Here is a 111,500-nt window from a genome sequence, read left to right on the forward strand (position 1 = left end):
CCATCGCCGACCGTCATCGGTTCCGCGTGCGGCGTGTATCCGTGTGCAGACACCGTGAGCGTGTACGCGCCCGGTTCGATTCCCGTGAAGCGGTACGCGCCGTCGCCGCCCGCGATGTGCGTCGCGGTGACAATGCCCAGGCGGTCGGTGAGGGTCAGCACCGCGCCTGCGACGGCGGCGTGCCGACCAGCCACGCGTACACGGCCCGAGATGGCGCCCTGGCTGTCCAACAGCAAGTCGTGCCAACGCGCGTTGCCGTTAAGCCGCACGGTCGATACCGCGGGCCGCGTTGAGCCTGCCGTCGCGAGAAGGACGTGCTCGCCCACAGTGTTCGCCGACAGCTCGTACGCGCCAGTACGTCCCGTACGCCCAACGTCGACCTGACGCCCCGCCATGTCGGTGAGCGTAAGCACGACACCGGACACCGGACGACCACCCGCGTCGAGAACCCGGCCACGCAACACGGAGGTCATCTCGACCGGAGCTTCGACCACAGAGACCGCCTCGACCGACACAGCAGCCGCAGTCGGCGCAGGCGCGTCCGCGTCGAGCGTCCGGCGCAGCGGCACCTCCTTGATGAACAGCACGGCGAGGAAGGTGACTACCGCGATGCAGCCCGCGACGAAGAACACCGTGCCGGTCGCGTCGCCGAAGGCCCCGCGCACCACCGGCTGCAACGCCGGCGGGAGCGACGAGATGGCGAACGTACCGCCACCGCCGGAAACCGCGCCGCCAGTGTGGATACCCATCTGAGACAGGGAGTTCGCGATGTTCGTGGCCACCCGGGCGGCCAGCACCGCGCCGAGCGCGGACACGCCCGCCGCGCCGCCGAGCGACCGGAAGAACGTGACGACCGAGGACGACGACCCGATGTCCTTCATCGCCACCGTGTTTTGGACTACCAAAACCAGGTTCTGCATCAGGAAGCCCAGCCCGAGGCCGATCAGCGCGAGGTAGACGCCCATCAGCGTCAGGTTCGTCGCGTGGTCCACCGTCGAGAGCAGGAACAGCCCGGCCAGCAGCAAAACCCCGCCGGCGACCATGAACGGCTTGGTGCGCCCGGTGCGGGAGATGATCTGGCCGGCTCCGGTCGAAGCGACCGCGAGACCGAGCACCATCGGCAGCGTCATCAGACCGGCGTGCGTCGGCGAGAATCCGCGCGCGATTTGGTAGTACTGCCCGAGGAACACCGAACCGCCGAACATCGCGGTGCCGACCGCCAGCGAGGCGAGCACGGACAGCGTGAAGGTGCGGTTGCGGAAGAGCCGCAGCGGAACCACCGGCTCCGCGACCCGGGATTCGACGAGAACCGCCAGCGCCAGCGCGACAATCGCACCGCCGACGTACGCGGCGCTCGACCACGAAACCCATCCGAAGCTGCCGCCCGCCAGCGAAACCCAGATCAGCAGCAGCGCGACGCCGCCGACCAGCAGGGTCGCGCCCAGCCAGTCGATCCGCACCTTGCGCTTGAGCACCGGGAGCTTCAGCGTCCGGCCGAGCACGATGAACGCGAGGACGGCCAGCGGCACGCACACCCAGAAACACCAGCGCCAGCCGAGCGGCGAGTCCACGATCAGCCCGCCGATCAACGGGCCGGAAACGGTCGCGACGGCGAACACCGCGCCGGTGTAACCGGTGTAGCGGCCCCGGTCGCGCGGCGCGATCATCGCCGCGATGACGACCTGGATCAGCGCCTGCAGCCCGCCGAGCCCGATGCCCTGCAGCGCGCGGTAGGCGATCAGTTCGGGCATCGACTGCGCGATCCCGCCCAGCGCCGAACCGACGGTGAAGACGACGATCGCGATTTGGTACAGCAGTTTCTTGCTGAACAGGTCGGAGAGCTTGCCCCAGATCGGGGTGGTCGCCGTCGACGTCAGCAGCGTCGCGGTGACGACCCAGGTGTACTCGCTCTGCGAACCGTGCAGGTCGGCGAGGATCGTCGGCAGGGCGTTGGACACGATGGTCGACGACAGCAACGCCACCAGCAGGGCCAGCAGCAGGCCGGTGAAGGCCTTGAGGATTTCCCGGTGCGTCATCGGCTGCCCGGATGCGGTGTTTTCCACTGTTCGCTACTTCACTTTCCCGCGTGGGGTGCGCCGGCGCAGTACCCGGACGGGCCGAGCGTCGCGCGCAGACCTTCGTTCAATTCGGCGAGCTGGGAGGTGAGACCGGAGATCCGGTCCTCGTCCCAGCCGCCAAGAGCTGTCTCGAAGAACTCGAGGTACTTCCCGCGCCACAGTTCGAGCTGGGCGAGACCCGCTTCGGTCACGCTGATCAGCGAGGCGCGCCCGTCTTCGGGGGCGGGGCGGCGCTGGATCAGCCCGGCGGTCTGCAACTGGGCGATCTGCCTGCTGATCACCGACAGGTCGACGAGCCTGCGCTTGGCGACCTCGGACGGACGGGCCTCGCCGTGTTTGGCGAGGTCGGACAGCAGCATCGCCGAGGCCGGGTGCAGCCCGGGCTCGCTCTGCCACGCCTGCATGATCCACAGGTGCTGGAGCTGGGCGGACGCCTTCAGCTCCCGCAGCAGTTCGAGCCGCACATCATCAGCTGGGCTCATCGTTCCTCCCGGGCCGGTGCCCACTTGCTTGTATTCTACAAGTTTAGCTGCCGAAGGTTGCGTAGGACAACTATCTAATCGGTGAGCTGCCCCACGTCCCGACCGGCCGGTAACCCGACCGGAGCAACGATGCGGGCAATCCGCCTCAGTGCGGCTACTCTGCGGACCAGACGCCCCGCGATGCCGACGCGGCGAGCACGTCGTGGACAACGAGGAGCAGGAGTGGCGAATTCCCCCGCGCGGCGGCGCGAGCCGAATCCGACAACCTCGGCCGCCCCGCTCTCGTGACCGTTCCCTCCCAACCCCCTGGTCTCCGGTTCCGATCCATGAACGACGACAGCCCGATGACAGCCGATTCGATCAGCCCGCTCCCGCGGACCTCGGCCGCGCCCCGGCAGGCGCCCGCGGCCGTCGTCGCGATGGTGCAGCTCATCCGCGACACCTGGGCCAAATCGGAGCCGTACGCCCCGGAGATCTCCCAGTTCTTCTACGGGATGCTGTTCACCCTCGCGCCCGCCACGCGCGATTTCTTCCCGATCAACATGGAAGTGCAGGGCGGGCGGATCATCCGCGCGCTGGCCCGCGTCGTGCAGATGGTGGACCGACCGGACGACCTGCTCCCGTTCCTGCGCCAGCTCGGCCGCGACCACCGCAAGTTCGGCGTCGCCCCGAAGCATTACGAGGCCGTCGGCACCGCGCTGCTGGCCGCGTTGAAAAACCACCTCGGCCCGGAGTGGACGCCGGAGGTCGAGCGCGCGTGGGCGGAGGCGTTCACCATCGTCGCGCGCGCGATGCAGGAGGCCGCGGCGGCGGACGAGAACCCGGCGTCGTGGTCGGCCACCGTGGTCGAGCACCGGCGGCTCACCTGGGATCTCGCGCTGGTGCGGGTGATCCCGGACCAGCCGGTGCCGTATTCGCCGGGCCAGTACATGAGCGTCGAGGTGCCGCAGCGGCCGCGGTTGTGGCGGTATCTGTCGCCGGCGAACGCGCCGCGCGAGGACGGCGGCATCGAGTTCCACGTGCGCGCGGTCGACGGCGGCTGGGTGTCCCGGGCGATCGTGAGCCACACGCAGGCGGGCGACGTCTGGCGGCTCGGTCCGCCGCTGGGCCGGATGACCGTCAACCGCGAACAGTCGCGCGGCGTGCTCATGGTCGCGGGCGGCACCGGAGTCGCGCCGCTGCGGGCGATCCTCGACCACCTCGCGCTGTGGGGCGAGAACCCGAAGACCCGGCTGTTCTACGGCGGACCGACCCGCGAAGACCTCTACGACCTCGAAGAACTGCGCGCGCTCGCCGCGACCAACCCGTGGCTCACCATCACCCCGGTCGTCGAACGAGGCGACCACCTGCCCGGTTGCGAGCACGGCACCCTCGCCGAGGCGGTCACGCGGTACGGCGCGTGGCCGGACCACGACATCCTGGTGTCCGGTTCGCCGGAGATGATCCGCGCGACGGTGTCCCGGATGCTGGTCGCGGGCAGTGCGCTGGACCAGATCCAGTACGACCCGTTCACCGCGGACTGAGGCGACTCTCAGCTCGCGTGGCTATCGTCGGGGCCATGGACATCCGGATTCCGGTGGCAGACGGGGAAATCGACGGCTATCTCGCAGTGCCCGCCGGGGACGGGCCGTTCCCGGCGGTGGTGCTGATCCACGACGTGTTCGGGCTGAACCAGGACGCGCGCGAGATCACCGACCGGTACGCGGCGGCGGGTTATCTCGCGCTGAGCCCTGATCTGTACTCGCGCGGCGGCATGATCCGGTGCGTGAAGCGGACTTTCCAGGAAATGCTCGCCCGCGAGGGCCGGGCGTTCGCCGACATCGAGGCCGCGCGGGTGCTCGTCGCCGGACGGGACGACGCGACCGGCAAGGTCGGTGTCGTCGGTTTCTGCATGGGCGGCGGGTTCGCCTTGGTAGCCGCCTCGCGGGACTTCGACGCTTCCGCGCCGTACTACGGCGCGCTGCCGAAGGATCTGTCCGTTTTGGACGGTGCTTGCCCGATCGTCGGCAGCTTCGGCCGCAAGGACATCTCCCTGCGCGGTGCCGCGGCCAAGCTCGAAGCCGCGCTCACCGAACGAGGAATTCCGCATGACGTCAAGGAATACCCGGACGCCGGGCACGGCTTCGCGAACCACTACCGGCCCGCGCCGTTGACCGCGCTCGCGAAGGTCACGGGCATGGGTTATCACGAACCGTCGGATTCGGATGCCTGGCGGCGAGTCATGGCGTTCTTCGAGGAGCACCTGAAGTAGTCAGCCCAGCGTGCTCAAGTAGCCGAGCGCCCCGACTGCGATCGCACCGAGGCAGGCGAGGCCAACGGTGCGTCGATCCGTGCGCTGGGCTTGTGCCAGCAACCGGATGCCGGACGATATGAGCGCCACGCACAGCCCGGCGGCAGCGGCGATCGACCACATCGTCGTTCCTTTGAGGACACCGAGCGGCATGACGGTCGCGGCGGCGAGAGCTACTGCGCGTACCGGGCCGAGCACTCCGGCGCGATAAGCCGCGAAGCCGAGCAGCGGCCAGCCGAACATGATCGTGAACGACAAGAAGCTGAACAGGTGCAGGTCGCCGTAGGCCTCCGCGACGAACGCGGTCGCGTAGTCGGCTCCGCGGTGCCGGGCGAGATCCGTTGCGGCCTGGTCGAATCCGGCATGGAAGACCCGCTCGACCAGACCGATCAGCACCAGTGCGCCAGACCACGCCGCCCAGCGCGGCTTCGCCACCGCGATCTGGCTGACCACTGTGGACACTGCGAAGAGAAGAACCACCTGACCGGCGAGGAAACAGGTGGCGGCAGCGGTCATTTGTGCCGGATGCTGCGCGCTCGCGGCGAGCTGGTGCGGAAAGAAGAACGAGTACGGCAGGCGCAGCAGCACGCCGGCGAGCACGAGCACCGGACCGAGGACGAGCGCCGCTCCGCCGAGGCGAGGGCCGGGAAAGGTCGACATGCCGCTCACCGTGCCCGGCCGGACACCCTGCGCACATCGGTCCGGGGCGGACAGTTCCGCGCCCCGGAACTAAACCAGGGGATGACCCACCACAGCACGATGTGCGCGCTCCCCGCACTGGCTAACGTGGGGTTATGTCCCCTCTGCGAGTGAGCGATGTCGCGCTGGCGGCAGGTCTCCTCGTCACGGACGTCGGGCTTGCCGGGAATCTGCTGATCGACGAAGAGTCGTGGCGGCTGCCCGTGTCCGCGGCGATCGCGACGCTGATCGCCGCCGCGGTGCTGCTGCGTCGGCGGGCTCCGGTACCGGTGTTGATCGGAATTGTGGTCGTCTCCGCTTCCGCGGCGGCTTTCGGGCTGCTGTGGGATCCGTTCGTCGGCGCGGCCGCGGTGCTGTATCTCGTGCGGCCGCCTCGTGCGTTGCCTGCTGCGGCTGGGGTCGCGGCGATGTCGGCGGCAACCGCGGTGGTTGGGCAGTGGTGGTACGCGTTCGGCGTCCCGCTGGCGTTGCTCACCTGGGGGCTTGCCGAAGCGGTGCGGTCGCGTCGCGAGCAAACAGCGCGGCAGGAACGGCAGCGCGAACATCGGATCCTGGTCGACGAACGCGTCCGGATCGCGCGCGAACTGCACGACGTCGTCACGCACGGGATGGGCTTGATCGCGGTGAAAGCGGGCGTCGCCAACCATGTCGCGGACAGCCGCCCGGAGGAAGCGCGCGACGCGTTGCGGGTGATCGAAGCGACCAGCCGCGCGGCGCTCGGCGAGATGCGGCGGTTGCTGCACGTGCTGCGCGACGACGGCGACGAAACCCCGGCCGACCCGCTTGCGGCGTTGCCACAGCTCGCCGAACGCGCGCGACAGACCGGGGTCGACGTCGAGCTGTCCGTCCTGGGCACCGCGCAGGTTCCCGAACCGGTCGCGCTGGCTGCGTACCGAATCGTGCAGGAAGCGGTGACGAACGTGGTGAAACACGCCGCACCAGCCCGCTGCCGGGTGGTGGTCGCGGTCGCCGTTGAAGAGATCCGGATCCAGGTCACCGACGACGGCGCGGCGCCGATCGGCGAGCTGCGACTCGGCCACGGGCTGACCGGAATGCGCGAACGCGTCGCCCTCTACGGCGGCGAACTGGTCGCCGGGCCCGGTCCGGACGGCGGGTTCCGCGTCGCCGCCACTCTCCGGTGCGCCGATGCCTGACCAGATCCGCGTCGTCGTCGCGGACGATCAAGCCTTGCTGCGCGGGAGTTTCCGGCTGCTGCTCGACAGCGAACCGGACTTCACCGTGCTCGGCGAAGCCGCGACCGGGGCCGAGGCGGTCGAGCTGGCCGTGGCCGAGAAGCCGGACGTGGTGTTGATGGACGTGCGGATGCCGGTGATGGACGGGATCGAGGCGACCCGGCTGATCGGCGAGCGCGCCCCGGACGTGCGGGTGCTGGTGCTGACCATGTTCGACCTCGACGAGCACGTGTTCGCCGCACTGCGCGCCGGAGCGACCGGGTTCCTGCTCAAGGACACCCGCCCGGCCGACCTGTGCGCTGCGGTGCGCGTGGTGGCTTCCGGAGACGCGCTACTCGGCCCGTCCATCACCCGACGCCTGGTCGCGCAGTTCGCGCGGATCCCGGACACCCCGCCGCGTGCGGACGTCGCTGCCTTGGCCCCGCGAGAGCGCGAGGTGCTTACGCTCGTCGCGAGTGGACTGTCCAATGTGGAAATTACTGAACGGATGCAGCTGTCGATGGCGACAGTGAAGACCTACGTCGGGCGGCTGCTGGCGAAACTCGACGCTCGGGATCGCGCGCAGCTGGTGATCGTCGCGTACGAATCCGGTTTGGTGCGTCCGCGGAACTAGCGCCACACCGCCTCGGCGCGGTCGCTGGCCTCCGGGGTGAAGTAGTCGCCGGTCTCCAGGTCTTCCAACAACGTCGCGTGGTGCGGCGTCCAGCCCAGCAGGTCCTGCGTGTGCGCGCTGGAGGCGGGCACGTCGAGGGAGAAGAACCTTGCCAGGAAAGGGTTCCCGAGGTGCTCGGCGGCTTCTTCCAGGGTCAGCGACGCGATGGGAAGGTCCAGCAGTTGCGCGATTTTCTCCGCGACGCTCTTGATCGCGACCGTTTCTCCGACCCCGTGAAACACGCTTCCGGCAGGCGCTTTCTCCAGTGCCAGCCGGAAAAGCACCGCCGCGTCCTCGCGATGGACCGCGGGCCAGCGGTTCGTGCCGTCGCCGATGAACGCCGAAACCCCTGCCCGGCGCGCGCCCGCGATGAGCGCTGGGATGAAGCCGTGGTCGCGCGGTCCGTGCACGGTCGGCGCGAGCCGTACGACGCTGGCGCGGACGCCCTGGTCGGCAAATCCGAGGCAGGTCTGCTCGCCGGGGATGCGGAAGTAAGCGACGGAGCCAGGGTCGGCCGGGTCGAGTTCCGTGCTGACCTGGTCGGCCTTCAGCACCAGCGTGCCGGACGTGCTGACGAACGGTTTGCCGGTGCCGACCAGTGCCTGGCCCAGCGCGTCGATCGCCTCGCAGTCGCGGCGGATGAGGCCGTCCGGATCGGCGTAACCGCCGCCTTGGGCCATGTGCAGCACGCCGTCGGCGGCTTCGGCACCTCGGCGCAGGCTGTCGAGATCGTCGAGCGAACCGCGATGCGGCGTCGCGCCGAGCGACTCCAGCCGCGCGGCCGCGGTGTCCGAACGAGCCAACCCGGTGACCGTGTGCCCGGCCCTGACCAGCTCGGCGACGACGGCGGGGCCGGTCTGTCCGGATCCGCCGGTGACGAAGAAGTGCATGAAAGGCTCCTTAGTGTCAGTCACTGACTCTACGCGTAGCGCCAGTGACTGACGAAATGTGGTGTCAGTCACTGGCGCAAACTCCGGGTAGGCTCAGGACGTGCCACGGAGCGGAGCAGAAGCGCGCAGCCGCCTCAAGCAGGCGGCGCTGGAGCTGTACCGGGAAAACGGGTTCGACAAGACGACCACGGCGGAGATCGCCGCCCGGGCAGGCGTCACCGAGCGCACCTTCTTCCGGCACTTCCCGGACAAGCGCGAGGTGCTCTTCGACGGCGAAGCCGACCTGCGCGAGGATCTCACCCGGTCGGTCGCCGAAGCCCCGGAAGGCCTTGCGCCGCTGGAGATCCTGCTGCGCGCCTTCAAGAACACCGGGCGGATCATGGAGCGCAATCTGCCGTTCGCCGAACCCCGGCGCGACCTGATCGCGGCGACTCCGACGCTGCGCGAACGCAACCTGGCCAAGGCCGCGACACTCGCCGAAGCGCTCGCGGAAGCGTTGCGGCAGCGGGGTGTCGAGGACAGGCTGGCGCGGTTGGCCGCCCATGCCGGGTGGGCGACGTTCCAGCACGCCACGCAAACCTGGATCAGCGATCCGTCGCGGAGCCTGGACGACTATCTGGACGAGGCGTTCGCCGATCTGCGGACCCTCAGCACGGAAGTCCGCACCGGACAGTAAAAAGCCCTCCCGCGTCGTAACACGGGAGGGCTGCTGGCGAAGAGCTCAGCGGCGCTTGGGTTTCCAGACCACCAGCGCGGTGTTCTGCCGCAGCGGCACCAGATCCTTGCGGTAGGAAGCGTGCACCGCCGCGGCGGCCTGTTCGGCGGCCGCGTAGGCGACGGCGAGTTCTTCGGTCAGCTCGTGCACCCGGGACTGCAGCGCGTCGACCTGGTTCTCCAGCTCGATGATGCGCTTGATGCCGGACAGGTTGACCCCGTCCTCCTGCGAGAGGCGCTGAACCTCGCGCAGCAGGGCGATGTCGCGCATCGAGTAGCGCCGTCCGCCGCCGGCGGTGCGGCCTGGCGAGACCAGGCCGTGCCGGTCGTAGGAGCGCAGCGTCTGCGCGTGCAGCCCGGAAAGCTGGGCCGCCACCGAAATCACGAACACCGGGGTGTCCTCGTCCGCGCCGTGCGGGAGTCCCGGATTGCCGCCGAACATCGACCTCACCTGCCTTCGAGCAACTCGGTGATCTCGGGCCGCGGATCGTGGCCCTTCATCGCCTCGGCGTAGGTCTCGAGTGCGGACCGCGCCTTGTCGTCGAGTTTCTCCGGAACCGCAACCTCCAGGGTGACCAGCAGATCGCCCTGCGCGCCGTCCCGCTTCTGAATGCCCTTTCCGCGCACTCGCAACACCCGGCCGCTCGCGGTGCCCGCGGGCACCTTCAGCGACACCTTGCCTTCGAGCGTCGGCACCGTGACGGTGGTGCCCAGCGCGAGTTCGGTGAAGTCCACCGGCACGGTGAGCGTGAGGTTGAGGTCCTTGCGCCCGAACAGTTTGTGCGGGGCCACGTGCACGCGCACGTACAGATCGCCCGCCTGCGCGCCGCCCCGACCGGGTTCGCCCTGGCCGGCCAGCCGGATCCGCTGGTCGTCCTTCACCCCCGGCGGGATGCGCACGGTGAGCGTGCGGGTGCGGGTGCTGATGCCCTCGCCGGCGCACTCGGGGCACGGCTCGTCGATGATCTTGCCGCGACCGCGGCAATCCTGGCACGGCTCGGAGAACGCGAACGCGCCCTGGCTCCGACTGACCAGCCCGGATCCGCTGCAGGTCGGGCAGACCCGCGGCGAGGTGCCCGGCTTAGCGCCGTTGCCACCGCAGGTGCTGCAGGTGGCCGGGCTCGACAGCCGCAACGGCAGCGTCGCGCCCTTGACCGACTCGAGGAAGTCAATCCGCACATCGGTTTCGACGTCCGCGCCGCGCTGCGGCCGGTTCGCCGTCGCTCCGGCGGCCCCGCCGCGACCTCGGCCGAAAATGCCGCCGAGGATGTCGCCGAGCCCGCCGAACCCACCCTGCTGGCTCTGCGCTCCGGCCTGGTTGAACAGGTCGCTCATGTCGAAGCCGCCCGCGCCGCCACCGCCGGGGAAGCCGCCGAACCCGCCCGCGCCACCGGAGCCGAAGAGCGTGCGCGCCTCGTCATACTCCTTGCGCTTGGCCGGATCGGACAGCACGCCGTACGCCTCGGACACGGCCTTGAACTTGTTCTCGGCCGCGGTGTTGCCCGCGTTGGCGTCCGGGTGGTTTTCCTTGGCCAGCTTGCGGTAGGCCTTCTTGATCTCGTCCGCGGTCGCGTCGGAGGAGACACCCAGCTCTTTGTAGAAGTCCTTGCCGATCCACTCCCGAGCACTCATCGGGTGTCTCCTCCTTTCGCTGCAAACCGATTGTTACTGCTGGCCGGACTCATCGACCGAACCGTCGAGCGGCAGTTCGCCGCCGACCGGAGGGTCCACCGGCTGCTGCGCCGGGGCCTCGCCGGGCTCGTGGTCGGTCACGCCGACCAGCGCCGCCCGCAGCACCCGGTCGCCGAAGCGGAAACCGCGGCGCATGACCAGGGTGACGGTCGGGCCCTTCACGTCCGGGGACGTGTTGTGCTGCACGGCCTCGTGGACGCTCGGGTCGAATTCCTCGCCCTCGGCTCCGAACGATTCCAGACCGGCCCGCTCCAGGCTGCTGACCAGCTTGTCGGCCACCGCCTTGAACGCGCCGGTGAGGTCGCCGTGCTGCTCCGCGCGCTGAAGATCGTCCAGCAGCGGCAGCAGATCGCCGACCACGGACGCCTTCGCGCCCTGCACCACGGCTTCGCGGTCGCGGTCGACTCGCTTGCGGTAGTTCGCGTACTCCGCCTGCAGACGCTGCAGGTCGGCAGTGCGCTCGGACAGTTGCTTTTCGACATCCGAGGCAGCCGAAACCGCTTCGTCCACGGAATCGCCCAGCGAGGGGCCCGCGTGCTGCGCGGGCTCCTCACCGGCCGGAGTCTCCTCCGCGGCGGGCGGGCGGACCTCGCCGGTCTGCGGGTCCACCCGTCGCCGATCCCGCACGACTACCGGTTCCTCGGGGCCAGGACCCTCGGTCTCGGAGTGGCGGGGGGTCACTTCTTCTCGTCCTCTTCCACGATCTCGGCGTCGACCACGTCGTCCGCCTTCGACTTCGGAGCGGCACCCGCGGCACCCGCGGCACCGGCCGCGCCCTCAGCGCCCGGGGCGCCTTCGGCGCCGGCGTTCGCGTACAGCGCGCTGCCCAGCTCCTGCGAAGCGGTGTTCAGCTTCTCGATGGACTCGCGGATCTTGGCCGAGTCGGTGCCTTTGAGCGCCTCGTTCGCCTCGTCGATCGCGGACTTCACCTTGCCCTTGAGTTCCTCGGGCAGCTTGTCCTCGTTGTCCTTGACGAACTTCTCGGTCTGGTAGACCAGCGTCTCGGCCTGGTTGCGGGTCTCGGCCTCGTCGCGGCGCTTCTTGTCCTCTTCGGCGTGCGCCTCGGCGTCCTTGACCATGCGCTCGATGTCGTCCTTCGGCAGCGCGGAGCCACCGGTGATCGTCATCGACTGTTCCTTGTTCGTGCCGAGGTCCTTCGCGGTCACGTGCACGATGCCGTTGGCGTCGATGTCGAAGGTGACCTCGATCTGCGGCACGCCGCGCGGGGCGGGCGGAAGACCGGTCAGCTCGAACATGCCGAGCTTCTTGTTCGCCGCGGCGATTTCACGCTCGCCCTGGAACACCTGGATCTGCACCGACGGCTGGTTGTCGTCCGCCGTCGAGAAGATCTCGGACCGCTTGGTCGGGATCGTGGTGTTGCGCTCGATCAGCTTGGTGAAGACGCCGCCCTTGGTCTCGATGCCCAGCGACAGCGGGGTCACGTCGAGCAGCAGGACGTCCTTGACCTCGCCCTTGAGCACACCGGCCTGCAGCGCCGCACCAACCGCGACGACCTCGTCCGGGTTCACGCCCTTGTTCGGCTCGCGGCCGCCGGTCAGCTCCTTGACCAGCTCGGACACGGCCGGCATGCGGGTGGAACCGCCGACGAGGACCACGTGGTCGATGTCGCCGACCGCGATGCCCGCGTCCCGGATCACGTTGTTGAACGGCTGGCGGGTGCGCTCGAGCAGGTCCGAGGTGATCTTCTGGAACTCGGCGCGCGACAGCGTCTCGTCGAGGAACAGCGGGTTCTTGTCGCCGTCCACCGTGATGTAGGGCAGGTTGATGCTGGCGGAGTTGGAGCTGGACAGCTCGATCTTCGCCTTCTCGGCCGCCTCGCGGATGCGCTGCAGCGCCATCTTGTCCTTGGTCAGGTCAATGCCGTTGGTGGCCTTGAACTTGTCGACCAGCCAGGTGACGATGCGCTCGTCCCAGTCGTCACCGCCGAGGTGGTTGTCACCGGAGGTCGCGCGGACCTCGACCACGCCTTCGCCGATCTCCAGCAGCGAGACGTCGAACGTGCCGCCGCCGAGGTCGAAGACCAGGATGGTCTGTTCCTTCTCGCCCTTGTCCAGGCCGTAGGCCAGCGCGGCCGCGGTCGGCTCGTTCACGATCCGGAGCACGTTCAGGCCGGCGATCTGACCGGCCTCCTTGGTGGCCTGGCGCTGCGCGTCCTCGAAGTACGCCGGGACGGTGATCACCGCGTCGGTGATCTCCTCGCCCAGGTACGCCTCCGCGTCGCGCTTGAGCTTCATCAGCACGCGGGCGCTGATCTCCTGCGGCGTGTAGCCCTTGCCGTCGATCTCGGTCTTCCAGTCGGTGCCGATGTGCCGCTTCACGGACCGGATCGTGCGGTCGACGTTCGTGACGGCCTGGTTCTTCGCCGGCTGGCCCGTCAGCACTTCGCCGTTCTTGGCGAAGGCGACGATGGACGGGGTGGTACGGGAGCCTTCCGAGTTGGCGATGACCGTCGGCTCGCCGCCCTCAAGGACGGCGACGACCGAGTTGGTCGTGCCGAGGTCGATGCCGACCGCTCGCGCCATGGTGCTTCCTCTCGTGTTCAGTCCAGTACTGCTGCTATGTTCGTGACCTGCGGTTTCGAGGCACTCTTGAGTACCTTCCTAGCAGGTTATCCCGGTCTCGCGCTCGGCCTGGTCCACCAGACTTGAGCCGACTGCGCTCAACCTTGATATCAGGATAACGGGGAACCGGCCGAACTTGTTCCCGGGTTCACCCGCAGAATTCGCCCCGCGGTGGTGTGACGCCACTCACCAGATACCTGGCCTCGGCGCGCTGCACGCACTGCGAGTTGAGCAGCCCGGTGTGGCCGTCGCCGAGATACGTGAGCAGCACCGACCCGTCGATGCTCGCGGCGAGCCCGTGCGCCCACGGCAACGGCGTCGCCGGGTCGTGCGCACCGCCCACGACGAGGATCGGCGGGGCACCGCGCACCGGATGCGGCTGCGGCGGGTTCAGCGCGGGAAGCGGCCATCCGGTGCAGCCCGCGGAGATGTCCCAGAACTCGCTGTAGCGCCAGCTGTGCGGGGCGACCGCGCGGATCGTCCTGGCCGCCGCGCGCAGGTCCGCCGGGCCGGTGAACGGCGACGGGAAGTCCTGGCAGCCGATCGAGCGGTACGCGCCGTAGGTGTCGCTCGCGAACGACGAGTTAGTCGCGAGCGCGCTCGCGTCCGGGTCCGCCAGCGCGCGGCTCAGGACCGGCCACTCGACCGGAAGATAGAGGTGGCCGTACGCGCCGGAGGCCAGTTCCTCGCCGGTTGCCTTGCGGCCCAACGCTTTCGCGTACGCGCCATGGGTGACGAGGTCGTCGTAGCGGGCGAGCGCGTTCTTGCCGTGGAGCGCGCAGTCGGTCGAGCGGTCGCACCACGAGGCGAACCTCAGCAAGGCGTCCTCGGTCGCGGCGGCTTCCTCGATCATCGCCTGCCATATCGGCCGGGCGTGGTCGACCGCGCCGTCGAGCACCATGGTCCGCACGCGGTCCGGATGCTTCGACGCGTACACCGCGCCCAGTTCGGTGCCGTACGAGACGCCGAGCCAGGAGATCTTCTGCTCGCCGAGCGCACCGCGGATCCCGTCGATGTCCTCGGCGGCGCTTTGGGTGTCGACGTGCCCGAGCATCGGGCCGGTCTTGGCGAGACAGTCCTCGCCCGCCGCGCGGTTGTGCGCGACGAAGGCGGCGTACTGCTGGTTCGTGCTCGGGAAGAGGCCGATCTTCGGGTCGTACAGCTTCGATTGGGCACAGCTGATCTTCGGATCGCTGAACCACACGCCGCGCGGGTCGAAGCCGATGATGTCGAAGCGGTCCCGCAACGGTTTGCGCGCCGAGCCGATGATCTTGGTGTCGAGTCCGCCGAAGCGCACGAAGCCGACCCCGGATCCGCCCGGCCCGCCCGGATTGACCAGCAGCGAACCGATCCGGTGCCGCTGGTCGGCCGCGGGCAGCCGGGTCAGCGCGATGTGCGCCGTTCCCGTCCCCGGGTGGGCGCGATCGATCGGCACCTCGATCTGGCTGCACTGCGCGGTCGGTTCCTGCTCGGTCCCGCACGGCGTCCAGGTCAACGCCGGAGTCGGTGCGCTGACCAGCGGAAGCAAGGTCAGCACGGCAGCGGCCAGGTTCATGCCCGGCGCACCTGCGCGGCCCGGTCCTCGGCGGCCGTACGAAGCACGACGGTCTCCGCGTTCCGGACCACCCCCTGCTGCACCGGAACTTCCACCACCGCGACCGGAGTCGTGGCCTGCGGCTCAGGCGAGTGGCCGATCGCCGCGGTGATCGCGAACGCCCCCACCGCGCCCGCCAGCACCGCGGCCAGCAGCCGCGTTTCGAGTTTGCGCATGATGTGTCTGTTCTCCACTTCAGACGGCCTTGACGGTGACGCTGCCGCTGTCCGTGTTCAGCTCGAGCGTCTTCGCGTCCGGGCCCGAGTTCTGCGGAATGTCGATGCTGCGGTGACCGCTCTCGCTGTTGCCGGTGACCTGGTAGGACCCGTTACGCGGCACGGTCAGCGCGATCCGGCCGGAGTCGGCCCGCGCCTTGACGGCGTTGGGCTGGGTGAGCGCGAGTTCGATCCGCCCGCTGCCCGCCGAGACGTCGACCGGCCCGCGCACCCCGTCGCCCTCGATCCGGCCGGACTGGCTGTGCACCCGCACCTCGCCGACGTTGTGCAGTTCGGCGGCGCCGCTGTCCAGCTGGAGCTTGACCAGCCCCGGGATGTCCTGCATCTGCGCCCGCCCGGAATCGGCGACGACGTCGACGCTGCCGACGCCCGCGAAGTCCAGCGTGCCGGAGTCGGAGTTGCCCGTGACCGGAATGCCTGCCGGGACGATCAGCTCCAGGTCGGCGGTGCAGTTGCGGCCGCAGTCGACGATGACCAGCTGGTCCCCCTCGACGCGGTAGGCGTCGCCGGGCTGGCCGCTGAAGTGGTAGCGCAGCGTCTGATGCACCCGAGCCGCGCCGGACGCGGTGCGGATGCGCACGTCTCCGGAGCCGTTCTCCAGCTTCACCCCGCGGATCTCGTGCGTCAGCGTCGCGTCCCGCGAGACCGTGGACCCGAACCCCCACCCGCCGAATCCGATCGCCACCCCAACGCCGATCACCGCGATGCCGGCCAGTGCCAGAAGCGGGCGTGCCATGTCTGTTCCCCTCAGTACCACTCTCGGCTGTCCCGAGAGACGTTAGAAGGTGCGGACCCCCGGGGACATCCGGTAAACCCCCCGAAACATCCCTGAGGCGGCGACGGGAGGGCCGGGGTCCTAACCTGGCGGCCGGAGAGCCCCGTGGATCAGGAGGAACCCATGCCCCAGCCGCCCAATCCGTACGACTACCTGCCGTCGGTTCCCTCGTTCACCCTGCGCAGCACGGACATCGCCGACGGAGAGACCCTGGCCCAGCCCCACCTGTCGGGCATCTTCGGCGCGGGCGGCGAGGACCGGTCGCCGCAGCTGGCGTGGGAAGGCTTCCCGGAAGGCACCCGCAGCTTCGCGGTGACGGTGTACGACCCGGACGCCCCGACCGCCAGCGGTTTCTGGCACTGGGCGGTGTTCAACATCCCGGCTTCGGTGACGTCGCTGGCGGCCGGAGCGGGAGATGCCGCGGGGTCGGGGCTGCCTTCGGGGGCGGTCACGCTTAAGGGTGATGGCGGGGTGAAGCAGTTCCTGGGAGCCGCGCCGCCTCCTGGGCACGGGCCGCACCGGTATTTCTTCGTGGTGCACGCGCTGGATGTGGAGACGCTGGAGGTTCCGGAGGACGCTACGCCGGCGTTCTTGGGGTTCAACCTGTTCGGGCACACGTTGGGCCGGGCCACGTTGGTGCCGGTTTACGAGAACAAGGGCTGAGGTTTTCGGTGGGGGAGCCGGGGGTCGCGGTTGCACCTGAGCAACCGCGGCCCGACGTGGTGGGCGCGGTCGTGCTGAACGCCGAGGGACGCGCGTTCGTCCAGTTCCGCGGCCCGGACCGGCGCCTCTACCCGAACACGTGGGACGTCGTGGGCGGACACATCGAGGACGGCGAGACGCCGGTCGAGGCACTGGCGCGCGAGGTCGCCGAGGAAACCGGATGGCGGCTGCGCCGGATTGTCCGCGACCTCGGCAGCTTCCACTGGCCGGACAACGACGGCGTCGAACGGACCGGCGTCTACTTCGTGATCGAAGTAGACGGTGATCTGTCCCGGCCAGTTCTGGAATGGGGACAAGCACCCGCGGTATGCCTGGGCCGGTCCCGAGGATCTGGACCTGCTGGTGGAGAACTGCGCACCGGACGACACCTTGATCCGCGACGTCGTCGCCCGCGCATTGTCCTCAGTGGACTGACGAGCGAACCCCCTCGCGTTCCAGGAACCGGCCGTCCGTGTGCTCCGCGAACCCGAACCTCCGGTACAGCTCGTGCGCGTCCGACGTGTGCAGCATCCAGCGAAAATCCGCCCCCGGCCCGTTCTCGATCATCTCTCGCACGAGCTCCTTGCCCAGCCCGGTGCCGCGCGCGGACGCCACGACGAACACGTCGGACAGGTACGCCGAGGCGACCCCGTCCGAGAACGCCCGGGCGAACCCGACCATGCGGCCGGTCTCGGTTTCGTACGCCCCGACTGCCCGCCAAGCGGTCCGGACCTGCTGCTCGACCTGTTCCCGGGTCCGCCAGCGGGACCAGTACGCCTCGGTGGACAGGAACTCCCACACGACCTCGAGATCGACCCGCGCGACGTCGTCGTCCAGTTCGTAGGCACCCACAACCCTCATGGCGGCAAGGTAATCAGCAAGGTCAAGCGGGTTTGAGCAGGTAGTCCACCACCGGTCGCAGCTCCTCCGCGGACGGTGGTTCGTCGTCGATCAGGCCCTGGATCAGCAGGCCGTCGATGCCCGCGAGGAACACCCGGAACGCGACCTCGTCGTCGTGCCGGACCATCGACGTCAGGACGTCCAGCCAGCGTCGCGCGGCCGGGCGCAGTTCGGGTTTGCGCGCGGCCAGCAGATACAGCTCGTACTCCGCCATTGTGCGGCCTCGGCGAGGACCCAGCGCCTCGGCGAGCAGGCCGGCCACCTCTTCGGCACCGCGGCTGCCCCGGGACCGGGCGCGGTCGATCATCCAGTACACCTCGGTCGCCATGTCGCGCGCGCACGAAATAAGCGTCGCCACGAGCAGGTCGTCCAGCGAGGAGAAGTGATAGGTCGTGGACGTCGTCGGCACGCCCGCCTCGGCCGCGACCGTGCGGTGCGTGACCCCGGCGACGCCATCGCGTTCGATCACTCGCAGGGCCGCTTCGATGATCTCCGTCCGCCGCTTCTCGCCGCGGACCTTGCGGCCGTCGGTCTGGATTTTCACGACTGGCTCCCGACCTCGATGAGCACCACCCCGCCGACCACCAGCACCAGCCCGGAGATCACCGCGAGGTTGATCGGTTCCTTCAGGAACAGCACGCCGACCAGCGCGACCAGCGCCACGCCCGCCGCGGCCCAGATCGCGTAGGCCACCCCGATCGGCAGCCCCAGCTTGAGCACCCGCGACAGCGCGAAGAACGCCAGCCCGTACCCGACGACCACCAGGATCGACGGCGTCACCTTGGAAAAGCCCTCGGACAGCTTGAGCGAAACAGTGGCGGTCACTTCTGCGGCGATGGCCAAAGCGAGGTACAAGTAAGCACCCATAGCTAACTAAATTACCTGAACGATCGTCCCACTTGCCAGCGAGGCGTGCACCACATCGGTGGGACTTGGGGCCGCCACACCGGTTACCCATCAGTAAGAAGCGTTACCCTGCTCGGCACCGCCGCGCTCGCGCGGCGGCACCACCACACCGGACGAAAGGCACCCGACGATGGGCGCTGTACAGCTGACGCTCGGGGGGATCTCCGTCCTCCTCGGCATCGTCGCCTGGGGAATGTTCATCGCGACCATTGCCCGCTTCGTGCGGGTGATCAAGCTCGGCCAGCCGGACGCGACGCGCAACGGCCCGTTCGTGCCCCGCATGATCACCCTGGTCAAGGAGTTCGCGGCGCACACCCGCATGGCGAAGTTCCGCCAGGTAGCCCCGTGGCACTGGCTGGTCATGTGGGGCTTCCTGATCGGGTCGCTCGCGCTGTTCGAGGCCTACGGCGAGGTGTTCGTCCCGACCTGGGGCTGGCCGATCCTCGAGGACTGGTCGCTGTGGAGCCTCCTGATGGAGCTGCTCGGCGTCGGCACGGTCGTCGGCGGCGTCGCGCTCGCGATCATCCGGCAGCTGAACCACCCGCGCCGGGCCGACCGGCTGTCGCGCTTCGCGGGCTCGAACTTCAAGTGGGCCTACTTCGTCGAGGCCGTGGTGATCGTCGAGGGCATCGGCATCATCGGCGTGCGCGCCGCGAAGGCCGCGATGGGCGTGCACGAGACGCCGACCTGGGCCGCGTTCGTGTCGAACCCGCTCAGCGAGCTGCTGCCCTCCAGCGCGGCGCTGGTGTCGGTGTTCGCCTTCATCAAGCTGATGAGCGCCACGGTCTGGCTGATCGTCGTGGCCCGCACGATGACGATGGGCATCGCCTGGCACCGGTTCAGCGCGTTCTTCAACATCTACTTCAAGCGCGAGGCCGACGGCGACGTCGCGCTCGGCGCGGTCGTGCCGATGATGAGCAAGGGCAAGGTGCTCGACCTCGAAGAGGCCGACCCGGACGAGGACACCTTCGGTGTCGGCGCCATCGAGGACTTCAGCTGGAAGGGCTGGCTGGACTTCTCCACCTGCACCGAATGCGGCCGTTGCCAGTCGCAGTGCCCGGCGTGGAACACCGGCAAGCCGCTGTCGCCGAAGCTGCTCATCACGCAGCTTCGCGACCACGCCTACGCGAAGGCCCCGTACCTGCTCGCGGGCGGCAAGCGCGACATGGCGGGCGACGAAATCGGGTTGTCCGGCGACAACATGTACGCGGGCATCGACGTCCTCGCGATCGCTGAGTCGCAGAAGGCGCTCGTCGGCGACGACGGCGGCGTGATCGACCCCGACGTGCTGTGGTCCTGCACCTCCTGCGGTGCCTGCGTCGAGCAGTGCCCGGTCGACATCGAGCACGTCGACCACATCGTCAACATGCGCCGCTACCAGGTGATGATCGAGTCGTCGTTCCCCACGGAGCTGAACGGCATGTTCAAGAACCTGGAGAACAAGGGCAACCCGTGGGGCCAGAACGCCAAGGACCGTCTGCAGTGGACGGAGGACCTCGACTTCGAGGTTCCGGTCTTCGACGGCGACCTGGGCGACGCGGAGTACCTGTTCTGGGTCGGCTGCGCCGGTGCGTTCGAGGACCGCGCGAAGAAGACCACTCGCGCGGTGGCCGAACTGCTGCACATCGCGGGCGTCAAGTACACCGTGCTCGGCTCGGAGGAGTCCTGCACCGGTGACCCGGCTCGCCGCGCGGGCAACGAGTTCCTGTTCCAGATGCTGGCGCAGCAGAACGTCGAGGTGCTGAACTCGGTGTTCGAGGGCCGGGAACGCAAGGCGCGCAAGGTCGTAGTCACCTGTGCGCACTGCTTCAACACCCTCGCCAACGAGTACCCAGAGCTGGGCGGCCAGTTCGACGTCGTGCACCACACGCAGCTGCTGAACCGCCTGGTGCGGGAGAAGCACCTGACGCCGGTCGCGCCGGTCGCCGAGGACGTCACCTACCACGACCCCTGCTACCTGGGCCGGCACAACAAGGTCTACGACGCTCCGCGCGAGCTCGTCGGCGCGTCCGGTGCGCAGCTGCGCGAAATGCCGCGCCACGGCGACCGGTCGATGTGCTGTGGCGCGGGCGGCGCGCGGATGTGGATGGAGGAGAAGATCGGCAAGCGGATCAACGTCGAGCGCGTGGACGAGGCGCTCGGCACCGCTCCGTCGAAGATCGCCACCGGCTGCCCGTTCTGCCGCGTGATGCTCACCGACGGCGTCACCTCGCGCCAGAGCGACGGTCTGGCGAGCGAGAAGGTCGAGGTCGTGGACGTCGCGCAGCTGCTGCTCACCGCGGTGAAGCGCAAGCCGGAACCGGCGCTGGTCGCCTCGGGCGCGCCGTCGCTCGACGAATCGGACGCGGAGCTGTCGGCCAAGCCGGACGTCCCGACCGACGAGAAGCCGACCGGAACGCCGTTGCCCGAGGGCGACGACTGAGGTTCTCTCCGAAGACGGCCCCTGGCATCCTCGGATGCCAGGGGCCGTTCTGTTACCGGGACATTTGTCAGGGTCGGATCATGATGTTCGGCCCGGGTCCGAAGACGCGCGCGCTGCGAGTCTCCCGGCATGACATTCCGGAAGACCGCGGTTGCCGTCCTGGCAGGGCTTTCTCCGCTCTTCGCCGAGTTCCTGCTCGGCGACCAATATTTGTCGGGCCCGCCGGAAGCCGGTCGGCAGCTGGCCATGTTCGCGATGTTCGTGACGCTGTACGGAGCCGGTGCGGTTTTGATTCGCGAGGTGGCGCGACGGATGAATCGCGGCTGGCCGACCATTATCGCGCTGGCGGTCGCGTACGGCGTCGCAGAAGAAGGCCTGCTGACCCAGACCCTCTTCAACCCGCACTATCTCGGCCTCGATCTGCTTAAGCCCGCGTACGTTCCATGGCTGGGCATCGGCGGGCAGTGGACGGTGTACGTGGTGACGCTGCACGTGGTGTGGAGCATCGCAGCGCCCATCGCGATCGCGGAAGCCTTCTTCGGCCGTACGCCGTGGTTGCGCCGACCTGGGCTATGGGCATGGAGCGGCGTATTAGCCATCGGCTGCGCGGCAACGTTCTTCGTGAGCTACCAAATGGGGCACTTCCTCGCAGCTCCGGCACAGCTGATCGGCGCGTTCCTCGTAGCAGCGGGACTCGCGTTCGCCGCTCTTCGGCTGACGGCCACGCCGAAGCCGGTGCGTGGCAACGGGTGGATCGGCTTCACGGTCGGACTCATCGCAAGCACCGTGTTCCAGCTCGTCATGAAGGCGGACCTGTCTCCGTGGCCGACTGTTGCCGTCATGCTGGCGTTGGAAGCGGCAGTGCTCGCGTACGCGATCCGCGTGCGCCCTCCGGCCATCTCGCTGGCCGCGGGCGCCACCGTCACGTACGGCTGGGTCGGGCTGCTGACAGCCGTGGACGCAGGCTTCGCCGCGACGGTCGAACAATCGGTACTGGTCGCGGGCGCACTCGTACTCGTGGCGGCCGCTTGCAACAGGCGGCGAACCCCGCAGTGCAGTTAGTCTTTCCGGCGTGAGCGACGAATCCGAGGGCGGCGGCGAAAGCACCCTCACCGTGGTGCTGGCCGGCGGGGTGAACCTGGCCATCGCGGTGCTGAAACTCGTCGCGGGCATCATCACCGGGTCGGGCGCGATGTTGTCGGAGGCCGCGCATTCGGTCGCCGACACCATCACCGAGGTGCTGCTGCTCACCGCGTTGAAACGGTCGGAGCGACCGGCGGATCGCCGCCATCCGTTCGGGTACGGCAAGGAGCGCTACTTCTGGTCGCTGCTCGCCGCGGTGTCGATCTTCGCTTCCGGTGCGGTTTTCGCGCTGTACGAAGGATTTAGCACCGTTTTCGGGGAAGGCGCGGAGCAGACGAAACCGATCGTCGGCTATATCGTGCTGGCGATTGCGTTCGCGCTCGAATCGGTGTCGTGGGCACAGGCGGTCCGTCAGGTCCGTCGCGACGCGAAGGCCGAGCAGCGGTCGTTCTTCGCCTACCTGCGGATGATCGACGACCCGGCCCCGAAGACGGTGCTGTTCGAGGATTCGGCGGCGCTGGTCGGGCTGCTGCTCGCGTTCGCCGGGATCGGGCTGCACCAGCTGACCGGCTCGGACGTCTGGGACGGCATCGCGTCGATCCTGATCGGCGTGCTGCTGGCGTGCGTCGCGTACCTGCTCGGCAGCACGAACCGCGGTCTGCTGGTCGGCCGTCAGGCGGATCCGCGCCTGGTCCGCGGCATCCGCGACCATCTCGGGGCCGCGCCGGAGATCGACGCGCTGGTGGATTTGCAGACCATGCTGATGGGCACCGACCACGTCCTGGTCTGCGCCCGCGTGGACTTCGACGACGCACTCGGGGCGGCCGACCTGGAACACGCGTGCGTGCGGCTGGCCGACGAGCTGAGCGACCGGTTCCCGGACGTCGCCGAGGTGTTCATCGAACCGGTGCCGCGGACGGATCCGAAGCTGCGCGCGACGGTGCTGGCCCGGTACGGCCTTCCGCCGCGGCCGACTCAGTAGCCGAAGTCCTGCGTCCAGTACCAGCCGTCGGTCGCGACGCCGACGCCCAGTTTCGTCAGCGAGCAGTTGAGGATGTTCTTGCGGTGCCCGCTGGAGTTCATCCACATCTGCATCACCTGGTCCGCGCTGGTCGCGCCCTTCGCGATGTTCTCCGCGCCCGGCTTGGAGTATCCGGCGGCGGTGATGCGGTCGGCGAAGCTCTCGCCTTCCGGGGTGTCGTGGGAAAAGTAGTCGCGGTGGGACATGTCGTCGCTGTGGCCCTGCGCCGCTTTGTCGAGATGCGGTTCCTCGGTCACCGGGTCGCAGCCCGCCTTGTCCCGCTCGTCGTTGACCAGCGCGAGGACCTGTCCCGTCAGCGTCGGCGCGCTGCGCGGCTTGGGCGACGGCTTCGCACTGCTGCTCGTCGGAGTGTCCTCTTTGGACTCTTCGGTGGGCGGCGGCGCGGGCTTGGCTGACGTGGACGGTGTCGTCGTGGTCGCGGGCGCGCTGGAGCTCGGGGTCGCCGACGTGGAGGACGCCGGCGCTACCGCGAACGGTCGCAACGCACCCGCGGACAGCCCGTCGTTCCGCGTTTCCGGGACCGCGACGCTCAGTGTGTCGAGGTGCCCGGAGCGCAGCGCGAAGGTTCCGCCCGCTGCTCCGAGCCCCCCGAAGAGAACACTGAGAGTCACACTCACGACCCGGACGCGCACACTAATGGAGGACACAGCCGCGGAAACTATCACGAACTGATTACGATGGTTACCTCCAAATGGCGCAGCGGCCGGAGACCCACTACCCAGCGTCGAGAACCTCGATATACCCGTCTGTCCCGTTGACCCGGATCCGCTGCCCGTCCTTGAGCAGCCGCGTAGCGCCTTGGACCCCGACGACCGCGGGCAGGCCGTACTCCCGCGCGATCACCGCGCCGTGCGTCATCAGGCCGCCGACCTCGGTCACCAGGCCGGTGATCGCGACGAACAGCGGCGACCAGCTCGGGTCCGTGTACGCCGTGACGAGGATGTCTCCCGGTTCGAGGTCCGCGTCGGCCAGATCCAGGATGACGCGGGCGCGTCCCTCGATGGTCCCGGCGGACACCGGCAGCCCGACCAGCGCGCCTTCGGGCAGGTCGTCGCGGCGGTAGCTGCCGGAAACCGCGTCGCCGTCCGACGTCAGCACGCGGGGCGGCGTCAGCGATTCGTAGGACCGGAACGCTTCCTTGCGCTGCTGGATCAGCTCGCGGTCGACCTCGTTCGTCCGCACGACCTCCTGGAATTCCTGCAGCCGCAAGAAAAAGAGGTCCTCCGGCGCGTCGAGCACCCCGGCCCGCACGAGTCGCTGCGCCTCGCCGAGCAGAGCTTGCTTGTACACGAAATAGCGGCTGACCATGCCGTACTTCGGGTACTCGCGGTATCCGGTGAACGTCCGGACGCGCTCGATCATCCGCTCGGTTTCTTCGGCCTTCGCCTCGCCGTCCGGCAAGGCGCGCAAGCGTTCCAGGACTTCCTGCGCCTTGTCCAACGCTTCCCGCCGCCCTTGTTCGAAGCGGCGCTTCCCGGCTCCGGGCTCGAAGTTTTTGATGTTGGACAACAACATCGGCACCAACGCGACCGGCTGCTCGCTCCACCGCGGCCGGGTAATGTCGATCTCGCCGACGCAGCGCATGCCGTACTTGTCGAGGTACCCCTGGATGGCGGCGCGCGATTCCTCCCCGCCGGCCAGCTTGGGCAGCTCGTCAAGGAAACCGTTGTCCTCGACGTCCTGCAGGAACGCGACGACCTCGGGGTGGGTCCGGAGCACATCCGCCACGTCGAGGAGCGCCAGGCCCATCTCCGCGGTGATGTTGTGCGGAACGGACTGCGTGAGCGTGTCGGCGACGTTCTTCTCGCCGAGCCACTCCTGCAGATGGTCGTTCAGCCACCAGGACGCCTGCATCGCCGCCGTGAACACCTGGTGGCTGCGCGGATCGAAGAGGATCCGGCGCAGTTCCTCGAGGTCCTCGAAAAGGAAGTCGAGCAGCTCGCTGCCGGACTTCGCGGCGATTTCACGCTGCAGCGTGGCGATGGAAGCCTCGCTGTGCTGGATCAGTTCGGTGACGACGGCCGGATCGGTCTCGATGGTGGCCGGTGCGGCGCCGGGGACCTGCTGACCGAGGCCGTCGTCCTCGGCCAGCGGGAGGAAGCCGTCGCGGGAAAGAACGGTCTCCAGCGCGTCCCCCATCAGCGGGTCGGATTTCCCCGCCATCTCAAGGAAACTGGTGCGGCTCCTGGACCCCGACAGCAGCGCGGTGGCGTCCGCGAACAGCCGCCCGCCTGCCTCGGCCATCGGCCGCGGGGTCGTCAGCTGCCAGACCGACAGGCCGAGCGGCTTCATCGCGTCGGTCATCATCTGCTGGTGGCCGACGGAGACGTAGACGTGGTTTTTCTCGTCGGCGGCCTCCGGGATCGGGAACAGCGTCGTGACGGGGCGGCTTTGGACGATCTGGAACTCGTCGCCGGCGAGGCACCATTCGATGTCCTGCGGACGGCCGAAATGCGCTTCGATCGTGCGGCCGAGTGCCACGAGCCGCAGCACCTGTTCGTCGGTCAGCGCGGCCTGTTCCTGCTGGTCCGCGGCGATCTGGTGCTCTTCGGTGCCGCCGCCCGGCACGGCCAGGATGGCGCGCTGCTTGGCGGCGATCGCCTTCTCGATGATCGCGCCGTCGCGCACCTGGTAACTGTCGGCGTTGACCAGACCGGAAACCAGCGCCTCGCCGAGGCCGAAGCTGGCCTCCACGGTCGCGATCTTCCGGTTGGACGTCACCGGGTCGGCGGTGAAGGCGACCCCGGCCACCTCCGGGAAAACCATCTGCTGCACGACCACGGCCATGTGGACTTTCCGGTGGTCAAAGCCGTTGCGCAGCCGGTAGGTCACCGCGCGTTCGGTGAACAGCGACGCCCAGCACCGGCTGATGTGCCGCAGAACCGCCTCCGCGCCGATGACGTTCAGGTAAGTGTCTTGCTGACCAGCGAAGGAAGCCCCCGGAAGGTCCTCAGCGGTCGCACTCGACCGGACCGCGTAGGCGCGTCCGTCCACCAGCGCGCCGGTGATCTCCGCCGCCAGATCGTCGGGAATGGCGATCGCTTCCAGCGCCTGCCGGACCTCCGCGCTGCCTTCGCTGATCGCGTCCCGGTCGTCCGGGTTCAGCTTCGACAACCGCTCCAGAGGCTTCGCCAGTTCCGGCGCGTCCTCCATGATCCGCTCGAACGCGTCCGTCGTCACGCAAAAGCCGGGCGGCACGCGGACCCCGCCGATCCGCGCGAGTTCTCCCAGATGCGCGCCCTTGCCTCCGACGATCGCGACCTGCTCCTGGTCGATCTCCTGGAGACCGAGCACGTAGCTGCGCATTCGTTCGTTTCCCCCGTCTGTGGTCGTTCTCGGCTTTCTCTCGCCCGCGAGCGGCAGCCTGGTCGGCTGGAGATTCTGCGGCACCACCCGGGTCTTGCGGCAAGCCCCCCAGTGCGTTATAAGTTAAATACGGCAGGGAGAGGTGTTCTCCGCTGCCTTTCTTTTTGCCCTCCTCAAGGCCCGACCTTCGTCGTCGTGGTGGCCTCCTTCGTGACCGGACGACCGGTCTGGTCAGTCGCCGTCGCGGTGGTCGTCGTGGTCACGTCCGCGCGAGCCGAGAGCGTGCAGGCGCGGGTGGCCTGTTCGCCAGGGGCCAGCTGGGTGATGGTGAACGAGCAGGCCTGGTCCGCGTCGCGAACGGTCACCTCGTGCAAGGGCGCGTCGCCGGTGTTGCGGAGGGTGCTCACGTACGTCACCGGGTCGCCCGGCCGGATCGGCTGCCGCAGGTAATCGCGGCGCAGGGCCAACGCCGGGTGGAGCACCGCGAAGTCCGCCTTCCCGGTCGCGGTGACCGGCGGGCCCCACGGAGCGGCCGCGGTCGCGGTCACTGGTGCGGAGCTGGCTGGAGCCACGCACTGATAGCGCTGGGTCCCGCCGACCGGCAGCTCAGCGAAGGTGCGCCCGCAGGCGGGGTCGGCCACCCGGACGTCGTGCAGCGGCTGGTCGCCGGTGTTGGTCAGCACGACCTCGACCGGCACCGAGTCGTCCGCTCGATACGCGCTGCTGGCGGCGTGCTTGGCGACGGTCAGCGCGGGCTTCTTCACCTTGAACGACGCCTGGGCGGAGGCGCTCACCATTCGCTGGGTCGGGTCGGTGCCGGTCACCTTCGCGGTGTTCGTGAACCCGGCCGCGCCCGCGGTGATCGTGCACTGGTACTCGATTTGGGTGTCCGGGGCCAGGCTCGGGATCTGGTGCGCGCAGGCCGGGGTTCGATCGTCCACAACGGACACCGCGGTCAGCGGGACGTCGCCGACGTTGCGGACCAGCAGCGAGAAGGTGACCTTGTCGCCTTGGCGCACCTCGTAGGGCTGGGCGTCCTTGATGATCGCGATTTCCGGGTGGATGACGTCGATCTTCGCCGAGCCGGACGCGGTGACCGGGCGGTTCGTCGGGTCGGTGCCGGTCAGGGCGGCGACGATGGTGAAGTCGTCCGGTTTGGCCTTCACCGTGCACTGGTAGCTCTGCGCGGCACCCGGTTCGAGGCGGTCGAACTTCTTCGGGCAAGCGGGGTCGTTGCTGGTCACCGCGGTGAGCGGGACGTCGCCGGTGTTGGTGACGGCGACCGTCACGGCGAGGGTGTCGCCGGCCCGCGCGACGGTCGGGTTCGCGGAGGTCATCACGGTGAGCGCGGGGTGGATGACGTCGACGTGCGCGTCGGCGGACGCGGTGAGCGGCGGGCCTACTGGCGGGGTTCCGGTCACGTGCGCGGCACTGACGGCGTCGTCGGCTGGGGCGGGGATAGTGCAGTCGTAGGTTTTGTTCGCTTTCGGGGCGAGGGTGTCGAGGGTTTTCGCACACGGGCCCTGGTCGGCGACCTTGACGGCGGTCAGCGGGGCGTCGCCGGTGTTGGTGACCGTGATGGTGAAGGTGACCGGGTCTCCGGCGCGGAAGGGGCCGCCGTGGACGGTCTTCGTCACTGCCAACCCTGGGTGCACCACGGTGAACGCCGCGTCCGCGCTCGCGGTTACCGTGCCGCCGATCGGGTCTGCGGCGGTCACCTTGGTGGTGTTCGAGTAACCGTCATGTCCGGCCTTAGTGGTGCAGGTGTAGTGCTGTTCTTCTGCTGCCGCCAGGGCAGGGAAGTCGCGGACGCAGTCAGGCGTGTTTTGGTCCACAATGGACACCTTGGTCAGCGGGACGTCTCCGCTGTTGCGCACGGCCACGGTGAAGGTGACTTGGTCCCCCTCGCGCACCTGCGTCGGCGCGACGGTCTGGGTGATCTGGACGGCGGGGTGGATGACGTCGACGTGCGCGCTCGCGTTCGCGGTCACCGGGCGGCCGGACGGATCGGTGCCGGTCACCGTCGCGTCGCTGGTGAGGTCGTCGGTCGCGGGATGGGTGCAGGTGTAGCTCTGCTTTGCTTGCGGGGCAAGGGTTCCCAGCCGCTTCGCGCACTCCGGGACGGCCGGGTCGGAGACCTGGGTGTCGTGGAGTGCGGTGTCGCCGGCGTTGGTCACAGTCAGGGTGAACGTCGCGGGCTCGCCCGGGTGCGCAACGGGCGGTGCCACGCTCTGCGCGAGCGTGACGAGCGGGTGGATCACGTCGATCGCCGCCTCGGCCGCCGCCGTGACCGGTGCCCCGACCGGCGGTTTCGCGGTCACCTGCAGTGCCTCGGTCACGTCGGTGCTCGGCGCAGTCGTGCTGCAGTCGAACGTCCAGTTGGCTCCGGGGGCGAGTGCATCGTGTTGCTGCGTACAGCCTTCGGCGCGGGCCATCGACGTGACAGCCAGGCCGGTGAGCGGCACGTCGCCGGTGTTCGCGACGATCACGTGCACTGCGACGGCGTCGTTTTCGCGGAACGGTCCACCTTGGGCAGCCGCGGTCAGGGTCACCGTTGGGTGCTGCACGGTGAACGTTGCGCTCGCCTTTGCGGTGACTGGGCGGCCGGTCGGGTCGGTACCGGTCACGGTCAGGTCGTTCGAGAAGCCCTGCGTTCCGGCCACCGTGGTGCAGGTGAAGGTCTGTTTGCCTTGCGCGGCAACGGTTCCGAGAGTTCGCGCGCATTCCGCGACACGATCGTCTGCCACTGCGACATCATGGAGCTCGGCGTCTCCAGCGTTGCTGACCGTGACCGTGAACGTGACACGGTCCCCCTCGCGCACCTGCGAAGGCGCGGCGGCGACGGTGGCCTCCAGCCCAGGGTGAACCACGTCGACTCGCGCGTCTGCAGTTACGCGTTGTGTCGTGCTGAGCTGATCTTTGCCAGTCGCGACAACGGTATTGGTCACGTCGTCCGCCGGCGCTAACTGTTCGCACTTATAGGTCTCGACCGCGTTGGGTGCCATGGTGCCGAAGTTGCGGACACAACCCGGCACGCTGTCGTCCGCCACCGCGACGTCATCGAGCGGTACGTCGCCAGGGTTGCGCACCGTGACGGTGAAGGTGACACGGTCCCCTTCGCGCACCTGCGCAGGGGAGGCCGCCGCGGTGACCGCCAAGGCTGGGTGGATCACCGTGACGGTCGCCGAGGATTTGGCCGTGACCGGTCGGCCAGTGCCGTCAGTACCCGTGGCGGTGACGGTGTTTGTGGTGGTCTGCGCGGGTTTCGCGGTGCAGGAGTAGGTCTGTTGCGTCCCGGGCGTGAGTACCCCGAAGGACCGCGAGCACGCCGGATTCGCGTCGTCAGTGACGTCGACCGGATTGAGCGGACTGTCGCCGGTGTTGCGCACGGTGACATTCCAGGTGACCTGGTCCCCGCCGTGCACCACCGGCGGGACGGCCGCCTTCGAGACGGACAGCGCGGGCGTGATGAGGGGGACTTTCGCGGCCGCGGTCGCGGTGACGACCTTGCCGAGCGGGTCGATCCCCTTCACCGTCGCGCTGGCTCCGTCCGGCAGCGGAACCGTCGCCGTGCAGGTGCCCACCACCGATTGCCCCGGCGCGAGGGACCCGATGGCGCGGGCGCACGAGGGGACCCCTGAGTCGCCGATGGTCACGTCGTGCAGCGGAACGTCGCCGGTGTTGGCGGTCTTGAGCGTGAAGGTCGCCTGATCGCCAGCTCGGTAAGCCGGTTTGTCGACCTGCTGGCTCAACGTCACGGCCGGGCGGAGGACATCGACCTTGCTGCCCGCCGAAGCCGACAGCTGCTCCCCGCCGGAACCCACGCCGGTCACCTTGACCGTCGAGACGAAACCCTTCTCCGGCGCGGCGAACGTGCATTGATAGCGCGTGGTGGCACCCGGAGCCAGGGGTCCGATCTTCTTGCCGCACTGCGGGTTCTGCTCGTCCACGACGTCCACATCGGACACCGGGGCCGCGGCCGGGTTCGTCACGCTCACGGTGAACGTCACCTGGTCGCCAGCGTGCACCCGATGCGGCTCAGCAACCGCCGTGACCTGCAGATCCTGCGCTGGCCGGGCCTGCGCCGCGGGCGCGGCGGGCGTCAGCAGAGTGGCCATCAGGCCGAGGACTAAGAGCAGACGTTTCCCGGCCGAAACCATGCGCGCAAGTTTTCCACCATCCGGTGACGTCGCGGCGATTTCCTACCCGGCAGTGGGATTACCTCACTCCGCTGAGCGATGAGTGAGACGCACGGTTGACTCGTGGGTGATCGCCGCTGCCTGATCGAGGAAGCCGATCACCGTTTGGAGTTGCTCGTCGGAGTAACCGGCCGCGATCGACTTCATCCCCGCGACGATGTGGTCCCACAGCGGCGCGACGCGCTCGACGCCCGCCGGGTCGATGCCGACGAGGACTTTCCGCCGGTCGTCCGGATGCGGCATCCGGTTGACGACGCCCTTGCGCTCCAGCCGGTCGACCAGCGCGGTGACGGACGCGGGCGCGAGCCCGGCGTACCCGGCCAGCTCCTTCGGCGTGAGCGGGCCGAGCCGGGCGAGGTAGTCGGTGACCTTGCTTTCGACCGCCGAGAGCCCGTTCTGCTCGGCGATGGCGGCGTGGAACATGACCGTCTCGGTCGACAGCACCCGGGAACGAAGCAGCAGCTCAGCGACCAGATCCTCGCGTTCGCTTGACATGCCCGGGGAGTCTAGCGGACTATTTAGTTCGATAGAACGAATTACTTTCCAAGATATTCGAAGGGGTGAACCATGGCACGAGTCTTGATCGCGGGCGGGGGTATCGCGGGGGCGATCACCGCGATCGCACTGCACGAGGTGGGCCACGAACCGGTGCTGTACGAGGCGTACGACCGAAGCGCGGAGGGGGTCGGCGCGTTCCTGACGCTCGCCGTGAACGGTCTCGACGCGCTGACGCCGTTAGGGCTGAAACCGCTGGTCAAAGACCTGGGCTTCGATACGCCGCAGATGACGCTCGGGCTCGGCAACGGCCGCCGGCTCAGCGAGTTCCCGCTCGGCGGGCCGCTGCCGGACGGCACGGTGAGCCAGACCGTTTTGCGCTCCGACCTCTATGTGGCGCTGCGCGACGAAGCGGCCAGACACGGAGTACCCACGGAGTTCGGCAAGCGGCTGACCGACGCCGAACAGACGGCGGACGGCGTCACCGCGAGCTTCGCCGACGGCACGAAAACCCACGGTGACCTGTTGATCGGCGCTGACGGGTTACGGTCGACAGTCCGCCGGATCCTCGACCCCTCCGCGCCGTCGCCGCGGTACGTGCCACTGCTCAACACCGGCGGCTTCGCCCGCGGTCTCGATCTCGACGACGAGCCGGGCGTCATGCACATGGTGTTCGGCCGCAAGGCGTTCTTCGCGCACGTGCTCGCCCCGGACGGTGCGGTCTGGTGGTTCGCGAACGTTCCGCACGCCAGCGAACCGACCGAATCCGACCTCGCCGCGATGCGCGGCCCCGGCTGGCGCGAGCGACTGCTCGACCTGGCCCGTCCCGACCGCACTCCGGCCGCCGCGATCATCGAGGCCAGCGAAAACATCTACGAACCGTGGGCGACGTACGACTTCCCGACGGTCCCGGTGTGGCACCGCGGCCGGATCGGCCTCATCGGCGACGCCGCGCACGCGACGTCACCGGCGGCCGGCCAGGGCGCGGCGATGGCGATCGAGGACGCGGTGACGCTCGCGATGTGCCTGCGAGACGTGCCCGACCCGGCGGCCGCGTTGACGGTCTTCGAAACCTTGCGCCGCGAACGAGTGGAAGCCGTTGTGGCCCAAGGCAAACGCAACGGCGACGGCAAGGCTCCCGGCCCGCTCGGTCGCGTGCTTCGGGACTTCTTCATCTCGCGCGCCGTGCGCAAACCGGCCGCCGAAGATCCGAACCGGTTCATGTGGGACCACCGGATCGACTGGGCGGAACCGGTCAACGCGGCTTAGCGCCAGGTGTCGACGCGGTGGAAGTTCTTGTACGCCCGGCTCGGCGTCGGCCCGCGCTGCCCCTGGTAGCGGGAGCCCGCTTCGCTGGAGCCGTACGGGAATTCCGCCGAGCTGGACAGCCGGAAAATGCACAGCTGGCCGATTTTCATGCCGGGCCACAGCGTGATCGGCAGGTTCGCGACGTTCGACAGCTCGAGCGTGATGTGCCCGGAGAAGCCGGGGTCGATGAAGCCCGCGGTGGAGTGGGTGAGCAGCCCGAGGCGGCCGAGCGAGGACTTGCCCTCGAGCCGCCCGGCGAGGTCGTCGGCGAGGGCGACCTGCTCGAACGTGGACCCGAGCACGAACTCGCCGGGGTGCAGCACGAACGGCTCGTCGCCCTCTTTTTCGACCAGCGAGGTCAGCTCGTCCTGCTGCAGCTGCGGGTCGATGTGGGTGTACTTGCTGTTGTCGAAGACCCGGAAGTAACGGTCGAGCCGGACGTCGATGCTGGACGGCTGGACCATGTCGGGGTCGAAGGGGTCGATGCCGAGACGGCCGGCGTCGAGCTCTTTGCGGAGGTCACGGTCACTGAGCAGCACGGATGCAGCCTATCGGGCGGGCAGGCGGCACCGGGGCACCCCTCCGCCCGAACACCGCGTTCATCCGCTTGAGGTACCGCCGGCGCCCGAACGCGCCGAGCGCTTCCTGCAGCGCAGTCGCACCGGGAACGAGCTGGCGGAGAGTCTCCGCCGCGTAGTTCACCCCCGCCGCGGCGAGCACCGCGGCCTGCGCGACCGGGTTGTCCGGCAGCCCGAGAAAGTCCGCGTTGTCCCGCCCGAGCACGAGCCGGCTGATCGCGGAATGCACGCCGACGTTCACCTGCGCGAGGACTTTGCCGGCGGCCCCGCGCCCCTCACCGATCGCCGCGTGCGTATCGACGAGGGCACGGGCGAGCCGCTTCGAGTCGTCGTCCGGGATGAACTCGGTGGCGGCCAGCATCCAGAGCAACCGCCAGGCGTCGTCCTCGTCGGCGGGCAGCAGTTCGTCGGTGACGCCCATCAGCCAGCCGACGTAGCGCCAGAGATGGAGGATGTCGGCCTTCTCGCGGGCGGTGTAGCGGAGGCCGAGCAGTTGCGTGCCGAAGACGTAGACGAGCGAGAAGAGGAGGAGAGTGCCCGCGGTCTGGACCTGATTGACCGGCCGGTCCCACCGCTCGTAATCCCAGTCGGGCCGATTGTTCATCGCACGCCGGACGTGCGCGTGCACCAGCCGGATCCGCAGCGCGGCCTGATACCCCGTGCCATGCTTTTGGAGCGCCCCCGGAGTCGTGACATCGATCCACCACGCCGCGGTCTCCACCAGCCGCCGCGGTGCCCGATGCTCGATTTCCCCGGTGCCGACCAGTGATTTCGTCGCTCGGGAGGCGAGGTAGCCGCCCATCAGCGACATGTCGCCAAGCGGGAAAAGCCCGAGAAGCCCGGCGCGGGTGACCGCCTTCGCGCCGCTGACGAGCCGTCGTTGGTCGACCCAGTACGGGGTGGCCTCGACGTGGTCGATGAAGGCGGCGAGTTCCGGCGGCACTTGGTCCCCGTTGAGCGCCTTGTCGACGAGGTCTTGATTGCGGGGTTCCTGGTGCAGCCACTCGACGACAGCGTCGGCCAGTGCGTCTTCCTGCTGGGCGAAGGTCCGGAGCCGCTTGAGCTGCGCTTCGTCGACGGTGGCGCCTCGGGTTCGGGCAGCCAGCCGAAACCCGCCTTGCCGGAACATCTCGGGGTCGTCCATCGCGCACCTCCGCACCGTGGGTCGACAACAAGTGTTGTCACTTTGACCGGAGGGCGTCAAGGTGTGGCCCCGCTGGACATGGGGGTGCCGTGGTTGTGTATGCTGGCTAGGCACTGCGGATGTAGTTCAATGGTAGAACATCAGCTTCCCAAGCTGAATACGCGGGTTCGATTCCCGTCATCCGCTCTCTTGATTGTTTTCGCAGCTCATCAGGGGCGCTTTCCGGTAGCGGGAAGCGCCCCTGATGGCTTTCTCCCGGCACCATTCGGTTGCGCTATTCCCACCCTCGACGAGGTCGGCACACAACCGCCGTTGCCCCACTGATTGAGCATGACCCGCTCAGCAGTCCACTATGGACACTCGACGGATCAGGCATCCCGCTGGCCGAGCCAGGCGGTCCAGTACGCCTCCTGCTCCTCGACTGTCGCCAGCTGATCGGCTGGTGCGTCGTCGAAGGTGTCCACCAGATCAGCGCGCACAGCGCGTTGGTCCGAGCGCAGAACGTAGATTCTCCAGCCACCGCCCATGTCTCGGGCCATGCCGCTGGGGTACGTGTCCAGCCGGGAGCCTTGGACCGCGATGCGCAGGCCCTGAGGCTCCACTTGGCGGCGTATCCGGACGAGGGCTTCGAATACGTCCGGGCCGGTCGCGACGACGGGGTCGGTCTCCGGACGTATCGTCAGCTCGAGCCGATAAGCGTCTGACCTGCTGTCCGCAGTGGTCCAACAGCGCAGCCTGGCGGCATACCACTCGTCGCCTTGGACGACCAGCACCGGTCGATCAAGGCTGGGCTTCGGATCCTGGGGCATGACTCGATTCAAGCAGAACGCTCCGGGACTACCGCGTCTCGGTCATCGCGTCTTCCTTCGGAGCCGACGAAGTTGCCCTGCGGTGGAACCAGAACAACCCGCACAGCACCGCCAACCACACCACTCCTACGATCAGCGCCAGGCGGGTGTCCTCGGCGAACGCCATCACCACGAAGATGAACACCATGAACACCATCGTCAAAACCTGACCCACCGGCCAGAACGGCACCGGGAACTCCCGGCTAGCCAGATCCGACGGAGACAAACGGCGACGGGCGCGGTAGTGCGTAAGCAGGATCATGAACCAAACCCACACCGTCGCGAACGTGCCCACCGATGCGATCAGCAGGAAAGCACTGTCGGGCAACAGATAGTTCAAGACAACAGCCAGGCTCAGGGCGGCAGCGACCACCAGGACGGTCATCCACGGGATACCGTTCCGCGTCACCCGGGCCATTACCGCGGGGGCTTGGCCGCGCTGGGCCAGGCCGTAGATCATCCGGCCGGCACCGAAGATGTCGCTGTTAATAGCGGACAACGCCGCGGTCACCACGACGATGTTCAGAACCGTTGCGGCGGAGTGCAAACCCAGACCGGCGAAGATTTGGACGAAGGGGCTTCCTGAGGTGCTGATCGTGTTCCACGGGTTCAGCATCATGATGATCGCCAGGGTCGCCACGTAGAAAAGCAGGACCCGGACGGGGACCGTGTTAACCGCCTTGGGCATGGCGGTGCGCGGGTCTTCGGATTCGGCGGCGGTGAGGCCCAGGATCTCCGTGCCGCCGAAGGCGAACATCACCAAGGCGAACGAAGCGATGAAACCGCCGATGCCGTTGGGGAACCAGCCGCCGTGGGACCACAGGTTGGTGACTCCGCCGGAATCAGCACCGAGGCCGAAGATCAGGATTGCCGCGCCGCCAAGGATCATCGCGACGATGGCGACTACCTTGACCAGAGTGAACCAGAACTCTAATTCACCGTAAACCCTTACGCTGACCAGGTTCGCGGCGGCGATCACCAGGATCGTCAGCACCACCCAGATCCACCGTGGCACGTCGGGGAACCAGAACCCCATATACACAGCCAAAGCCGTCACGTCGGCGACGCAGACGATCACCATCTCGAACGCATAGGTCCAGCCGGTCAGGAATCCTGCCAGCGGACCCAGGTGTTTCCGCGCGTATTCGCCGAACGAACCGGGCGCGGGGTCGTTGACGGCCATCTCGCCCAAAGCGCGCAGGACGAAGAAAATCGCCGCTCCGCCAATGAGATACGCGAGCAGGACGGACGGTCCGGCTTTGGCGATCGTGTCCGAGGAGCCGTAGAACAATCCGGTGCCGATCGCCGAGCCCAAGGCGATGAACCGGATGTGCCTGCCGTTCAACCGGCGGCTCAAACCATCCCCGGACTTCGTCGTCATCGACGCATACCTCCCGAAGCGGCCCGCGGCGTGCGAGCGAGTCGGCACAGTAGAACTGATCCGGCCGGGACCGCCCAACCAACGACTACCCGAAAGCGTCTGCGATTTCAGACAGTCCACATAGGACCGTCAGCCCTCCACCAATTCCCACGGCGCGCCGGGTTCGGCGCGGTCGAACACCTGGCCCGGCGCGGCGAGCAGGGTCGACACGACATCCGGGTACAGCTGCACGACGTGTTCCAGTTCCAGGCCTTCCACCTCGAAGTCCTCCGCCTCGGGAACCTCGAAGCCGACGAACAGCCAGGTGCCGTCCTGCTCGCGGACGACCTGCCGGACCGCCCGCGCGGGTGCGGCGGCGGTCGTGCCGATTTCGGTCAGTCCGGTGCTCAGCTGGACTTCTTCCAGCGGCGAACCGGGATGCGTCCAGGCGGCGATCCGGGCGTCGCGGTGGACGAGATCCTCGTCCAGGTCATCGGAATCCGACACCGAGCTGAGCAGCCAGGTACGGCGTTCCGGATCCCAGTCCGCGGCCATCCCGGCGGGCACGCCGGCCAGCGCGACCAGGTGCGGCAGCAGGGCCACCGCCTCGCGCAGGACCATCGCGCCGAACACCTGGCGGTTGACCTCCATGTCCTCTTCGAACTCGGCGCCGTCGCTGATGAACCAGTCGTCGTCATCGTCGAGGACGACGAAAGCCAGTTTCTCCGGGTGCTCCACCAGCTCGTGCGCGATGATCACCGGGGATTCCGGGTCCTGTCGCAGCGGCCATTCCTCGGACATGTTCACTCCCCGTCGTCGATTACCTGCAACCACTCGGCATCCGGCGCCTCGCGGAAGAACACTTCGCCCGGCTCCGCGTCCAGCAGCTCGACCACATCCGGATACAGCTCGGCTACGTGCCCGAGCTCCAGCGTGTCAACCTCGACCTCGGTCTGCTCGTCGGGGTCGGGAACCTCGAAGCCGACGAACATCCACGTGCCGTCGTCTTCCCGGCTCACGTACCGCACGCCGCGGGCCGGAGCGTCCGCCGCCGTGCTGATTTCCATCAGCCCCAGGCTGAGGTTCACCTCGTCCATCGGCGACCCGGCGTGCGGCCAAGCGGCGGCGCGGGCCTCCCGGTACGCGCGGGCCTCCTCGTCCTCGCTCGGGACGAGCGGCGAAATCAGCACCCAGGACGCGCTGTCAGCGTCCCAGTTCGCGCCCATCCCGGCGGGCAGTTTGGCGAGCGCCGTCAGCTGCGGCAACTTCTCGACGACATCGTGCAGGCACATCGAGGCGAACTGCTCCTCGTCGAGTTCCGGGTCGTCGCCGAACTCCGAACCGTCGCTGACGAACCAGCCTTCCTCGTCGTCGAGAAGCACGTGATCCAGATGTTCCGGATGCTCGATCAAACCCCGCGCGACGAGCACCGCCGCGTGCGGTTCCTGCCTCATCGGCCAGTCTTCGGACATGCCCGCTCCCACCCCTCGCGTGTCGCTGCGGGCCCATCCCACCAGACCCGCCCGGCCAGGTGCACAGCGCGTCCACGGAACGTCTCGGGGTGAGAGCGCATCGCGGACGCAAGGCCGGCCGCGAGTTCCGCGTCCCGCTGAACATCTTCCGCACCGACGACGGATCAGTCGTCGCGCTCACCTACGGCCGGACGCCCGCGGTCATAAATACCGCGTGCGTGATCCGGAACTCGTGCATCATGAAGCGTCACGGATTTCCTTGGGCTTAAACGAGAATAAGGGGCCAGATGCTCACGGGGAAGCTAGTGCGGCTGCGCGCGATCGAACCCTCGGACGCCGAATCGATCTACCGGTGGATCCACGACCCGGAGGTCGGGCGGTACATGACCGGCGATTACCCGCGTTCGCTCGCCCAGTTGCGCAAGCGGGGCGAGGAACGCCCGGTGAATACCTACGAGAACGTCGTGCTCGGCATCGAAGCGATCGAAGCCGGCAAGCTGATCGGCGTCGTCGACCTGCGGGACGCACGCCCAGAGATCGGCCGCGCCGAGCTGGACATCTACATCGGCGAGACCGACCACTGGGACGGCGGTTACGGCACTGAGGCTTTAAAACTCATGTGCCGCTATGGATTCAACGTGATGCGGCTGCACCTGATCGCGCTCTGGGTGGTCGCCGAGAACGAGCGCGCGCGGCACGTCTACCGCAAGGTCGGGTTCGTGGAGGACGGCAGGCACCGCGAATGCCATCGCGGGCCTGACGGCCAGTACCACGACATGTACCTGATGAGCCTGCTCGAGCCGGAACTGAACGACTGAGCTAGCTCTTGACCTGCCGCTTGCCCCACAGGCTGGCGGCAAGCGTCACGCCGATCGCGGCGAGCACGACCTGGGTGATGATCTCCAGCCAGTCGATGCCCTTGGTATCCGCGTAGCCGAGCCCGCGCGCGATCGCGGTGCCGACGAACGCGGCGACGATGCCCACCAGGATCGTCAGCCAGATCGGAATCGATTGTTTGCCGGGTGCGACCAACTTGCCGACCAGGCCGAGAATCAGGCCGATCACGACCGCGCTGATGATGCCGGAAACCGCCATGGCGTAGCTCCTTCTGCCGATAGGACCGGGCCCGACCGGTTTAACCCGGAACCCGGGGCGCCAAACCCGGCTTACCGCCCGGATGGGGCCGCCGCCACTGGAAGCACGAAAAATGCCCCGGTCCGGGTGCGGAGCGGGGCATTTTTCCGGCGAGTGCGAATCAGAACGCGGCTTCGTCGATCTCCATCAGCGCGTTGTCCGCGGCCTCCACGATGGCGCGGCGCGAGGTCAGCTCCGGCAGCACGCTCTTCGCGAAGAACGACGCCACCGCCAGCTTGCCCTCGTAGAACGGCTTGTCCTTGGCCGACGCGCCGTTGTCGAGCTTGGCCAGCGCGACCTCGGCGCCCTGCAGCAGCTTCCAGCCGACCAGCAGGTCGCCGACCGACATCAGCAGCCGCACGGTGTGCTGGCCGACCTTGTTGATGTTCTGCGGGTCTTCCTGCGACGAGGTCAGGTAGCCGATCAGCGAGCCCAGCATGCCCTGGGTGTCCTCGAGCGCCTGCTTGAGCAGCGCGCGCTCGTTCTTGAGCCGGCCGTTGCCCGCCTCGGACTCGATGAACTTGGTGATCTCGCCTGCCACGAACGCGAGCGCCTGGCCCTTGTCGCGGACGATCTTCCGGAAGAAGAAGTCCAGCGACTGGATGGCCGTGGTGCCCTCGTACAGCGAGTCGATCTTCGCGTCGCGGATGTACTGCTCGATCGGGTAGTCCTGCAGGAAGCCGGAACCGCCGAGCGTCTGCAGGGACTGCACGAGCTGTTCGGTGGCGCGCTCGGAACCGACGCCCTTGACGATCGGCAGCAGCAGGTCGTTGACGCTGTGCGCCAGCTTCAGGGCGGCTTCGTCGCCCTCTCCGGTCCACAGCTGGTCCTGGAACGACGCGGTATACAGGTAGATCGCGCGCAGGCCCTCGGCGTACGCCTTCTGCAGCATCAGCGAACGACGCACGTCGGGGTGGTGCGTGATCGTGACGCGCGGCGCGGCCTTGTTCAGCATGTTCGGCAGGTCAGCGCCCTGCACGCGCTCCTTGGCGTACTCCAGCGCGTTCAGGTAACCCGTGGACAGCGTGGCGATCGCCTTGGTGCCGACCATCATCCGGGCGTACTCGATGACCTGGAACATCTGCGCGATGCCGTCGTGCACCTCGCCGAGCAGCCAGCCCTTGGCCGGGGTGCCGTGCTGGCCGAAGGTCAGCTCGCACGTGGTGGACACCTTGATGCCCATCTTGTGCTCGATGTTGGTGACGTAGGCGCCGTTGCGCTCTCCGAGGTCACCGGTCTTGGAATCGAAGTGGAACTTCGGGACCAGGAACAGCGACAGGCCCTTGGTGCCCGGCTTGGTCTCGATGCCGGGACCCTCGGGACGGGCCAGCACCAGGTGCATGATGTTCTCGACCATGTCGTTCTCGGCCGAGGTGATGAACCGCTTCACGCCGTCGATGTGCCAGGAGCCGTCCTCCTGTTTGACCGCCTTCGTGCGGCCCGCGCCGACGTCCGAACCGGCGTCCGGCTCGGTGAGCACCATGGTCGCTCCCCAGCCGCGGTCGATCATCAGCTGAGCCCAGTGCTTCTGCTCTTCGGTGCCGTTCTTGTCCACGATCATGGCGAAGTTCGGGCCCGCCAGGTACATGAACAGCGGGGCGTTCGCGCCGAGGATCAGCTCGGCCGCGGCCCACTGCACCGTCGGGGGCAGGCCGAAGCCGCCCAGGTCGTTGGTGAGGCCGAGACGCCACCATTCGCCGTCCACGAGCGCCTTGTAGCTCTTCTTGAACGACTCGGGGATCGTCACGCTGAACGTCTTGGGGTCATACACCGGCGGGTTGCGGTCCGCGTCGGCGTAGGACTCGGCGAGCGGGCCGGTGGCGAGCTTGTTCAGCTCGGACAAGACGCCGCGGGCGGTCTCCTCGTCCGATTCGGCGAGCACGCCCTTGCCGAGCCGTTCCTGCACGCCGAGTACCTCGAAGAGGTTGAACTCCAGGTCTCGGACGTTGCTCTTGTAGTGGCCCATGTCGTCACTCCGTGTCGTGTTCGGCTTTCCGGCCGGGCACTGGTTCCCTTACTCGCCGGTAACATCAGGATATTACCTACCAGTAACCAGAGCAAGCGAATCCGCCCTTCCAGGGGTGGCAATTCGCTCGGAATGACGGGTCGACCAGGGATCGACCTCACCGGGTGCTGCGCGCCACGGCCTCCTGCACGGCCGGGGGACCGGCGCTGTCGTCGAGCTGGGGGACGAGGATGCCGCTGCGGAAGGCGATGGTGACCGCGTGTGTGCGGTCGCGGGCGGAGAGCTTGCGGAGAATGCTCTTCACGTGGGTCCGCACGGTTTCCACGGACAGGAAAAGCAGTTTCGCGATCCCGGAGTTCTCCAGGCCTTCGGCGACGAGCTGCAGAACCTGGTACTCGCGCCGGGAAAGCGGCATGGCGCCCTTGGGCTGCACGAGGTGCCCGTCGACCGGAGCGGCTCTCGGCGACGGTTCGCGCTTGGGCCGCGCGGTGAGCGCGGACAGCGCCGGGTCGATGTAGCGCCGGTCGTGGTGCGCGCGCCGGACCGCCTCGGCGAGCCGCCGGGAATCGACCGCACGCGGCACGATGGCGTGCGCACCCGCGCCGATGGCCGCGGCGAGGTACTGCTGGGTGCGGTTGGTGTCGCGCACCAGGGTGACCAGCACGAGTGCCGGGTCGCCCGCGTTGAGCAGCTTCGCGAGATGGCAGTTGGGGTCGAGCGCGGAGTCGAGGATCACGACGTCCGGGCGGACCTGTTCGCACAACTGCATCGCCGCGTGGTGGCTCGCCGCCTGGCCGGACCAGTGCAGGCCCAGCGTGCGGTGCACCATCGCCGCGATGCCCTCGCGGAAAATCGGGATGGGGTCGACCACTGCGACTCCCAGGCTTCGACCGCCGGCTGGTTGACCGGCCGACATGGGCGTTCGGTGGGGCTCGATGCCACGCATCTCGGGCCTCCGTCCTCGAGGTCGCTCCCGGTGACCGGCACGCCCCCTCGGCGTGCCCGCCGGTCCCCCCTGCCGGAACCGGCCGGGAACGACACCTTGTCCCTGGTTCGACTCCGCCGAGAGCAGCTTGTGACGCGGTTTCCCCCTCATGGCCGTAACGGGTGGTCGCAGCAAACTCTGAGTAGAAAAGAGGTCTGGAGATGCGGGCTAACGGCGCAGCGAGGGTCCGCCCAGGTGGGTTAGCTCTACTGAGGGTTTAACTGCTCGGGTGAATCTCCGATGACCGCCTGTGCGCGCAGCCGGCCGAACTCCTCGGCGAGGGTTTTCGGGGTCCAGTGGGCGTTCAAACCGCTGGGGTTGGGCAGAAGCCAGACCTTGGTTGTCCCGATTGTCCGTTCTTGCGGCCCGACGGCGGCACGCCGATCGCCGAACGCGACGCGGTAGGCGGTGATCCCCACCACTGCCAGCCAGCGCGGGCGGTACTTCCGGACCTTCTTGGTCAGGATTTCGCCGCCTTCGCGGAGTTCGTCGTCAGTCAGCTCGTCGGCGCGGGCGGTGGTCCGGGCTACGACGTTGGTGATGCCGAGGCCCAGGTCGAGGAGCTGGTCCTGTTCGCTCGGGTCCAGCAGACGAGGGGTGAAACCGCTGGCGTGGAGAGCGGGCCAGAAACGGTTGCCGGGGCGGGCGAAGTGCAGGCCGAGCGCGCCGGAGTAGAGGCCGGGGTTGATGCCGCAGAACAGCACGTTCAGGTTGGGGGCCAGGACGTCCGGAATGGTGGCCCCGTGCGCGGCGAGCTGTTCGGCCTTGGTGGGTTTCGCGGGCATGGGTCCAGTTTCCGGCACGCTGGGCGACATGAGCGCGACGCCTGACGGCTGCCCGGTCGACCTCTATCTGGAGCTGCCCGCCGCTGCTGAGCCGGAGGTGATTCACGGTGCGATTCCGGCGGGTGCCGCGGTGCTCGAACTCGGCTGCGGGGCCGGGCGGGTGACGCATCCGCTGCTCGCGCTGGGACATCCGGTGGTCGCGGTGGATGAATCGGCGGAGATGCTCGCGCACGTCCGAGGCGCCGAGACCGTCTGCGCGCGGATCGACGAGCTTCGGCTGGACCGGCGGTTCCCGGTCGTCGTGCTGGGCAGCCATCTGGTCAACGGGCCGGACCGGCAGGCGCTGCTCGTCGCGGCGCGGCGGCAGCTGGCTCCTGGCGGACAGCTGTTGGCCGAATGGCATCCGCCCGAATGGTTCGACCAGGTCTCCGATGGCTCGGGCGGACGGCTGGGCGAGGTGCGCATCGCCCTCGAAGACGTCCGCCGGGATGGCGACCGGCTCTCCGCCACCGTCCGCTACTCCCTCGGCGACCGGACCTGGAAACAGTCCTTCACCTGCGAAAGCTTCCCCCTCGAACCCGCGCTCGCGCAGGCCGGGCTGAGGTTCGGCCGCTGGGTCACCGCTGACCGGGACTGGTTCTCCGCACGACCTTCGAACGCGGGGTAGCCAACGCGGCGCCCGGATCGGTAGCCTGTGTGATCTCTCGCACAACGGCGTCGATGAGGAGAGCACATGCAACTGTGGCTAGTGCTCGGCCTGGTAGCACTGATCATCGCCATAGCTTCGCTGATCGTGATCCTGGAAGACCGCCGCGCGGCGCGCCAAGCCGCGATCGCGAGACGTGCCCGGTTAGCGCGTCTTGGCGAGGTCGATCCGCTCGCTCCGGGCAGGCTCCACGCGGAGGGTTGAAGAGATCGGCCGGAGAGCGAGCAGCAGCGCCCCGGCCAGCCAGCCGAATCCGGCGCCGAAGGTGTTGGTCATGAGGTCGTCGACGTCGAAGATGCGGTAGACGAACGGCGCGGTCCCGAAGTTCGCCGTGAGCTGGGTGATCTCGACGGCCAGTGAGGCCGCGAAACCGATCGCCAACGCGCCCACCAGACCGCGCCGCCACAGCACCCGGGCGAAGAAACCGAGCGGGACGAACAACAGCACGTTCATCGCGGCCTGCTGGAAGGTCTGCGTGGTGAACCAGTCCGCCGCCGAGAGCCCGTGTTTCACCAGCTCGGTGTGGATGTCCGCGATCCACTGGAACGGCTGCAGCTGCACGGTCTGCTCCAGCCGGCGGCTGTTCGGGCCGGGCAGCGGCAGGAAGACGACCGCCAGCGCCATGCACGCGTAGAACACGACCGCCGCGGTGGTCACCAGGCCGCGCAACCGCAGCCGGCCATGGCGCGCGAACTGGAGTACGAGCTGCGGGATCAGGATCGTCGCCCATACGGCGAGGAACCCGATGAACCCGTACTGCAGGGCGGTGACCTGTGCGTTCGTCATGCCAAGAACGCTATTGATCTTCCGGCGCGGACACTTCGGTCGAAGAGCCCGAGGGTCTGGACCACAGATCGGCCAGATGGCCGAGTGCTCGCCGACCGATCGGTCAGCGCTCGCGCGAAGGCGGTTCGTCGTCCCGATCCGCGCGTTCCGAACGCCAGGCCGCGAAGACGGTGCCGACGATCAGCAACAGGACCACGCCAAGCACGAGCACGACGAGCTGCAGTTCCATTTTGTCCCCCTCGGCACCCAACGCACAGATCGGCGCGGCGCGGGCGAACGTTACCGAAACTTTCATCCGGCTCCGGCCGTTCCGCCCTGGTCAGGACCGTCCGATTTGGGCAAACTGCTTCGCCGGGCGTCCGCATCAGGGGTCAAGCGGGCGCGAACACCGGAGGAAACATGAAGCTCTTCACCCGGCTCGCGGCGACCGCCGCGGCCGCACTGGCCACCGTGGCCGGCACGAGCGCGCCCGCCGAGGCCGCACAGACCGCGGACGTCCGGATCATCGCGTTCAACGACCTGCACGGGAACCTCGAACCGCCGTCCGGATCGGGCGGCCGGATCACGCTCCCGGACGGGACCAAGGTGGACGCGGGCGGCGCGGCCTACCTCGCGACGCACGTCAAGCAACTCGAATCGCAGGTGCGCGATTCGATGGTGCTGTCCTCGGGCGACAACATCGGCGCGTCGCCGGTCATCTCCGCGTTGTTCCACGACGAACCGACTATGGACTTCCTCAACGAAATCGGCGTGAAGGCGTCCGTGGTGGGCAACCACGAGTTCGACGAGGGCTACCGGGAACTGCTGCGCATGCAGTTCGGCGGCTGCAACAAGACCGACGGCTGCCAGTTCCGCAAGAGCTACGAGGGCGCGCGTTTCCCGCTGCTCGAGTCCAATGTGTACTTCGACAACGGACTGCCCGCGCTGCTGCCGTTCAGCATCCAGTACTCCGGCGGCGTTCCGGTCGGCGTCATCGGCGCGACGCTCAAGGACCTCCCGTCGGTGGTGACGCCGGAAGCCATCAAGGGCCTCAAGTTCGGCGACGAGGTCGAGGCGATCAACCGCACCGCGAACATCCTCGACCGGCTCGGCGTGAAGGCCCAGGTCGTGCTGCTGCACCAGGGCGACGAGGCGCTGCCCGGCGCCGGTCCGAACGATTGCAAGGTCCAGCCGGACGGCGACGCCGCGACCATCGCGAAGAACGTGACGCCGAAGGTCGACGCGATCTTCACCGCGCACAGCCACCAGCAGTACAACTGCGTCGTCAACGACCCGGCGGGCCAGCCGCGACCGGTGATCCAAGGCGCGTCGTTCGGCAGGCTGCTGTCGGTCGTGGACCTGAAGATCGACCGCCGCACGCGCGACGTCGTCCGGTCGCAGACCAAGGCGCACAACGAGATCGTCACCCGCGACGTCACGCCGGACCCGGCCGTGACGAAGCTCGTCGACGAGGCCAAGACGAAGGCCGCGCCGATCGCGAACAAGCAGGTCGGCACCATCACCGCGGACCTGCCCGCAGCGGGTGCGGCTTCCGGCGAATCGCCGCTCGGCGACGTGATCGCCGACGCCCAGCTCGAAGCGACCAAGTCGAACAACGCCGTGATCGCGATGACGAACCCGGGCGGCATCCGCGCCGACCTGACGTACAAGTCGTCGTCGGCAGGGGAAGGCGACGGCGTCGTCACCTACGGCGAGGCGTTCACCGTGCAGCCGTTCTCGAACATCATGCAGACGATCACGCTCACCGGCACGAACCTGAAGAACGTGCTGGAACAGCAGTGGGGCCAGTCCGGCGGCACCAAGATCCTGCAGATCTCGAAGTCGCTGCACTACACGTATTCGGCGGCCGCTCCGGTCGGCTCGCGGGTTTCGAACCTCACGATCAACGGCACGGCGGTCGACCCGGCGGCCAAGTACCGGGTGTCGGTGAACAACTTCCTCGCCGCTGGCGGGGATGGGTTCACCGAGTTCACCAAGGGCACCGACCTGGCTGGTGGGCCGGTGGATCTGGACGCGTTCATCGCTTACCTCGGTGCGCACCCGGGCATCGCTCCGCCGCCTGCGGACCGGATCACCGCGACTCCGTAAGCGAAGTCCGTGAGGGGAACCCTGAGGGACTCTGATTCCCTCAGGGTTCCCCTCACGGCTTTTGGGCTCTCGTTTGTCCAAGACACAGGCGGGTCGGCGGGGGACGATGGTCGGCATGACGATGACCTGGGACGACGTGACCGCGTGGGCGCAGGCGGAGCTGGCCGAGACCGAGGTGTCGACCTGGTACCGGACACCCGCGCTGAAGGTGGCGGGCAAGGGCTACGCGCGACTGCGCACCGAGGCCGAAGGCGGTCTGGTGCTGTTCGTCGGCCTTGATGAGAAGGCCGCGCTGCTCGCCTCAGGCGATCCGGCCTTCTTCACCACGCCGCACTACGACGGCCACGGCTCGATCCTCGTGCACCTCGACCGGGTCGATCCGCAGCAGCTGCGGGAGCTGCTCACCGAGTCGTGGCGGTCGAAAGCCCCGGCGCGGCTCAGCAAATGACGATCGGCTGCGGCGAGTACGTCGTGCTGCGGCTTTCCTCGCGGACCTCGCCGCCGCTGGCCAAGTCGTAGAACACCCGGGTGTCGCTGACGGTGAACCCGGACGCGCCCGGCGAAGCGTGACACTGGCCGTCCGGACCGGGGCCGAGCTGCACCGTCGGCGGCAATTGATTCGACGGCGCGCCGCTGCGGCCTTCGACGCGGAAGTGTTTGGTACCCCAGATCTTCACCGTCACTGAACCGCCGCTGACGCTCGCCTGGATCGCGAATCCGGTCGGATCGTTGTTGGCCAGCTTGAGGTCCACGGCGTTGCCGGAACTGTCCACTGCCACCGCGTCGCGGCCCGCCGGGTAGCGGTTGATGAAGTGGTCGTGCGCCGCGTGGCCGCCGTCGCCGAGGCCGGCCAGGTAAGCCGCGTTGTACAAAGTGGACGAAAGCTGCGACAGGCCGCCGCCGGACACCGCCGGGCCGGTGCCGTCCTCGTCGACCGGCGCGGACGCGTAACCGCCGCCGCGATAGTCGTTGAGGCTGAACGATTCTCCCGGCTTCACGAGGACGCCGTTGACGCGTCCGGCGAGCGTGGCGACGTTCGCCGCGGCCGGGCCGCTGAGCCCGCCGGTCGTGTACTCGCCGATGACCTCCTTGACGCCCAGCGCGTTCGCGCCGTCGGTGGTCAGCGTCGGGTGCTTCTGGTCGTAGGCGACCGGCAGATCGCGGCCGGTCGGCTTGGTGAGCACGTCGGTGAGGGACTTGAAAGTGTTGGCCCAGTTGATCTTTCGCCCGTCCTCAGACGGTGTGACGGCCGGTGCGCCGGAATCGAGGCTGATCTGCGCGTCCTTGCTGTTCGCCTCGGTGGACGCCAGGTCCGGCTGGACGGCCGCGCGCAGTTTCTCCTGATCGATCCGCAGTTCGAGACCGCCGCCCCCGTTCGGCTGGAACTGGAACGACGACGCGATCGCCGACGGCTGCAGCGTGCTGTCCTTTCCCTGTCCGTGCAGCACAACGGGCGCGGCGACCGCGGGCGCGACCACGGTGTCCAGCAGCCGGTGCACATCGGCGGAGGTGGTTTGGGCCGGAGTCACGGCCATCTTCAGCGTGACGCCGCGCGGGGAAAGCCAGTCCGCCACCACGGTTTGCACCGCGGCCGGGACGTCGGTCAGTTCCTGGCCCTGCCGCGGCTCGACCGCATAGGCGGTGACGCCGTTCGACTCCTTCGGCGTGAACCCGATGCTGCCCTCGACCAGCGGATGGTTGAGCTGTTTCCCGGCAAGCTGCTGTACCGCGTCGGTCACCTCGAGCTGGTCACTGCGCGTCACGACGCCCACCTCGCGGGTGGTGAAGAACGACAGCAACCGCGTGACCGGACTCCACGGCTGGTGCCCGGCCTGGGCGAGCGTGCCCGGCCAATCGAGGCCGAGCCCGGAATCCGCGGGCACGAGGGTCCCGGTGACGTCACCGGCGTGGATCGCCACCGGACGGGTCAGCCGGGGCTGGAGTTCGGTGTGGAGCTTGGCTTCGGCCTCGGCGTAGGACAGGTCGCCGACGTCGATGCCGGCCACCTGCACGCCGCGCGGCACGTCGCCGGCGCTGGTCATCAGGTCGATCGTGTAGGCCAGCACGAACAGTCCGAGCAGACAGCCGACGATCATGAACGTGCGGCCGACGCGTTTGCGGAACCGGCGGAAGCGGGTGTTCGGCGGTGGGGGCGCGTCGGCCACCGCGAAGATCTCCGTGGCCAGATCGGGTTCGCCGACCAGGGCGGGGTCGTTCAGCAGCTCGTCGCTCAGCAGGTCGTCGGCGAAAGCCGACGAACGGTCTTCTTCACGCAACGCCTGCCTCCCCTGGTACGGGAGCTACAGGTACAGCCCCGTGCCGTGTTCGGTCCGCTCCGTGGCCACCGCGTGGATGTCGCGTTCGCGCATCACCAGGTGGCCTTCGCCCTGGATCTCGACCTCGAGCTGGTCCTCCGGATTGAAGAGCACCCGGTCGCCCTGCTTGACGTTCCGCACGCTGTTGCCGACACCCAGTACATCACCCCAAACCAGCCTGCGCGCGACTTGCGCGGTGGCGGGAATCACGATGCCGCCGCTGCTGCGGCGCTCGCCTTCCTCCTGCGACAACCGCACGAGGACGCGGTCGTGCAGCATCTGGATCTCGAGCTTCGGCGTGTCCGGCACGCCAGCCATGCTACTGACCGGTTGCCGGGGCCTTGGGCTCGCCCGCCATCATCAGGCTCAGCGCCTTCCCTCCTCCGCTCTCGAAACGCACCGGGACGCCCCAGTCCTGCCGGGTGATCCGGCACGCCGGGTGCTCGCCGCCGTCATCGCAGCTCGCGGCCTGCGCCACTACCTGCAACACACCTTCGGTCGAGCCCTCGGCGAACTTGATCCGCCGAACGAGATCAGTTCCGATTCCGGCCCCGTCGGCGAGCAGTTCCGGCGGCGACGCGGTGATCTCCAGCCGCGTCGACGGCCCGTAGCGCTCGTCGAGCTTCTCGCCCGGCGGCGGGGTGAAGACGACGGAAAACTCGACCTCGCCGGGCGCGAGCACGGTCGGCGGACGCCGCACGGCTTGGCGAGTGCCCGCGACCGCGGTCGCCTGGCCATTGCCCCCGAGCGGGGTAACCCGGTTGCCCGCCGACTCCACGACGTACAGCTCGCCGTCGTGGCGCACCAGGCCCTGCGGTTCGGCGAACCCGGTCGCGAGCGTCGTGACGTCGCGGGTGAACGGGTCGTAGCGGCGGATCGCGCCGTTGTAGGTGTCGGCGATCGCGACCCGGCCGTCGGACAGCACGGCGAGGCCGAGCGGATGCTGCAGCAGCGCCTGGTCGGACGGGCCGTCGGCGTGGCCGAAGGTGAACAGGTCGGTGCCGACCGCGGTGTGCACGGCGAACGACTCGTCCGCCGGTTCGATCCAGCGCAGTGCCGAGGTTTCCGCGTCGACGAACCACAGTTTCTGCCCGTCCACGGCGAATCCGGACGGCTGGGCGAGGAACGCCTCGTGCACGTCACCGTCGCGCAGGCCCTCGACGGTGGTGCCGGCGAACCGGCGGATGCTGCCCGAGACCGGGTCGAAGACGCTCAGCGTGTGGTTTCCGGCCATCGCGACGACGACGCCGCCCGCGGGGGCCCACCACGCGACGTCCCACGGGCTGGTGAGGTCGATGTCCAGCGCCTTGCCGGTGTCGGTGCCGTCGCGCCACTGTTTCCCGGTTCCGGCAACGGTTTTCACCTCGCCGGTGTTGAGGTCGAGGCCGCGCAGCCGGTGGCCGGCGGTGTCCGCGACGATCGCGTGGTACCCGGCGCGCTCGGCGACCTCGTTGGGCAGCAAGGCGATTCCGGACGGCTCGACGAACTCGGCCACGTCGAACGGCCCGTCCAACGTGCCCCGGGCACCGCTGCCGAAGCGGCGGATGACTGTCTCGCCGTCGGAAGCGAACTCGACGATCGAGTGATGTCCGGTGTCCGCCACCAGAATCCGGCCGCCCGCGGTGACGACGGCCTTGCTGGGGAAACGCAGTTCGGTGCGCTGTTCCTCGACCGGCACGTACGGGCTGCCGCCGCGCCGGAGCGTGCCCTTCGCGTCGTGCTTGGCGACGAGGTCGGCGATCACGCGGCGTAACGCCTCGCCGTGCCCCTCACCGGCCGCGACGTGCACCACGTAGCCCTCCGGGTCCACGACGACCAGCGTCGGCCAGGCCCGCACGGCGTACTGCGACCACAGCTCCATCTTCGGGTCGTTGACCACCGGATGGTGCACCTCGTACCGGCGCACCGCGGCCTCGATGGACGTGCGTTCGCCCTCACGGCTGAACTTCGGCGAGTGCACCCCCACCGTGACCAGCACATCCGCGAATTCCTGTTCCAGCGGACGCAGTTCGTCCAGTACGTGCAGGCAGTTGACGCAGCCGCTGGTCCAGAAGTCCAGCAGCACCACGCGTCCGCGCAGTTGCGCCAGGGTGAGCCGGCGGCCGCCGGTGTTGAGCCAGACGTCGCCGGTCAGCTCGGGCGCGCGCACGCGGGCTTGCCTGGCTTGCGGAGAGGAAGTCACGGGAGGAGTGAACTACATCCGGTCACGCGGTGTTCCGTCAACCACGGCCGGAGAGAAGAACCTCACCCCGGCGAGGGAGCCCATTCAGGCAAAAAAGGACGCGCGGACGCGGCGGGGCGCTACGTACGCTTCGGGCATGGCACAAGTTCAGCCGGCCGAAGCCTTCACCGTGGAGGAGGCCCGCATCCTGCAGCAGAATCTCGGCGAGCCCTTGCGGCCTGGCCTCACCCCCGCCGAACTGAGCGACGTCGAGAACCAGTTCGGCTTCACGTTTTCCGACGACCACCGGGTTTTCCTCACCGCGGGCGTCCCGGTCGGCGACCGCTGGCCGGATTGGCGCCACGGCGACCCGGATCAGCTGCGCAAACGCCTCGACTGGCCGGTCGACGGCGTCCTGTACGACGTGGAGAACAACGACCTGTGGCTGCCCGAATGGGGCGACCGGCCGCGGTCGATGTGCAACGCGCTCGCGGTCGCGCGACGGCATCTGGCGGCGGTGCCGCAGCTGGTGCCGGTGTGCGGGCATCGGTATCTGCCCGCGACGCCCGGGGAATCCGGGTATCCGGTGCTGTCGGTGTATCAGACCGATGTGGTCTATTACGGCTGGGACCTGCGCAGCTACCTGCGACACGAGTTCGGCGGGGAGCCGTTGGGGGAGGAACCGGCGGACGTCCGGGTCGTGGAGTTCTGGTCGCGGTTCGTGGAATGAGCCCTACTCGACGGCGCTCTTGATCTGCGCGAGCGTTTCCGCGATGTTGCCGCGGTTGGTCACCGAACGGTCCTTGACCCCGGTGGACTGTGTCTTTGGCGCCGGCTCCAACAACACAGATCAGGACTCCCGGCGCAGCATCCGGCTGACGCCCGCCGCGACCGTGGTCGCGAGGATCCACCCGGACGCGGTGAACCCGGCCGCCACCCAGTTGTCCGCGCCGTGCATGTACCAGCGCGACTTGTTGCCGAAGTCGACGATCGGCACCAGCAGGTCGGCGGTGTAGATGACCGGATTCCACTGCAGCCCGGAGTCTTGCTGGTTGACGAGGCAGCGCGGTCCGCTGGTCATGTAGCGGCCGGTGTGGTCGTTGACGCAGTCGTCCTTGCCGAGGCCGAACCACAGGCTGCCGAGCACCAGCAGTGTGAGCAGCCAGCCGAGCGCGCGCACCGGGCGGAAGCCGTAGCCGACCATCGACCGTTGCAGCCAGCTCCATAGCCGGACGCCGGGGCCGAAGAACTTGAAGCCCTTGGCGAGTGCTTCGTAGCGGAACTGCTGCTTTCTCAGGGCGACCGTTGAGGCGTGCTCTTCGTTTCCCGCTGCGCGCAGGGTGGCGGCTAGTTGGTCGTATGGTCCCGGACGGTAGCCGCGCATTGCCTTGCGGAGCAGGTCGATCCGGTGGTCGAGCGCGTTGTCGTCGTCGAGCGCGATGCCGTGTTTCAGTGCGTCGTAACGGAAGTCTTCGAGTTCGAGGCCGTCGGTGGCCTTCCAGATCTCCTCGTTGTCGGCCAGCGCACCGCAATGCGCCCGGCGCAGGCGGACCGAACCAGTCGGCGGCTCGGCGGGAGACAGGATGAACTCGTCCGCCGTGACGTCACTGGCGTCGAGCGCGATGTCGTGCGGGGCAAGCGATCCCAGCTTCGCGCCGTTCATGTCGAGCCGCCGCGCGATCTGCGCGCCGTCGAGGTTCACGCCGCCCTCGGCCAGGAACGGACGGTCCTTGTCCTCGGTGAGGACGACGTCGCGCCCGATCCGCGCGGTCCGGATGTCGAGGGAGAAACTGCTCGATTTCCGTTGCCCCGGCTCGGTGAGCAGCGTGCCGAACATGTTCACGCTGCCGCCGATTTCCGCGCCTTGCAGCCTCAGCGTGCCCTGCAGGGTGGCATCGGTCAGCTGGAAGTTCCCGGAGATTTTGGCTCTGCGGGCGGAAAACACGTCTCGCCCTGGATGGAGGAACATCGAGTTCCAGGCGAGAAAGTTGCCCCCGACGGTGACGTCCGCGAGCCTCAACTGCCCGATCGGCACCCGGAGGTTCGTCGCCTCTATGTCGCCGCCGATCGTGGACCCGTCGAGGTGCAGCGCGCGGTCGTAGTACGGCGTCGCACGGCCGCGCACCATGGTGATCTCCGCGCTCGCGAGCCTAAGTGACCCGCCGATGCGCGCGTTGACCATCCGAAGCGTGCCGAACGCCCTTAACCCGTCGGACAGCTCGAGATTGCCGTCCACCTTCAGCCGATCCGCGACCAACGCCGGCCGCGGATCGAGGTAGGGATCCCCGGATTTCCAGGCGTCCACGACGATCGGCCCGCGCTGATTGACCTGGAGCCGCGCCTCGCGCATGACGATGTCACTGTCCACAGTGGCGCTCGGGAGATAGAGAACCCCGTTGGCGGAGAACCGTTTCCGCTCACTGGCCGGCCCGTAGTTGTCGACCTCGCACAGCAGGCTGCCACCGATGTGCAACCCGTTCCCGTTGAACGCGAAGCCATCCGGGTTGTCGAACGTCGCCCCGGAAAAGTTGACGTTACCGCCGGTCCGCATGCCCGGCAGCCGCACCTCGCCCTTGGCGACCATCCGATACGCCAGCAGGGCACCGGTAATCACCAGCCGGTCGCCCTGGATGGCTTTCCCGTGCGGATGGCTGATCGTGGTGCGGGTGAGCACCACGGACCCGTCGATCACCGCGTCGGTGAGGTTGACGGCCGCGTTGGGCATCCCGCGCTCGCGATCGTCGCCGCGCTGCACGGTGGTGGTCTCCAATTCGAATTGATCCGCCGCGATTTCCACGACACTGCGAATCAACCGCAGGTCATTCCGGCTGCGCAAATTGCGGGCACGGAGACCGGGAAGCCAGCATTTCCGGAAAACGAGCCCGAGAAGTGTCGCCTCGCGCACGTCCGGCGGATGCTCGAACCGGCAGCGTTCGAATTGAAAGAGAAAATTGAGGTCGGCGGCGCGCAGGTCGAGAGTCCCGGTGATGTAGGCGTCCTCGACCTGCACGATCGGCGCGTTGGTGGCCTGCCGACGCCAGCGAAGGATGCCGCTGGTGCCAGGTTTGAGCAGGTCCGCGGCCTTCACCTCGTACCGCTTGTCGGGAACCCCGGCAAACGGATCAAGCGGCGGCAAGGTCGTATCGGTCGGCACGAGCCCCTTCTCCCCACGATCGTCGGCCCTCAGGGAATCGGATCAACGGCGGATGAGCAAGGGGCTGGGCGGAGTAGTGCGTGTTCGTCCCGCGGTTCGGTCACTTTGCGCGCGCGGACGACTACGTGATCGATTCACAGCGTGCGAGCCCGCCCCGGACGATCTTGCCCGAACGTCCCTCACGGGCGGTTCGTGCCTGCTAAGGTCACTTCCCGGAGCTGATCAAGAACAGAGGGTAGGCCGCACCCAGGAAGCCGCGGCCCGTGCGGGGAGGCACGACATGCCAGACGGAACGAACAGCGGACTGCAGGGCGTCCAGAACCAGATCATCTCGACGGCCCCGACCGCGCCGCCGCCCGGATCCGGGTTTGTGCCGGGGGCCAACGCGGCCGCGCCGCCGCCTCCACCACCGCCGCCTCCGCCGAACTTCGGAGCCCTTGGGTCAGGTCAGGCCAAAGCGGACTTCTCGGCGGCCGCGTCCAACGGCGGCTGGGAATTCAACCCGGAGGCGATGGACAAGGTGATCAAGCAGCTCGAGGACAGCTTGGACAACGAGTACGCGAGGGCCCGGACCATCGCGCTTCAGTTCGCGCAGCTCGGCCAGCCGGGTTCGGACACCGTCACGACGGCGTACTCGAAGGCAGCCGACCGCGCCACCACCGCGTACAACGAATTTCTCCGCGGAACGGTCGATTACTTGGATGCTTATGTCCAAACTCTGAAAGATATCCGAACCGCGTACGTGAAGCAGGACCATGCCGCGATCGACGCACTGCGCGGAACCCGAAAGGTCGACTGAATGCGATTTCGTAGCGTCTGCCAACTCGTACTCGCCGGCGCGGGCGCGACACTGCTGACGGCTTGCGGAGGCGGCTCGACCGGAGGGCAACCGACACCGGCTCCAGCCAGTTCGCAGCCGGCAGAGGCCATGCTGGCCCCGAAGGTTTCCGTGCCGCTGACCAACACCGCCCAGTTCGAGGCGGATCCCTGCTCCGCCCTCCCGACGTCCGAGGTGGAAAAGGCAGGCGGCAAGATCAAAAGCAGCTCGGTCGCCCAATCGATCGTCGGCAAATCCTGCCAGTGGACGTTCGACGGAAGCGGCGGCAACGTGAGCGCTGGCTTCTTCTCGGGCAACAAGCGTGGCCTCAACAGCCTCTACCTGGAGAACCAAGCAGGCAGGCTGACCACTTTCAAACCGCACGCGCCGATATTGGGTTATCCGTCGGTCGTCTACAGCAAGGGCGACGAGGGGACCGGATCGTGCGCGCTGGCGGTGGGAGTACGCGACGACCTCACCTACACCGTCAACACCCAGCTGCGGTCGGGAAGCCCCGCGGTCGCCGACCCATGCGGGATGGCGGAGAAGCTGGCTGCCGCCGAGATCACTCGGCTGAAGGCAGGGTGACGTGGCGCTCAACGGTCATGACATCTATAACCAGCTCCACAGCCCGGGCGACACGACTGGCCTGGACGCGATGGGCGGCGGCTGCGGCGACCTCAAATCCATCCATAACGAGGTAGCTAACAAGCTCACCGAAAGCCAGACAGCGCTCAACTCCTTCTGGAAAGGGCAGGCAGCCGAAACCGGCAAGGCCGGGCTCGCGCCGTTGATCGCCACTTCCCACCTCGCCGCGGAAAAGATGGACTCGATGCAGAAGTCCATCGCGGAGCAGTCGGCAGCGTTCAACTACGTGAAGAACGCTGTTGTCCCAGTCGCGGCAAGCAGGCCTGACGATCAGAAGCTCACGGACTACGTTTCGCTCGGAGCGAGCGACGACGAGATCGCCGCCGCGGAGTTCGACGACAAGACCAAGAAGAACGTCGAAGCGTACGGCCAGTACCAGCTGAGCACCGATCCTCGAACCCAGACGATGCCGATGGACTATCCGGCCGCGCACGATCCGAATGTGTCCTCGACAGGCATCACCCCGGATCAGCCGACGCCTGGGACTAGCGGGCGGGTTGGCTCGGGTGCCGGCCACCATTCGTCCGGCGGTGGGTCGTCGCATAACTACAGCAATGGGCCGAGCACCTACTCCGCTCCGCCCGGGGCGGCTGGCATGCAGGCACCTCCGCCCCCTGGGCACGGTGGGGCCGTGGCTCCGCCCGTGCCGCCGCCGAATGACAGCACCAGGGCGGCTTGGGCCGACTCGACGATACCTCCGCCACAGACTTGGCAACCGCCGTCCTCATTACCGGGTGGCGGGAACCCCGGGACCGGCGGGTTGAACGGCGGTTTCGGCCCGGTAACCGGGTTCGGCGGTGGTTTCGGGCCCAACAGCGGCGGTAGCAGCGGGTTCGGCCCAGGCGGGTCCGGGGCCGGATCCGGATCCGGTGGCGCAGGAAGCCCCGGCGGGGCCGGGCCCCGAGGTGTCGGTGGTGGCACCGGTGCGGGAGCGCTCGGCGAGGGTGCGGCTCGGCCTGGCATGGGTGGTGGCGCCGGCTCGGCGGGAGCGAAGGGTCAGCCCGGGATGGGCGGCATGGGTGGCGGCGGCAAGGGCGGCAAAGGGCCCGAGGACGAAGAGCACCAGCGCAAGATCCTGCTCGCTGAAGAGGACCCGGACTCGATTTTCGGGGGTTACGACGGCAATCGGCCTACGCCGCCGGTTATTGGGGCTTAGCGGAATGGCTAGGGGGAGGGAAAGTCGGTGCTGCGCAAGCCCGTTGAGCTGAGCCTGCAGACCTTCGAGGTGCTGCTGGAGCGGCTGAACCTCGGCGACATCCATCCGACGCTGGTCCGCGGCGCGCTGTGGTACTCACCGGAAGAGCGGCGGCAGTTGGCCGCTGACACCGACCGCGAGCTGCACAATGTCGGGCTGATGCAGCGTGGCCGCCTCGACGACGAGTTCGTCGCGACGATGCATCTGCTGCAGCGGCCCGGGGTCGAGTACTACTCCTGGGTCAAGTCGGAGCACGGGGAGCGGACGGTGCGCGCGGCGGCGAGTGGCCGGGACGCGGCGACTGTGGTTGCGGTGAACCAGAAGTTGTACATCGCGCCGTGCTCGGCGGATACGTTGGTTCGTGAGTTCATCGCGTTGCTGCCGGAGGCTCCGGCCGCACGGGTGCTCTCGCTCAATTGTTCTGACGCGGACCTGAGTTTGGTCAAGAGCGGCGGTCAGCCGTCCGGGCGGACTAGTCCGAGTATTCGGGACGCTAAGCAGGTACTGCAGTGGCTCGATAAGCCGCATACGTATTTCGGGCGGCTGTACGTCGCGGTTCGGGACAGTCGCGGGAAGCGGCGGCGAAATGAGAACCCGCCGGGGTGGGCGGATATGGAGGAGGGGCGGATTCTGTTCGGGGTGGACAAGTCCGGATGGATCAGCCTGGCCGGGGCTGGGCCGCAGGAGATAGCGAAGAAGCTGCAGCAGTTGGAGAATGAGCTGCGAAAGTAAAAGGCCGCCCGGAGAATCTCCGGGCGGCCCCACAAACTCAGGCGTTCGGGTTCAGCACCCGGGACAAGAACGCCTTAGTCCGTTCATGCTTCGGATCACCGATGACCTCATCCGGTGAACCAGACTCCACGACAACGCCGCCGTCCATGAAGAAGACCTTGTCGGCCACCTCGCGGGCGAACTGCATTTCGTGGGTTACCACGACCATCGTCATGCCGTCCTTGGCCAGTTGGCGCATGACGCCCAGGACGTCACCCACCAACTCTGGGTCCAAAGCGGACGTTGGCTCGTCGAAGAGCATCAGTTTCGGTTGCATGGCCAGCGCTCGCGCGATGGCGACGCGCTGTTGTTGACCACCGGAAAGCTGTCCTGGGTAAGCACCCGCCTTGTCGGCGAGGCCCACCCGGTCCAGCAGTTCCAGTGCGCGTTCCCGGACCTGCGCCTTCGGCTCCCTGCGGACCTGGACCGGGGCCTCCATGACGTTTTCCAGAGCCGTCATGTGCGGGAACAGGTTGAACCGCTGGAAAACCATGCCGATGTTCTTGCGCTGAGCCGCGATTTCCTTGTCTCGCAGCTCGTGCAGCCGGCCACCACGTTCGCGGTAGCCGACTAGCACGCCGTCGACATACAGCCTGCCCGCGTCGATTTTCTCCAGGTGGTTGATACAGCGCAGCAGGGTGGACTTGCCGGAACCGGACGGGCCGATCAGGCAGAGCACCTCTCGGTCGTGCACTTCCAGGTCGATGCCCTTGAGCACGTCCAGGGAGCCGAAGCTCTTGCACACCTTCTGCGCGGAAACGACAGGAGTCACGCCCTCCCACCTCCGCCGCCGCCGCGACCGAAGCGGTAGCCCAGCATTCGCGCTCCCCACTTGTTCTTCTGCGCGGTCGCCCGTGAAGTGCCGCGGGCGAAGTACCGCTCGATGTAATACTGCACGACCGTCAGCACCGACGTCATGAACAGGTACCACGTCGCCGCGACGATCAGCAGTGGAACTGTCTTGTAGTTCTGCGAGTAAATCGTCTGCGCCGACACGAACAGCTCGAAGTATCCGATGACGACCACCAGCGACGTGGTCTTCAACATCGAAATAGTCTCGTTGCCGGTGGGCGGGATGATCACCCGCATCGCCTGCGGCAGGATGATCCGGCGCAAGGTCTTGCCCCGGCTCATGCCCAGTGCGGACGACGCCTCCAGCTGACCGCTGTCGACAGACTGGATGCCGCCGCGGACGATTTCCGCCATGTACGCCGCCTCGTTCAGGCCGAGGCCCAGCAACGAGGCGACGAACTGGTTGATCAGCGTGTTCGTGTCCCAGCTGATGAAGGTCGGCCCGAACGGAATGCCGATCCCGATCTTCGAATACGCCAGCGCCAGGAAGTTCCAGATCACCAGCTGAGTGATCAACGGCGTGCCGCGGAACAGCCAGACGTAGATCGACGCCGCGCCCGACATCAGCAGGTTCGGCGACAGCCGCATCACCGCGAGCAGTACGCCGCCGACAATGCCGATGACCATCGAGATCACCGTGAGCAGCAACGTGTTCCGCAGGCCGTTGAGGATCCGGTTGTCGAAGAGGTACTGACCGACGACCGGCCACTGCAACGCGGAGTTCGTGACCACGCTGCGGATCACGATGAACGCGACGAACACGATGAGCACGCCGGCGATCCAGCGTCCGTAATGCCGGACCGGGACCGCCTTGATCGGGGTGGTGTCGACCTCCTGCCAGGATTCGGCGGGGCCGGGGGGAGTGGACACGAGTACCTAAGTCCTCAGTTTCGTCAGGAAGCGGACGGGTTGATCTCCGACTTGGTGATGGCACCGGAACCCGACAAGCCCCACTTGTCGAGGATCTTCTTGTAGGTTCCGCTGTCGATGAGCTTCTGCACGGCGCCCTGCACCGCCTTGCCGAAGTCACCGCTGCCCTTCGGCAGCACGATCCCGTACGGCGCGGTGTCGTACGGCGCGCCCGAGGACTCCAGCTGGCCGCCGGTTTGCTTCACCGCGTAGTCGATCACCGGCGAGTCTGCCAGTTCGGCCTCCACGCGCTTCGCGGTCAGCGCCAGGTTCACGTCGGTCTGCGCCTGGAACTGGGTGATGTTGATGGCCGGCTTGCCCGCCTTGGTGCACGCGGTGTTGCGCTTGCCGAGATCGTCGACCTGCGTGGTGCCCTTCTGCACGGCGACATTCTTACCGCACAGGTCGTCCACCGACAGTTTGTCCGGATTGCCCTTGAGCACCGCGAGCGAGGTGCCCGCGCTGTAGTAGGAGATCATGTCGACGGTCTGCATCCGCTCGGCGTTGATCGTGAACGACGAGATGCCCATTTCGTACTTCTTCGCCGAAATACCGGGAATGATGCCGTCGAACGCCGAGTTCTGGAACTCCGTCTGCACGCCGAGCACCTGGCCGACCGCGGTGGCGACGTCGACGTCGAAGCCGGTCGCCTTGCCGTTGTCGACGAATTCGTTCGGCGGGTAGGTCTGGTCCTGCCCGATCACGATCTTGCCGTCGGCCTTGATGTCCGCGGGCACGAGCGCGGCCAGCGCCGCGTCCTTCTGCGCGGTCGGCGCGCTGTCGTTGCCGCCAGGCGCCTGGCTGGCTCCCGAATCGCCGCCGGAACCGTTTCCGCCCGCGCCGCACGCCATCGTCATGCCGACGAGCGCGAAGGCGGGGAGAAGGGCGAGCGCCTTCATTTGCTGTCCTCGGGCCACTTCGTCACTCCTCGTAGTTCTCAAGGGCTGAGAGCTGGCATATTGCCACTCGTAAGCGGGTATGCACAGCACTGCTGCGTCACGGGGAAGTTTCGCACAGGACAGGCCGGAAGACGGGTGTCACGGCCGTCCGGCTCGGTAAGTCAGGATGTCCTCCATGAACAGCAACCCCGGTCCCCGGCTGCCGCCAGCCGGACGACGTGCGCGAACGGTGAAAGGCCGCCGCGCGGCCAGGCCCGGCGCGCAGTTCGACGGCTACCTCGCCCCGGAGCGGCCGCACGCCGGCGCGTACGACGAGATGTTCGCGCCCGACGGCATGGTCCGCGGCCCCTACCGAGCGCTGTACGGCTCGATCGCGGCGCTCGACGCCGGCGACCTCACCAACCGCTCGCAGGCGCTCGATCGGGCGATGGTGGACCAGGGGATCACGTTCTCGCTGTCGGGCCAGGAGCGGCCGTTTCCGCTCGACCTCGTGCCCCGCGTCATCCAGGCGACCGAATGGTCCCGGCTCGAACGCGGCGTGACACAGCGGGTCCGCGCGCTGGAGGCGTTCCTCGCCGACGTCTACGGCGACCGGCAGATCCTCCGCGACGGCGTGCTGCCGCGCAGGCTGATCACCTCGTGCGAGCACTTCCACCGCGAGGCGTACGGGATCAAACCGCCGAACGGGGTGCGGATCCATGTGTCCGGAGTGGACCTCGTCCGCGACGAAGAGGGCACCTTTCGTGTCCTGGAGGACAATCTCCGCAACCCGTCCGGCGTGTCGTACGTGATGGAGAACCGGCGCACGATGGCGCGGGTGTTCCCGGACCTGTTCGCACGGCATCGGGTCCGTCCGGTCGGTGACTACGCGTCACATCTGCTTCGCGCGCTGCGAGCGGCGGCCGCGCCGAACGTCGCGGACCCGATGGTCGTGGTGCTCACCCCGGGGGTTTACAACTCGGCCTACTTCGAGCATTCGCTGCTGGCCCGGCTGATGGGCGTGGAGCTGGTCGAGGGCCGCGACATGTTCTGCCGCGACAACGTGGTCTACCTGCGCACCACCGAGGGCGAGCGCCAGGTCGACGTCATCTACCGGCGGATCGACGACGAATTTCTCGACCCGGTGCACCACCGGCCGGATTCCGTGCTCGGCGTCGCCGGCATCCTCAACGCCGCCCGCGCGGGCAACGTGGTGGTGGCGAACGCGGTCGGCAATGGCGTCGGCGACGACAAGCTCGTCTACACCTACGTGCCGGAAATGGTGCGGTACTACCTGAACGAGAAGCCGATTCTGCCCAATGTGGACACTTTCCGCTGCTGGCTGCCCGACGAGTTCGACTACGTCATGCAGCACGCCGACGAATTGGTGATCAAACCGGTCGAGGGTTCCGGCGGGTACGGCATCGTCTTCGGGCCGGACGCGTCCAAAAAGGAGCTGGACGCGTTGCGCCGCAAGGTGCGCGCGAACCGGCGCGGCTGGATCGCGCAGCCGGTGGTGCAGCTGTCCACCGTTCCGTCCAAGGTGGACGATCGGCTCGCGCCGCGGCATGTCGACCTGCGGCCGTTCGCGGTCAACGACGGCAAGGAAATCTTCGTGCTGCCCGGCGGGCTCACCCGGGTCGCGCTGCCCGAGGGCAGCCTTGTGGTGAACTCGTCCCAAGGCGGCGGATCGAAGGACACCTGGGTGCTCGCGTCGCGGTCCTCGACGTCGGAACAGGAACTGGACCGTCCCGCACTCGGCGATGTGTCCGTTGTGGACGGTGTGGCCGCGGAGCAGGGTCCGGAGCTTTCCACGTCGCAGCAGCAACAACAGCAACAGCAGAGCTGAGGGAGGGAATCATGATGCTGGCCCGCAACGCGGAGTCGCTGTACTGGATCGGCCGTTACGTCGAACGCGCCGACGACACCTCCCGCATCCTGAACGTCTCGGTGCATCAACTGCTGGAAGACGCGAGCGTGGATCCGGACCATGTCAGCCGTCAGCTGCTCGCCGTGCTCGGCATCCCGTTCGACGCTGGCGACGCGCTCGACGTGTGGAAGCTGACCGAGCTGGTCGCCTACGCGAAGGACAATCCCTCGTCCATCGTCGGCTCGATCAACTCCGCGCGGGAGAACACTCGCGGCGCGCGCGAGGTGGTGTCGACCGAGCTGTGGGAATGCCTGAACGCGACGTGGAACGCCGTGCCGGACCGGCAGCGTTACGCCCGCCGCGCCGGACCGCACGCCTTTCTGTCCTTTGTGGAGGAACGAGCCGCGATGTTCGCCGGGCTCGCCGATTCGACGATGAGCCGTGACGACGGCTGGTTGTTCCTGGTGCTCGGCCGATCGGTCGAACGTGCGGACATGGTGGTGCGGCTGCTGCTTTCGCGGGTTTCGGACCGGGCTTCGTCGCCGGGATGGATGACCGTGCTTCGCTCAGCGGGAGCGCAGGACACGTACCTGCGCACCAACCGTGGCGCGCTTGATGCCGCACGCGTCGTGCAATTCCTGCTCAGGGACACGCTGTTCCCGCGTTCGGTCTTCCATGCGCTGCGCCAGGCGGAGGATTGCTTGCGCCAGCTGGATCCGGGGATCAACGCGCGGGGCAACGAAAAGACCGAGGCCGTCCGGCTGCTCGGCCGTGCCCGCAGCGAGCTGGAATTCCTCCACCCGGCGGCACTGCTGGACGACCTGCCGCGACGGCTGCGCGGATTGCAGGAAGCGATCAAGGAAATCGGGGAAGCGGTGTCCATGCAGTACTTCCACACGTCGCCGTGGGTGGCGTGGAGCGGTGCGGAGGTGTCCCTGTGACCTGGCAATTGCGGGTGACGCACCGGACCGGCTACCGGTACGCGACGCCGGCCACCCAGTCGTACAACGAAGCCCGGCTCACCCCGCGTTCGGACCGGCGGCAGACCACTTTGGCCACTCGCATCGAAACCTCCCCGGCCACGCGGGCCTACCGCTACACCGATTACTGGGGCACCGACGTCACGTCGTTCGACTTGCACGCGCCGCACACCGAGTTCACCGTGCTCGCGACGTCCGTGGTGGAGACCGCGGACGAAGCGGAACCGGTGCGCTCGGCGACGTGGAAGGACTTGCAGAGCGAGACCGTCCGCGATCAGCGCACGGAGTTTTTGACGCCGACGCCGTATACGCCGAACGATCAAGAACTGTCCAAACAGGCCCGTGCGTTGCGCAGGGGCCTGGACCCGGCGGACGCGGTGCTCGCGATCTGCGGGTGGGTGAACGAGCAGTTGAAGTATCAGCCCGGAACCACCGGCGTACACAGCACGGCGACCGATTCGTGGCGGGCGCGCGAGGGCGTGTGTCAGGACTTCGCGCACGTCACGCTGGTGATGCTGCGGGCGATCGGCATTCCGGCGCGGTATTGCTCGGGCTACCTGCACACCAAGCCGGAGGCCAAGCTCGGCGAGAAGGTGGAGGGCGAGAGCCACGCCTGGGTCGACGTGTGGACCGGCGGCTGGTGGGCGCACGACCCGACGAACGCGATCCCGGTGGGGCCGCGGCACGTATGGGTCGCGACCGGCCGGGATTACGCGGATGTGGCTCCGTTGAAGGGGATCTTCACCGGGGCTAGTCAGTCCACTTTGGATGTTTCGGTGGAGCTGACCCGAATGGCGTAGTCGAGCCCTGTAGCACCTTTCGCCCGGCCGACGACTCCTTGCGCGTACCAATCGATCGGCACGCGCGAGGAGCCATGGACGACAACGAGCAAGCCCTACCGGAACTGAAGGATTGGCCGACCAGATCCAACACCCTGGGCGTCCTCCCCGGACAGAGTTCCGCGCAGGTAGAAACCTTAAGAAAGGTGCTCGAGCAATTACCACTCGCCTCGTCCGATGAAATAGAGGTTACCTATACGCGAGCCAGCCATCGCCGGGTCCCCTGCGAGCGATTGATGATCTCCCAGCTGAGCACAGGTTCATTCGTCTGCCGCGACAATGACGGTCGCTGGCATCCGACACCACCCCTTCTTCAATGGCTGTCAACCGCAGACAATCTTTTCCTAGCGCATCATATCCACGCAAACGTGAAGTTCTTCGGCGAACTTCTTAGTATCATCACCCACGAGACAACAATAGAGGATCTTCGAAAGTCCGCGAATGATTTCGGCTTGCATTGGACGAGCTCGGACCAGATAAACCGGAGAGTGTCCTGGCTGCAAAGCATCGGCTTGCTTGAGCGCTGGAGAATTGGACACTGGCAGGTGACCGAACTCGGCGAACGCTTCCTCCGCGAAGCGACCCTCTGCACCCCCGCCGAGGCGATGGCAGTTCATGCAGAGACCGAGGCCGAAGCTGAAACCCTCACTGTGCCCGACCCGGAACTCTCCTCTCTATTGTCGCTGGACGCAGTGGGACTGCGCGGTCGTAAAACCTTGATCGGATATATCCCGCGAGGACAGAACAAGCCGGATAGCGCCGATGCGAGCACGAAGTCCGGCCTGATCGACTCGATCAGGTTCTTCGTCGACATGGTCGATGAGGAATCTTCCACCGACGAGCTATTCCAGCGAGCCATATTGGCGCTTGGCCAAAAGAAGAGCTCGTTCACCCAAAGCATGCACACCTTTCGAAACATGGGGATGATCGACACTGTCGCTTTGAACCGGTACGGACGCACCAAAGCCGCGTACGCATATCTCGAACCTGGCAACGAGGTTGACTTGGTCAGATTCTTCCACAGTCGATACCGGTTCGTCGGAGAGTTGCTTTCGTCAATTCACGAGACAACGACCGTCTCAGAGCTGGTTGGTATTGCGAAATCCCGATACCAGTGCGCCAATATCGACAGTGCCGAGGTGAGGACCAGGCTCAGCATCATGCTCGACGCTGGACTGGTCAAGCGCATCGATTGGACCCGCTACCGCAGTACGGCCATCGGAAAGTTGCTAGCAGCAGAACTTCCCCTCGAAACAGCCGTCGAGAGCAACCTCGACCTGCCGACGGAGCCGGACGGCGGAACCAGTGCCGAACACGCTCACGATTCGGACGAGCTTCCCGGAATTATCCGGGACCTGCGCGTCTACTCAGGAGTTGCTGACGCGAGCACTGAGTTCGAGCGAACGGTGGCCAAAGCCTTCCACTACTTCGGTTTCCGCGCTGAGCACATCGGCGGCAGCGGAAAGACTGATGTGCTGGTCAGCACCGAGCTTGCCGCCTCGGAGATGTTCCGCGCCATCGTTGACGCCAAAGCCTCCAGCAGCGGTGTCATCGGCGACAACGCGATCAAGTTCGACGCGCTGAAGGACCATTTGCAGAAGCACGACGCCAAATACGGGGCTGTCGTAGGACCCGGATTCACCGGCCGGGTACAGGCTTGGGCCGAGAGCAACGGGTTCCGGCTGCTGACCGTCGAAGAGCTGATTGACCTGCTAACCCGGCATCGTGACCATCCAGCGTCAGTCGTGGAACTTCGCCAGATCTTCGAGCAACCCGGGCAGGATCTCAGCGAACTCGCCGAACTTTACGACACCGCCGAGCATCGGGCAGTGCTGCTCACTCGGGTGATCGACGCACTGTTCCAAGAAGCCAATGAGGAAGATCCCGTGGCGGACAGCTTCATGAGCCTGGAGAACCTGTACTACGTGCTTCGGAAGGAGGTTGCTCCCCGGCCGTATCAAGGCGCAGTCGAGGCCTGCCTGCAGTTTTTGGCCACCAGTCTGGTTCGAGCGGTGGAGCGGACCGGTGACAAGTACAAACTGATCGACGCCCCACGGAATATCGCGCGGAGGTTGCGTGGCCTTGGGCTGGGACTACCGCAGCTTTCGGCTGGATAACCCGGACGGCCGCATGTTCTCCTCGGCTGAGTCAACGCCGACCGAGGGGGACATGCGGCGTAGTCACGCGACCTGCCGGCGACGGGAAACCGCCAACAGCCACAACAGGTACCCACCGCCCAGCGCCGCCGCGACCACGCCCACTGGCAGCAGCGAAGCGTCCAGAACCCGCTGGCCCACGAAGTCCGCGGCCAGTACCAGCACCGCGCCCATCGCCGCGGAGGCGACCAGGTTCGGGCCCGGTCGGCGGGTCAGGCGGCGGGCGAGTTGCGGTGCGGCAAGGGCGACGAACGGGATCGGTCCGGCCGCGGCGGTCGCGGAAGCGGCGAGCGCGACCGCCGCCAGCAGCACCACCGCGCGCACTCGCGGTACCGCGACGCCGACCGCGACAGCCGCGTCATCGCCCATTTCCAGCATTCGCAACGCGGGCTGGTGCACGAAGATGAACGGCGAAAGCACCAGGACAGCCAGGCACAACGGGATGAAGTAGTTCCAGTCGCGGCCCGCGAGGTCGCCGGTCAGCCAGCCGACGGCCTGTGCCGCGGCTTCGAGTTTCGCTTGCACCAGCAGGTAACCGTTCACCCCGGCCAGCACCGCGCTCACCGCGATGCCCAACAGCACCAGCCGTGAGCTGAGCAAACCGTGCGGGGCGCACAGCGCGGTGACCAGCAGGGCAGTGACCAGGCCGCCCACGACCGCGCCGACGGAGACCAGTCCGGGGCCCGCGCCGAAGAGCAGGAGCATCATGATCCCGCCGGTCGCCGAGCCGGTGGTGAAGCCGATGATGTCCGGGCTGCCGAGCGGATTCCGGGTCACCGTCTGGAAAACCGTGCCCGCCAGCGCGAGCGCGATGCCGACGAAGATCGCCACCAACGCGCGCGGCAGGCGGCCGGTGACCACCAGGTACTGCGCCTTCGTGCCGGATCCGGCGAGCGTGCGCAGGACTTCGACCGGCGTCATCTCGTAATCGCCGGTGCCCACGGCGAGCACCAGAAGCACCGCCGCCACCAGGGTCAGCAATCCGACGACCACCCACGTCCTCATCGCCGCACCGCCTTCAGCCGCCGCGCCACGATCACGAAGGCGATGCCGCCGATCACGTCTGTCATCACGCCCACCTGGATTTCGCCGTTACCGCCGAGCAGCCGGCCGAGCACGTCGCAGCCGAGCAGCAGCACCGGCCCGAGCAGCGCGGACAACGGCAGCACCCACCGTTCGTCCTGGCCGACCAGCGCGCGTACGACGTGCGGGATCATCAGCCCGACGAATGCGATGGGTCCGCACGCCGCAGTTGCGGTCGCGGAGAGCAAGCCGACTGCGACCATGCCGACCGCGCGGGTCAGGGCCGGGTTCGCGCCGAGGCCGCGTGCGCTGTCGTCGCCCAGTGCGACTGCGTTGAGCGGCCGGGCCAGCACTCCCGCGATCACCAAGGCTGCCAGGAAAAACGGCAGCAGACCGGCGAGACTGTCGAGATTCCGGTTCACGAGCGAGCCGACGAGCCAATACCGCATCTGATCGAGACTGTGTGTGTTGATCATCTGCATGCCCTGGTTGATCCCGACGAACACGGCCTGCACCGCGACGCCCGCGAGCACCAGCCGCAGCGGGCTCACTGAGCCGCCGATCACCGTGACCAGAACCGTTCCGGCGAGCGCGCCGAAGAAGGCGAACCACACCAGCTGCTGCGGCGAGGACACCGAGAACACCGCGCCGCCCAGGACGATCGCGACCGCCGCGCCGTGGTTGATGCCAAGCAGACCGGGATCGGCGACCGGGTTGCGCGTGATCGCCTGCAGCAGCGCGCCAGCCAACCCGAGGCCGACGCCGACCGCCAGCCCGAGCAACGTCCGCGGCAGCCGGTCATCGCGGATCACGACGTCCTCGAAGGTGCCGCTGTAGGAGAACAACGCGTGCCAGACGCTGCCGAGCGGCAACCGGTTGGAGCCGAAGGCGATGGACAGCACCACCACCGCGACGAGTGCCACGAGCGCCGCGACCAGGACTGTCGCGCGGACGCCCCAACGCCGGGATGTGACGCGCTCCCCAAGCAGGACCATGGCGTTCACCCTAAGGCAAGGCTAACCTCAGGCGGTACCTCACCCGATCCTCCGGAGTTCCGATGACCATCTCACCGGCGCGGCTGTCCCGCCGCGGCTTTCTCGCCGGCACCGCCGCCGCGGGCACCCTCGGCCTGCTGAGCGCCTGCGGGTACAAAGACGACCAGCCGGCGGCGGGCGGCGGCGACACCTGGTCCTTCACCGACGACCGCGGCCGCAAGCTCAGCGGCGAGCGTCCACAACGGATCGTCGCACAGGTGACCGCCGCGGCCGCGTTGTGGGACTTCGGCGTGAAATCGGTGGGCATCTTCGGCCCGTCGCGGCTGCCGGACGGCAAGACCGACCCGCAGGCGGGCGGCGTCGACCTGAAGTCGGTCACCTCGCTGGGCAACGTGTGGAACGAGTTCAACTTCGACAAATTCGTCTCGCTGAACCCGCAGCTGCTGGTCAGCGTGATCTACCTGAAGCAGCAGATGTGGTACGTGCCGGACACGATGGCGGACAAGGTCGACAAGGCCGCGCCGAGTGTCGGCATCGGACTTCAGGACATCGCGATGCCGCAGGGGATCGCGAAGTTCGAGGCGCTGGCGAAGGCGCTCGGCGCGAACGTCGCGACGCCGGAAATCCAGCAGGCGAAAGAAAAGTACGAGGCCGCCGACGCCAAGCTCGCCGAGGCGGTCAAGAAGACGGCCGGGCTCAAGGTCGTACTGCTGTCCGCGCAGAAGGACACGGTGTACGTGGCCAACCCGGCGAAGTTCGCGACCTCGAAGCACTACCAGGACAAGGGGATGCAGTTCGTCCTGCCGGAGAAGCCCGACGAGAGCCAGGGCGGCTACTACGAGCAGGTGAGCTGGGAGAACGTCGGCAAGTACTCGGCCGACGTGATCATGTACGACTCGCGCGGCGGTTCGCTGTCGCTCGGCCCGGACGGGCTCGGCGGCGTCCCGACCTGGCAGCAGCTGCCCGCGGTGAAGGCGGGCAAGCTGATTCCGTGGAACAACGAGACGCCGTTCTCGTACCAGCGGTTCGCGCCGGAGCAGACCCGCATCGCCGACGCCCTGGGCAAGCTCGCCTGACCCGGGTGCCTGCGCCGGGCGGACCGGCGCAGGCACCCGAGGTTCAGCTGCGGGCGTGCGCGTCCAGCAGGTGCGCGACCGCTTCGGTGACCTGCTGGGCGTAGTCCAGGTTCAGCCACTCGTCGGGCACGTGGATGTTCGAATCCGCCCCGCACGCGCCGGTGACCAGGAACTGCGCCTCCGGGTACTTCTCGCCGAGCAGGCCCATGAACGGGATCGACCCGCCCATGCCCGCCGCGCGGTGCGGACGGCCGAACACCTCGTCGTCGACCCGGCGCAGCGCGTCGGTCAGCCACGCGGCTTCCTCCGGCGCGTTCCAGCCGTTCTCCGCCTGCTGGTCCTCGGCGATGGTGACCTTCGCGCCGTACGGAACGTCCGTGGTCAGCGTCCGTTTGATCGCCGCCAGCGCGTCGTCCGCGACCGCGGTGGGCGGCAGGCGGAAGCTCAGCGTGAGCGTGGTGCTCTGCCGCAGCACGTTGCCAGCTTCGGCGGGCAGCGGCAGTCCCTCGCCGCCGATGATCGACAGCGTCGGCCGCCAGTAGTTGTTCAGCAGCAGCTCAAGCGCGTCCTCGGACACCGTCTTTCCGCCGCTCACCAACGGGAACGCGGCGCGCAGCGCTTCCGGGGCCACCTCCGCGACCGCCTCGATCTCGGCGCGACGGCTGGCCGGCACCTCGACGTTCAGCTCGGACAGCTTGATCTCGCCGGTTTCCGAGTTCTCGATGCGCTCCAGCAGCTGCCGCAGGACCCGGAACGAGCTGGCGACGACCCCGCTGGCCAGGCCGGAGTGCTGCGCGGTGGCGAGCAGTTGGACGTTGACCGTCAGGTGCACCATGCCGCGCAGGCTGGTGGTGAGCCACAGCCGCTCGTAGTCCATGCCGCCCGCGTCGAGGCAGACGACGAGGCTGACTTCGCCGAGCCGCGCGCTCAGGTGCTCAAGGTAAGCGGGCAGGTCGGGGCTGCCGGATTCCTCGCCGGTTTCCAGAAGCAGCGCGATTCGCGCGTGCTCGCCGCCGGCCGCGTGCACCGCTTCCACCGCGGCACTGGCCGCGTACCCGGAGTAGCCGTCGTCCACCGAACCGCGGCCGTACAGCCGGCCGTCACGGATGACCGGGGTCCACGGGTCGAGGCCCTCGGACCAGCCGCCGACCGGGGGCTGCTTGTCGAGGTGGCCGTACATCAGGACGGTGCCCTTGTCGATGGAGTCACGAGTGCCCGGGGTGGCCGGCACGTCGACGAACAGCAGCGGGGAACGGCCTTCCAGCTCGACGACCTCGATCCGCGCGCCCGGCAGGTCGCGCCCTTCGAGATAGCTCTTGACGTGCTGGACGGCGGCGGCGAGATGCCCGGTCGACGCCCAGTCCGCGTCGAACGCCGGGGACAGCGCGGGGATCGCGACCAGACCGGACAGGCTCGGCGTGACGTCGTTGATCCACGTCGAGACCACGGATTCGCGTACGGATTTTTGTTCCACAGCGCCATCTTGCCACGGTGACCGACGTCACCGGAACGAGTGAACGTCTCGAGTGCTCAGTCCGGTTAGACCCGGCGGCGTCGCTCGCGAGGGCAGGTAGGACGCGGGATGGCCGACCGACCATCGCCTCTCCCATACTCGGGCGTCCAAACGTTTTCCCTGTTCAGCGAGGTTTTCTCAGCAACAAATCAGCAACTGCCGCTCTCCATCGGAGCAATTCTCGTGCCAGGATGTGGCCACGAACCGTCAACGCCGACGGTGACCGGGGCGCCTCGGACCCGAGGCGCCGGTCCCCGCCGGTGCAGTCGCTGTGGCCGCCACAAGCGGCCGTCAGAGGCGCCGACACCGAGGAGAACAGCTCATGCCGTCCGAACAGTGGACGCACCCGGAACCTGGAGACGGGCCTGCCGCCGTAGCGGCCCAGCCTTCCCCCGAACAGGTGATCGCCGGTTTGCGAGCGACAAGCGAAGGTGGCGCTGAGCTGACTCAGCTGCTCACCCCCGAGGGCCAGCGGGTCCCGTCCGAGCGGTTCGACCGCTACGTCGAGGACGTCGACGACGAGACGCTGAAGAACCTCTACCGCGACATGGTGCTGGTGCGCCGCGCGGACCGCGAGGCCAACGCGATGCAGCGGCAGGGGCAGCTGGGCATCTGGGTGCCGCTGCTCGGCCAGGAAGCCGCGCAGGTCGGGTCCGGCCGCGCGCTGCAACCGCGGGACATGGCGTTCCCGAGCTACCGCGAGCACGGCGTCGCCTACACCCGCGGCGTCGACATGCGCGACCTGATCGGGATCTTCCGGTGCACCGACCACAGCGGCTGGGACTACCAGGCACACCGGTTCCACCCGTACACCATCGTCATCGGCAACCAGGTGCTCAACGCGGCCGGTTACGCGATGGGGCAGAAGTTCGAGGGCAAGGTCGGCGATGAGGGCGGCGAGGCCACCATCTGCTACTTCGGTGACGGCGCGACTTCGCAGGGCGACGTGCACGAAGGTTTCGTCTGGGCCGCGGTGTACGACGCGCCGCTGGTCTTCTTCTGCCAGAACAACCAATGGGCGATTTCCGAGCCGACCGAACGCCAGTCGCGGCTGCCGCTCTACCAGCGCGCCCGCGGCTACGGCTTCCCCGGCATCCGCGTGGACGGCAACGACGTCCTCGCCTGCCTCGCCGTCACCCGGTGGGCGCTGGAGGAATGCCGGCACGGCAACGGCCCGGTGCTGATCGAGGCGTTCACCTACCGGATGGACGCGCACACCACGACCGACGACCCCACCCGCTACCGGCTCTCGGACGAGCTGGAGGAGTGGAAGCTCAAGGACCCGATCGAGCGCGTGCGCGCGTTCCTGGCCCGCAACGGGCACGCCGACCAGGCGTTCTTCGACAGCGTCCAGGCCGAGGCGGACCAGTTCGCCGCCGAACTGCGCGACTACACGTTCAACATGCCCGAGCCGCCGCCGGACCGGGTGTTTTCCCAGGTGTACGCCGAACCTTCGCCGGTGCTCGAAGCGCAGCGCGAGGAGTATCTGTCCTATCTCGACGGTTTCGCCACCGAAGAGTCGCTTGCGGGCTCGAGCATCCACAGTCGAGGTGAGCACTGATGACTGATCTGCAGAAGCTCACGATCGGCAAGGCGCTCAACCTCGGTCTCCGTCGCGCGATGGAGGAGGACCCGAAGGTCCTGATCATGGGGGAGGACGTCGGCAAGCTCGGCGGCGTCTTCCGGATCACCGACGGACTGCAGAAGGACTTCGGCGAGCAGCGCGTGCTGGACACGCCGCTGGCCGAATCGGGCATCATCGGCACCGCGGTCGGCCTCGCCGTGCGCGGATTCCGGCCGGTGTGCGAGATCCAGTTCGAGGGCTTCATCTTCCCCGGCTTCGACCAGATCTCCTCGCAGCTGGCGAAACTGCACTACCGCACGCAGGGCAAGGTCAAGATGCCCGTCGTGATCCGGGTGCCGTTCGGCGGCGGGATCGGCGCGGTGGAGCACCATTCGGAATCGCCGGAATCGCTGTTCTCGCACATCGCCGGACTCAAGGTGGTGTCGATTTCGAACGCCGTGGACGCCTACTGGGGCATCCAGGAAGCGATCCGCTCGGACGACCCGATCCTCTTCTTCGAGCCCAAGAAGCTCTACCACTCGGGCGCGCTGAAGATGGAGGTCGACACCTCGACGGCACCGTCGCGAGTGTTCGCGTCGCAGGTGGTGCGAGAGGGCACGTCCGCCACGGTGGTCGCGTACGGCCCATCGGTGAAGGTGGCGCTCGAAGCCGCCACGGCCGCCGAGTCCGAGGGCAAATCGCTGGAGGTCATCGACCTGCGCACGCTCTCGCCGCTCGACCTCGGGCCGGTGTTCGAGTCGGTGCGCAAGACCGGACGGCTCATCGCGGTCAGCGAAGCGCCGTCGGAATCCTCGCTGACGTCGGAAATCGCCGCGCGCGTTCAGCAGGAGTGCTTCTACTCCCTTGAGTCCCCCGTCCTGCGTGTGACCGGATTCGACACGCCGTACCCGCCTGCGAAGCTCGAGGAGCACTACCTCCCCGACCTCGACCGGGTCCTGCACGCTGTCGACCGATCTCTCGCCTGGTAAGGGGGTTCCTTCAGAAATGCCCGAGTACAAACAATTCCCCCTGTCGGACACGGCGGAGGGGCTCACCGAGGCCGACATCCTCGCCTGGCGCGTCAAGCCGGGCGACACGGTCACGGTCAATCAGATCGTGGTCGAGGTCGAGACCGCGAAGGCCGCGGTCGAGCTGCCGATCCCGTGGGCCGGGGTAGTCACCGAACTGCACGTGGAGCCGGGGCAGACGGTGGAGGTCGGGACGCCGATCCTGACCATGGACGTGGATCCGGGCGGGAAAGCCGCTCCTGCTCCCGCCGCTTCCGCCGAGCCCGCTGCCGCGGCCGCTCCGGCGGAGGAGGAGATGAAGCCGCTGGTCGGCTACGGCTCCAAGGCGGCCGGGACTACTCGGCGGGCGCGTAAAGGCTCCGCACCGGCTCCCGCTGCCGCACCGGCTCCGGTGCCCGCTCCCGTTACGGCGGCTCCCGCGCCGGTGGCGGAAACCCCGCGCGGCGGTTACGTCCCGCTGGCCAAGCCGCCGGTCCGCAAGCTGGCCAAGGACCTCGGCGTCGACCTGCACTCGCTCACCGGCAGCGCGGACGGCGGCGTGATCACCCGCGACGACGTGCACCGCGCCGCCAACGGTTCCGCCGCACCCGCAGTGTCCACTGTGGATGCTGGTTACGACCCGGCCACCCGCGAGCGGCGCGTGCCGATCAAGGGTGTCCGCAAGGCGACCGCGGCCGCGATGGTGCAGAGCGCGTACACCGCTCCGCACGTCACGGAGTTCCTCACCATCGACGTCACACCGATGATGGAGCTGCGCGAGAAGCTCAAGAGGTCGCGCGAATTCAGCGGCGTCAAGCTCACTCCGCTCGCGTTCGCGGCGAAAGCCGTGTGCCTCGCGGCGAAGCGCACGCCGGACGTCAACGCGGTGTGGGACGAGGCCGCGCAGGAGATCGTCTACAAGGACTACGTGCACCTCGGCATCGCGGCGGCGACCCCGCGCGGTCTCGTGGTGCCGAAGATCCGGGACGCGGATTCCTTGTCGCTCAAGGAACTCGCGGTCGCGCTCACCGAGCTGACCGACGTCGCGCGCGAGGGCAAGACCACGCCGGCGGCGATGCTGGGCGGGACGTTCACGATCACCAACGTCGGCGTGTTCGGCGTCGACACCGGCACGCCCATCATCAACCCGGGCGAGTCGGCGATCCTGGCGGTCGGGGCGATCCGCGACACCGCGTGGGTGGTCGACGGCGAGATCAAGGTGCGCAAGGTGATGCAGCTGTCGCTGAGCTTCGACCACCGGGTGGTCGACGGGCAGCAGGGGTCGGAGTTCCTCGCCGACGTCGGCGCGCTGCTCTCCGATCCGGCGGTCGCGATCACGTACTGAGCCGAGGGGGCCGTGGAAGCACGGCCCCTTCGCTTTACCCAGTTGACGGAGTGAGTGCTCACTCCGTACCGTGGCGAGCATGGAAACGAGGAAAAGAGCACCGGGGATGGCCCCGGACGACCGGCGGCGGATGATCGTCCGCGCGGTGCTCCCGCTGGTCGTCGAGCACGGCCACGGGGTCACGACCGCGCAGATCGCCCGGGCCGCCGGGATCGGCGAGGGAACCATCTTCCGGGTCTTCAAGGACAAGGACGAACTGTTCGACGCGTGCGTGGAAGCCGCGCTCGATCCGGCGGAGGCGTTGGAGATGATCGGGGAGATCCCGCCTGAACTGCCGCTGGAGAAGCGGCTGGCGGAGGCCGCCGAGGCGATGAACGCGCATCTGCAGCGGATGGGCGCGGTGATGGCCGCGACTATGAAGGGGCGTCCGCGCGCGGCGGCGGAAGAGGCGCGCAACCGCAAGTCAGTGACTGGGGACAGTCGGCGCGAGTCGCTCGAAGCGATGCAGCGCGCGGTGCGGGAACTGTTCGTTCCGGACGCCGCCCGGCTGCGGCTGCCGGTGGACAAGGCCGCTTCGCTGTTCCTCGCGCTGCTGTTCACGCAATCCCGCCCGATGCCCGGTACCCCGACCACCGACGAGGTCATCGACGTCTTCCTGCACGGTTCGGTGCTGGCGTGATCCCCGGCGGTGGGGGCGGGATCGAGATGGCCCTCGGCCGCCGCGGTCGCCGCAGGATGGCGCAATCCGTGCCGGACAGCGGCCTCACCGGGCCGGTCGACATCCCGGAACCGGAGCAGCCGGAACAGCCGAAAGGCCTGCGGGCACGGCTGTCGCGCATGCGCACTTCGGTGGCAGGCACCGTCCGCGGCTTGCCGAAAGTCGCGAAGCTGACCTGGCAGGCCAGCCCGACGCTGACGATCGTGCTCGCGGTGATCACGCTGGCGTCCGGCCTGCTGCCGACGGTCACCGCGTATCTCGCGAAAATCCTGCTCGACTCGGTGGTCGCGGCGATCCAGCATCGCGGGTCGACGGCGGACATCGTGCGCATCACGCTGTTCCAGTTCGGCGTGCTGGCGGCGACCGCGCTCAGCAGCGCGATCACCACGATCGCGCAATCCCTGTTGCAGGAACGGATGACGCTCACCATCCGGCACCAGGTCATGCGGCACGCGAGCGACCTGCACCTGGCGTACTTCGAGGGTTCGACGTCGTACGACATGCTGCGCCAGGCCGCGCAGGAGGCGCCGACGCGTCCGTTGTCGATGATGACCTCGGCACTCGGCTTGATCCGGACGCTGATCACCTTCGCCAGCATGATCGCCCTGCTGGTGTCGATCAGTCCGCTGCTCGCGCTGGTCGCTTTGCTGGCCCCGATCCCGGCGTTCATCTCGCAGTCGAAGTACGGTTCGCGGGCGTTCTGGCTCACCTTCATGATGTCGCCGATCAAACGGCGGATGGACTATCTGTCCTCTTTGGTCACGACGGACACATATGCCAAGGAGACCAAGCTGTTCGGTCTCGGTCCGTACTTCGTGGACCGGTTCCGGAAGCTCGGCGTGGTGGCCTACGAACGACAGCGAAAGCTGACGGTGAAACGGAATGTCAGCTCGACGTCATGGGGATTGCTGAGCACGCTGGTCGGCTCGGGGATCGCGTTGTACATCGCGCTGGAAGCGGTGGGCGGGCGGCTGACGCTGGGCGACCTGGCGCTGTACACCGCCGCCGCGACGTCCGTGCAAAGCTCGGTGACCGGGCTGTTCACCGCGTTTTCCGGGATGTACGAGAACAATCTCTACCTGGACACACTGTACCGATTCCTCGACACCGAACCGGAAATCACCGCACCGGCGAAACCGCGGCCGCTTCCGTCCACAGTGGAGGGACACATCCAGTTCGAGTCGGTGAGCTTCAGCTATCCCGGCGCGGACGAACCGGCGCTGCACGGGGTGAGCTTCGAGATCCGTCCCGGCGAAACCGTCGCCGTGGTGGGCCGCAACGGCGCGGGCAAGTCGACGCTGTTCAAGCTGCTGTGCCGGCTGTACGACCCGACCGCGGGCCGGATCCTGCTGGACGGCGTGGACATCCGCGAGTACGACCCGGTCGAATTGCGCACCAAGATCAGCGCGATGTTCCAGGATTACGTTACCTACCAAGGCACCGCGGCGGAGAACATCGGCCTCGGCGACCTGAACCGGCTCACCGACCGCGAGCACATCGAGGAGTCCGCCCGCCGTGCCGGAGCCGACGAGCGCATCGCCCGGCTGCCGACGGGCTACGACAGCCCGCTCGGCCGCTGGTTCGACCAGGGCGTCTCGCTGTCCGGTGGCGAATGGCAGAAAATCGCGCTGGCCAGGGCCTTCCAGCGCGAGGCCCCGATCCTGATCCTGGACGAGCCGACGTCGGCACTGGACGCGCAGGCCGAACACGACCTGTTCAACCGGCTGGACACGTTGTCGCACGGGCGGACGACGCTCTACATCTCGCACCGGTTCTCGACGGTCCGCCAGGCCGAGCGCATTCTGCTGCTGGACCACGGGAAGGTCGCGGAGTACGGAACGCACGAAGCGCTGATGGCGGCCGATGCCGGGTACGCGGAATTGTTCACGCTGCAAGCGGAGGCGTACTTGAAGTGATTATCTTGGGGTGATCAGCCGAGGGGGTTTCGTGCTCATCACCACTCAAGACCTTGCGGTCACCGCGGGCGAGACTGAGCTGTTCAGCGGTCTCGACCTGGCCGTCGACGCCGGCGAATGCCTGGTCGTCCGCGGTGCCAACGGAGCGGGCAAGTCGACGTTGCTGCGCTGTCTCTACGGGAACCAGGTACCGACGTCCGGTTCCGTGTCCATCTGCGGCGGACCGCCCGATGAGCGGTCCGCCGCTTTCCGCCGCCGCGTTTCGGTGCTTTTCGACGATTCGGCACTCTTCGACGAACTCACGCCGCGCCAGCATCTCGACTTACTGCGCAATTCCTTCGGCGGCGAACTCGCGGACGGTCCAGTACCGGCTCCCGACGTGCCCGCGTCGGAGCTCTCCGCCGGACAACGGCGACGGCTCCTGCTGCACGCCGCGGTCGCGCGTCCGCACGAGGTGCTGTTGCTGGACGAACCGGAGCGCGCCTTGGATGCAGACGGTCGCGCCTGGCTGTCCACTCTGGTCACGACCAGCACGGGACGCGGAGCGGCGGTAGTCGTGGCGAGCCACCACCCGCCGCTCGCGGACGAGCTCGCGGATTACGTGGTGGACCTGTGAAACGTCCGGACCTGGTATTGGCGCTGGTCATCGCGGTCGGCCTGCTGGGATCGCCGTTCTACAACACCGAACTGGTGCGGAGCCAGTTGATCGGCGGTGCCCCGGTGGGCGCGCTCGGCAGCCTGCTCGTGCTGTGCACCGGCCTCGCGCTGGCCTGGCGCGCGACCTTGCGCCGCGGCTATCTGTGGGCCCATCCGGCCACGCTGACCTGGGACGATTTCGACGGCCAACGTCCTTCGACACTCACCCGGCGGCTGGTGCTGGACTGGGCCGCCAGATTCGCGGTCGCCGCGTATTTCTTCGCCGTTTCCGGGATGCTCATCGGCTTTCCCAGCTCGCTGGTCGGTCCGGTCGCGCTTTTCGTGGTCGTCGCCGCGCTGGCCTTGGTACTGGGCCGCCGCCGCTCGTTCCCCGGCGAATCCCTGCTGCCGCTGACCCTCGCACTGCCGCTGATCGTTCCACTGTGGACATACGTGGTCGTCGCCGGGCTCTCGGCGATCGCCTTGGCCCGGTCCTCTTCGTTGCCGCACACGGTTTCTCGCGACACCTTGATCCGGCACTACGCCGAACGCATGGTGCGCCGGACGTCCGCCGCCTTCCTGGACGTCTGGGCGCTGCTCCCGGCCGGACGCCCAGTGCCGTGGCGCAACGCGCTGGCCGGGCGCTTCATCGTCACCCGGTATGTCGTCACGGGGACTCTCGCGCGCCGCTACACGCTCGGCCTGCCGGTCTTCCTGGCACTCGCCGTAGTCGCGACCCACGCGACCTTCCCAGCGGTGACGTCAGTGTGGCTGCTCGGCATCGGCGGCTATCTGGCGCTGCTGCCGTTCACCGCGCCGGTCGCGCAGCTGCATCGAGTACCCGGACTGCGCCGCTGGCTGGACGCGTCGAACCTGCGTCTACATGCCGTGACCTGCACTTTTCTCTGCCTGCTCGCCCTGCTTTGGGCGGGTGTGGTCCTGCTGCTGGGCATTCCGGCTTCGGTCGGCGCGGTAGTGGCCGTCCTGCTCGCCGCGCTGTCCGCGGTGCGCTCGGTGACCCGCGGCCCGCTGGACTTCAGCTCGATGGGGATGGTGCTGTACGAGGGCGTCCTGATCCCCGCCGGTCTGGTGCGGCAACTCGTCCGGGGCCCGGATCTCCTCGTGCTCGGACTAATTGCCGCGAGTTTCCTCCCGGTCTAGTCCTAGGCTGCCGGACATGGGGCGACGCATCATGGTCACTGGCTGCTCCGGGGCCGGAAAATCCACCCTGGCCAGGCAAATCGGCGCTGCCCTCGACCTCCCGGTCACGCATCTGGACCGGCTCTACTGGCGTCCCGGCTGGGTCCCGGCCCCGCCGGAGGAGTTCCGCGCCGCGGTCGCGGAAGCCGCCAGCACCCACAGCTGGGTGATCGACGGCAACTACAGCAAGACCTTCGACCTGCGCCTGCCGTTCGCCGACACGATCGTGCTGCTGGATGCCTCGCGCTACGTCTGCCTGTCCCGCGTCGTGCGGCGGCAGCTGCGCGAATGGGGCCAGGAGACGCAGGCCGCCGGATGCGTGTCGAAGGTCGACGCCGAACTGGTCCAGTGGATCTGGAAGTGGCCGACCCGCCGCCCGCTGATGCTGCACCGGATCGCCACCGAAGCCCCGACCGCGCGCCACGTGCTGCTGCGCTCGCCACGCGAGGTGTCTGCCTTTCTGAAGAACCTCTGACCTGGGCTTTCTTGCGGCCGGGAGCAAATCCCGGCACTCGTTCGTTCACTAGACATGGCTGTCGTGTTCCTGCTCTACGTCATCGCTGAAGTCGCCGCCATCTGGGCGGTCGGCTCGGTCGTCGGTGTGCTCGGCACGATCGCTCTGCTGATCGCGGGCGCGTTCGTGGGCTCCTGGCTGGCGCGCCGCGAGGGCGGCAAGGCGATGCGCGCGTTCATGGCGACCGCGCAGTCCGGCCGCAATCCGGAGAAGGAACTGACCGACGGCATGCTCGTCGCGCTCGGCGGCGTGCTGATCATGGTCCCCGGCTTCGTCAGCGACGTGCTTGGCCTGCTGTTCCTCCTGCCGCCGACCCGCTCGGTGGCGCGGCGTTTCTGGCTGCGCCGCGCGGAGAAGCGCGCCGTCCGGTACGCCAACCAGCGTCGCGGCCCGGTGATGGTGGTGGACAGCGAGGTCGTCGCGGAGGAGCCGCGGCCGTCGAACCACCCGGTGATCGAAGGCCGGATCGTCGAAGGCTGAGCCTTTGCCACAATGACTCCCGTGGAGCGGCTGGAAACGACTTCCGCGGTGAGCGCCCGCATGAGCAAACAGAAGTCCCGCAACACCGGGATCGAAATGGCGCTGCGCAAGATCCTGCACGCCGCCGGGTTCCGCTATCGGGTGCACCGGCGTCCGGTGAAAGGCGTCCGCCGCGAGGCTGACCTGGTGTTCGGCCCCGCTCGCGTAGCGGTTTTCGTGGACGGTTGCTTCTGGCACGGCTGCCCGGAACACGGCACGTGGCCGAAGAACAATGCGGACTATTGGCGGACCAAGATCGAAACCAACCGCCGCCGGGACGCGAATACCGACGCACTGCTGCTCGAAGCGGGCTGGCTGTCCGTGCGAATCTGGGAACACGAAGCGACCGCCGTCGCCGCGTCGCGCGTGATCGAGACCGTGAAGGAACGCCGGCCCCATTAATGTTGGCGCCATGCCTCTACCGGGTCAGCCCACCGCCGCGGAGTTCTTCGCGGGCATCGGTCTCGTGCGCCTAGGCCTCGAACCGGCCGGCTTCGACGTCGCGTGGTCCAACGACATCGAGCCGGCGAAGCAAGCCATGTACGAGGCACACTTCAACGACCAGGGCTCGCACGAGTACGTCCTCGGCGATGTCGCCGCCCTGCGCGGCGCTGACCTGCCCTCGGGCCTCAGCCTGGCCTGGGCGTCCTTCCCCTGCACGGACCTCTCCCTGGCCGGCTGGCGTCGCGGGTTGGCGGGCTCGCACTCGTCGACCTTCTGGGAATTCACCCGCATCCTCGACGAACTGGGCCCAGACCGCCCGCCCGTCGTAGCGCTGGAAAACGTGGTCGGCCTAGCCACCAGCCACGGCGGCGGCGACCTCCGCGCGGCGATCCGGGAACTCAACCGCCTCGGATACTCCGCCGATGTCCTGACCCTGGACGCCCGGCGATTCGTCCCGCAGTCCCGGCCGCGGTTGTTCATCGTCGGTGCGCAGAACCCGCCCTCCGACTCGCCTGCTCCGTCACCGCTGCGCCCGGCCTGGCTCGCGCTCGACCCTTCGCTGCGGACACACCGCGCCGCCCTGCCCGCGCCGCCGCCACTGCTGGTCACCGGCCTGTCTGCTGCCGTCGAGCGCCTGCCCGCCTCCGACGAGCGTTGGTGGAATCCGCTTCGGACCTCAGGGTTCATCGGGTCCTTGTCGCCGCTCCAGTTGGAGCGACTGACGCAGCTCAAGGCGGGAAAGAAGCTGGTGTACCGCACAGCTTACCGCCGGACCCGGAATGGGAAGCCAGTGTGGGAAGTCCGACCGGACGACGTCTCCGGCTGCCTGCGGACCGCCCGCGGCGGGTCTTCTAAACAGGCCGTCGTACAAGCTGGCCGCGGTTCGGTGCGGGTGCGATGGATGACGCCCCGGGAGTACGCCCGGCTGATGGGGGCGGGGAAGTACGCGCTGGACGGGCTGCGGAACAACCAAGCCCTGTTCGGCTTCGGGGACGCGGTGTGCGTGCCGGTGGTGCAGTGGCTGTCGGAGAATTACCTGATGCCGTTGGCGCGCGGGGAGATGAGCTTGGAAGCCGCGGGCTAGTCCGCCCCAGTCGGCTTAGGAATGTCGAAATACCCCGACAACCGCACCGCCGGCGCGTACTCGCCCTTGACCTTTACCTTCCCCGTCACGAACATCGCCGCCACCGCGGCGTTCCCGGTCGCCATGCGGATGAAGTCCTCCACCGCCACCGTGATCGTCGTGTCCGGGGTGCGGGCCAGGTCGGTGCTCGAGACGCACAGGCCGTCCTCGATGACCGTTTGGTAGCGGTCGAAATCGTCTCCTGCGGGGAAGCGCCAGGAGACCACGATGTCCACGTGCCGGGCTCGTTCCGGGCGGAAGTGTTCCGACATCCGGCGGAAGATCTCGTCCAGGAAGACCGCGCGCAGTTCGTCGTGGTCGGCGATGCCTTTCAGCTGCTCGCGGGTCGCGGCGGCCACGACGTCGACCAGGGCCTGCGTGGTCAGCGAGCCGATGTCGATGCCGGCTCCGGCGGTGCCGAGCATGTGCAGTGTCTCCAAAACCTGCACGAACTGCTCCGGCGTCAGTTTGCCGACCTCAAGGGTCCGGGCGAAACCGTTCACCGCGTGCTCACCGGGTGAGTGCGCGGCACGCATGCGCGTGCGCCAGCGGGACACGGAGCGGCTCAGGCCGGTCGGGGGAGGTCGAAGTGGCTGACCAACCCGGCTGCGAAGGCGAGGTCGCCCTTGACCTTCAGTTTTCCGGTCACGAACAGGACCGCGGGCGTTGCCTGGTGGGTGATGATGCGGAAGAAGTCCACGGGCGAAAGCGTAATCGTCACGCGGGGTTTCTCGCGCATTTCGCGGGACACGGTGCAGGTGCCGTCGGAAAGTACCGTCTCGTAGCGGTCGTAGCCGCCTTCACCAGTGCCACCGGACAGCCGCCAGTGCACGACCGCGTGCAGCGACTTCGCACGGATGTGCGCTCCCATGCGCGCGAAGATCTCGTCCAGCACCCGCTCCCGCAGCACGCGTTCGGCGACCACGGCCTCCAGCTGCGCCCGCGACGCCCGCGCAACCAGCGTGGCGAACTTCGTCGGGTCGACTTTGTCCAGAGAGAACGCCGGCACCTGCTCAGACAGCCGCACCAACGCTGCCAGCAGCCGATTCATGCCGGAACGGCCCAGCTCACGGGGGTCAATGGCGTCCGCGACCGCGTTGACGTCGAGCGCGCTCGCGTCGACGGCTTCGGTGCGGTCCAGCGCGTCCAGCAGCGCGACCCCGCGCAGGCCGGCCAGGTCAGAGCTGGTCGCCTCCGGGTTGTCGGCCATCTTCCACCCCTTCCGAAACTTTCCGCCGTAAGGCTACCGGTGAGTAGGTAGCGCGGCAAGCAACGCCGCCGACCTGGGGACGGGTACCGTCCGTGCCAGCGAGAGGGAGGAAACAGCACTGTGCCCGACGAAGATCAGCGCCCACCCGAGCGAGCGAGACGGCTCCCGAGGGCGGTCCGTGAACGCCAGATCCTGGACGCCGCGGTGCAGGTGTTCTCCCAGCACGGCTACCACTCGGCGTCGATGGACGAGATCTCCGAGGTCGCGGGCGTCTCCAAGCCGATGATCTACACCTACCTCGGCTCGAAGGAAGACCTCTTCGGCAAGAGCATCCAGCGCGAGGCGACCCGCCTGCTGGAAGCCATCCAAGCCGGTGTGCAGCCCGACCTCCCGCCGGACATGCAGCTGTGGCACGGCCTGCGCTCGTTCTACCGCTTCGTCGCCGAGTACCGCGAGTCCTGGACGGTGCTGCACCGCCAGGCGCTGACCGTCGGCGGCGGGTTCGCGGCGGAGATCACCGCGATGCGCACGCGCGCGATCGAACTCGTCGCGGCGCTCGTGGTGGCCGCGGGGACGCGCAAAGGCCTTGGCGAGCAGACGGAGTTCTCCGGGCCGGGTTTGGCCGCGGCGCTGGTCGGCGCGGCGGAATCGCTGGCCGACTGGGCACTGGACCACCCGGAGATCTCCGACGGCGTGCTCGCGTCCTGGCTGATGAACCTGGTGTGGCTGGGGTTCAACGACCTTGTCGAGGGGCAGGTCTGGAAGCCCTCAGAGGGCTGAGATCACCCCGTCCAAATGGGGCTTCGGCTTCCGCGCGTGCCACAGCTCGAAGGCCCACCCATCGTCGGTCTGCCAAGTCGTGAACGCCGCGCGGCCAGGCAGCAGAACCGGCTGCTTGAACCGCACCGCCACGCTGTACGCGTCTGGCAGCCGACCCTCGAAGGACGCCAGAGCGTGCGCCTTCGTCCACATCCCGTGCGCGATCGCCTTCGGGAAGCCGAACAGGCGCGCGGTCAGCGGGTGCAGGTGGATCGGGTTGCGGTCGCCGGAAACCTCGGCGTAGCGGCGGCCGATGTCGCCCGGGACATGCCACAACGCGGACGGTTTCGGGGGCGTCAGCTGGGTCCGCGAAGCAGGGGCAGAACCCGAACCGGTGCGGCGGAGATAAGTCGACACCTCGCTCCACACGGTGTCCGCGCCGGAGTGGACCTCGCTCACCATGTCGAACTGGCTGCCTTTTTCGTGCGGGCGCAGGTTTTCCGCGCGCACGCTCACCCGGAACGTCTCGCCGAGCGACAACGGACGGTGCTGCGTGATCCGGTTCTCGACGTGCACCAAACCCAGCAGTGGGAACGGAAAACCCGGTTCGGTCATCAACGCCATCTGCAGCCCGAACACCAGCATGTGCGGATAAGTCACCGGCAGTTCGTCCGAGAAGCGGAAACCGCAGACTTCGTTGTAGGCCGCGACGTGTGCCGGGTCGACGACGACCTCGGGGCGCACCAACTCCGTGGCCGGGAGAGTTGAGCCGCCGCCTCGGCGCAGCAGGGCTTTCGGGTACAGCGTCGCCAGGCTTGGCGCGCTCGTCACTTCACGAACGGCCATGCCTCACGCCCCCAGCAGCGCCTGGCCGCACACGCGGACCAGGTTCCCGTTGACCGCGGCCGACGCCGGATTGGCATACCAGGCAATGGTTTCCGCGACGTCCACCGGCAGCCCGCCCTGACCGAGGCTGGACAGCCGCCGTCCGGCCTCGCGGATGAACAGCGGTACCGCGGCGGTCATCTTGGTCTCGATGAACCCGGGCGCGACCGCGTTGATCGTGCCGCCGTACTCCGCGAGCTGCGGCGCGCCGACGTTCACCATCCCGATCACGCCCGCCTTCGACGTCGCGTAGTTCGTCTGGCCGACGTTGCCCGCGATGCCGGCAATGGAGGAAACCCCGATGACCCGGCCGTTTTCGCGCAGGATCTTGTCGCCGAGGAGCTTGTCGTTCACCGCGAGCTGCGCGGCGAGGTTCACCGCGATCACCGAATCCCAGCCGCCCTCGGTCATGTTGCCGAGCGTCTTGTCGCGGGTGATGCCCGCGTTGTGCACCACGACATCCACGCCACCGTGGCGGGAAGTCAGGTACTCGGCGAGCTTGGCGGGTGCGTCTGCCGCGGTGATGTCCAGCTGCAAAGCCGAACCGCCGATCCGATTGGCCACAGTGGACAGATCGCCGCCCTGTGCCGGGATGTCCAGCGCGACCACGTGCGCGCCGTCGCGGGCGAGCGTTTCGGCGATCGCCTCGCCGATGCCGCGCGACGCACCGGTGACCAGCGCGACCTTGCCGTCCAGCGGCTTGTCCCAGTTCTCCGGCGCGGGCGCGGTCTTCGCGTGCGTGCCGACGCGGATGACCTGGCCGTCCACGAACGCCGACTTCGCCGACAGCAGGAACCGCAGCGTCGACTCGGCCGCGTCCTCGGCTCCTTCGGCCACGTACACCAGCTGCGCCGTCGCGCCGCGTTTGAGCTCCTTGCCGACCGAGCGGACGAAACCCTCCAGCGCGCGCTGCGCGATCCGCTCGCGACCCTCGGCCAGCTCCGGCGGCGTGCCGAGCACGACCACCCGGCCGGACGGACCCACCTTGCGGATCACCGGGTGGAAGAACCGGTAGACCTCACGCAGCTGTCCCGGATCCTTCACGCCGGTGGCGTCGAAAACCAGCGCCGCGTGCCGGTCGGCAGGCGCGCTGATCACCTCGACGCCCGCCTCGGCGAGCTGCGCCCGGACGGTCTTCTCCAGCCGTCCGCCAGGCGCGGCGCCGAGAAGTGCGGGACCCTCGAGTGCGGGTTGGCCGGGACGGTACCGGCGCAACGTCGCGGGGTTGGGCAGGCCGAGCTTCGGCACCACGAACTTCCCCAGCGGGGTTTTCGTGAACTGCTGGTACCTGTCCGCCATCACGTGCCTCCCGTGCAGTCTGCGTCACGTCGCAGTCTAACCTACTCGCTAGTAGGTTACAGTGTGAAAGGCACGACTCCAGAGAGGTGGACGGCATGGCGACCAGGAAAACCCCGGCGGTGCGCAAGGTCGCGATCGTCGGCGGGAACCGGATCCCCTTCGCGCGGTCGAACGGCCCGTACTCCCGGGCCTCGAACCAGGACATGTTCACCGCCGCGCTGGACGGTCTGGTCAGCCGGTTTTCGCTGCAGGGCGAGGTGATCGGGGAGGTCGCCGCCGGCGCGGTGCTCAAGCACTCCAAGGACTTCAACCTCGCCCGCGAAAGCGTGCTGGGCAGCAAGCTCTCGCCCGCGACCCCGGCGTCGGACGTCCAGATGGCGTGCGGCACCGGCTTGCAGGCAGTCATCAACGTCGCCCACAAGATCGCCCTCGGGGAAATCGATTCGGCGATCGCGGGCGGCGTGGACACCACGAGTGACGCCCCGTTGGCGGTGAACGCCCACCTGCGCCAGATCCTCGTGCAGCTCAACGCCGCGAAGACGCTCGCCGACCGGCTCAAGCTGGTCGCGAAGCTCCGGCCGGGCCACATCGTGCCGGAGATCCCGCGCAACGCCGAACCGCGCACCGGGCTGTCGATGGGGGAGCACGCCGCGCTCACCGCGCAGGTCTGGGACGTCACCCGCGAAGCGCAGGACGAACTCGCCGCGACCAGCCACCGCAACCTCGCCGCCGCCTACGACCGCGGATTCTTCGACGACCTGGTCACGCCGTACCTCAAGCTCGCCCGCGACCAGAACCTCCGCCCGGACTCGTCGGTCGAGAAGCTCGCCAAGCTGAAGCCCGTCTACGGCGGCCCGGACGGAACCATGACGGCGGGCAACTCGACGCCGCTCACCGACGGCGCGTCGACCGTCCTGCTCGCGACCGAGCAGTGGGCGAAGGCGCACAAGCTGCCGGTGCTGGCGTACCTGACGTTCAGCCAGACCGCCGCTGTCGATTACGTGCACGGTGACGAGGGTCTGCTGATGGCCCCGGCGTACGCGGTGCCGCGGATGCTCGAGCGCGCCGGATTGACGTTGCAGGACTTCGACTTCTACGAGATCCACGAGGCGTTCGCTTCACAGGTGCTCGCCACGCTCAAGGCGTGGGAGGACCCGGCGTTCGCCAAGGAGAAGCTCGGCCTCGACGCGCCGCTCGGCTCGATCGACCGGACGAAGCTCAACGTGAACGGCTCCTCGCTGGCGGCCGGGCACCCGTTCGCCGCGACCGGCGGCCGGATCGTCGCGACGCTCGCGAAGCTGTTGAACGAGAAGGGTTCCGGGCGCGGCCTGATCTCCATTTGCGCGGCCGGCGGCCAGGGCGTCACCGCGATTCTGGAGAAGTAGGCGACGTTCCGTGAGGGGAACCCTGAGGGAATCTGATTCCCTCAGGGTTCCCCTCACGGACGTTGAGGCAGGTCAGTCGGTGAGCGACTTCTCCGCGCGCTTGGCCAGTTTGTCGGCGCGCTTGCCCGCCTTCTTCGCCGCGCGCCGGGCCCGCCAGCCCAGCGACGGCTTGCCCGCCGTGTCGCTGGCGGCCAGCAGCAGCCCGCCGGCCAGCGACGCGTTCTTGATGAACTGGATCTGCTGGGCCTGCTTCTCGGCCGGATCGGTCAGCGCCCAGAACCGGTGCGCGGCCAGGGTCGTCGGCACCAGCGACCCGAGCAGCGCCACCGCCGCCAGCCGCGGGGCCTTGCCGCTCGCCAGCGCGAGCCCGGCACCGATCTTGACCGCCGCGTCGATCCGCACCAGCGTGGCCGGATCGCGCGGGACCTGGTCCGGAACCAGGCCCTCGACCTTGTCGAAGGTCTCGGTGAGGAACGGCTCGGCCGCCTTCGCGTGGCCCTGGGTGTCGCGCAGGGCACCGATGCCACCGAACACGAAGATCGACGCGAGCAGTGGACGTGCCACCCGGCGCAATATCACGGTCTCGCCTCTCTGGTCTGGAATCCCTGTAGAAGAACCTACAACCGGGATTGCCCGCCACGCTCCCCGCCGAACCGAGCTAGCGATACCTAGCTGAATATTGCTCTGGTTCTAGATTGCCGTAGACAGTTCTATCGGGTTCCGGACTTGACCTTGACGCCGCGTCAACCTCTACCGTCGAAGCCGTGGTCAGGAAGGAATGGTCGATCCAGGACATCGCCCGATTCGCGGGCACGACGAGCCGGACCCTGCGGCATTACGACGCCGTCGGGCTCCTGCCGCCGACGCGGATCGGCGGCAACGGCTACCGCTACTACGACGAGAACTCACTCGTCCGGTTGCAGCGGATCCTGTTGCTGCGCGACCTGGGACTGGGTCTGCCCGCGATCGCCGAGGTGCTCGACGGCCAACGCGACGGCGTCGCGGCGCTCGAAACGCACCTGGAGTTGCTGAAGCAAGAACAACGGCGGATCGGGCGGCAGATCGATTCCGTGCGGACCACGCTCCGGAAACTGAAGGGAGGTGAACAACTGATGGCAGAGGAAATGTTCGACGGGTTCGACCACACCCAGTACCAGGAAGAGGTCACCCAGCGCTGGGGCGCCGACGCCTACCGCCTGGGCGACCGGTGGTGGCGATCGCTGTCCGAGGACGAGAAGAAGGCTTTCCAGCAGGAACAGCTGGACATCTCGGCGGCGTTCGGAGCTGCCCGCAAGGACGGCTACGACGCTGGTTCGAACGAGACGCAGGCCGTCACCGCACGGCTGCACGCCTGGCTGCGACCCGCTGCGGGGACCGTCTCGAAGGGGTACTTCGCCGGTCTCGGACAGCTGTATGTCGACGACCCGCGGTACGGCTCGTACGACGAGAAGCACGGCCCCGGCACGGCCGAGTACATCCGCGACGCGATGAAGATCTACGCGGAGCGGAACCTGACGGACTAACGCTCCGTCAGAGGGTCGCTGGGGGTAAGGATGGACGGGGCTGCAGACCCGGCCATCCTTCAGCGACACCTCCACCTTCCTCCCCTCCGCCGCCCTCAACGGAGTGGCTGCGCCACGCTGGCTTATCTGTGTATATGGCGGAATATCGGGCCCACGCTAGATACCTCGATACGGTGACAGAGTGGACCCCATCCGCAATCCCTTCGCGCCCGGCGCCGGGCAGCGGCCGCCGGAGCTGGCAGGCCGGGAACGGGAGCTGAAGGCGTTCGAGGTCGTGCTCGAACGCGTCGCACGCGGACGCCCAGAACGCAGTCTCGTGCTGACCGGCCTGCGCGGCGTCGGCAAGACGGTGCTGCTGGGGGAGTTGCGGTCGATGGCCGTCCGGCACCGCTGGGGTGCGGGCAAGATCGAGGCGCGACCGGACGCGGAACTGCGGCGACCGTTGTCGGCGGCGTTGCATCGGGCGATCCGCGACCTCGCCGTGCGGCATCGCGCGCCGGACCGGGTCGAGGAAGTGCTCGGGGTACTGAAGGCGTTCGCGCTCAAGGCGAACAAGCCGGACGCGAAGCTGCGCGATCGCTGGCAGCCCGGCATCGACGTGCCCGCCGCGCAGGGCCGGGCGGATTCCGGCGACATCGAGATCGACCTGGTCGAGCTGTTCACCGACGTCGCCGAACTGGCCGCGGACGTCGGCACCGGCGTCGCGCTGCTGATCGACGAGATTCAAGACCTGCAGCCGGACGACGTCTCGGCGCTGTGCGCGGCGTGCCACGAACTGTCGCAATCCGGTGCGCCGCTGGTCGTGGTCGGGGCGGGATTGCCGCACGTGCCCGCGGTGCTGTCGGCGTCCAAGTCGTACTCCGAGCGGCTCTTCCGCTACTCGCGCATCGACCGGCTCAGCCGCGAAGACGCCGACTACGCGGTGATGGCTCCGATCGAACGCGAGGACGCCGGGATCGAACCGGAGGCGCTCGACGCGCTCTTCGACGCGTCCGGCGGTTATCCGTATTTCATCCAGGCCTACGGCAAAGCCGCCTGGGACGCCGCGCCCGCGGACCCGATCACGGTCAAGGACGTGCAGGTCGCCGCGCCCGAGGCGGAGTCCGAGCTGGCGGTCGGGTTCTTCGGGTCGCGCTACGAACGCGCGACGCCCGCCGAACGCGAGTACCTGCTCGCGATGGCGGAGATGACCCAAGGCCGCGACGAGGCCGCCGGCACCGCCGATGTGGCCGTCTACCTGGGGCGCAAGCCCTCGTCGCTGTCGCCGGCGCGCGACAGTCTGATGAAGAAAGGCCTGGTCTACTCCGCCGAACGCGGGCAGATCGCCTTCACCGTGCCGCACTTCGGGCACTACCTGCTCGGCCGGGACTGAGCGAATCTTCCCCTCGCTACCGGTCTATGCGGCTGCCTAGCTGTTTATAGAAATTTTACTAGAGAGCCGTAGAGAAGGTTAGCGCGTTAGCGGCTTGTGACTGCCGACACGAGATCTGTCCGGTGAACTTCAGGAGATTGCCGATGATTCTTCGGCAAGTGCCCCATGTCACCGCAGATTCGTTGGATTCCTTGTGAAAAAAGGTGCATACTAGAGACACAGCCACCGAAGACCTCTGAAGGGGATGCAAGAGACCATGAGCAACATCGCCGCCAAGCTCCGTGCCCGTCGCGCCGAGGCTCGCACTCGCCGGGCGCTGAACCGGGCGATCGACACCGCGGCCACCTCCACGGTCCGGCAGGAGCTCATCGCCCTCGCCCAGGCGCGTCAGCCGTTCATGCGCTGACCTGCACAACCAACCTGTTGGTGTGTCACTCACGTGAGTGATCTAGACCACAGCGAATCCTGGGTGTAACGCCGCGGAGAGCCGCGTCGATACCCACTACGACCCCGTGATGCTGGCGGACCCCCGACCTGGCAGCATCACGGGGTTTCCATATGTCTGGACCATTTTCGCCCCAGGTCCACCACCGGGGGAATTCCCTTGCCCCGGACCGGCGGCGGGGAGATGCTTGACTCAGTCAACGATCGAGTCAAGGTGGTCCCCGTGCCGGATTCCGTCCTCGCCGAACGCGTCGCCACGGTTCGCGCTTTCAACCGGCTCTACACCGGAGTGATCGGCGTCCTCGACGAGGGACCGGCCGACGCCGAGTACTCGCTGAGTGAAGCGCGGGTGCTGTTCGAACTGGCCCAACAGGACCGGCTGCAGGTCAGTGATCTGCGCAAACGGCTGGCCTTGGACGGCGGCTACGCGAGCAGGCTGCTCGGCCGGCTGGAAACCCGCGGCCTCGTCACCCGCGAACGCTGCGCGGACGACGCGCGCCGCCAGCTCGTCACGCTCACCGCCGAAGGGCACGCGGCGTTCGCCGATCTCGACCACCGGTCGGCCAGCCAGATCGGCGGCCTCCTCGACCAGTTCGCGGACGCCGACCAGCGCCGTCTGCTCGGCGCGATGGGGACCATCACCGCTCTCGTCGGCGAACAGTCACCGGAACCGGCGGTCACCGTGCGCGCCCCACGACCGGGCGACCTCGGCTGGGTGGTGCACCGGCACGGCGCGCTGTACGCCGAGGAGTACGGCCTCAACGAACGCTTCGAAGCCATGGTCGCGCGCGTGGTCGCCGACTTCGCCGAACGCCGCGACGACCCCCGCCAAGCCGGCTGGATCGCCGAACTCGACGGCGAACGAGTCGGCAGCGTTTTCTGCACCCCTGGCGACCAGGAAGACACCGCGAAACTCCGGCTACTCCTGCTGGAACCGGCCGCGCGCGGACACGGCGTCGGCAAACGGCTGGTGCGCGAATGCGTCGAATTCGCCAGCGCGCAGGGGTATCGGTCGATGGAGCTGTGGACGCTGTCGCTGCTCGCCGCCGCACGCGGGATCTACCGCGGTGCCGGATTCGAACTCGTCGGCGAAGAAGAGACCGACGCGTTCGGCCCCCTCGTGACCGGCGAAACCTGGCGGCGGGAGTTATAGATGTTCGTTCTGTATTGCCCAGTGTGCGAGCGCCGAACGCTGCTGGGCGTCGACGAGGTCGACTGGGTCGAGAACCTGACGCGCGGCGTGATCTCGGTGTCCGGCCACTGCCCGCTGGGCCACGCCGCGGTCATCCTGACCGGCGACGCGTTCACCCCGCACGCGGACCCGCGGTATTTCGGGCCCGCGCCGCGAGTGTGGACGAAACCGGTGCACCGCCTGCGCGGCTGGCTGCGCACCAGGTTCGAGCTGAGCCGCGACCTGCCAGGGCCGTTCTACCGTTTCTGACGCCCCATCAAGTAAAACTCGGGATTCGGCTTGAGCGCGGTCAGATGCGCGAGCCGGTTGGACATCGCGAACAACGCGGTGATCGCGCCGACGTCCCAGATCTCGTCCTCGGTCAGGCCCGCCTCGCGCGCCATCGCCAGGTCGCCTTCGCCGAACAACGCGGAGTCGCGGGACAACGCCAGGGCGAGGTCGACAATCGCCCGGCCGCGCTCGTCGAGTTCGACTTGCCACGGGTTGGTCGCGACCTGGTCGGACAGTTCGGGATCCTTCGCGCGGATCCGCAGGATCGCCCCGTGCGCGACGATGCAGTAGGTGCAGTGGTTCGCGCCGGAAGTGGCTACGACGACCAGTTCGCGTTCGGCTTTGGTGAGTCCGCCTTCGCGTTCCATGAGGGCGTCGTGGTAGTCGAGGAAGGCGCGGAGTTCGGCTGGCCGGTGGCCGAGCGCGCGGAAGATGTTCGGCGTGAAGCCGGATTTCTCCGCGATGGCACCGATGCGCTCGCGGAGATCGTCGGGAAGGTCTTCGAGTTCCGTCACGGGGAACCGGCTCATGGGGTTGGTCATGGTTTCCACGCTAACCCGCGCGGTTTGCGTACGGGAGGGGTCGGGTGGGCCAAGGCAGGTTCTACAAAACGATCTTCAACCTGTCTGACTCCACCGAAGCACGGGACTCTCGGCGCTCTCGAAGACGGCTGGCCCCCGCTGATCCCCGCCGACTGACCCCGGATGCACCCCGTGCACCCGGAAGGAGTTTGCTTACCCCCGTGAACTGGACCGCGTACGTGGACGGTTACTGCGAGCGCACCGCGCCCGGACTCTGGGGAGAGCCGCTCAACGACCTGGCCAACCTCGCCTTCCTCATCGCCGCCGGGATGGTCTGGTGGTATGCGAACGGGCAGCGCACCGGGCGGGTGCTCGCCGTCCTGATCGGGTTGATCTTCGTTGCCAGCAGCGCATTTCACCTGGTCGCCACCCGGTGGGGCGCGGTCGCCGACTCCACCGCCATCTTGTTCTTCGTGCTGTTCTACGCCGCGGTCTTTCCCCGGGTCTTCTTTCGTGCCAAAGCCAAGTGGGCCTGGCTCGGCGCGCCCGCGTTCCTGGCACTCACGGTCGCGTCAGGGGCGCTCGGCGGTGGGCTATACCTTCCTGCGCTCATCGGGCTCGCGGGGTTCGCCGTCGCGTTGGGGGTCAAGCGTGACGCGTACTGGCTGGACTTCACCATGGCTGCCGCGGTGTTCGCGTTGTCCTTGGCGTTTCGGAGCGTTGACGAGGTGGTCTGCGGGGACTTCCCAGCGGGCACGCATTTCCTGTGGCACGTGCTGAACTCGGTTGTGCTTTACCTCGTCGCGAAGGCGATGGTCGGCAAAATGCGAGAAGCCCCCTCGCCGGAGGACGGCGAGGGGGCTTCTGTCTAAAAAGGACTCAGTGCGCGCCGATCGGGCGCAGGTCCTTGTCGTGTTCGTCGGCGTGGTAGTCCTCGGGCGCGGTTTCGTCGTTGCCCGGGCTCCACTTCAGGGCCCGTGCGATCACCGAAACCACCGCGGCTACCACGATGTTCGCGATCAGGGCCACGAAACCGGGGTAGATCTGCACCACCGCGAGGGCGGTGCCGCTGAACGGGTGCCAGCCGAAGATCGACAGGTTGCCCATGGCCAGTGCGGAACCGCCGAAGTGGAGTTTTCCGTTGGCCGGGTTGGGGATCCCGTAGAGCATGATCAGGCCCCAGCCCATGCCGACGATCCAGCCGGCGATGAGACCCGCCTTGTGGAACCAGCGCGTGTACAGCGCGATGGCGACCGCGGGCAGGGTCTGCAGGATCAGCACGCCGCCGATGAGCTGCAGGTCGATCGAGAACTGCGGGTCGATCAGGATGATCACCAGCACCGCGCCCAGCTTGACCACCAGCGACGCCAGTTTGGCCTGCTTCGCCTCCTGCTTCGGCGTCGCGTCCTTGCGGATGTACTCCTTGTAGATGTTGCGCGTCCACAGGTTCGCCGCGGCGATCGACATGATCGCGGCGGGCACCAGCGCGCCGATGCCGATCGCGGCGAAGGCGATGCCCGCGAACCAGTTCGCGAACTGCGAGTCGAACAGCAGCGGGACGATCGTGTTGCCGTCCGGCTTGCCAGTGGCCGCGTTCGTCAGCGGCTTGACGCCCGCCGAAATCGCGACGTAGCCCAGCAGCGCCAGCAGGCCCAGCACGAACGAGTAAGCCGGCAGCGCCACCATGTTCCGCTTGATCACGTTGCGCCCGCGCGAGGCGAGCACGCTCGTGAGCGAGTGCGGGTACAGGAACAGCGCCAGCGCCGAACCGAGCGCCAGCGTCGCGTACTGCAGCTGGTTGCTCGAGGTCAGCAGGATCGAACCGGACGGCTTGCCCGTCTTCGGGTTCGGCTTGGCGAGCGTTTCCTTGGCGGTGTTGAAGATGTGGTCCCAGCCGCCGAGCTTCGAGGGCAGGTAGATGATCGCCACGATGATCACGATGTAGATCAGGATGTCCTTGACGAACGCGATCAGCGCCGGCGCGCGCAGGCCGGACTGATACGTGTAGAGCGCCAGGATCACGAACGCGATCAGCAGCGGCAGGTGCCCGACGATGCCGGAACCGTTGATGCCCATCGTGCGCAGCACGGCTTCGAGGCCGACCAGCTGCAACGCGATGTACGGCATGGTCGCGACGATGCCGGTGATCGCGATCAGCAACGCCAGCGTCGGCGAACCGAAGCGGCCGCGGACGAAGTCGGCCGGAGTCACGTAGCCGCGCGAACGGCTGACCGACCACATGCGCAGCGCCGGCAGCAGCACGATCGGGTACACGACGATCGTGTAAGGCAGCGCGTACAGGCCGAGCGCGCCGGCGCTGAACACGAGCGCGGGCACGGCGACGAAGGTGTAGGCGGTGTAGAGGTCACCGCCGAGCAGGAACCAAGTGATCCACGAACCGAACTTGCGGCCGCCGAGACCCCATTCGTCGAGGTGGTCCAGGCTGCCGCCGGCCTTCCAGCGCGAGGCGACGAAGCCGAGCACGGTGACGACGACGAACAGGAACGAGAAGACGATCAGTTCCACCCACTGGATGTTGCTCATCGGGCGTCCCCCTCGTCCAAGTCGTCGACGCTCAGCTCGTCCTGGCCCTGGTTGCGCGGCTTGTCCTTGGTCGCCAGGTAGACGATGCCGGTGCACAGCACGCCCAGCACGACGAACGCCAGCTGGAACCAGTAGAAGAACGGAAGGCCGAACAGCCGCGGCCCGTCGAAGTTGAACAGCGGCGTGACCAGGATCAGCAACGGGATCAGCAACAGCAGGTTCCAGGCACTGAACTGGAACCCGCGCACCCGACCGCCCGGTTTGGCAGTGGACATCGAACCTCACCTAACACTCACGTGACACGCGACCGCCTGACCCTAGACCGCGCTCATCCCGCCGTCATACGACTTCGATATCGATTCGATCAGCACTACGAACACGTTCCAGGTTGTGGACAACCTCGGGGACAACCCGCTCCCGCGCGGCCCCGGCGGGCCATTCGCTACCCCTATCGGCGGGACCGGGCCACTCCGAATGACCCAAGAACTTGTGCCGACCGGCGGTTGTCCACGGGGTTCGGCAGCTTGTGCACAGAGTTATCCACAGGCAGTGGACAACTCTGTGGCTAAACTGGGCGGCATGGTCCGCGTGCCCCTCACCGACGAAGAACGCTCCCGCGGCGAGCGGCTCGGCCTGGTGCTGCGCGCCGCCCGGGCCAGCCGCAGCATGGTCGACGTGGCCGCGGAAGCGGGCATTTCGGTCGAAACCCTGCGCAAAATCGAGACCGGCCGGATCCCGACGCCCGCGTTCTTCACCGTCGCGGCGATCGCCGACGCGGTGGGCATGCCACTGGACCGGCTGCGCGTCGCGTGCGACGGCGATCCGGCGGCGTTTTCGCAGGCCAGTTGAGGTTTCCCGGCTCCGAGGGTGGATCGGGCAGCTGGGCGGGGCGGATAAGGCAGAGCCGCTGAGTCCGGCCGCCGCGGGCAGGATCGGCGAGCAGATCGGGCAAGTGCCCGCCGTCTGTGGACAACTGTGGATCGGGCAAGCGCCGGGTGCTTGTGGACAACTGTGGACAACTCAAGGCTCGGCGCGCGACCGCGGTCCGGACGAGCGCGGCGACCTCCGGGGAGGGGCTGTTTCGGCGGCCAGCCGATCCACCGTCGTGACTTCCGGAGTGTCGACGACCAGGACCCGACGACGCTCGACCTCTACTTCGTCCGCACCGGCCTCGACACGAACGTCTTCGACGACGCCGCGGCCCTCCCTGGGGACGCCTCAGCCGCGCAGGTCGGCGAGTACCCGTTCCCGGTCGTTGAGGTAGCGGCAGTCGCGGATGGGCAGTTCGAAGGAGTTCAGCAGCTTCTCGAAATCCGCGTACTCGTCCGGGTTGAGTTGGATGCCGGTGACCTCGAAATGCGCGGCCATGGTGTCGGCGAGTTCCTCCCATTCGCCGGACCACTGCAGATCGCGGTAGTGCTCCAGATCCTCGATCGGCATCCGGTCGGCGAGCAGGCGCAGGACGCTGTCGACGAAGTAGCTGATCCGGTTGCCCGCGCGGTCGTCGACGGTCGGGTTCGCCGGGTCTCGCGCGGCGTCCGGGTTCCGGACCACGCCGGGGCCCGGCAGCGGGAAGCTGGTGTGCACGAGACCGTCGCCGTTGACCAGGACGACCACGCGCACGCCGTACCGTTCGCCGACGCAGCGCCAGCGGCCGTTGTACTGCTGCCGCCGCGGTTCGCCCGGATCGTTGGCGACGTCCTTGACCACCGCGATGATCTGCTCGTCGCTCCATCCGGACGGAAATTCGCAGGTCGCCCTGCGGCCGATGCCGGAAGCGTGTCCACCGCCCACGTTCGGCTCCTCTCGTCGGCACGGAGCCTAACCCGGGCGCGGCCGTTCAGCCGACTTGTGCCAGCACGAGGATGCCGACCGCCAGCAGGTCCGGACCGCGGAACAGTTGCCGCATAAGGTTTGCCGGCATCGGACCGGCGGGGGTGTCGACGAAACCCGCACTGCTGTAGTCGACCGGCTCACGCGTGACGGTGCGCAACACCGAAAGCACCGCCAGGGCGACGGTCACCCACGAGAGCGCCGAAAACGCGGTGCCCAAAGCCAAAAGCGCCACTGAGAGCAGAGCGCACCAGACCAGTCCGACCACCGTGAGCGCGACGCCGTGAGCGATCACCAGCTCCCGCGACGACGAACCCAGCCACCTTCGGCGACCCGGATTCCGCCACAGCACGCCAAGACCGGCCCCGAAAGGAGTAAGCGCGACGTACGCGCCGATCCCGATGAGCACCGGTCCCGGCAGCGTGGGAACAGCAACATGGCCGACGGCTACCGCGAAAGCCACTAACAAAACCGCGCTCGCGTACCGGGAACGGCCGACGATCCCGACCCACGCCAGCCGAAACGCGGTGGGCGGACGCAGCGACCACGAGCCCGCGGGCGCGGACTCCGGCAGCATCATCATCGGGTCGAGGAACGTCACCGCCATCGCACGCAGAACCCGCGCGTTCCAGCCGTCGAGCAACACCGCACGGCCCGCTCCGCTGACTGCTTCGCCGCCGAAAGCCAGCAACAGACCGCATAACGCGAGCGCCGCGCCGACGTATTGCAACGCCATCGCGTCGAGGCGAGCCGCAGCGATCACCACGCCGGACACGGCGAGGAGCAGCGGCCCAGCGGCTTCGAAAAGGAACGCAGTACGACGAGCGGTGGTGAACGCGAGGATCGCGCCACCGGCGACAAGCGCCGCCGCGGCGCGCCACCAGTCGACCGAGCTTCCGCCGACCGCCAGCATCAGCGCGGCGACATATCCGATCACCACGACGAATCCGGTGAGCACGCTGGCCAACCGAGTCGCGACCACGCGGCGGCGGTCCACCTGGGCGAAGTCCATCCAGGTCAGCTCGGCCGGTTCGGCCCAGACGAAACCGCGCCGCAGCAGGCTTCGCCAGCCCACCGCGGCACACAACGCGACCAGGCCGAGCACCGCCGAGTAGTCCACTGCGGATGGTCCAAAGAGGACTCGATGCCAGGCGTCGGTGCGGAAAAAGGCGGTGAACAAGAAGCCGACGCCGAAAATCAGCACGAACGTAGGACTGTCGCCGCTGAAGATGCCGCCGAACCGCTTGCGGCCGGGCACGCGCAACCGGGTCACCACAGTTCGAGCACGCTGTCTGCCGTGTCCAGCAACGGTTGATGGTGCGTGGCGACGACAACTGCCGCACCGGCCGCGGTGGAGCGGCCGATCAGCTTGACCAGCCACTCCTTGCCCGCGGTGTCGAGCGCGCGTTCGGGCTCGTCGAGCAACAGCACTCGGTGCGGTCGCGCGGTGACGCCCAACAGCAGCAATCGGCGACGCTGTCCGGCCGAGAAATGCCCAGCGGTGACGCGGGCGCGTTCGGCGAGCCCCGCGTCCGCGAGCAGTTCTTCGAAATCGCCGAGGTCTTCGCCGAACGAGCCAGAGAGCAGTTCCAGGTGCTGCGTCGGCGTGAGTTCGGCGAAGAAGTCGGAATCATCGAAGAGCACGGATACCTTGCGGCGAAAGGAAATGCTGCGTTCGTCCGGCTTCGCTCCGTCAATCAGCACCCGGCCCCGCTGCGGTTGCTGCATGCCGTACAGACACCGCATCAGGGTGGATTTGCCGACTCCGTTAGGCCCGACGAGCACCGCGCATTCGCCAGGTTCGACGGAGAAATCGAGATCTTCCAACAGCCACAGGTCACCGGCCTTCACGCCGAGCCCGCGCGCGTCGACTATCGCGGACACAGCAGATCCACCACCGGGGCCAGCACTTCGAGGTTGGGTTCGAGGACCGTGAAATAACTGAAGCCGAACCGGGCGCGGTGCGCGACCAGCTGCGCAGCGATTTCGTCGACAGTGCCGACCAGCACCGTGGGGACTTCGGCCAATTCTTCGAGCGTGAGCGTGTCGCTGAGGCGGGCGTGGATTTCCCGCAATGCGCCTTCGCGATCATCAGTTATCTGGACTAATTGCACGAGCAGATTGAATTCCGCGTCGCGGCCAGCGAGCCGTTCGGTGACAAACCGGGTGCGCTCTTCGACCGAGTCCGCCGGTGCCAGTACCGGCGGCGCTCCGTCGCGCACCTTTGCCGTGCCACTGAAGGCAATCGTCGCCGCGTGCTCGGCGGCGAGCGAAAGCAGCCGGTCGCCGCGGCCGCCGATCATCAACGGGGGACCACCGGACCGCACGGGTTTCGGCGCGTATTCCGGATCCGCGTACAGCCGCCGCAGTTCCTTGATCACGAGTTCGAGGTGATCGACCCGCGCGCCCGCGCTCGGAAACGGCATTCCCGCCGTTTCGAACTCCGCTTTCACATATCCGGCGCCGAGACCGAGTTCGAGCCGTCCGGACACGAATTGGTCCGTGCCCGCGACGTCCCGCGCGAGCAGCACCGGGTTGTAGAACGGCGCGTTGAGCACGAAAGTGTTGAGCCGCACCCGTTCGGTGACCGCACCGGCCAGCACGAGCGCGGGAAACGGCGGCGCGATGCCCAGGTGGTCGGCCACGCTCAGCACGTCGTAGCCGAGTTCCTCGACCCGGCGGCACTTGCTGACCCACTCCTCGCGCGAGCCCGGCAGCACCATGTTCACGCCGAACCGGAAAGGCTTCTCCCCATCAGAGACCATGCGGCCACGCTACCGTTTTCCGACACGCGTTGAAGGGGACGTCCGCGTCCGGCGCGAACGTCCCCTTCTTCGTGCGAAGCGTCAGCCGAGGCGCTGGGCCAGCGCGTCCAGCTCGTCGCGCAGCGAGGACGGCACCTCGCCGATCTTCGCGAACCACTCCTCGATGAGCGGCAGCTCCTCGCGCCACTCCTCGTTGCGCACCTCCAGCGCGGCCTGGATGTCCTCGACCGGCTCGGACAGGCCGTCGAGGTCGAGGTCCTGTGCGTTCGGCACGAAGCCGATCGGGGTCTCGACCGCGTTGCCAGTGCCCTCGACGCGCTCGAGCACCCACTTGAGCACGCGCGAGTTCTCGCTGAAGCCCGGCCACAGGAAGCGGCCGTCGTCGCCGCGGCGGAACCAGTTGACGTAGAAGATCTTCGGCAGCTTGTTCGCGTCGGCGTTCTTGCCGAGGTCCAGCCAGTGCTTGAAGTAGTCACCGGCGTGGTAGCCGAGGAACGGCAGCATCGCCATCGGGTCGCGGCGCACGTTGCCGACCGCGCCGACCGCCGCGGCGGTGGTCTCCGACGACATGGTCGCGCCCATGAACACGCCGTGCTGCCAGTCGCGGGCCTGGTTCACCAGCGGCACCGTGGTCTTGCGGCGGCCGCCGAACAGGATCGCCGAGATCGGCACGCCCTTCGGGTCGTCCCACTCCGGCGCGAGGATCGGGCACTGCGACATCGGCACGCAGTAGCGCGAGTTCGGGTGGGCGGCCTTCTCCTCGGAGTCGGGCGTCCAGTCCTGGTGTTTCCACGACGTGGCGTGCGCGGGCTTGTTCTCCATGCCCTCCCACCACACGTCGCCGTCGTCGGTGAGCGCCACGTTCGTGAAGACCGTGTTGCCCTTCTCGATCGTGCGCATGGCGTTCGGGTTCGTGTGGTTGTCGGTGCCCGGCGCGACGCCGAAGAACCCGAACTCCGGGTTCACCGCGTACAGCCTGCCGTCCTCGCCGAAGCGCATCCACGCGATGTCGTCGCCGAGGGTCTCCGCGCGCCAGCCCGGGATGGTCGGCTGCAGCATGGCGAGGTTGGTCTTGCCGCAGGCGCTCGGGAACGCCGCCGCGACGTAGTGGACCTTGTCCTCGGGCGAGATCAGCTTGAGGATCAGCATGTGCTCGGCGAGCCAGCCCTCGTCACGGGCGATGACCGAGCCGATGCGCAGCGAGTAGCACTTCTTGCCCAGCAACGAGTTGCCGCCGTAGCCAGAGCCGTAGCTCCAGATCAGCCGCTCCTCCGGGAAGTGCGAGATGTACTTGGTCTCGCTGCACGGCCAGGCGACGTCCTTCTCGCCAGGGGCCAGCGGCTTGCCGACCGAGTGCAGCGCGGGCACGAACTCGCGCTCGGAGCCGTCCGGCGCGATGAACTTGTCCAGCGCGGCCTTGCCGGCGCGGGTCATCACGCGCATCGACGCCACGACGTAGGCGAAGTCGGTGATTTCGATGCCCAGCTTGGGGTTTTCGTCGCCGAGCGGGCCCATGCAGAACGGGATGACGTACATCGTGCGGCCCGCCATGCAGCCGCGGTACAGCTCCGTCATGGTGGCCTTCATCTCGGCCGGGGCCACCCAGTTGTTCGTCGGGCCCGCGTCCTTCTCTTCCTTCGAACAGATGAAGGTGCGGTTCTCGACCCGCGCGACGTCGTCGGGGTCCGAGGTGGCCCAGTAGGAGTTCGGCTTCGCGTCCAGCTTCACGAAGGTGCCGGCGTCGACCAGCTCCTGGTTGATCCGGGCGGCTTCCTCGTCAGACCCGTCGACCCACACCACGCGGTCCGGGGTGGTCAGCTCGGCGACCTCCCGGACCCAGGACAGCACGCCACTGTGCGTCGTCGGCGCTGTGTCCAGTCCGGGGATGGCGACTGCGGTCATCTCTGCTCCTGACTTCCGACGACAAAAGAGCCCACACCGCGAACGACAGTGTTCTTGGTGCGGGCTTCGTTGCCGGCGACCGAATGGCTTCGCACACCGGCGGAAGACCGGTGTGCGGGTTTTGGGATTCCCCGACTGTAGCCGGATGGACGGCAGGTAACCGAGAGCTGACCTGTCGGTTCTCTCACAAGAACGATAAGGGAATCGATTCAGTTTCACCGGAACGGGCCAGCGGCGAAAATCTTTCCGCGTGGCCCGCGTCGCATTCGTGCCGGATGCCGGGAGCTGGGCTGATCGGTCCTGATCGGTCCTGATCTTGCCGGGACGCTGCCGGGCGCCGGTTCGCCGGACGCGAGCGGACGGTGCCGGGCTTTGGCGCCCCGGAGACAGCGAAACGGGCCCGGCGCGCGGCCGGACCCGTTCGTGTGACGTCAGTTACCGAGGGTTCAGTTGGGGCTGATCCATTGCCCGGTTCCGCTGTCGATCTTCGCGACGCCGCTGAGCAGCTGCGCGCCCTCGCCGCCCCAGGCCGAATCGCTGCCGGGGTCCGCCACCGCGTGGTTCGCGCCGTCGGCCTCGGTCCACTGGCCCTGGCCGGTGTGCTCGAAGGTGTGGGTGGAACCGTCCGCGCCGACCTGCACCGCGACGTCGGCCTGGCCGTCGCCGTTGGTGTCGGTGAAGGCGATCGTGCCGCCGGACTTCGTCTCGACGACCGCGGTGTCGTTGTGCCCGTCGTGGTCGGTGTCGATGGTGGCGACCCCGGCGTCGACGTTGCCGTCCGGCAGATCGGCGTGGATGTGCCCGGTGGTCGAGGAGTCCTGCGAGTGCGTGTCGGTGCCGTCGGGCTGGCCGTGGCCGGATTCGACCCAGCTGCCGGTCTGCTCGTCGTAAACCGCCTGGTCCACGACGTGCCCGGTCGAGTCGAGCACCGCGTAGTGGTCGGCGACCCCGTCGTGGTCGGTGTCGGCGAACGCCTGCGCGGTGCCGTCGTCGTGCTCGACGACCGCGGTGTCGGAGACCCCATCGTGGTCGGTGTCGTAGTTGACCTCGGCCTGGTACTCCTGGCCGTCGACGTGGACGGTCAGGGCCTCGTGGCCGGTCGCGTCAGTGCCGCCGCTCTCGTCGACCCACATGGGTTGGTCCCCCTTATTACGCCGGGTCTGCCGCTGGTTTCGCTCGGTATGACTCACGTTAGGCCGGTTCGGTTCCCGTCCACAAGCCGATCACGCACACCACCGCACCTAGGCAGCTGCCAGGTCCGTACGTCACCGACCGGTCATGCCCGATCGCGGACCGTGCGAATGCGGGAAAGCAGAGACTCGGCGCGAGTGTGGCCCTCGGTGACGTCCTTGAGGCGTTTCGAGACGATCGCGATCTTCTTCGCCCGCTCCTGCGCGCTCATCTTGATCGTCTGGTCCACCTCCTTCAGCTCCGCCTCGATCGCCTCGATGCGGCGGCTCAACGCTTCGTCTAGGGCGAGCGACAACTGCTGTTCGGCCTCGATGAGCTGTTCGGCGATCAGCTGGTCGAGCGTCGAACGGGCGTCGGCGATAGCCTCGACCAGCCATTGCTTCAGGTGCTGTTTGTCCGAGGCGTGCTTGCGAGTACGCGCCATCCACCAGCCCGCGCCGAGGCCGATCACGATCGTCGCGGGAAGCACAACCGGGTTGAGGATCGCGACGCCCGCCAGTGGCAAAGCGGCGATCTTCCCGGCGCCGACGCCGCCGGAAATGCCCATGAACACCAGCAGTTTGTCTTCGGCCGTCGGCGGTTTCTTGTCCGGCGGGCGCAGCACGACCGGCGGGCCGCCGGCGCGCGCGAACTGGGCGCGGATCACGTCGAGTTCCTCGGCGGAGAACAGCTCGGACAGCGCCGTGTTGGTGACCTGGTTCAGCCGTTGCGACAGCTGCATCGACACCCGCTGCGACGCGGTCTGCAGCGCGATGTCCACTTCCTGCGGCAGCGCGGCCAGCTCGTCACGCTTCGCCGCGTCGATGCGTTGGCGGAAATGCGTCTGTGCCTCGCGCATTTCACGACTGCTTTCGTGGCCGACCTCGACCCGCGTGCGCTGGATTTCGCCGCGCAAGCGCAACTGCCAGCCGCGGGTGGAGGTGCGGCGCTGGGACTGGAGATCGTCGCGGCGAGCACGGAGTTGTTCGGCTTCCGCCTCGCCTGCCGACAGGGCCCGGCTTTCCGCCTGCAGCTTCGCCTTGATCCCGGCCAGCGCGCTCGACAGCGCGCGGAGCGTGTTGGCTTCCTTCAACATCATCGACCGGCCGACCAGCAATTCCTGCAGCGCGACCTGCACCGCCGCGATGCCGGACTTCTCCCGCAGCATGGCCGCGACCTGCTCGTTCGGCGCCTTCGCGGCGGTTTCGAACACGCGCGCCGACACCGGGTGGAACACCGCGTCGGCGAAGCGCGGCGCGTGTTCGGCGAGCAGTTGCCGGTCGGCTTCCAGGATCTCGCGCCAGCCGCGGAAGGCGTCGGTTTTGGCCAGCACGAAGACAACCGTCTCGACGCGGTCCGCGACCTCGCGCAAGAACTGCAGCTCAGTGGAGGTGAACGGGGCCGAGGCGTCGACCACGAACACCAGCGCGGTCGCGCCCGCGGCGGCCTCCTTGGCCAGCTCGCCGTGCAGCGAATCGAGCCCGCCGACGCCCGGGGTGTCGACCAGGGTCAGCCGTTCCAGCAGCGGGACCGGGCCGGACACCTCGACATAGCGCGGCGGAAGCTGTCCCGGCGGAAGCTCGTGCGAGGCGGACACCCAGTCGACCAGCTGCGCCAGGTCGAACGGCACCGAAGCCAGCTGACCGGGGTAGCAGGCCTGCGCGCCCCACTGCTGCGCGTGCTCGAAAACGAGGTAGGTCGCGGTGGCCACGTCAGCGTCCACAGGGGACAGTCCCGGGGTCGCGAGCAGAGCGTTGACCAGCGAACTCTTCCCGCGGTTCGTCTCGCCGACGACCACCACGGACGGTTTCTCCGACCGGGCCTTGCGCTGATCCTCGACCCATTTAGCGGCCTGCGGATCAGCCTCGCGGACGACGCCGAGCAACTGTTCGCGAGCGGCCTGGACCTGAGCGGGAAGCGTCGGTGCGGTCACTGGGCCCGCTTCGCGTAGACGGTGACGATCGGCGCGCGCAACAGCCGTTCTTGGTCGGCGAACCCGACGACCTCGGTCTCCGCGACGACGCCTTCCAGTTCCGGATCGTCGGTCGGCACGGCACCGCCTGCCTCGTGCCGCGCCGGGTCGAACCGTTCGCCTTCGGCGCGCAACGCCGTGACGCCGATGGCGGCGAGCCCGTGTTCGAGCCGTTCCACGACGCCGCTGCTGCGGGCGCGGTCCAGCGCGTACAGACAGAGCTGGATGAGCGCCTGCCGGTCGGAAAGCGCGCGTTCGAGGTCACCCGGGGCAGCTACGAGGTCCACATCGGGATCCGACGCATCCGCCGCGACGCCGGTTCCGTCCGCCTCGGCGATGATCCGCGCGAGGGCTTCCGCGCTGATCTCGCCGGTCGGCGCCTCCGCCGCGTCGGCGGGTTCCTCGTGGCCGAACCACGCCATCAAGACCCCTCCCCTGGTCGTCCGGGTGATTTCACCAGTTTGCGGCACCGCGGCGCGCGGCGGGGGCGGATCACTCAGACGGGCCGAGAATCCGCGTCAGCACCTTCCGCAGCACCGCCTGCTCGTGCTCGACGTCCAGGTCGGGATCGAGGCTCGCGCGGGACAGCAAAGCGTCGACCAGCGCGACGATCCAGTTTCCCGCGTCGGCCGGGGTCAGCACGGGGGAGAACCGGCCGGTGCGGACGCCGTGGTCGACCAAGTCGGCGAGACCGGTGCGCAGGCGGTCGTCGTTGCCGCGGATCAGCTCGGCGAACTCCGGATCGCGCGCGGCCTGCGCGGCCGCTTCGAGGATCAGCCGCACGACGCCGGGCAGCACGAGCGGCGACGTCATCTGCGCGACAACGGCGAGCACGCCTTCCCACGGGTCGGCCATTTCCGCCGCCGCGGCGAGCAGTTCCTCGTTGTCGTCGGTGTCCGCCTCGAAAATGCCGACGAAAACCGCGCGCTTGCTGGGGAAGTAGTGGAACAGGCTGCCGGAGCTGATCTCGGCGGCGCGGCAGATGTCGGCGGTGGAGGTCTTTTCGAAGCCGTTGCGGGCGAAGCAACCGGCTGCCGCGTCGAGAATCGCGCGCCGTTTCGCCGCGTGCTTCTCCGGATCGACGGTCCTCATCGTTTCGGGGGCGGTTCGTCGAGCCACGGACGGCCATGCGCGGCGAACGCTTCGGCCAGCTGCCGCCGGGGCAGGTCCGTCTTCTCCCTGGCCACTTCCCGGTCTTCTTCGCCGAGCAGCACGAGCTTGCCGTCGTCCACGAAGACGGCGGTGAGGGGAGTGTCGATCCTCCGGCGGCGCTCACGTCGTTCGAGGGTGACGCGGGTGGTGGACACCGTGACGATCAACCGGTCCCACGCCCAGAACCAGGCGAACGCCAGCCCGAGCAACAGGCCGACGACGACCGCGCCGATCAGCCGCCACGGCTGCGGCACCGAATGCAGCAACCGGAACGGGCCCTGCATGGGGAACCAGGCCAGCGATGCGATCCAGTCGGCGAGCGCCTGCACGCCCCAGCCCAGCAGCGCCCCGCCGACCGGGCAGGCCAGCCAGGACCCGCGGCGCACCCACGCCGGTTCGTCGACCGTTGTCTCCATGCCGATCATTATTAGACCGAGCACTCGGTTTATCAAAACCTGGGTACAAAACGCCAGGTCAAAGTGCCCAGCGCGGGTTCAGGCGAGTTCGTGGATCAGCGAGCGCATGGCCTCGTCGAGCGCCGGGACGTCCGAGGCCAGCCGGGACGAGACCAGCAGCTGGTGCTCCGCCGTCCGCAGCCAGACGCGGCCCGCGACCGGGATCTCCAGCACCGACAGCCGGAACGGCCGGGCGCGACGGCCCAGCTCGACCTCGGTTTCGCGGACGAGCCGCCCCAGGCGTTCCCCGGCGAGAATCTGGCGGCGGTGGAAGCCGGACGAGACCGGACGGCGTGCCATGGCGAAGTGTTCCGCGGCCGCCGGGGCGAAATGCTGTGCCGCGAGGTCGATCGCCGAACCGTCGCCGGGAGCAGGGCTTTTCCGGCGGGTACGCGCCGAACCGCGCTCGCGCAGGAAGGTCAGCAGACCGTTCCACCACGGTTCCCACTGCACTTGCACCGCCGCGCGGTCGAGAGCGGGCGGGACGTGCACCGGCACGGCGGGCTCCACCGGAGGCAGCAGCTGACCGTCGGCGATCGAGAGCGCGAGTACGTCCCGGAGGAACAACGCCACGTCGACGTCGTGGTCGCTCCCCCAGTTCACCCGCCACGAGGTGGTGTCCTCCAGCCGCACGACATTCAGCCTACGCGTCGCGGGCGAGTTGTTTACTGTTCGCGAATCTGTTGCCAGATCAGGAAATAGGCGCGGTGCACGACGTGGGCCACGCGGCTTTGCGCCGGAGTCGCGCCGAACGACGCGAAAGAACGCCACCAGCCGGCGCGTTCCAGCGCGTGCGCCGCCAGCTCCGGTCGCGGGGCGCCGGGAAGGCCGAGCTGTGCTCCGATGTCGGCGTTGCTGCCGACCCGAAGCACCTCTTCCGCCAGGTCTTCCGGCATTTCGACCGCACCCGACGCGACGAGCGTCAACGCCTCCAGCAACCGCAGTTGATGTGCTTCCGGACGGGCCAGCAGCACCTCGATCGCGTCGTGCACGCGCTGCCGTTCGCCCGGATCACCGGACGTGTGCGCCAACGCGGTCACCGACGCGAGCGCGGCCGCGGCCTTGATCCCGTCCGCGCGCGCGGCGAAGACGATCGACAGGCGGCGGCGGACCGCGTCGAGTCCGGAGATGTCGAGAAGCTTGCGGCGCAACGCTCCCGCGGTGATCTCCGGTTCCGCGCGGATCGCGTCGACCGCGCAGCGGATTCCGAAGAGATCGAGCTTTTCGAGCAACCGCAACCGGATCCCGGTCGGGATGTCGCACTCCCAGCTGGTGAAGATGTCGGCCGCGATCAGCATCGTTTCGAGGATGTCGTCGTCGAGCGCGGCGAGCTGGCCGAGCGCTTCGGCATCCGCCGAGGTGAACCCGCCGGACTCGGCCGATTCGGCGATCAGGCCGATCACCGGAAGCACGTCCGCGACGCGCGGCTTCAACGTCGAGGCCTGTTTCTCGGCGAGCAGTTGCGCGGCCTTCCAGACGTCCCCGCCGGAGCCTTCGACAGAATCCGCGACGACCGTGTCCGCCTTGTTCAACACGGCGATCGCGTTGACCGGTCCCGCTTCCCGGCTCGCGGTCGCGGCGGTGAACGCGGCCAGCGCCTGCTGATCGTCCGCGCGCACGCCCTGGGTCACCACGTAGAGCACGGCCTCCGCGCCCGCGACGGCGTTGCGCGAGGTGTCGTCGAGGTCGTCGGAGCCCTCGTCCTGCTCGGCCGCGCCCAGCAGCTGCTCGGTCCGCGACACCGACGCCGCGTCGAGCGAGCCGAGGCCCGGGGTGTCGATCACCGTCATGTCCTGCAGCACCGCGTTGGTCAGGTACGCCTCGAGGTGCGAGACCTCGGAGATGTCGACGCCGAGCTCGGCCGGGATCGACCCGTCCGCGGCGAACGGAAGCACCTGCTTGCGGCCGTCGAGGAACACCACCTCGACCCGGTCGACGGTGCCGTACTGGAACCGCGTGACCAGCCGCGTGCACTCGCCGACGTCGGTGGGCGCGACGAGCCGTCCGATCAACGCGTTGACCAGCGTCGACTTGCCCGATTTGATCCGCCCGGCGACCGCCACCTGCAGCGGTGCGCCAAGCCGGCGCAGCACCTCGGCGAACCCGGCGGCCGTGCGCGGGGACACCTGGGACCTCAGCCGGTGGCACAGCTCCGCCACCGACGCGGACAGTGGGCCGGCGAGCCGTCCCCGTTCCGCCGCTGCCGTCACCGCCCCGGCCCCCTTCCGGCTCGTTCGCTCACCCGAGCAGGAATCGTCGCATGCCGGTCATCCTTCGGTCGCACCGAAGGTGCTACCCGCGACCGACGCGGCCGCCCGCGCGGCGACCTACTGTTGAATCGTGCGACGGCTCAGCCTCTGGATGCGTGCCCACCCGATGGTGGGGGACTCGCTGCTCGCGCTCTTTCTCGCGGCGTTCGACATCCTGGTGTTCGCCGCCGGCGGCCTCGACCCCGAACTGCCCGGCCCGGAGTGGTACGTCGCGGTCCCGATCGACCTCGCCGTGGTCGCGCCGCTGGTCTTCCGCCGCAAACAGCCGCTGATCGCCGCGTACGTCGCTTACGTCATTTCCTACGCGCACAGCGCGCTGGACCTCGGGGTCTCCGGTCTGGCCGCGCTCGCGATCAGCCTCTACTCGGTCCAGGTCTACGTCGGCCGGAAACAGGGGCTGCTCTACGGCGGCGCGTTCGTGGTGGCCATGGTCGTCACCGCGATCGTCAAACCCGAGCCGTCGATGGCGGCCCAGTTGCTGTTCAGCGCCTTCACCATCGCCTTCTGCTGGCTGCTCGGCGAGTTCATGTACGCCCGCCGCGCCTATCAGCGCGAACTGGAGGCCCGGTTGCACCTGCTGGAGACCGAACGCGACCAGGCCGCGCGCATCGCGGTGGCCGAGGAGCGCGGCCGGATCGCGCGGGAACTGCACGACGTGGTGGCGCATTCGGTGAGCGTGATGGTCGTGCAGGCCGACGGCGCGGCGCTCGCCCTGAAATCCAATCCGGAGCTGGCCGGACGCGCGCTGGGGACGATCTCCGAAACCGGCCGCGGCGCGCTCGGCGAACTGCGCCGGCTGCTCGACGTGCTGCGCAACGACCGCGGCGACGACGAACCGCGGGTTCCGCAGCCGGACGCGACCGCGCTGGGCGACCTCGCCGAGCGGATGCGCGCCGCGGGCGTCCCGGTGGACCTCTCCGTCGGCGACGGACTGGACGAACTGCCCGCCGGGGTGTCGCTCGGGATCTACCGGATCGTCCAGGAATCGCTCACCAACACGCTCAAGCACGCCGGTTCCGGGGCCAGCGCCGCGGTGCGAGTGCGGCGGACCGGCGACCAGGTCGAGGTCCTCGTGCGCGACGACGGCGCGGGCCGGGCCCGGAGCCTGGAACAAGTCGGCGTGGGCGGAACCAGCGGGGCGGGGGCGGCTCGGCAACCGGCGCCGCGGCTGTCGGTCGCGGGCGGGAACGGGCTGATCGGGATGCGGGAGCGGGCGAACGTGTACGGCGGAACACTGGAGGTGGGCCCCGCCGCGGGCGGTGGCTGGCAGGTGCGAGCGGTGCTGCCGGTTAGGTTGAACTCGTGATCCGAGTGGTGGTCGTCGACGACCAGGAACTGATGCGCGTCGGGTTCCGGATGGTGCTGGGCGCGCAGGCCGACATCGACGTGGTCGGGGAGGCGGGCGACGGCGCGCAAGCCGTGCGGATGGCCGCGGAACTGCGGCCCGACGTCGTGCTGATGGACGTGCGGATGCCGGTGCTCGACGGGGTCGAGGCGACGAAACAGATCGTCGCGGCGGGCACCGCGCGGGTGCTCGTGATGACCACCTTCGACCTCGACGAGTACGTCTACGCCGCGTTGCAGGGCGGTGCTTCCGGCTTCCTGCTCAAGGACACCCAGCCGGACTACCTGGTGTCCGCGCTGCGTTCGGTGGCCGACGGCGACGCGGTGATGTCGCCCTCGGTCACGCGCCGGCTGCTCGACCGGTTCGTCGGCTCCGGCGGCGCGGAAATGCGCGATCCGGCCGAACTCGACGTGCTGACCGACCGCGAACGCGAAGTGCTCGTGCTGATCGCGAAAGGCATGTCGAACATCGAGATCGCCGAGACGTTGTTCCTTTCCGAGGCCACGGTGAAAACCCACGTCGGGCGGATCCTGTCGAAGCTCGACCTGCGCGACCGGGTGCAGGCGGTCGTCCTCGCCTACGAGACCGGGCTGGCCCGGCCGGGGATCGGCTGAACCGTCTAATTCGGACACTGTCCACACCGGACCCCGCCACGAATTTCGTGGTGGGGTCCTTGGCGGATCGGGCAAAGTTCAGGGTCGGCTCAGGGGCATCCCCCATCGCGCTCCACCTCACGACACGACCAGAGTACTACTCAGGTCGGGTAGCCGGTTCGGTCCACGGGATGACGCGAAAACGGCGGCACTGGGACAGGATGAATTCCGTTAGCACCGCCGTAGAGGGAGCAGGGGATGATCGAGGCAACAGGTCTCACCAAGCGTTACGGGAGCACGCTCGCGGTGAACAACCTGTCGTTCAGCGTGGCAGCGGGGAAAGTCACCGGATTCCTCGGCCCGAACGGCGCAGGCAAGTCCACCACGATGCGCATGATCCTGGGCCTGGACAACCCCACCGGGGGCCAGGTCCGGATCGGCGGAAAGCTGTATCACGACCTGAAGGAACCGCTGCGCACGGTCGGCGCGCTGCTCGACGCGAAATGGGTGCACCCCAACCGCTCGGCCCGCGCGCACCTGCAGTGGATGGCCCGGTCCAACCGGATCCCGGCGACGCGGGTGGACGAGGTGCTCGACACCGTCGGCCTCACCAGCGTCGCGGGCAAACGGGCGGGCGGGTTCTCGCTCGGCATGTCGCAGCGGCTGGGGATCGCCGCCGCGCTGCTCGGCGACCCGGAGGTGCTGCTGTTCGACGAGCCGGTGAACGGCCTCGACCCGGAGGGCATCCTCTGGATCCGGAAGTTCATGCAGCGCCTCGCCGCCGAGGGCCGGACCGTGTTCGTGTCGAGCCACCTGCTTTCGGAGATGGCGCTCACCGCGACCGATCTCGTGGTCATCGGCAAGGGCCAGCTGATCGCGCAGTCCACCACCGAGGAATTCGTGGCGCGGGCCGCGGAGAACACCGTGAAGGTGCGCTCGCCGCAGCTTCCGGCGCTGCGCCAGCAGCTGATCTCCGCCAGCGCACAGGTCACCGATTCCGGCGAAGCGCTCATTGTGTCCGGAATGGACAGTGCGAAGATCGGCGAGATCGCCGCTTCGGCGAACCTGGTGCTGCACGAGCTGAGCCCGCAGACCGGCTCGCTCGAACAAGCCTTCATGCAGATCACCGGCGACTCCGTCGAGTACCACACCGGACTCGAAGCAGAGGCGCAGCAGGCCGCGGCCATCCGCTGACCACACTCTCGTTGGGAAGAGAAAAATCATGACTTTGCTCGCGGTCGAACGCATCAAGCTCTTCACCACCCGGTCGCCGTGGTGGTGCGCCCTCATCGCGCTGGGCCTCACCATCGGATTCGCCGGGCTCATGGCCACCGCGCTGCCGAGCGGGGAAACGATCTCGGTGGCCAACACCCAGGCCGGACACCAGTTCGGCATCGCGGTGATCATGG

109 protein-coding genes, 1 tRNA gene and 1 pseudogene (2 of these 111 running past the window's edge) are annotated in these 111,500 nt (G+C 68.0%); 51 read left to right on the plus strand and 60 right to left on the minus strand.

Annotation, left to right across the window (positions count from 1 at the left end; translation table 11 throughout):
• On the minus strand, positions 1 to 2,036 hold the 5' portion of the coding sequence (locus ACZ7SW_RS01600; protein ID WP_470229221.1) for an MFS transporter. 85 nt of this gene lie to the left of the window's left edge; the window shows 2,036 of its 2,121 coding nt (coding positions 1–2,036); its start codon is at positions 2,034 to 2,036; its stop codon lies beyond the left edge, outside the window.
• A 38-nt stretch (positions 2,037 to 2,074) separates the two neighbouring features.
• Complete coding sequence (locus tag ACZ7SW_RS01605) at positions 2,075 to 2,560, minus strand: MarR family winged helix-turn-helix transcriptional regulator (protein ID WP_470228492.1); 486 nt, start codon at positions 2,558 to 2,560, stop codon at positions 2,075 to 2,077.
• Between the two features lie 344 nt (positions 2,561 to 2,904).
• On the opposite strand from ACZ7SW_RS01605, the gene ACZ7SW_RS01610 reads away from it, so the two are divergent.
• Entirely contained in the window at positions 2,905 to 4,083 is a 1,179-nt protein-coding gene (locus tag ACZ7SW_RS01610) for a globin domain-containing protein (protein WP_470229222.1), read from the plus strand.
• Positions 4,084 to 4,118: 35 nt separating this feature from the next.
• Positions 4,119 to 4,811: a dienelactone hydrolase family protein gene (locus ACZ7SW_RS01615; protein ID WP_470228493.1), complete on the plus strand. Its 693-nt coding sequence runs from the start codon at positions 4,119 to 4,121 to the stop codon at positions 4,809 to 4,811.
• Here ACZ7SW_RS01615 and ACZ7SW_RS01620 read toward each other — a convergent pair whose 3' ends face one another.
• The gene (locus ACZ7SW_RS01620; protein ID WP_470228494.1) at positions 4,812 to 5,510 is read right to left on the minus strand and encodes a hypothetical protein; all 699 of its coding nucleotides are present in this window, start codon (positions 5,508 to 5,510) and stop codon (positions 4,812 to 4,814) included. It abuts the gene before it with no gap.
• A 134-nt stretch (positions 5,511 to 5,644) separates the two neighbouring features.
• Here ACZ7SW_RS01620 and ACZ7SW_RS01625 point away from each other — a divergent pair, with 134 nt between their 5' ends.
• The gene (locus ACZ7SW_RS01625; RefSeq protein WP_470228495.1) at positions 5,645 to 6,703 is read left to right on the plus strand and encodes a sensor histidine kinase; all 1,059 of its coding nucleotides are present in this window, start codon (positions 5,645 to 5,647) and stop codon (positions 6,701 to 6,703) included.
• Entirely contained in the window at positions 6,696 to 7,355 is a 660-nt protein-coding gene (locus tag ACZ7SW_RS01630; protein ID WP_470228496.1) for a response regulator, read from the plus strand. The genes ACZ7SW_RS01625 and ACZ7SW_RS01630 overlap by 8 nt, the downstream gene beginning before the upstream one ends.
• Here ACZ7SW_RS01630 and ACZ7SW_RS01635 read toward each other — a convergent pair.
• Positions 7,352 to 8,284: an SDR family oxidoreductase gene (locus tag ACZ7SW_RS01635; RefSeq protein WP_470228497.1), complete on the minus strand. Its 933-nt coding sequence runs from the start codon at positions 8,282 to 8,284 to the stop codon at positions 7,352 to 7,354. The genes ACZ7SW_RS01630 and ACZ7SW_RS01635 overlap by 4 nt on opposite strands.
• Positions 8,285 to 8,384: 100 nt before the next feature.
• On the opposite strand from ACZ7SW_RS01635, the gene ACZ7SW_RS01640 reads away from it, so the two are divergent.
• Positions 8,385 to 8,960: a TetR family transcriptional regulator gene (locus ACZ7SW_RS01640; RefSeq protein WP_470228498.1), complete on the plus strand. Its 576-nt coding sequence runs from the start codon at positions 8,385 to 8,387 to the stop codon at positions 8,958 to 8,960.
• A 45-nt stretch (positions 8,961 to 9,005) separates the two neighbouring features.
• Here the strand turns inward: ACZ7SW_RS01640 and ACZ7SW_RS01645 are convergent, their stop codons facing one another.
• From ACZ7SW_RS01645 to ACZ7SW_RS01675, 7 genes are all read right to left on the minus strand, one after another.
• On the minus strand, positions 9,006 to 9,440 hold the full coding sequence (locus tag ACZ7SW_RS01645) for a heat shock protein transcriptional repressor HspR (RefSeq protein WP_470228499.1): 435 nt from the start codon (positions 9,438 to 9,440) through the stop codon (positions 9,006 to 9,008).
• Between the two features lie 5 nt (positions 9,441 to 9,445).
• Complete coding sequence (gene dnaJ, locus ACZ7SW_RS01650) at positions 9,446 to 10,630, minus strand: molecular chaperone DnaJ (RefSeq protein WP_470228500.1); 1,185 nt, start codon at positions 10,628 to 10,630, stop codon at positions 9,446 to 9,448.
• Positions 10,631 to 10,663: 33 nt separating this feature from the next.
• Positions 10,664 to 11,371 carry a nucleotide exchange factor GrpE gene (gene grpE / locus ACZ7SW_RS01655; protein WP_470228501.1) on the minus strand — a complete coding sequence of 236 codons (708 nt, stop codon included), beginning with the start codon at positions 11,369 to 11,371 and terminating at the stop codon, positions 10,664 to 10,666.
• Complete coding sequence (gene dnaK, locus ACZ7SW_RS01660) at positions 11,368 to 13,233, minus strand: molecular chaperone DnaK (protein ID WP_470228502.1); 1,866 nt, start codon at positions 13,231 to 13,233, stop codon at positions 11,368 to 11,370. Before dnaK ends, grpE (ACZ7SW_RS01655) begins: the two co-directional genes overlap by 4 nt.
• A gap of 187 nt (positions 13,234 to 13,420) precedes the next feature.
• A complete protein-coding gene (locus ACZ7SW_RS01665) occupies positions 13,421 to 14,827 on the minus strand; it encodes an alpha/beta hydrolase (protein WP_470228503.1) in 1,407 nt (468 codons plus the stop codon).
• Positions 14,824 to 15,042, minus strand: coding sequence for a hypothetical protein (locus tag ACZ7SW_RS01670; RefSeq protein WP_370933009.1), 219 nt, complete (start codon positions 15,040 to 15,042; stop codon positions 14,824 to 14,826). The genes ACZ7SW_RS01665 and ACZ7SW_RS01670 overlap by 4 nt, the downstream gene beginning before the upstream one ends.
• A gap of 19 nt (positions 15,043 to 15,061) precedes the next feature.
• Complete coding sequence (locus ACZ7SW_RS01675; protein WP_470228504.1) at positions 15,062 to 15,838, minus strand: DUF4097 family beta strand repeat-containing protein; 777 nt, start codon at positions 15,836 to 15,838, stop codon at positions 15,062 to 15,064.
• A gap of 162 nt (positions 15,839 to 16,000) precedes the next feature.
• Between ACZ7SW_RS01675 and ACZ7SW_RS01680 the strand changes: the two genes are divergently transcribed.
• The 3 genes and pseudogenes from ACZ7SW_RS01680 to ACZ7SW_RS01690 all read left to right on the plus strand — a co-directional run bounded on the left by ACZ7SW_RS01680 (position 16,001) and on the right by ACZ7SW_RS01690 (position 17,014).
• A complete protein-coding gene (locus ACZ7SW_RS01680) occupies positions 16,001 to 16,540 on the plus strand; it encodes a YbhB/YbcL family Raf kinase inhibitor-like protein (RefSeq protein ID WP_470228505.1) in 540 nt (179 codons plus the stop codon).
• Positions 16,541 to 16,611: 71 nt separating this feature from the next.
• Positions 16,612 to 16,812 (plus strand): annotated as a pseudogene (locus ACZ7SW_RS01685) (NUDIX domain-containing protein); the annotation flags it as partial.
• Positions 16,813 to 16,861: 49 nt separating this feature from the next.
• Positions 16,862 to 17,014 carry a hypothetical protein gene (locus tag ACZ7SW_RS01690; RefSeq protein WP_470228506.1) on the plus strand — a complete coding sequence of 51 codons (153 nt, stop codon included), beginning with the start codon at positions 16,862 to 16,864 and terminating at the stop codon, positions 17,012 to 17,014.
• Here ACZ7SW_RS01690 and ACZ7SW_RS01695 read toward each other — a convergent pair.
• The 3 genes from ACZ7SW_RS01695 to ACZ7SW_RS01705 are packed head-to-tail and all read right to left on the minus strand — an operon-like array spanning position 17,003 to position 18,346.
• Positions 17,003 to 17,440 (minus strand): GNAT family N-acetyltransferase, encoded by a 438-nt coding sequence (locus ACZ7SW_RS01695; protein WP_470228507.1) that lies wholly within the window; start codon positions 17,438 to 17,440, stop codon positions 17,003 to 17,005. The genes ACZ7SW_RS01690 and ACZ7SW_RS01695 overlap by 12 nt on opposite strands.
• Before the next feature lie 22 nt (positions 17,441 to 17,462).
• Positions 17,463 to 18,023: a TetR/AcrR family transcriptional regulator gene (locus ACZ7SW_RS01700; RefSeq protein ID WP_470228508.1), complete on the minus strand. Its 561-nt coding sequence runs from the start codon at positions 18,021 to 18,023 to the stop codon at positions 17,463 to 17,465.
• On the minus strand, positions 18,020 to 18,346 hold the full coding sequence (locus ACZ7SW_RS01705) for a DMT family transporter (RefSeq protein ID WP_470228509.1): 327 nt from the start codon (positions 18,344 to 18,346) through the stop codon (positions 18,020 to 18,022). The genes ACZ7SW_RS01700 and ACZ7SW_RS01705 overlap by 4 nt, the downstream gene beginning before the upstream one ends.
• A gap of 169 nt (positions 18,347 to 18,515) precedes the next feature.
• Here ACZ7SW_RS01705 and ACZ7SW_RS01710 point away from each other — a divergent pair, with 169 nt between their 5' ends.
• The 3 genes from ACZ7SW_RS01710 (at position 18,516) to ACZ7SW_RS01720 (ending at position 22,872) form a co-directional block, all read left to right on the plus strand.
• On the plus strand, positions 18,516 to 20,807 hold the full coding sequence (locus ACZ7SW_RS01710; protein ID WP_470228510.1) for a (Fe-S)-binding protein: 2,292 nt from the start codon (positions 18,516 to 18,518) through the stop codon (positions 20,805 to 20,807).
• 129 nt (positions 20,808 to 20,936) lie between these two features.
• A complete protein-coding gene (locus ACZ7SW_RS01715) occupies positions 20,937 to 21,869 on the plus strand; it encodes a hypothetical protein (protein ID WP_470228511.1) in 933 nt (310 codons plus the stop codon).
• A 10-nt stretch (positions 21,870 to 21,879) separates the two neighbouring features.
• Complete coding sequence (locus ACZ7SW_RS01720) at positions 21,880 to 22,872, plus strand: cation diffusion facilitator family transporter (RefSeq protein WP_470228512.1); 993 nt, start codon at positions 21,880 to 21,882, stop codon at positions 22,870 to 22,872.
• On the opposite strand, the gene ACZ7SW_RS01725 is transcribed toward ACZ7SW_RS01720, so the two are convergent.
• From ACZ7SW_RS01725 to ACZ7SW_RS01740, 4 genes are all read right to left on the minus strand, one after another.
• Positions 22,866 to 23,543 (minus strand): CAP domain-containing protein, encoded by a 678-nt coding sequence (locus tag ACZ7SW_RS01725; protein ID WP_470229223.1) that lies wholly within the window; start codon positions 23,541 to 23,543, stop codon positions 22,866 to 22,868. The two genes, ACZ7SW_RS01720 and ACZ7SW_RS01725, sit on opposite strands and share 7 nt — an antisense overlap.
• A gap of 103 nt (positions 23,544 to 23,646) precedes the next feature.
• Entirely contained in the window at positions 23,647 to 26,238 is a 2,592-nt protein-coding gene (rph, locus tag ACZ7SW_RS01730) for a rifamycin-inactivating phosphotransferase (RefSeq protein ID WP_470228513.1), read from the minus strand.
• A 173-nt stretch (positions 26,239 to 26,411) separates the two neighbouring features.
• A complete protein-coding gene (locus ACZ7SW_RS01735; RefSeq protein ID WP_470228514.1) occupies positions 26,412 to 30,356 on the minus strand; it encodes a DUF7507 domain-containing protein in 3,945 nt (1,314 codons plus the stop codon).
• A gap of 105 nt (positions 30,357 to 30,461) precedes the next feature.
• Positions 30,462 to 30,932: a MarR family winged helix-turn-helix transcriptional regulator gene (locus ACZ7SW_RS01740; RefSeq protein WP_470228515.1), complete on the minus strand. Its 471-nt coding sequence runs from the start codon at positions 30,930 to 30,932 to the stop codon at positions 30,462 to 30,464.
• A 72-nt stretch (positions 30,933 to 31,004) separates the two neighbouring features.
• On the opposite strand from ACZ7SW_RS01740, the gene ACZ7SW_RS01745 reads away from it, so the two are divergent.
• Positions 31,005 to 32,201, plus strand: a complete 1,197-nt coding sequence (locus tag ACZ7SW_RS01745) for an FAD-dependent oxidoreductase (RefSeq protein WP_470228516.1) — start codon at positions 31,005 to 31,007, stop codon at positions 32,199 to 32,201.
• Here the strand turns inward: ACZ7SW_RS01745 and dcd are convergent.
• Together dcd and ACZ7SW_RS01755 are read right to left on the minus strand one after the other, a co-directional pair.
• Complete coding sequence (dcd, locus tag ACZ7SW_RS01750) at positions 32,198 to 32,779, minus strand: dCTP deaminase (RefSeq protein WP_470228517.1); 582 nt, start codon at positions 32,777 to 32,779, stop codon at positions 32,198 to 32,200. The two genes, ACZ7SW_RS01745 and dcd, sit on opposite strands and share 4 nt — an antisense overlap.
• Complete coding sequence (locus ACZ7SW_RS01755) at positions 32,766 to 33,962, minus strand: oxygenase MpaB family protein (protein WP_470228518.1); 1,197 nt, start codon at positions 33,960 to 33,962, stop codon at positions 32,766 to 32,768. The genes dcd and ACZ7SW_RS01755 overlap by 14 nt, the downstream gene beginning before the upstream one ends.
• 115 nt (positions 33,963 to 34,077) lie before the next feature.
• Here ACZ7SW_RS01755 and ACZ7SW_RS01760 point away from each other — a divergent pair.
• Positions 34,078 to 34,148 (plus strand) — tRNA-Gly (locus ACZ7SW_RS01760).
• Positions 34,149 to 34,330: 182 nt separating this feature from the next.
• Here ACZ7SW_RS01760 and ACZ7SW_RS01765 read toward each other — a convergent pair.
• From ACZ7SW_RS01765 to ACZ7SW_RS01780, 4 genes are all read right to left on the minus strand, one after another.
• Positions 34,331 to 34,771: a hypothetical protein gene (locus ACZ7SW_RS01765; RefSeq protein ID WP_470228519.1), complete on the minus strand. Its 441-nt coding sequence runs from the start codon at positions 34,769 to 34,771 to the stop codon at positions 34,331 to 34,333.
• Between the two features lie 28 nt (positions 34,772 to 34,799).
• Positions 34,800 to 36,191, minus strand: a complete 1,392-nt coding sequence (locus ACZ7SW_RS01770) for an amino acid permease (protein ID WP_470228520.1) — start codon at positions 36,189 to 36,191, stop codon at positions 34,800 to 34,802.
• A 129-nt stretch (positions 36,192 to 36,320) separates the two neighbouring features.
• Positions 36,321 to 36,971 (minus strand): hypothetical protein, encoded by a 651-nt coding sequence (locus tag ACZ7SW_RS01775; protein WP_470228521.1) that lies wholly within the window; start codon positions 36,969 to 36,971, stop codon positions 36,321 to 36,323.
• A gap of 2 nt (positions 36,972 to 36,973) precedes the next feature.
• On the minus strand, positions 36,974 to 37,642 hold the full coding sequence (locus tag ACZ7SW_RS01780; protein WP_470228522.1) for a hypothetical protein: 669 nt from the start codon (positions 37,640 to 37,642) through the stop codon (positions 36,974 to 36,976).
• A gap of 287 nt (positions 37,643 to 37,929) precedes the next feature.
• On the opposite strand from ACZ7SW_RS01780, the gene ACZ7SW_RS01785 reads away from it, so the two are divergent.
• Positions 37,930 to 38,460: a GNAT family N-acetyltransferase gene (locus ACZ7SW_RS01785; protein ID WP_470228523.1), complete on the plus strand. Its 531-nt coding sequence runs from the start codon at positions 37,930 to 37,932 to the stop codon at positions 38,458 to 38,460.
• A gap of 1 nt (position 38,461) precedes the next feature.
• Here ACZ7SW_RS01785 and ACZ7SW_RS01790 read toward each other — a convergent pair whose 3' ends face one another.
• The 4 genes from ACZ7SW_RS01790 to mug form a co-directional block, all read right to left on the minus strand.
• A complete protein-coding gene (locus tag ACZ7SW_RS01790; RefSeq protein WP_470228524.1) occupies positions 38,462 to 38,737 on the minus strand; it encodes a GlsB/YeaQ/YmgE family stress response membrane protein in 276 nt (91 codons plus the stop codon).
• 160 nt (positions 38,738 to 38,897) lie between these two features.
• Positions 38,898 to 40,742, minus strand: coding sequence for an acyl-CoA dehydrogenase (locus tag ACZ7SW_RS01795; protein WP_470228525.1), 1,845 nt, complete (start codon positions 40,740 to 40,742; stop codon positions 38,898 to 38,900).
• Positions 40,743 to 40,899: 157 nt separating this feature from the next.
• Complete coding sequence (locus ACZ7SW_RS01800) at positions 40,900 to 41,688, minus strand: response regulator transcription factor (protein WP_344287626.1); 789 nt, start codon at positions 41,686 to 41,688, stop codon at positions 40,900 to 40,902.
• 245 nt (positions 41,689 to 41,933) lie between these two features.
• Entirely contained in the window at positions 41,934 to 42,512 is a 579-nt protein-coding gene (mug, locus tag ACZ7SW_RS01805; RefSeq protein WP_470228526.1) for a G/U mismatch-specific DNA glycosylase, read from the minus strand.
• Positions 42,513 to 42,540: 28 nt separating this feature from the next.
• On the opposite strand from mug, the gene ACZ7SW_RS01810 reads away from it, so the two are divergent.
• Positions 42,541 to 43,179: a class I SAM-dependent methyltransferase gene (locus ACZ7SW_RS01810; RefSeq protein WP_470228527.1), complete on the plus strand. Its 639-nt coding sequence runs from the start codon at positions 42,541 to 42,543 to the stop codon at positions 43,177 to 43,179.
• Positions 43,180 to 43,362: 183 nt separating this feature from the next.
• Here the strand turns inward: ACZ7SW_RS01810 and ACZ7SW_RS01815 are convergent, their stop codons facing one another.
• Entirely contained in the window at positions 43,363 to 44,004 is a 642-nt protein-coding gene (locus ACZ7SW_RS01815; RefSeq protein WP_470228528.1) for a VanZ family protein, read from the minus strand.
• A gap of 103 nt (positions 44,005 to 44,107) precedes the next feature.
• Positions 44,108 to 44,299 carry a hypothetical protein gene (locus ACZ7SW_RS01820; RefSeq protein ID WP_470228529.1) on the minus strand — a complete coding sequence of 64 codons (192 nt, stop codon included), beginning with the start codon at positions 44,297 to 44,299 and terminating at the stop codon, positions 44,108 to 44,110.
• A gap of 104 nt (positions 44,300 to 44,403) precedes the next feature.
• Here ACZ7SW_RS01820 and ACZ7SW_RS01825 point away from each other — a divergent pair, with 104 nt between their 5' ends.
• On the plus strand, positions 44,404 to 46,092 hold the full coding sequence (locus tag ACZ7SW_RS01825; protein WP_470228530.1) for a bifunctional metallophosphatase/5'-nucleotidase: 1,689 nt from the start codon (positions 44,404 to 44,406) through the stop codon (positions 46,090 to 46,092).
• A gap of 106 nt (positions 46,093 to 46,198) precedes the next feature.
• Complete coding sequence (locus ACZ7SW_RS01830) at positions 46,199 to 46,540, plus strand: MmcQ/YjbR family DNA-binding protein (RefSeq protein WP_470228531.1); 342 nt, start codon at positions 46,199 to 46,201, stop codon at positions 46,538 to 46,540.
• Here ACZ7SW_RS01830 and ACZ7SW_RS01835 read toward each other — a convergent pair.
• Genes ACZ7SW_RS01835 through ACZ7SW_RS01845 form a run of 3 tightly spaced genes read right to left on the minus strand, consistent with a single transcriptional unit; the run spans position 46,530 to position 50,556 of the window.
• Entirely contained in the window at positions 46,530 to 48,368 is a 1,839-nt protein-coding gene (locus ACZ7SW_RS01835; protein WP_470228532.1) for a VanW family protein, read from the minus strand. The two genes, ACZ7SW_RS01830 and ACZ7SW_RS01835, sit on opposite strands and share 11 nt — an antisense overlap.
• A 24-nt stretch (positions 48,369 to 48,392) precedes the next feature.
• Entirely contained in the window at positions 48,393 to 48,725 is a 333-nt protein-coding gene (locus tag ACZ7SW_RS01840; protein WP_037808959.1) for a GroES family chaperonin, read from the minus strand.
• A gap of 1 nt (position 48,726) precedes the next feature.
• The gene (locus ACZ7SW_RS01845; protein ID WP_470229224.1) at positions 48,727 to 50,556 is read right to left on the minus strand and encodes a thioredoxin-like domain-containing protein; all 1,830 of its coding nucleotides are present in this window, start codon (positions 50,554 to 50,556) and stop codon (positions 48,727 to 48,729) included.
• 169 nt (positions 50,557 to 50,725) lie between these two features.
• Here ACZ7SW_RS01845 and ACZ7SW_RS01850 point away from each other — a divergent pair, with 169 nt between their 5' ends.
• Positions 50,726 to 51,298, plus strand: a complete 573-nt coding sequence (locus ACZ7SW_RS01850; protein WP_470228533.1) for a hypothetical protein — start codon at positions 50,726 to 50,728, stop codon at positions 51,296 to 51,298.
• A 120-nt stretch (positions 51,299 to 51,418) separates the two neighbouring features.
• On the opposite strand, the gene ACZ7SW_RS01855 is transcribed toward ACZ7SW_RS01850, so the two are convergent.
• The gene (locus tag ACZ7SW_RS01855; RefSeq protein ID WP_470228534.1) at positions 51,419 to 53,722 is read right to left on the minus strand and encodes an oxidoreductase; all 2,304 of its coding nucleotides are present in this window, start codon (positions 53,720 to 53,722) and stop codon (positions 51,419 to 51,421) included.
• Between the two features lie 280 nt (positions 53,723 to 54,002).
• Between ACZ7SW_RS01855 and ACZ7SW_RS01860 the strand changes: the two genes are divergently transcribed.
• Genes ACZ7SW_RS01860 through ACZ7SW_RS01875 form a run of 4 tightly spaced genes read left to right on the plus strand, consistent with a single transcriptional unit; the run spans position 54,003 to position 57,114 of the window.
• Positions 54,003 to 54,521, plus strand: coding sequence for a hypothetical protein (locus tag ACZ7SW_RS01860; protein ID WP_470228535.1), 519 nt, complete (start codon positions 54,003 to 54,005; stop codon positions 54,519 to 54,521).
• A complete protein-coding gene (locus ACZ7SW_RS01865; protein ID WP_470228536.1) occupies positions 54,522 to 55,127 on the plus strand; it encodes a DUF3558 domain-containing protein in 606 nt (201 codons plus the stop codon).
• A gap of 1 nt (position 55,128) precedes the next feature.
• Positions 55,129 to 56,343, plus strand: coding sequence for a hypothetical protein (locus tag ACZ7SW_RS01870; protein ID WP_470228537.1), 1,215 nt, complete (start codon positions 55,129 to 55,131; stop codon positions 56,341 to 56,343).
• 27 nt (positions 56,344 to 56,370) lie between these two features.
• Entirely contained in the window at positions 56,371 to 57,114 is a 744-nt protein-coding gene (locus ACZ7SW_RS01875) for an ESX secretion-associated protein EspG (RefSeq protein ID WP_470228538.1), read from the plus strand.
• A 37-nt stretch (positions 57,115 to 57,151) separates the two neighbouring features.
• On the opposite strand, the gene ACZ7SW_RS01880 is transcribed toward ACZ7SW_RS01875, so the two are convergent.
• The 3 genes from ACZ7SW_RS01880 to ACZ7SW_RS01890 are packed head-to-tail and all read right to left on the minus strand — an operon-like array spanning position 57,152 to position 59,813.
• A complete protein-coding gene (locus tag ACZ7SW_RS01880; RefSeq protein ID WP_470228539.1) occupies positions 57,152 to 57,925 on the minus strand; it encodes an amino acid ABC transporter ATP-binding protein in 774 nt (257 codons plus the stop codon).
• Complete coding sequence (locus tag ACZ7SW_RS01885; protein ID WP_470228540.1) at positions 57,922 to 58,875, minus strand: amino acid ABC transporter permease; 954 nt, start codon at positions 58,873 to 58,875, stop codon at positions 57,922 to 57,924. The genes ACZ7SW_RS01880 and ACZ7SW_RS01885 overlap by 4 nt, the downstream gene beginning before the upstream one ends.
• 23 nt (positions 58,876 to 58,898) lie before the next feature.
• Positions 58,899 to 59,813, minus strand: coding sequence for an ABC transporter substrate-binding protein (locus ACZ7SW_RS01890; protein WP_470228541.1), 915 nt, complete (start codon positions 59,811 to 59,813; stop codon positions 58,899 to 58,901).
• A 166-nt stretch (positions 59,814 to 59,979) separates the two neighbouring features.
• Here ACZ7SW_RS01890 and ACZ7SW_RS01895 point away from each other — a divergent pair, with 166 nt between their 5' ends.
• The 4 genes from ACZ7SW_RS01895 (at position 59,980) to ACZ7SW_RS01910 (ending at position 65,598) form a co-directional block, all read left to right on the plus strand.
• Positions 59,980 to 61,641 carry a circularly permuted type 2 ATP-grasp protein gene (locus tag ACZ7SW_RS01895; RefSeq protein ID WP_470228542.1) on the plus strand — a complete coding sequence of 554 codons (1,662 nt, stop codon included), beginning with the start codon at positions 59,980 to 59,982 and terminating at the stop codon, positions 61,639 to 61,641.
• Between the two features lie 14 nt (positions 61,642 to 61,655).
• The gene (locus tag ACZ7SW_RS01900; RefSeq protein ID WP_344282913.1) at positions 61,656 to 62,603 is read left to right on the plus strand and encodes an alpha-E domain-containing protein; all 948 of its coding nucleotides are present in this window, start codon (positions 61,656 to 61,658) and stop codon (positions 62,601 to 62,603) included.
• Positions 62,600 to 63,442 carry a transglutaminase family protein gene (locus tag ACZ7SW_RS01905; protein WP_470228543.1) on the plus strand — a complete coding sequence of 281 codons (843 nt, stop codon included), beginning with the start codon at positions 62,600 to 62,602 and terminating at the stop codon, positions 63,440 to 63,442. The genes ACZ7SW_RS01900 and ACZ7SW_RS01905 overlap by 4 nt, the downstream gene beginning before the upstream one ends.
• A gap of 74 nt (positions 63,443 to 63,516) precedes the next feature.
• Entirely contained in the window at positions 63,517 to 65,598 is a 2,082-nt protein-coding gene (locus ACZ7SW_RS01910; RefSeq protein WP_470228544.1) for a hypothetical protein, read from the plus strand.
• A gap of 63 nt (positions 65,599 to 65,661) precedes the next feature.
• Here ACZ7SW_RS01910 and ACZ7SW_RS01915 read toward each other — a convergent pair whose 3' ends face one another.
• The gene (locus ACZ7SW_RS01915; protein ID WP_470228545.1) at positions 65,662 to 66,642 is read right to left on the minus strand and encodes a FecCD family ABC transporter permease; all 981 of its coding nucleotides are present in this window, start codon (positions 66,640 to 66,642) and stop codon (positions 65,662 to 65,664) included.
• Positions 66,639 to 67,655 carry a FecCD family ABC transporter permease gene (locus ACZ7SW_RS01920; protein ID WP_470228546.1) on the minus strand — a complete coding sequence of 339 codons (1,017 nt, stop codon included), beginning with the start codon at positions 67,653 to 67,655 and terminating at the stop codon, positions 66,639 to 66,641. The genes ACZ7SW_RS01915 and ACZ7SW_RS01920 overlap by 4 nt, the downstream gene beginning before the upstream one ends.
• Positions 67,656 to 67,717: 62 nt before the next feature.
• Here ACZ7SW_RS01920 and ACZ7SW_RS01925 point away from each other — a divergent pair, with 62 nt between their 5' ends.
• Entirely contained in the window at positions 67,718 to 68,731 is a 1,014-nt protein-coding gene (locus tag ACZ7SW_RS01925) for an ABC transporter substrate-binding protein (RefSeq protein WP_470228547.1), read from the plus strand.
• Positions 68,732 to 68,774: 43 nt separating this feature from the next.
• Here ACZ7SW_RS01925 and ACZ7SW_RS01930 read toward each other — a convergent pair whose 3' ends face one another.
• Complete coding sequence (locus tag ACZ7SW_RS01930) at positions 68,775 to 70,205, minus strand: M20/M25/M40 family metallo-hydrolase (RefSeq protein WP_470228548.1); 1,431 nt, start codon at positions 70,203 to 70,205, stop codon at positions 68,775 to 68,777.
• 361 nt (positions 70,206 to 70,566) lie between these two features.
• On the opposite strand from ACZ7SW_RS01930, the gene pdhA reads away from it, so the two are divergent.
• The 11 genes from pdhA to ACZ7SW_RS01985 all read left to right on the plus strand — a co-directional run bounded on the left by pdhA (position 70,567) and on the right by ACZ7SW_RS01985 (position 81,191).
• A complete protein-coding gene (pdhA, locus tag ACZ7SW_RS01935) occupies positions 70,567 to 71,805 on the plus strand; it encodes a pyruvate dehydrogenase (acetyl-transferring) E1 component subunit alpha (RefSeq protein ID WP_470228549.1) in 1,239 nt (412 codons plus the stop codon).
• Positions 71,805 to 72,797, plus strand: coding sequence for an alpha-ketoacid dehydrogenase subunit beta (locus tag ACZ7SW_RS01940; protein WP_470228550.1), 993 nt, complete (start codon positions 71,805 to 71,807; stop codon positions 72,795 to 72,797). The genes pdhA and ACZ7SW_RS01940 overlap by 1 nt, the downstream gene beginning before the upstream one ends.
• 16 nt (positions 72,798 to 72,813) lie before the next feature.
• A complete protein-coding gene (locus tag ACZ7SW_RS01945) occupies positions 72,814 to 74,160 on the plus strand; it encodes a dihydrolipoamide acetyltransferase family protein (RefSeq protein WP_470228551.1) in 1,347 nt (448 codons plus the stop codon).
• Between the two features lie 106 nt (positions 74,161 to 74,266).
• A complete protein-coding gene (locus ACZ7SW_RS01950) occupies positions 74,267 to 74,839 on the plus strand; it encodes a TetR/AcrR family transcriptional regulator (RefSeq protein ID WP_470229225.1) in 573 nt (190 codons plus the stop codon).
• Positions 74,840 to 74,895: 56 nt separating this feature from the next.
• Positions 74,896 to 76,794 (plus strand): ABC transporter ATP-binding protein, encoded by a 1,899-nt coding sequence (locus ACZ7SW_RS01955; protein WP_470228552.1) that lies wholly within the window; start codon positions 74,896 to 74,898, stop codon positions 76,792 to 76,794.
• Positions 76,795 to 76,825: 31 nt separating this feature from the next.
• The gene (locus ACZ7SW_RS01960; protein ID WP_470228553.1) at positions 76,826 to 77,410 is read left to right on the plus strand and encodes an ABC transporter ATP-binding protein; all 585 of its coding nucleotides are present in this window, start codon (positions 76,826 to 76,828) and stop codon (positions 77,408 to 77,410) included.
• Positions 77,407 to 78,591, plus strand: coding sequence for a hypothetical protein (locus tag ACZ7SW_RS01965; protein ID WP_470228554.1), 1,185 nt, complete (start codon positions 77,407 to 77,409; stop codon positions 78,589 to 78,591). Before ACZ7SW_RS01960 ends, ACZ7SW_RS01965 begins: the two co-directional genes overlap by 4 nt.
• 16 nt (positions 78,592 to 78,607) lie before the next feature.
• Positions 78,608 to 79,105, plus strand: coding sequence for an AAA family ATPase (locus ACZ7SW_RS01970; protein ID WP_470228555.1), 498 nt, complete (start codon positions 78,608 to 78,610; stop codon positions 79,103 to 79,105).
• 54 nt (positions 79,106 to 79,159) lie between these two features.
• Positions 79,160 to 79,624, plus strand: a complete 465-nt coding sequence (locus tag ACZ7SW_RS01975) for an FxsA family protein (RefSeq protein ID WP_470228556.1) — start codon at positions 79,160 to 79,162, stop codon at positions 79,622 to 79,624.
• Positions 79,625 to 79,636: 12 nt separating this feature from the next.
• On the plus strand, positions 79,637 to 80,065 hold the full coding sequence (locus ACZ7SW_RS01980; RefSeq protein WP_470228557.1) for a very short patch repair endonuclease: 429 nt from the start codon (positions 79,637 to 79,639) through the stop codon (positions 80,063 to 80,065).
• 10 nt (positions 80,066 to 80,075) lie between these two features.
• Positions 80,076 to 81,191, plus strand: a complete 1,116-nt coding sequence (locus ACZ7SW_RS01985) for a DNA cytosine methyltransferase (protein WP_470228558.1) — start codon at positions 80,076 to 80,078, stop codon at positions 81,189 to 81,191.
• Here ACZ7SW_RS01985 and ACZ7SW_RS01990 read toward each other — a convergent pair.
• Together ACZ7SW_RS01990 and ACZ7SW_RS01995 are read right to left on the minus strand one after the other, a co-directional pair.
• The gene (locus ACZ7SW_RS01990) at positions 81,188 to 81,766 is read right to left on the minus strand and encodes an SCP2 sterol-binding domain-containing protein (protein WP_370932923.1); all 579 of its coding nucleotides are present in this window, start codon (positions 81,764 to 81,766) and stop codon (positions 81,188 to 81,190) included. The two genes, ACZ7SW_RS01985 and ACZ7SW_RS01990, sit on opposite strands and share 4 nt — an antisense overlap.
• 29 nt (positions 81,767 to 81,795) lie before the next feature.
• Entirely contained in the window at positions 81,796 to 82,440 is a 645-nt protein-coding gene (locus ACZ7SW_RS01995) for an SCP2 sterol-binding domain-containing protein (RefSeq protein ID WP_470228559.1), read from the minus strand.
• Positions 82,441 to 82,560: 120 nt separating this feature from the next.
• On the opposite strand from ACZ7SW_RS01995, the gene ACZ7SW_RS02000 reads away from it, so the two are divergent.
• The gene (locus ACZ7SW_RS02000; protein ID WP_101436807.1) at positions 82,561 to 83,220 is read left to right on the plus strand and encodes a TetR/AcrR family transcriptional regulator; all 660 of its coding nucleotides are present in this window, start codon (positions 82,561 to 82,563) and stop codon (positions 83,218 to 83,220) included.
• On the opposite strand, the gene ACZ7SW_RS02005 is transcribed toward ACZ7SW_RS02000, so the two are convergent.
• Positions 83,209 to 84,045, minus strand: coding sequence for a MaoC/PaaZ C-terminal domain-containing protein (locus tag ACZ7SW_RS02005; RefSeq protein WP_470228560.1), 837 nt, complete (start codon positions 84,043 to 84,045; stop codon positions 83,209 to 83,211). The genes ACZ7SW_RS02000 and ACZ7SW_RS02005 overlap by 12 nt on opposite strands.
• A gap of 3 nt (positions 84,046 to 84,048) precedes the next feature.
• Entirely contained in the window at positions 84,049 to 85,383 is a 1,335-nt protein-coding gene (locus ACZ7SW_RS02010) for a 3-oxoacyl-ACP reductase (protein ID WP_470228561.1), read from the minus strand.
• Positions 85,384 to 85,478: 95 nt separating this feature from the next.
• Between ACZ7SW_RS02010 and ACZ7SW_RS02015 the strand changes: the two genes are divergently transcribed.
• A complete protein-coding gene (locus ACZ7SW_RS02015) occupies positions 85,479 to 86,768 on the plus strand; it encodes an acetyl-CoA C-acetyltransferase (RefSeq protein ID WP_470228562.1) in 1,290 nt (429 codons plus the stop codon).
• 72 nt (positions 86,769 to 86,840) lie between these two features.
• Here ACZ7SW_RS02015 and ACZ7SW_RS02020 read toward each other — a convergent pair whose 3' ends face one another.
• Positions 86,841 to 87,347 (minus strand): DoxX family protein, encoded by a 507-nt coding sequence (locus ACZ7SW_RS02020; RefSeq protein WP_470228563.1) that lies wholly within the window; start codon positions 87,345 to 87,347, stop codon positions 86,841 to 86,843.
• Between the two features lie 185 nt (positions 87,348 to 87,532).
• Between ACZ7SW_RS02020 and ACZ7SW_RS02025 the strand changes: the two genes are divergently transcribed.
• The 5 genes from ACZ7SW_RS02025 (at position 87,533) to ACZ7SW_RS02045 (ending at position 91,548) form a co-directional block, all read left to right on the plus strand.
• Positions 87,533 to 88,291: a MerR family transcriptional regulator gene (locus ACZ7SW_RS02025; RefSeq protein ID WP_470228564.1), complete on the plus strand. Its 759-nt coding sequence runs from the start codon at positions 87,533 to 87,535 to the stop codon at positions 88,289 to 88,291.
• Positions 88,292 to 88,472: 181 nt separating this feature from the next.
• Positions 88,473 to 89,663, plus strand: a complete 1,191-nt coding sequence (locus ACZ7SW_RS02030) for an AAA family ATPase (RefSeq protein ID WP_470228565.1) — start codon at positions 88,473 to 88,475, stop codon at positions 89,661 to 89,663.
• Between the two features lie 256 nt (positions 89,664 to 89,919).
• Positions 89,920 to 90,069, plus strand: a complete 150-nt coding sequence (locus ACZ7SW_RS02035; RefSeq protein WP_162836041.1) for a hypothetical protein — start codon at positions 89,920 to 89,922, stop codon at positions 90,067 to 90,069.
• Between the two features lie 222 nt (positions 90,070 to 90,291).
• Positions 90,292 to 91,260, plus strand: a complete 969-nt coding sequence (locus ACZ7SW_RS02040) for a bifunctional helix-turn-helix transcriptional regulator/GNAT family N-acetyltransferase (RefSeq protein ID WP_470228566.1) — start codon at positions 90,292 to 90,294, stop codon at positions 91,258 to 91,260.
• Positions 91,261 to 91,548, plus strand: coding sequence for a hypothetical protein (locus ACZ7SW_RS02045; protein ID WP_470228567.1), 288 nt, complete (start codon positions 91,261 to 91,263; stop codon positions 91,546 to 91,548). It abuts the gene before it with no gap.
• Here the strand turns inward: ACZ7SW_RS02045 and ACZ7SW_RS02050 are convergent.
• Positions 91,536 to 92,111: a peroxidase-related enzyme gene (locus ACZ7SW_RS02050; protein ID WP_470228568.1), complete on the minus strand. Its 576-nt coding sequence runs from the start codon at positions 92,109 to 92,111 to the stop codon at positions 91,536 to 91,538. The genes ACZ7SW_RS02045 and ACZ7SW_RS02050 overlap by 13 nt on opposite strands.
• Before the next feature lie 200 nt (positions 92,112 to 92,311).
• Here ACZ7SW_RS02050 and ACZ7SW_RS02055 point away from each other — a divergent pair, with 200 nt between their 5' ends.
• Positions 92,312 to 92,962: a hypothetical protein gene (locus ACZ7SW_RS02055; RefSeq protein WP_470228569.1), complete on the plus strand. Its 651-nt coding sequence runs from the start codon at positions 92,312 to 92,314 to the stop codon at positions 92,960 to 92,962.
• Positions 92,963 to 92,969: 7 nt separating this feature from the next.
• Here the strand turns inward: ACZ7SW_RS02055 and mctP are convergent, their stop codons facing one another.
• On the minus strand, positions 92,970 to 94,634 hold the full coding sequence (gene mctP / locus ACZ7SW_RS02060) for a monocarboxylate uptake permease MctP (protein ID WP_470228570.1): 1,665 nt from the start codon (positions 94,632 to 94,634) through the stop codon (positions 92,970 to 92,972).
• Positions 94,631 to 94,909, minus strand: coding sequence for a DUF3311 domain-containing protein (locus tag ACZ7SW_RS02065; protein ID WP_344282736.1), 279 nt, complete (start codon positions 94,907 to 94,909; stop codon positions 94,631 to 94,633). Before ACZ7SW_RS02065 ends, mctP begins: the two co-directional genes overlap by 4 nt.
• Positions 94,910 to 95,213: 304 nt before the next feature.
• Between ACZ7SW_RS02065 and ACZ7SW_RS02070 the strand changes: the two genes are divergently transcribed.
• Positions 95,214 to 95,483: a helix-turn-helix domain-containing protein gene (locus ACZ7SW_RS02070; RefSeq protein WP_116199468.1), complete on the plus strand. Its 270-nt coding sequence runs from the start codon at positions 95,214 to 95,216 to the stop codon at positions 95,481 to 95,483.
• 369 nt (positions 95,484 to 95,852) lie between these two features.
• On the opposite strand, the gene ACZ7SW_RS02075 is transcribed toward ACZ7SW_RS02070, so the two are convergent.
• The 12 genes from ACZ7SW_RS02075 to ACZ7SW_RS02130 all read right to left on the minus strand — a co-directional run bounded on the left by ACZ7SW_RS02075 (position 95,853) and on the right by ACZ7SW_RS02130 (position 108,093).
• A complete protein-coding gene (locus ACZ7SW_RS02075; protein ID WP_470228571.1) occupies positions 95,853 to 96,428 on the minus strand; it encodes an EndoU domain-containing protein in 576 nt (191 codons plus the stop codon).
• Positions 96,429 to 96,474: 46 nt separating this feature from the next.
• Entirely contained in the window at positions 96,475 to 97,743 is a 1,269-nt protein-coding gene (locus tag ACZ7SW_RS02080) for a hypothetical protein (protein ID WP_470228572.1), read from the minus strand.
• The gene (locus tag ACZ7SW_RS02085; protein WP_470229226.1) at positions 97,737 to 98,342 is read right to left on the minus strand and encodes an ABC transporter ATP-binding protein; all 606 of its coding nucleotides are present in this window, start codon (positions 98,340 to 98,342) and stop codon (positions 97,737 to 97,739) included. Before ACZ7SW_RS02085 ends, ACZ7SW_RS02080 begins: the two co-directional genes overlap by 7 nt.
• Positions 98,339 to 99,232, minus strand: coding sequence for a TIGR03621 family F420-dependent LLM class oxidoreductase (locus ACZ7SW_RS02090; protein ID WP_470228573.1), 894 nt, complete (start codon positions 99,230 to 99,232; stop codon positions 98,339 to 98,341). Before ACZ7SW_RS02090 ends, ACZ7SW_RS02085 begins: the two co-directional genes overlap by 4 nt.
• An 81-nt stretch (positions 99,233 to 99,313) precedes the next feature.
• Complete coding sequence (locus ACZ7SW_RS02095; protein ID WP_470228574.1) at positions 99,314 to 101,134, minus strand: phosphoenolpyruvate carboxykinase (GTP); 1,821 nt, start codon at positions 101,132 to 101,134, stop codon at positions 99,314 to 99,316.
• A 446-nt stretch (positions 101,135 to 101,580) separates the two neighbouring features.
• Positions 101,581 to 102,267 (minus strand): hypothetical protein, encoded by a 687-nt coding sequence (locus tag ACZ7SW_RS02100; RefSeq protein WP_470228575.1) that lies wholly within the window; start codon positions 102,265 to 102,267, stop codon positions 101,581 to 101,583.
• A 143-nt stretch (positions 102,268 to 102,410) separates the two neighbouring features.
• Positions 102,411 to 104,237: a dynamin family protein gene (locus ACZ7SW_RS02105; RefSeq protein ID WP_470228576.1), complete on the minus strand. Its 1,827-nt coding sequence runs from the start codon at positions 104,235 to 104,237 to the stop codon at positions 102,411 to 102,413.
• The gene (gene grpE, locus ACZ7SW_RS02110) at positions 104,234 to 104,698 is read right to left on the minus strand and encodes a nucleotide exchange factor GrpE (protein WP_470228577.1); all 465 of its coding nucleotides are present in this window, start codon (positions 104,696 to 104,698) and stop codon (positions 104,234 to 104,236) included. The genes ACZ7SW_RS02105 and grpE (ACZ7SW_RS02110) overlap by 4 nt, the downstream gene beginning before the upstream one ends.
• Positions 104,699 to 104,768: 70 nt before the next feature.
• Positions 104,769 to 105,368: a TetR/AcrR family transcriptional regulator gene (locus tag ACZ7SW_RS02115; RefSeq protein WP_470228578.1), complete on the minus strand. Its 600-nt coding sequence runs from the start codon at positions 105,366 to 105,368 to the stop codon at positions 104,769 to 104,771.
• A complete protein-coding gene (locus ACZ7SW_RS02120; RefSeq protein WP_470228579.1) occupies positions 105,365 to 105,844 on the minus strand; it encodes a YqeB family protein in 480 nt (159 codons plus the stop codon). Before ACZ7SW_RS02120 ends, ACZ7SW_RS02115 begins: the two co-directional genes overlap by 4 nt.
• Before the next feature lie 78 nt (positions 105,845 to 105,922).
• The gene (locus ACZ7SW_RS02125) at positions 105,923 to 106,516 is read right to left on the minus strand and encodes a hypothetical protein (protein ID WP_470228580.1); all 594 of its coding nucleotides are present in this window, start codon (positions 106,514 to 106,516) and stop codon (positions 105,923 to 105,925) included.
• 32 nt (positions 106,517 to 106,548) lie between these two features.
• On the minus strand, positions 106,549 to 108,093 hold the full coding sequence (locus tag ACZ7SW_RS02130) for a dynamin family protein (protein WP_470228581.1): 1,545 nt from the start codon (positions 108,091 to 108,093) through the stop codon (positions 106,549 to 106,551).
• A gap of 151 nt (positions 108,094 to 108,244) precedes the next feature.
• On the opposite strand from ACZ7SW_RS02130, the gene ACZ7SW_RS02135 reads away from it, so the two are divergent.
• The 4 genes from ACZ7SW_RS02135 to ACZ7SW_RS02150 all read left to right on the plus strand — a co-directional run.
• Positions 108,245 to 109,459, plus strand: a complete 1,215-nt coding sequence (locus tag ACZ7SW_RS02135) for a sensor histidine kinase (RefSeq protein WP_470229227.1) — start codon at positions 108,245 to 108,247, stop codon at positions 109,457 to 109,459.
• Positions 109,456 to 110,112: a response regulator transcription factor gene (locus tag ACZ7SW_RS02140; RefSeq protein ID WP_344282690.1), complete on the plus strand. Its 657-nt coding sequence runs from the start codon at positions 109,456 to 109,458 to the stop codon at positions 110,110 to 110,112. Before ACZ7SW_RS02135 ends, ACZ7SW_RS02140 begins: the two co-directional genes overlap by 4 nt.
• Before the next feature lie 237 nt (positions 110,113 to 110,349).
• Entirely contained in the window at positions 110,350 to 111,285 is a 936-nt protein-coding gene (locus ACZ7SW_RS02145) for an ABC transporter ATP-binding protein (RefSeq protein ID WP_470228582.1), read from the plus strand.
• Between the two features lie 28 nt (positions 111,286 to 111,313).
• Positions 111,314 to 111,500, plus strand: partial view of a hypothetical protein gene (locus ACZ7SW_RS02150; RefSeq protein WP_470228583.1) — the beginning only. 560 nt of this gene lie beyond the right edge of the window; 187 of the gene's 747 nt are visible here — the first part of the coding sequence; its start codon is at positions 111,314 to 111,316; the stop codon falls past the right edge of the window.

Source organism: Amycolatopsis sp. NPDC114484 (assembly GCF_055633755.1).

Excerpts from the sequence above, each read along its gene's own strand:
- ACZ7SW_RS01865 (WP_470228536.1), top strand. The coding sequence starts at position 54,522 with ATGCGATTTCGTAGCGTCTGCCAACTCGTACTCGCCGGCGCGGGCGCG.
- ACZ7SW_RS01825 (WP_470228530.1), top strand. The coding sequence starts at position 44,404 with ATGAAGCTCTTCACCCGGCTCGCGGCGACCGCCGCGGCCGCACTGGCC.
- ACZ7SW_RS01950 (WP_470229225.1), top strand. The coding sequence starts at position 74,267 with ATGGCCCCGGACGACCGGCGGCGGATGATCGTCCGCGCGGTGCTCCCG.
- ACZ7SW_RS02145 (WP_470228582.1), top strand. The coding sequence starts at position 110,350 with ATGATCGAGGCAACAGGTCTCACCAAGCGTTACGGGAGCACGCTCGCG.
- ACZ7SW_RS01635 (WP_470228497.1), bottom strand. The coding sequence starts at position 8,284 with ATGCACTTCTTCGTCACCGGCGGATCCGGACAGACCGGCCCCGCCGTC.
- ACZ7SW_RS01775 (WP_470228521.1), bottom strand. The coding sequence starts at position 36,971 with ATGTCCGAGGAATGGCCGCTGCGACAGGACCCGGAATCCCCGGTGATC.
- ACZ7SW_RS01900 (WP_344282913.1), top strand. The coding sequence starts at position 61,656 with ATGCTGGCCCGCAACGCGGAGTCGCTGTACTGGATCGGCCGTTACGTC.
- mug (WP_470228526.1), bottom strand. The coding sequence starts at position 42,512 with ATGCCCGCGAAACCCACCAAGGCCGAACAGCTCGCCGCGCACGGGGCC.
- ACZ7SW_RS01800 (WP_344287626.1), bottom strand. The coding sequence starts at position 41,688 with ATGCGTGGCATCGAGCCCCACCGAACGCCCATGTCGGCCGGTCAACCA.
- ACZ7SW_RS02095 (WP_470228574.1), bottom strand. The coding sequence starts at position 101,134 with ATGACCGCAGTCGCCATCCCCGGACTGGACACAGCGCCGACGACGCAC.
- ACZ7SW_RS01980 (WP_470228557.1), top strand. The coding sequence starts at position 79,637 with ATGACTCCCGTGGAGCGGCTGGAAACGACTTCCGCGGTGAGCGCCCGC.
- ACZ7SW_RS01695 (WP_470228507.1), bottom strand. The coding sequence starts at position 17,440 with ATGAGGGTTGTGGGTGCCTACGAACTGGACGACGACGTCGCGCGGGTC.
- ACZ7SW_RS02100 (WP_470228575.1), bottom strand. The coding sequence starts at position 102,267 with ATGTGGGTCGACGAGAGCGGCGGCACTGACGCGACCGGCCACGAGGCC.
- ACZ7SW_RS01715 (WP_470228511.1), top strand. The coding sequence starts at position 20,937 with ATGACATTCCGGAAGACCGCGGTTGCCGTCCTGGCAGGGCTTTCTCCG.
- ACZ7SW_RS01795 (WP_470228525.1), bottom strand. The coding sequence starts at position 40,742 with ATGGGCCACTACAAGAGCAACGTCCGAGACCTGGAGTTCAACCTCTTC.
- ACZ7SW_RS02135 (WP_470229227.1), top strand. The coding sequence starts at position 108,245 with ATGCGTGCCCACCCGATGGTGGGGGACTCGCTGCTCGCGCTCTTTCTC.
- ACZ7SW_RS01780 (WP_470228522.1), bottom strand. The coding sequence starts at position 37,642 with ATGTCCGAAGACTGGCCGATGAGGCAGGAACCGCACGCGGCGGTGCTC.
- ACZ7SW_RS01630 (WP_470228496.1), top strand. The coding sequence starts at position 6,696 with ATGCCTGACCAGATCCGCGTCGTCGTCGCGGACGATCAAGCCTTGCTG.
- ACZ7SW_RS01830 (WP_470228531.1), top strand. The coding sequence starts at position 46,199 with ATGGTCGGCATGACGATGACCTGGGACGACGTGACCGCGTGGGCGCAG.
- dnaJ (WP_470228500.1), bottom strand. The coding sequence starts at position 10,630 with ATGAGTGCTCGGGAGTGGATCGGCAAGGACTTCTACAAAGAGCTGGGT.
- ACZ7SW_RS01710 (WP_470228510.1), top strand. The coding sequence starts at position 18,516 with ATGGGCGCTGTACAGCTGACGCTCGGGGGGATCTCCGTCCTCCTCGGC.
- ACZ7SW_RS01755 (WP_470228518.1), bottom strand. The coding sequence starts at position 33,962 with ATGGACGACCCCGAGATGTTCCGGCAAGGCGGGTTTCGGCTGGCTGCC.
- ACZ7SW_RS01920 (WP_470228546.1), bottom strand. The coding sequence starts at position 67,655 with ATGGTCCTGCTTGGGGAGCGCGTCACATCCCGGCGTTGGGGCGTCCGC.
- ACZ7SW_RS01610 (WP_470229222.1), top strand. The coding sequence starts at position 2,905 with ATGACAGCCGATTCGATCAGCCCGCTCCCGCGGACCTCGGCCGCGCCC.
- ACZ7SW_RS01990 (WP_370932923.1), bottom strand. The coding sequence starts at position 81,766 with ATGCGTGCCGCGCACTCACCCGGTGAGCACGCGGTGAACGGTTTCGCC.
- grpE (WP_470228577.1), bottom strand. The coding sequence starts at position 104,698 with ATGGCGTGGTTCGGCCACGAGGAACCCGCCGACGCGGCGGAGGCGCCG.
- ACZ7SW_RS01860 (WP_470228535.1), top strand. The coding sequence starts at position 54,003 with ATGCCAGACGGAACGAACAGCGGACTGCAGGGCGTCCAGAACCAGATC.
- ACZ7SW_RS01910 (WP_470228544.1), top strand. The coding sequence starts at position 63,517 with ATGGACGACAACGAGCAAGCCCTACCGGAACTGAAGGATTGGCCGACC.
- ACZ7SW_RS01970 (WP_470228555.1), top strand. The coding sequence starts at position 78,608 with ATGGGGCGACGCATCATGGTCACTGGCTGCTCCGGGGCCGGAAAATCC.
- ACZ7SW_RS02070 (WP_116199468.1), top strand. The coding sequence starts at position 95,214 with ATGGTCCGCGTGCCCCTCACCGACGAAGAACGCTCCCGCGGCGAGCGG.
- ACZ7SW_RS01890 (WP_470228541.1), bottom strand. The coding sequence starts at position 59,813 with ATGAAGGCGCTCGCCCTTCTCCCCGCCTTCGCGCTCGTCGGCATGACG.
- ACZ7SW_RS01940 (WP_470228550.1), top strand. The coding sequence starts at position 71,805 with ATGACTGATCTGCAGAAGCTCACGATCGGCAAGGCGCTCAACCTCGGT.
- ACZ7SW_RS01735 (WP_470228514.1), bottom strand. The coding sequence starts at position 30,356 with ATGGCCACTCTGCTGACGCCCGCCGCGCCCGCGGCGCAGGCCCGGCCA.
- ACZ7SW_RS01620 (WP_470228494.1), bottom strand. The coding sequence starts at position 5,510 with ATGTCGACCTTTCCCGGCCCTCGCCTCGGCGGAGCGGCGCTCGTCCTC.
- ACZ7SW_RS01810 (WP_470228527.1), top strand. The coding sequence starts at position 42,541 with ATGAGCGCGACGCCTGACGGCTGCCCGGTCGACCTCTATCTGGAGCTG.
- ACZ7SW_RS01850 (WP_470228533.1), top strand. The coding sequence starts at position 50,726 with ATGGCACAAGTTCAGCCGGCCGAAGCCTTCACCGTGGAGGAGGCCCGC.
- ACZ7SW_RS01645 (WP_470228499.1), bottom strand. The coding sequence starts at position 9,440 with ATGTTCGGCGGCAATCCGGGACTCCCGCACGGCGCGGACGAGGACACC.
- ACZ7SW_RS01670 (WP_370933009.1), bottom strand. The coding sequence starts at position 15,042 with ATGCGCAAACTCGAAACGCGGCTGCTGGCCGCGGTGCTGGCGGGCGCG.
- ACZ7SW_RS01820 (WP_470228529.1), bottom strand. The coding sequence starts at position 44,299 with ATGAAAGTTTCGGTAACGTTCGCCCGCGCCGCGCCGATCTGTGCGTTG.
- ACZ7SW_RS01605 (WP_470228492.1), bottom strand. The coding sequence starts at position 2,560 with ATGAGCCCAGCTGATGATGTGCGGCTCGAACTGCTGCGGGAGCTGAAG.
- ACZ7SW_RS02045 (WP_470228567.1), top strand. The coding sequence starts at position 91,261 with ATGTTCGTTCTGTATTGCCCAGTGTGCGAGCGCCGAACGCTGCTGGGC.
- ACZ7SW_RS01925 (WP_470228547.1), top strand. The coding sequence starts at position 67,718 with ATGACCATCTCACCGGCGCGGCTGTCCCGCCGCGGCTTTCTCGCCGGC.
- ACZ7SW_RS01615 (WP_470228493.1), top strand. The coding sequence starts at position 4,119 with ATGGACATCCGGATTCCGGTGGCAGACGGGGAAATCGACGGCTATCTC.
- ACZ7SW_RS01895 (WP_470228542.1), top strand. The coding sequence starts at position 59,980 with ATGTCCTCCATGAACAGCAACCCCGGTCCCCGGCTGCCGCCAGCCGGA.
- ACZ7SW_RS02035 (WP_162836041.1), top strand. The coding sequence starts at position 89,920 with ATGAGCAACATCGCCGCCAAGCTCCGTGCCCGTCGCGCCGAGGCTCGC.
- pdhA (WP_470228549.1), top strand. The coding sequence starts at position 70,567 with ATGCCGTCCGAACAGTGGACGCACCCGGAACCTGGAGACGGGCCTGCC.
- ACZ7SW_RS01625 (WP_470228495.1), top strand. The coding sequence starts at position 5,645 with ATGTCCCCTCTGCGAGTGAGCGATGTCGCGCTGGCGGCAGGTCTCCTC.
- ACZ7SW_RS01790 (WP_470228524.1), bottom strand. The coding sequence starts at position 38,737 with ATGGCGGTTTCCGGCATCATCAGCGCGGTCGTGATCGGCCTGATTCTC.
- ACZ7SW_RS01995 (WP_470228559.1), bottom strand. The coding sequence starts at position 82,440 with ATGGCCGACAACCCGGAGGCGACCAGCTCTGACCTGGCCGGCCTGCGC.
- ACZ7SW_RS02010 (WP_470228561.1), bottom strand. The coding sequence starts at position 85,383 with ATGGCGGACAGGTACCAGCAGTTCACGAAAACCCCGCTGGGGAAGTTC.
- ACZ7SW_RS01975 (WP_470228556.1), top strand. The coding sequence starts at position 79,160 with ATGGCTGTCGTGTTCCTGCTCTACGTCATCGCTGAAGTCGCCGCCATC.
- ACZ7SW_RS01705 (WP_470228509.1), bottom strand. The coding sequence starts at position 18,346 with ATGGGTGCTTACTTGTACCTCGCTTTGGCCATCGCCGCAGAAGTGACC.
- ACZ7SW_RS02005 (WP_470228560.1), bottom strand. The coding sequence starts at position 84,045 with ATGGCCGTTCGTGAAGTGACGAGCGCGCCAAGCCTGGCGACGCTGTAC.
- mctP (WP_470228570.1), bottom strand. The coding sequence starts at position 94,634 with ATGAGCAACATCCAGTGGGTGGAACTGATCGTCTTCTCGTTCCTGTTC.
- ACZ7SW_RS01915 (WP_470228545.1), bottom strand. The coding sequence starts at position 66,642 with ATGAGGACGTGGGTGGTCGTCGGATTGCTGACCCTGGTGGCGGCGGTG.
- ACZ7SW_RS01765 (WP_470228519.1), bottom strand. The coding sequence starts at position 34,771 with ATGCCCCAGGATCCGAAGCCCAGCCTTGATCGACCGGTGCTGGTCGTC.
- ACZ7SW_RS02050 (WP_470228568.1), bottom strand. The coding sequence starts at position 92,111 with ATGACCAACCCCATGAGCCGGTTCCCCGTGACGGAACTCGAAGACCTT.
- dnaK (WP_470228502.1), bottom strand. The coding sequence starts at position 13,233 with ATGGCGCGAGCGGTCGGCATCGACCTCGGCACGACCAACTCGGTCGTC.
- ACZ7SW_RS02040 (WP_470228566.1), top strand. The coding sequence starts at position 90,292 with ATGCTTGACTCAGTCAACGATCGAGTCAAGGTGGTCCCCGTGCCGGAT.
- ACZ7SW_RS02115 (WP_470228578.1), bottom strand. The coding sequence starts at position 105,368 with ATGAGGACCGTCGATCCGGAGAAGCACGCGGCGAAACGGCGCGCGATT.
- ACZ7SW_RS01745 (WP_470228516.1), top strand. The coding sequence starts at position 31,005 with ATGGCACGAGTCTTGATCGCGGGCGGGGGTATCGCGGGGGCGATCACC.
- ACZ7SW_RS01665 (WP_470228503.1), bottom strand. The coding sequence starts at position 14,827 with ATGAACCTGGCCGCTGCCGTGCTGACCTTGCTTCCGCTGGTCAGCGCA.
- rph (WP_470228513.1), bottom strand. The coding sequence starts at position 26,238 with ATGCGCAGCTACGTGCTCGGTCTCCAGGAGATCGACCAGGAGCAGGTC.
- ACZ7SW_RS01945 (WP_470228551.1), top strand. The coding sequence starts at position 72,814 with ATGCCCGAGTACAAACAATTCCCCCTGTCGGACACGGCGGAGGGGCTC.
- ACZ7SW_RS02065 (WP_344282736.1), bottom strand. The coding sequence starts at position 94,909 with ATGTCCACTGCCAAACCGGGCGGTCGGGTGCGCGGGTTCCAGTTCAGT.
- ACZ7SW_RS02015 (WP_470228562.1), top strand. The coding sequence starts at position 85,479 with ATGGCGACCAGGAAAACCCCGGCGGTGCGCAAGGTCGCGATCGTCGGC.
- ACZ7SW_RS02090 (WP_470228573.1), bottom strand. The coding sequence starts at position 99,232 with ATGGTCTCTGATGGGGAGAAGCCTTTCCGGTTCGGCGTGAACATGGTG.
- ACZ7SW_RS01680 (WP_470228505.1), top strand. The coding sequence starts at position 16,001 with ATGCCCCAGCCGCCCAATCCGTACGACTACCTGCCGTCGGTTCCCTCG.
- ACZ7SW_RS01740 (WP_470228515.1), bottom strand. The coding sequence starts at position 30,932 with ATGTCAAGCGAACGCGAGGATCTGGTCGCTGAGCTGCTGCTTCGTTCC.
- ACZ7SW_RS02120 (WP_470228579.1), bottom strand. The coding sequence starts at position 105,844 with ATGGAGACAACGGTCGACGAACCGGCGTGGGTGCGCCGCGGGTCCTGG.
- ACZ7SW_RS01675 (WP_470228504.1), bottom strand. The coding sequence starts at position 15,838 with ATGGCACGCCCGCTTCTGGCACTGGCCGGCATCGCGGTGATCGGCGTT.
- ACZ7SW_RS01955 (WP_470228552.1), top strand. The coding sequence starts at position 74,896 with ATGGCGCAATCCGTGCCGGACAGCGGCCTCACCGGGCCGGTCGACATC.
- ACZ7SW_RS01815 (WP_470228528.1), bottom strand. The coding sequence starts at position 44,004 with ATGACGAACGCACAGGTCACCGCCCTGCAGTACGGGTTCATCGGGTTC.
- ACZ7SW_RS01770 (WP_470228520.1), bottom strand. The coding sequence starts at position 36,191 with ATGACGACGAAGTCCGGGGATGGTTTGAGCCGCCGGTTGAACGGCAGG.
- ACZ7SW_RS01840 (WP_037808959.1), bottom strand. The coding sequence starts at position 48,725 with ATGGCTGGCGTGCCGGACACGCCGAAGCTCGAGATCCAGATGCTGCAC.
- ACZ7SW_RS01985 (WP_470228558.1), top strand. The coding sequence starts at position 80,076 with ATGCCTCTACCGGGTCAGCCCACCGCCGCGGAGTTCTTCGCGGGCATC.
- ACZ7SW_RS01785 (WP_470228523.1), top strand. The coding sequence starts at position 37,930 with ATGCTCACGGGGAAGCTAGTGCGGCTGCGCGCGATCGAACCCTCGGAC.